General features: G+C 53.0%; 104 protein-coding genes, 2 tRNA genes, 4 pseudogenes and 1 riboswitch (1 of these 111 only partly in view). Of the genes and pseudogenes, 49 read left to right on the top strand and 61 right to left on the bottom strand.

Features of this window, described 5'->3' with window-relative positions:
- Positions 1-161: 161 nt before the first annotated feature.
- The 7 genes from thiD (DW088_RS02950) to DW088_RS02980 all read left to right on the top strand — a co-directional run bounded on the left by thiD (DW088_RS02950) (position 162) and on the right by DW088_RS02980 (position 5,623).
- Positions 162-953, top strand: a complete 792-nt coding sequence (thiD, locus tag DW088_RS02950; RefSeq protein ID WP_118359340.1) for a bifunctional hydroxymethylpyrimidine kinase/phosphomethylpyrimidine kinase — start codon at positions 162-164, stop codon at positions 951-953.
- A gap of 6 nt (positions 954-959) precedes the next feature.
- Positions 960-1,469 (top strand): energy coupling factor transporter S component ThiW, encoded by a 510-nt coding sequence (gene thiW / locus DW088_RS02955; protein WP_118359342.1) that lies wholly within the window; start codon positions 960-962, stop codon positions 1,467-1,469.
- On the top strand, positions 1,466-2,293 hold the full coding sequence (gene thiM / locus DW088_RS02960) for a hydroxyethylthiazole kinase (protein ID WP_243022916.1): 828 nt from the start codon (positions 1,466-1,468) through the stop codon (positions 2,291-2,293). Before thiW ends, thiM begins: the two co-directional genes overlap by 4 nt.
- Before the next feature lie 78 nt (positions 2,294-2,371).
- Positions 2,372-3,040, top strand: coding sequence for a thiaminase II (gene tenA / locus DW088_RS02965; protein ID WP_118359344.1), 669 nt, complete (start codon positions 2,372-2,374; stop codon positions 3,038-3,040).
- Positions 3,041-3,043: 3 nt separating this feature from the next.
- Positions 3,044-3,799 carry an ABC transporter ATP-binding protein gene (locus tag DW088_RS02970; RefSeq protein ID WP_117488086.1) on the top strand — a complete coding sequence of 252 codons (756 nt, stop codon included), beginning with the start codon at positions 3,044-3,046 and terminating at the stop codon, positions 3,797-3,799.
- Positions 3,796-4,545, top strand: coding sequence for an ABC transporter permease (locus tag DW088_RS02975; protein ID WP_118359346.1), 750 nt, complete (start codon positions 3,796-3,798; stop codon positions 4,543-4,545). The genes DW088_RS02970 and DW088_RS02975 overlap by 4 nt, the downstream gene beginning before the upstream one ends.
- Before the next feature lie 61 nt (positions 4,546-4,606).
- On the top strand, positions 4,607-5,623 hold the full coding sequence (locus tag DW088_RS02980) for an ABC transporter substrate-binding protein (protein WP_118359348.1): 1,017 nt from the start codon (positions 4,607-4,609) through the stop codon (positions 5,621-5,623).
- A gap of 50 nt (positions 5,624-5,673) precedes the next feature.
- Here DW088_RS02980 and DW088_RS02985 read toward each other — a convergent pair whose 3' ends face one another.
- Positions 5,674-6,618: an L-lactate dehydrogenase gene (locus DW088_RS02985; protein ID WP_118359350.1), complete on the bottom strand. Its 945-nt coding sequence runs from the start codon at positions 6,616-6,618 to the stop codon at positions 5,674-5,676.
- Between the two features lie 116 nt (positions 6,619-6,734).
- Between DW088_RS02985 and DW088_RS02990 the strand changes: the two genes are divergently transcribed.
- The 6 genes from DW088_RS02990 to pyrB all read left to right on the top strand — a co-directional run bounded on the left by DW088_RS02990 (position 6,735) and on the right by pyrB (position 13,444).
- Positions 6,735-7,988, top strand: coding sequence for an S-layer homology domain-containing protein (locus DW088_RS02990; RefSeq protein ID WP_118359352.1), 1,254 nt, complete (start codon positions 6,735-6,737; stop codon positions 7,986-7,988).
- Between the two features lie 51 nt (positions 7,989-8,039).
- Positions 8,040-8,738, top strand: coding sequence for an N-acetylmuramoyl-L-alanine amidase (locus tag DW088_RS02995; RefSeq protein ID WP_118359354.1), 699 nt, complete (start codon positions 8,040-8,042; stop codon positions 8,736-8,738).
- A gap of 10 nt (positions 8,739-8,748) precedes the next feature.
- Positions 8,749-10,104: a DNA repair protein RadA gene (radA, locus tag DW088_RS03000; RefSeq protein ID WP_110436803.1), complete on the top strand. Its 1,356-nt coding sequence runs from the start codon at positions 8,749-8,751 to the stop codon at positions 10,102-10,104.
- 61 nt (positions 10,105-10,165) lie between these two features.
- Positions 10,166-11,122, top strand: a complete 957-nt coding sequence (locus tag DW088_RS03005) for an efflux RND transporter periplasmic adaptor subunit (protein WP_118359356.1) — start codon at positions 10,166-10,168, stop codon at positions 11,120-11,122.
- Positions 11,119-12,291 (top strand): ABC transporter permease, encoded by a 1,173-nt coding sequence (locus tag DW088_RS03010; RefSeq protein ID WP_118359358.1) that lies wholly within the window; start codon positions 11,119-11,121, stop codon positions 12,289-12,291. The genes DW088_RS03005 and DW088_RS03010 overlap by 4 nt, the downstream gene beginning before the upstream one ends.
- 88 nt (positions 12,292-12,379) lie before the next feature.
- Positions 12,380-13,444, top strand: coding sequence for an aspartate carbamoyltransferase (gene pyrB / locus DW088_RS03015; RefSeq protein ID WP_118359360.1), 1,065 nt, complete (start codon positions 12,380-12,382; stop codon positions 13,442-13,444).
- A 213-nt stretch (positions 13,445-13,657) separates the two neighbouring features.
- On the opposite strand, the gene DW088_RS03020 is transcribed toward pyrB, so the two are convergent.
- Entirely contained in the window at positions 13,658-14,710 is a 1,053-nt protein-coding gene (locus tag DW088_RS03020) for a tyrosine recombinase XerC (RefSeq protein WP_117488071.1), read from the bottom strand.
- 129 nt (positions 14,711-14,839) lie between these two features.
- Here DW088_RS03020 and DW088_RS03025 point away from each other — a divergent pair, with 129 nt between their 5' ends.
- Entirely contained in the window at positions 14,840-15,364 is a 525-nt protein-coding gene (locus DW088_RS03025; RefSeq protein ID WP_118359362.1) for an O-acetyl-ADP-ribose deacetylase, read from the top strand.
- Positions 15,357-16,355 carry a helix-turn-helix transcriptional regulator gene (locus DW088_RS03030; RefSeq protein ID WP_118359364.1) on the top strand — a complete coding sequence of 333 codons (999 nt, stop codon included), beginning with the start codon at positions 15,357-15,359 and terminating at the stop codon, positions 16,353-16,355. The genes DW088_RS03025 and DW088_RS03030 overlap by 8 nt, the downstream gene beginning before the upstream one ends.
- Before the next feature lie 232 nt (positions 16,356-16,587).
- Here DW088_RS03030 and DW088_RS03035 read toward each other — a convergent pair whose 3' ends face one another.
- The 3 genes from DW088_RS03035 to metF are packed head-to-tail and all read right to left on the bottom strand — an operon-like array spanning position 16,588 to position 20,464.
- Positions 16,588-18,957: a homocysteine S-methyltransferase family protein gene (locus DW088_RS03035; protein ID WP_118359366.1), complete on the bottom strand. Its 2,370-nt coding sequence runs from the start codon at positions 18,955-18,957 to the stop codon at positions 16,588-16,590.
- A 5-nt stretch (positions 18,958-18,962) separates the two neighbouring features.
- On the bottom strand, positions 18,963-19,607 hold the full coding sequence (locus DW088_RS03040) for a vitamin B12 dependent-methionine synthase activation domain-containing protein (RefSeq protein WP_118359368.1): 645 nt from the start codon (positions 19,605-19,607) through the stop codon (positions 18,963-18,965).
- The gene (metF, locus tag DW088_RS03045; protein WP_118359370.1) at positions 19,604-20,464 is read right to left on the bottom strand and encodes a methylenetetrahydrofolate reductase [NAD(P)H]; all 861 of its coding nucleotides are present in this window, start codon (positions 20,462-20,464) and stop codon (positions 19,604-19,606) included. The genes DW088_RS03040 and metF overlap by 4 nt, the downstream gene beginning before the upstream one ends.
- 178 nt (positions 20,465-20,642) lie before the next feature.
- Here metF and DW088_RS03050 point away from each other — a divergent pair, with 178 nt between their 5' ends.
- Both DW088_RS03050 and thiD (DW088_RS03055) read left to right on the top strand, forming a co-directional pair.
- Positions 20,643-21,536: a radical SAM protein gene (locus DW088_RS03050; protein ID WP_199720403.1), complete on the top strand. Its 894-nt coding sequence runs from the start codon at positions 20,643-20,645 to the stop codon at positions 21,534-21,536.
- Position 21,537: 1 nt separating this feature from the next.
- Complete coding sequence (gene thiD, locus DW088_RS03055) at positions 21,538-22,335, top strand: bifunctional hydroxymethylpyrimidine kinase/phosphomethylpyrimidine kinase (RefSeq protein WP_118359374.1); 798 nt, start codon at positions 21,538-21,540, stop codon at positions 22,333-22,335.
- A 236-nt stretch (positions 22,336-22,571) separates the two neighbouring features.
- Here thiD (DW088_RS03055) and hydF read toward each other — a convergent pair whose 3' ends face one another.
- The 4 genes from hydF to DW088_RS03075 form a co-directional block, all read right to left on the bottom strand.
- A complete protein-coding gene (hydF, locus tag DW088_RS03060) occupies positions 22,572-23,789 on the bottom strand; it encodes a [FeFe] hydrogenase H-cluster maturation GTPase HydF (RefSeq protein WP_118359376.1) in 1,218 nt (405 codons plus the stop codon).
- A gap of 12 nt (positions 23,790-23,801) precedes the next feature.
- Entirely contained in the window at positions 23,802-25,250 is a 1,449-nt protein-coding gene (gene hydG, locus DW088_RS03065) for a [FeFe] hydrogenase H-cluster radical SAM maturase HydG (protein WP_118359378.1), read from the bottom strand.
- A gap of 72 nt (positions 25,251-25,322) precedes the next feature.
- A complete protein-coding gene (hydE, locus tag DW088_RS03070) occupies positions 25,323-26,369 on the bottom strand; it encodes a [FeFe] hydrogenase H-cluster radical SAM maturase HydE (RefSeq protein WP_118359380.1) in 1,047 nt (348 codons plus the stop codon).
- Positions 26,362-26,619, bottom strand: a complete 258-nt coding sequence (locus tag DW088_RS03075; protein WP_110436788.1) for a TM1266 family iron-only hydrogenase system putative regulator — start codon at positions 26,617-26,619, stop codon at positions 26,362-26,364. The genes hydE and DW088_RS03075 overlap by 8 nt, the downstream gene beginning before the upstream one ends.
- A gap of 426 nt (positions 26,620-27,045) precedes the next feature.
- Between DW088_RS03075 and nrdD the strand changes: the two genes are divergently transcribed.
- Genes nrdD through DW088_RS03090 form a run of 3 tightly spaced genes read left to right on the top strand, consistent with a single transcriptional unit; the run spans position 27,046 to position 30,198 of the window.
- Positions 27,046-29,166: an anaerobic ribonucleoside-triphosphate reductase gene (gene nrdD / locus DW088_RS03080; RefSeq protein WP_118359382.1), complete on the top strand. Its 2,121-nt coding sequence runs from the start codon at positions 27,046-27,048 to the stop codon at positions 29,164-29,166.
- Between the two features lie 5 nt (positions 29,167-29,171).
- On the top strand, positions 29,172-29,666 hold the full coding sequence (gene nrdG / locus DW088_RS03085) for an anaerobic ribonucleoside-triphosphate reductase activating protein (protein WP_118359384.1): 495 nt from the start codon (positions 29,172-29,174) through the stop codon (positions 29,664-29,666).
- 16 nt (positions 29,667-29,682) lie between these two features.
- A complete protein-coding gene (locus tag DW088_RS03090) occupies positions 29,683-30,198 on the top strand; it encodes a deoxyuridine 5'-triphosphate nucleotidohydrolase (protein WP_118359386.1) in 516 nt (171 codons plus the stop codon).
- Positions 30,199-30,351: 153 nt separating this feature from the next.
- On the opposite strand, the gene DW088_RS15805 is transcribed toward DW088_RS03090, so the two are convergent.
- A complete protein-coding gene (locus DW088_RS15805) occupies positions 30,352-30,498 on the bottom strand; it encodes a hypothetical protein (protein ID WP_158557213.1) in 147 nt (48 codons plus the stop codon).
- 141 nt (positions 30,499-30,639) lie between these two features.
- Here DW088_RS15805 and DW088_RS03095 point away from each other — a divergent pair, with 141 nt between their 5' ends.
- The 7 genes and pseudogenes from DW088_RS03095 to DW088_RS03125 all read left to right on the top strand — a co-directional run.
- On the top strand, positions 30,640-32,115 hold the full coding sequence (locus DW088_RS03095; protein WP_118359388.1) for a DUF3794 domain-containing protein: 1,476 nt from the start codon (positions 30,640-30,642) through the stop codon (positions 32,113-32,115).
- Between the two features lie 14 nt (positions 32,116-32,129).
- The gene (gene spoIVA, locus DW088_RS03100) at positions 32,130-33,605 is read left to right on the top strand and encodes a stage IV sporulation protein A (RefSeq protein ID WP_118359390.1); all 1,476 of its coding nucleotides are present in this window, start codon (positions 32,130-32,132) and stop codon (positions 33,603-33,605) included.
- Positions 33,606-33,735: 130 nt separating this feature from the next.
- Positions 33,736-34,248 (top strand): hypothetical protein, encoded by a 513-nt coding sequence (locus DW088_RS03105; RefSeq protein ID WP_118359391.1) that lies wholly within the window; start codon positions 33,736-33,738, stop codon positions 34,246-34,248.
- A gap of 61 nt (positions 34,249-34,309) precedes the next feature.
- Positions 34,310-36,229, top strand: coding sequence for an HlyD family secretion protein (locus DW088_RS03110; protein ID WP_118359393.1), 1,920 nt, complete (start codon positions 34,310-34,312; stop codon positions 36,227-36,229).
- Between the two features lie 163 nt (positions 36,230-36,392).
- Positions 36,393-37,265, top strand: a complete 873-nt coding sequence (pdxS, locus tag DW088_RS03115) for a pyridoxal 5'-phosphate synthase lyase subunit PdxS (protein ID WP_118359395.1) — start codon at positions 36,393-36,395, stop codon at positions 37,263-37,265.
- Position 37,266: 1 nt separating this feature from the next.
- Positions 37,267-37,851 (top strand): pyridoxal 5'-phosphate synthase glutaminase subunit PdxT, encoded by a 585-nt coding sequence (gene pdxT / locus DW088_RS03120; RefSeq protein WP_118359397.1) that lies wholly within the window; start codon positions 37,267-37,269, stop codon positions 37,849-37,851.
- A 254-nt stretch (positions 37,852-38,105) separates the two neighbouring features.
- A pseudogene (locus tag DW088_RS03125) lies at positions 38,106-38,282 on the top strand (transposase); the annotation flags it as partial.
- A gap of 324 nt (positions 38,283-38,606) precedes the next feature.
- Here DW088_RS03125 and DW088_RS03130 read toward each other — a convergent pair.
- From DW088_RS03130 to DW088_RS03235, 22 genes are all read right to left on the bottom strand, one after another.
- A complete protein-coding gene (locus tag DW088_RS03130) occupies positions 38,607-39,419 on the bottom strand; it encodes an HAD family hydrolase (RefSeq protein WP_118359401.1) in 813 nt (270 codons plus the stop codon).
- Complete coding sequence (locus DW088_RS03135; protein ID WP_118359403.1) at positions 39,416-40,336, bottom strand: RluA family pseudouridine synthase; 921 nt, start codon at positions 40,334-40,336, stop codon at positions 39,416-39,418. The genes DW088_RS03130 and DW088_RS03135 overlap by 4 nt, the downstream gene beginning before the upstream one ends.
- A 2-nt stretch (positions 40,337-40,338) precedes the next feature.
- Complete coding sequence (gene lspA, locus DW088_RS03140; RefSeq protein WP_118359405.1) at positions 40,339-40,809, bottom strand: signal peptidase II; 471 nt, start codon at positions 40,807-40,809, stop codon at positions 40,339-40,341.
- A 61-nt stretch (positions 40,810-40,870) separates the two neighbouring features.
- Positions 40,871-43,660, bottom strand: a complete 2,790-nt coding sequence (gene ileS / locus DW088_RS03145) for an isoleucine--tRNA ligase (protein WP_118359407.1) — start codon at positions 43,658-43,660, stop codon at positions 40,871-40,873.
- A 27-nt stretch (positions 43,661-43,687) separates the two neighbouring features.
- The gene (locus DW088_RS03150) at positions 43,688-44,281 is read right to left on the bottom strand and encodes a DivIVA domain-containing protein (protein WP_117488033.1); all 594 of its coding nucleotides are present in this window, start codon (positions 44,279-44,281) and stop codon (positions 43,688-43,690) included.
- A gap of 94 nt (positions 44,282-44,375) precedes the next feature.
- Positions 44,376-44,654, bottom strand: coding sequence for a YggT family protein (locus DW088_RS03155; RefSeq protein ID WP_147358098.1), 279 nt, complete (start codon positions 44,652-44,654; stop codon positions 44,376-44,378).
- Between the two features lie 9 nt (positions 44,655-44,663).
- Positions 44,664-45,164: a cell division protein SepF gene (locus DW088_RS03160; RefSeq protein WP_243022707.1), complete on the bottom strand. Its 501-nt coding sequence runs from the start codon at positions 45,162-45,164 to the stop codon at positions 44,664-44,666.
- 20 nt (positions 45,165-45,184) lie between these two features.
- A complete protein-coding gene (locus tag DW088_RS03165) occupies positions 45,185-45,910 on the bottom strand; it encodes a YggS family pyridoxal phosphate-dependent enzyme (RefSeq protein ID WP_118359411.1) in 726 nt (241 codons plus the stop codon).
- Positions 45,907-47,196, bottom strand: coding sequence for an HlyD family efflux transporter periplasmic adaptor subunit (locus DW088_RS03170; protein ID WP_118359413.1), 1,290 nt, complete (start codon positions 47,194-47,196; stop codon positions 45,907-45,909). The genes DW088_RS03165 and DW088_RS03170 overlap by 4 nt, the downstream gene beginning before the upstream one ends.
- Positions 47,197-47,215: 19 nt before the next feature.
- On the bottom strand, positions 47,216-47,464 hold the full coding sequence (hfq, locus tag DW088_RS03175; RefSeq protein ID WP_199667438.1) for an RNA chaperone Hfq: 249 nt from the start codon (positions 47,462-47,464) through the stop codon (positions 47,216-47,218).
- A 32-nt stretch (positions 47,465-47,496) separates the two neighbouring features.
- On the bottom strand, positions 47,497-48,438 hold the full coding sequence (gene miaA / locus DW088_RS03180; protein WP_118359415.1) for a tRNA (adenosine(37)-N6)-dimethylallyltransferase MiaA: 942 nt from the start codon (positions 48,436-48,438) through the stop codon (positions 47,497-47,499).
- A 16-nt stretch (positions 48,439-48,454) separates the two neighbouring features.
- Complete coding sequence (mutL, locus tag DW088_RS03185) at positions 48,455-50,461, bottom strand: DNA mismatch repair endonuclease MutL (protein ID WP_118359417.1); 2,007 nt, start codon at positions 50,459-50,461, stop codon at positions 48,455-48,457.
- A gap of 60 nt (positions 50,462-50,521) precedes the next feature.
- A complete protein-coding gene (gene mutS, locus DW088_RS03190) occupies positions 50,522-53,116 on the bottom strand; it encodes a DNA mismatch repair protein MutS (protein WP_118359419.1) in 2,595 nt (864 codons plus the stop codon).
- Between the two features lie 15 nt (positions 53,117-53,131).
- A complete protein-coding gene (gene miaB / locus DW088_RS03195; RefSeq protein ID WP_118359421.1) occupies positions 53,132-54,529 on the bottom strand; it encodes a tRNA (N6-isopentenyl adenosine(37)-C2)-methylthiotransferase MiaB in 1,398 nt (465 codons plus the stop codon).
- Positions 54,530-54,541: 12 nt separating this feature from the next.
- A complete protein-coding gene (locus tag DW088_RS03200; RefSeq protein WP_118359423.1) occupies positions 54,542-55,210 on the bottom strand; it encodes a TIGR03936 family radical SAM-associated protein in 669 nt (222 codons plus the stop codon).
- Complete coding sequence (locus DW088_RS03205; RefSeq protein ID WP_118359672.1) at positions 55,203-57,053, bottom strand: TIGR03960 family B12-binding radical SAM protein; 1,851 nt, start codon at positions 57,051-57,053, stop codon at positions 55,203-55,205. The genes DW088_RS03200 and DW088_RS03205 overlap by 8 nt, the downstream gene beginning before the upstream one ends.
- Positions 57,054-57,186: 133 nt before the next feature.
- Positions 57,187-59,883 (bottom strand): heavy metal translocating P-type ATPase, encoded by a 2,697-nt coding sequence (locus tag DW088_RS03210; protein ID WP_118359425.1) that lies wholly within the window; start codon positions 59,881-59,883, stop codon positions 57,187-57,189.
- Positions 59,884-59,888: 5 nt separating this feature from the next.
- Positions 59,889-60,194 (bottom strand): ArsR/SmtB family transcription factor, encoded by a 306-nt coding sequence (locus DW088_RS03215; protein WP_110437221.1) that lies wholly within the window; start codon positions 60,192-60,194, stop codon positions 59,889-59,891.
- Between the two features lie 221 nt (positions 60,195-60,415).
- A complete protein-coding gene (locus DW088_RS03220) occupies positions 60,416-61,339 on the bottom strand; it encodes an SPFH domain-containing protein (RefSeq protein ID WP_118359427.1) in 924 nt (307 codons plus the stop codon).
- Positions 61,340-61,351: 12 nt separating this feature from the next.
- A complete protein-coding gene (locus tag DW088_RS03225) occupies positions 61,352-61,798 on the bottom strand; it encodes an NfeD family protein (RefSeq protein ID WP_118359429.1) in 447 nt (148 codons plus the stop codon).
- 155 nt (positions 61,799-61,953) lie between these two features.
- Entirely contained in the window at positions 61,954-62,319 is a 366-nt protein-coding gene (locus DW088_RS03230; protein WP_158574591.1) for a DUF2752 domain-containing protein, read from the bottom strand.
- Positions 62,319-63,923, bottom strand: a complete 1,605-nt coding sequence (locus tag DW088_RS03235) for an ABC-F family ATP-binding cassette domain-containing protein (protein ID WP_118359433.1) — start codon at positions 63,921-63,923, stop codon at positions 62,319-62,321. The genes DW088_RS03230 and DW088_RS03235 overlap by 1 nt, the downstream gene beginning before the upstream one ends.
- Before the next feature lie 181 nt (positions 63,924-64,104).
- Between DW088_RS03235 and DW088_RS03240 the strand changes: the two genes are divergently transcribed.
- The 3 genes from DW088_RS03240 (at position 64,105) to DW088_RS03250 (ending at position 65,726) form a co-directional block, all read left to right on the top strand.
- Positions 64,105-64,626 (top strand): nitroreductase family protein, encoded by a 522-nt coding sequence (locus DW088_RS03240; protein WP_158574592.1) that lies wholly within the window; start codon positions 64,105-64,107, stop codon positions 64,624-64,626.
- A 101-nt stretch (positions 64,627-64,727) separates the two neighbouring features.
- Positions 64,728-65,444, top strand: coding sequence for an NAD-dependent protein deacylase (locus DW088_RS03245; RefSeq protein ID WP_118359437.1), 717 nt, complete (start codon positions 64,728-64,730; stop codon positions 65,442-65,444).
- A 66-nt stretch (positions 65,445-65,510) separates the two neighbouring features.
- Positions 65,511-65,726, top strand: coding sequence for a DUF378 domain-containing protein (locus DW088_RS03250; protein WP_118285795.1), 216 nt, complete (start codon positions 65,511-65,513; stop codon positions 65,724-65,726).
- Between the two features lie 79 nt (positions 65,727-65,805).
- On the opposite strand, the gene DW088_RS03255 is transcribed toward DW088_RS03250, so the two are convergent.
- Positions 65,806-67,098 carry an O-acetylhomoserine aminocarboxypropyltransferase/cysteine synthase family protein gene (locus DW088_RS03255; protein ID WP_118359439.1) on the bottom strand — a complete coding sequence of 431 codons (1,293 nt, stop codon included), beginning with the start codon at positions 67,096-67,098 and terminating at the stop codon, positions 65,806-65,808.
- A 373-nt stretch (positions 67,099-67,471) separates the two neighbouring features.
- On the bottom strand, positions 67,472-68,884 hold the full coding sequence (locus tag DW088_RS03260; RefSeq protein WP_118359441.1) for a glycine--tRNA ligase: 1,413 nt from the start codon (positions 68,882-68,884) through the stop codon (positions 67,472-67,474).
- A 281-nt stretch (positions 68,885-69,165) separates the two neighbouring features.
- Between DW088_RS03260 and DW088_RS03265 the strand changes: the two genes are divergently transcribed.
- A tRNA-Ala gene (locus DW088_RS03265) sits at positions 69,166-69,242 on the top strand.
- Positions 69,243-69,386: 144 nt separating this feature from the next.
- Positions 69,387-69,650, top strand: a complete 264-nt coding sequence (locus tag DW088_RS03270; RefSeq protein WP_118359443.1) for a DUF1653 domain-containing protein — start codon at positions 69,387-69,389, stop codon at positions 69,648-69,650.
- 92 nt (positions 69,651-69,742) lie between these two features.
- On the opposite strand, the gene DW088_RS16180 is transcribed toward DW088_RS03270, so the two are convergent.
- The 5 genes and pseudogenes from DW088_RS16180 to DW088_RS03280 form a co-directional block, all read right to left on the bottom strand.
- A complete protein-coding gene (locus tag DW088_RS16180) occupies positions 69,743-69,895 on the bottom strand; it encodes a hypothetical protein (RefSeq protein WP_243022706.1) in 153 nt (50 codons plus the stop codon).
- A gap of 1 nt (position 69,896) precedes the next feature.
- Positions 69,897-70,064, bottom strand: coding sequence for a hypothetical protein (locus tag DW088_RS16185; RefSeq protein WP_407926648.1), 168 nt, complete (start codon positions 70,062-70,064; stop codon positions 69,897-69,899).
- Positions 70,065-70,171: 107 nt separating this feature from the next.
- Positions 70,172-70,267, bottom strand: a pseudogene (locus tag DW088_RS16190) (ssDNA-binding protein); the annotation flags it as partial.
- Positions 70,225-70,443: a hypothetical protein gene (locus tag DW088_RS15810; RefSeq protein ID WP_158574593.1), complete on the bottom strand. Its 219-nt coding sequence runs from the start codon at positions 70,441-70,443 to the stop codon at positions 70,225-70,227. The gene DW088_RS15810 and the pseudogene DW088_RS16190, both read right to left, overlap by 43 nt.
- A 116-nt stretch (positions 70,444-70,559) precedes the next feature.
- Positions 70,560-70,763 (bottom strand): hypothetical protein, encoded by a 204-nt coding sequence (locus DW088_RS03280; RefSeq protein ID WP_147356540.1) that lies wholly within the window; start codon positions 70,761-70,763, stop codon positions 70,560-70,562.
- A gap of 191 nt (positions 70,764-70,954) precedes the next feature.
- On the opposite strand from DW088_RS03280, the gene DW088_RS03285 reads away from it, so the two are divergent.
- Positions 70,955-71,323, top strand: coding sequence for a S24 family peptidase (locus DW088_RS03285; RefSeq protein ID WP_118359449.1), 369 nt, complete (start codon positions 70,955-70,957; stop codon positions 71,321-71,323).
- A 311-nt stretch (positions 71,324-71,634) separates the two neighbouring features.
- Positions 71,635-71,871, top strand: coding sequence for a tyrosine-type recombinase/integrase (locus tag DW088_RS03290; RefSeq protein ID WP_118359451.1), 237 nt, complete (start codon positions 71,635-71,637; stop codon positions 71,869-71,871).
- 111 nt (positions 71,872-71,982) lie between these two features.
- Here DW088_RS03290 and DW088_RS03295 read toward each other — a convergent pair whose 3' ends face one another.
- From DW088_RS03295 to DW088_RS03315, 4 genes are all read right to left on the bottom strand, one after another.
- Entirely contained in the window at positions 71,983-73,476 is a 1,494-nt protein-coding gene (locus DW088_RS03295; protein WP_118359453.1) for a recombinase family protein, read from the bottom strand.
- Positions 73,473-73,841, bottom strand: a complete 369-nt coding sequence (locus tag DW088_RS03300; protein ID WP_118359455.1) for a helix-turn-helix domain-containing protein — start codon at positions 73,839-73,841, stop codon at positions 73,473-73,475. The genes DW088_RS03295 and DW088_RS03300 overlap by 4 nt, the downstream gene beginning before the upstream one ends.
- A 776-nt stretch (positions 73,842-74,617) precedes the next feature.
- Positions 74,618-75,481 (bottom strand): hypothetical protein, encoded by an 864-nt coding sequence (locus DW088_RS03310; protein WP_118359459.1) that lies wholly within the window; start codon positions 75,479-75,481, stop codon positions 74,618-74,620.
- Positions 75,481-76,635, bottom strand: coding sequence for a DNA cytosine methyltransferase (locus DW088_RS03315; RefSeq protein WP_118359461.1), 1,155 nt, complete (start codon positions 76,633-76,635; stop codon positions 75,481-75,483). Before DW088_RS03315 ends, DW088_RS03310 begins: the two co-directional genes overlap by 1 nt.
- Positions 76,636-77,147: 512 nt before the next feature.
- Between DW088_RS03315 and DW088_RS03320 the strand changes: the two genes are divergently transcribed.
- From DW088_RS03320 to DW088_RS16015, 5 genes are all read left to right on the top strand, one after another.
- Complete coding sequence (locus DW088_RS03320; protein ID WP_118359463.1) at positions 77,148-77,606, top strand: hypothetical protein; 459 nt, start codon at positions 77,148-77,150, stop codon at positions 77,604-77,606.
- Positions 77,607-77,754: 148 nt separating this feature from the next.
- Positions 77,755-78,069, top strand: coding sequence for a hypothetical protein (locus DW088_RS03325; protein ID WP_118359465.1), 315 nt, complete (start codon positions 77,755-77,757; stop codon positions 78,067-78,069).
- 65 nt (positions 78,070-78,134) lie between these two features.
- Entirely contained in the window at positions 78,135-79,145 is a 1,011-nt protein-coding gene (locus DW088_RS03330; protein ID WP_118359467.1) for a hypothetical protein, read from the top strand.
- 163 nt (positions 79,146-79,308) lie between these two features.
- Positions 79,309-80,670, top strand: coding sequence for an FtsK/SpoIIIE domain-containing protein (locus DW088_RS03335; RefSeq protein WP_118359469.1), 1,362 nt, complete (start codon positions 79,309-79,311; stop codon positions 80,668-80,670).
- Positions 80,671-80,835: a hypothetical protein gene (locus tag DW088_RS16015; RefSeq protein WP_199720396.1), complete on the top strand. Its 165-nt coding sequence runs from the start codon at positions 80,671-80,673 to the stop codon at positions 80,833-80,835. It abuts the gene before it with no gap.
- Between the two features lie 123 nt (positions 80,836-80,958).
- Here the strand turns inward: DW088_RS16015 and DW088_RS03340 are convergent.
- The 4 genes and pseudogenes from DW088_RS03340 to DW088_RS03355 form a co-directional block, all read right to left on the bottom strand.
- Positions 80,959-81,034: transfer RNA gene (locus DW088_RS03340), tRNA-Val, on the bottom strand.
- Between the two features lie 164 nt (positions 81,035-81,198).
- Complete coding sequence (locus tag DW088_RS03345) at positions 81,199-84,417, bottom strand: S-layer homology domain-containing protein (protein WP_158574594.1); 3,219 nt, start codon at positions 84,415-84,417, stop codon at positions 81,199-81,201.
- A gap of 835 nt (positions 84,418-85,252) precedes the next feature.
- Complete coding sequence (locus tag DW088_RS16700) at positions 85,253-85,477, bottom strand: transposase (RefSeq protein ID WP_118359473.1); 225 nt, start codon at positions 85,475-85,477, stop codon at positions 85,253-85,255.
- Between the two features lie 31 nt (positions 85,478-85,508).
- Positions 85,509-85,736: pseudogene (locus DW088_RS03355) on the bottom strand (transposase); the annotation flags it as partial.
- Positions 85,737-85,949: 213 nt separating this feature from the next.
- Here DW088_RS03355 and DW088_RS03360 point away from each other — a divergent pair.
- On the top strand, positions 85,950-86,468 hold the full coding sequence (locus tag DW088_RS03360) for a hypothetical protein (protein ID WP_118359477.1): 519 nt from the start codon (positions 85,950-85,952) through the stop codon (positions 86,466-86,468).
- Positions 86,465-87,802 (top strand): hypothetical protein, encoded by a 1,338-nt coding sequence (locus tag DW088_RS03365; protein ID WP_118359479.1) that lies wholly within the window; start codon positions 86,465-86,467, stop codon positions 87,800-87,802. Before DW088_RS03360 ends, DW088_RS03365 begins: the two co-directional genes overlap by 4 nt.
- A gap of 515 nt (positions 87,803-88,317) precedes the next feature.
- Here the strand turns inward: DW088_RS03365 and DW088_RS03370 are convergent.
- Positions 88,318-89,043, bottom strand: coding sequence for an IS256 family transposase (locus DW088_RS03370; RefSeq protein WP_118359481.1), 726 nt, complete (start codon positions 89,041-89,043; stop codon positions 88,318-88,320).
- A gap of 470 nt (positions 89,044-89,513) precedes the next feature.
- Between DW088_RS03370 and DW088_RS03375 the strand changes: the two are divergent.
- Positions 89,514-90,683, top strand: a pseudogene (locus tag DW088_RS03375) (IS256 family transposase).
- 214 nt (positions 90,684-90,897) lie between these two features.
- On the opposite strand, the gene DW088_RS03380 reads toward DW088_RS03375, so the two are convergent.
- The 8 genes from DW088_RS03380 to DW088_RS03415 all read right to left on the bottom strand — a co-directional run bounded on the left by DW088_RS03380 (position 90,898) and on the right by DW088_RS03415 (position 99,908).
- Positions 90,898-91,509 carry an ECF transporter S component gene (locus DW088_RS03380; protein WP_110436750.1) on the bottom strand — a complete coding sequence of 204 codons (612 nt, stop codon included), beginning with the start codon at positions 91,507-91,509 and terminating at the stop codon, positions 90,898-90,900.
- Positions 91,510-91,598: 89 nt separating this feature from the next.
- Positions 91,599-91,730: riboswitch (FMN riboswitch) on the bottom strand.
- 107 nt (positions 91,731-91,837) lie between these two features.
- Positions 91,838-92,752 (bottom strand): ornithine carbamoyltransferase, encoded by a 915-nt coding sequence (argF, locus tag DW088_RS03385; RefSeq protein ID WP_118359483.1) that lies wholly within the window; start codon positions 92,750-92,752, stop codon positions 91,838-91,840.
- Between the two features lie 134 nt (positions 92,753-92,886).
- A complete protein-coding gene (locus tag DW088_RS03390) occupies positions 92,887-94,068 on the bottom strand; it encodes an aspartate aminotransferase family protein (RefSeq protein WP_118359485.1) in 1,182 nt (393 codons plus the stop codon).
- Positions 94,069-94,133: 65 nt separating this feature from the next.
- Positions 94,134-95,006, bottom strand: a complete 873-nt coding sequence (gene argB, locus DW088_RS03395; RefSeq protein WP_118359487.1) for an acetylglutamate kinase — start codon at positions 95,004-95,006, stop codon at positions 94,134-94,136.
- A 43-nt stretch (positions 95,007-95,049) separates the two neighbouring features.
- Positions 95,050-96,258, bottom strand: a complete 1,209-nt coding sequence (gene argJ, locus DW088_RS03400; protein WP_110436746.1) for a bifunctional glutamate N-acetyltransferase/amino-acid acetyltransferase ArgJ — start codon at positions 96,256-96,258, stop codon at positions 95,050-95,052.
- Between the two features lie 21 nt (positions 96,259-96,279).
- On the bottom strand, positions 96,280-97,200 hold the full coding sequence (gene argC, locus DW088_RS03405) for an N-acetyl-gamma-glutamyl-phosphate reductase (protein WP_118359489.1): 921 nt from the start codon (positions 97,198-97,200) through the stop codon (positions 96,280-96,282).
- Entirely contained in the window at positions 97,190-98,584 is a 1,395-nt protein-coding gene (argH, locus tag DW088_RS03410) for an argininosuccinate lyase (protein ID WP_118359490.1), read from the bottom strand. Before argH ends, argC begins: the two co-directional genes overlap by 11 nt.
- Positions 98,585-98,654: 70 nt before the next feature.
- A complete protein-coding gene (locus tag DW088_RS03415) occupies positions 98,655-99,908 on the bottom strand; it encodes an argininosuccinate synthase (protein WP_117487980.1) in 1,254 nt (417 codons plus the stop codon).
- 252 nt (positions 99,909-100,160) lie between these two features.
- On the opposite strand from DW088_RS03415, the gene DW088_RS03420 reads away from it, so the two are divergent.
- The gene (locus tag DW088_RS03420; protein WP_118359491.1) at positions 100,161-101,603 is read left to right on the top strand and encodes a nicotinate phosphoribosyltransferase; all 1,443 of its coding nucleotides are present in this window, start codon (positions 100,161-100,163) and stop codon (positions 101,601-101,603) included.
- Positions 101,604-101,865: 262 nt separating this feature from the next.
- Entirely contained in the window at positions 101,866-103,074 is a 1,209-nt protein-coding gene (locus tag DW088_RS03425; RefSeq protein ID WP_118359492.1) for an MFS transporter, read from the top strand.
- Positions 103,075-103,119: 45 nt separating this feature from the next.
- Here the strand turns inward: DW088_RS03425 and DW088_RS03430 are convergent, their stop codons facing one another.
- Positions 103,120-104,106 carry an alpha/beta fold hydrolase gene (locus tag DW088_RS03430; protein WP_118359493.1) on the bottom strand — a complete coding sequence of 329 codons (987 nt, stop codon included), beginning with the start codon at positions 104,104-104,106 and terminating at the stop codon, positions 103,120-103,122.
- 254 nt (positions 104,107-104,360) lie between these two features.
- Here DW088_RS03430 and DW088_RS03435 point away from each other — a divergent pair, with 254 nt between their 5' ends.
- From DW088_RS03435 to ftsH, 3 genes are all read left to right on the top strand, one after another.
- Entirely contained in the window at positions 104,361-104,702 is a 342-nt protein-coding gene (locus tag DW088_RS03435; protein ID WP_118359495.1) for a phenylpyruvate tautomerase MIF-related protein, read from the top strand.
- A 163-nt stretch (positions 104,703-104,865) separates the two neighbouring features.
- Positions 104,866-105,321, top strand: coding sequence for a MarR family winged helix-turn-helix transcriptional regulator (locus DW088_RS03440; protein WP_118359497.1), 456 nt, complete (start codon positions 104,866-104,868; stop codon positions 105,319-105,321).
- Positions 105,318-107,156 (top strand): ATP-dependent zinc metalloprotease FtsH, encoded by a 1,839-nt coding sequence (ftsH, locus tag DW088_RS03445; RefSeq protein WP_118359499.1) that lies wholly within the window; start codon positions 105,318-105,320, stop codon positions 107,154-107,156. The genes DW088_RS03440 and ftsH overlap by 4 nt, the downstream gene beginning before the upstream one ends.
- Before the next feature lie 127 nt (positions 107,157-107,283).
- Here ftsH and DW088_RS03450 read toward each other — a convergent pair whose 3' ends face one another.
- A complete protein-coding gene (locus DW088_RS03450) occupies positions 107,284-107,901 on the bottom strand; it encodes an HAD family hydrolase (protein ID WP_118359501.1) in 618 nt (205 codons plus the stop codon).
- On the bottom strand, positions 107,898-108,872 hold the full coding sequence (locus tag DW088_RS03455; protein ID WP_118359503.1) for an ROK family protein: 975 nt from the start codon (positions 108,870-108,872) through the stop codon (positions 107,898-107,900). The genes DW088_RS03450 and DW088_RS03455 overlap by 4 nt, the downstream gene beginning before the upstream one ends.
- Before the next feature lie 186 nt (positions 108,873-109,058).
- On the opposite strand from DW088_RS03455, the gene DW088_RS03460 reads away from it, so the two are divergent.
- Entirely contained in the window at positions 109,059-109,376 is a 318-nt protein-coding gene (locus DW088_RS03460; RefSeq protein WP_118359505.1) for a hypothetical protein, read from the top strand.
- Positions 109,377-109,653: 277 nt separating this feature from the next.
- Here DW088_RS03460 and DW088_RS03465 read toward each other — a convergent pair whose 3' ends face one another.
- Complete coding sequence (locus DW088_RS03465) at positions 109,654-110,451, bottom strand: hypothetical protein (RefSeq protein ID WP_118359507.1); 798 nt, start codon at positions 110,449-110,451, stop codon at positions 109,654-109,656.
- A gap of 76 nt (positions 110,452-110,527) precedes the next feature.
- Positions 110,528-111,211 carry a ribulose-phosphate 3-epimerase gene (gene rpe / locus DW088_RS03470; RefSeq protein WP_117750831.1) on the bottom strand — a complete coding sequence of 228 codons (684 nt, stop codon included), beginning with the start codon at positions 111,209-111,211 and terminating at the stop codon, positions 110,528-110,530.
- Between the two features lie 448 nt (positions 111,212-111,659).
- On the opposite strand from rpe, the gene DW088_RS03475 reads away from it, so the two are divergent.
- A protein-coding gene (locus DW088_RS03475; protein WP_199720397.1) for a phosphoribosylformylglycinamidine synthase crosses the window boundary here: on the top strand, positions 111,660-115,343 show its 5' portion. 48 nt of this gene lie beyond the right edge of the window; the window shows 3,684 of its 3,732 coding nt (coding positions 1-3,684); the start codon lies at positions 111,660-111,662; its stop codon lies off the right edge, out of view.

Raw genomic sequence — 115,343 nt, forward strand, 5'->3', positions numbered from 1 at the left:
GCTGAGAGGGCGAGAAACCCAACCTTTTGAACCTGTTGGTTAATGCCATTGTAGGGAAGCTGTCGCATTGCTGGGATTGAGTGCTTCGGTTTTGCCGCAAGGTGAAAACGAGGCGTTTTTTTATTTTCCCGGCAGCGATGATAAAATTGGAGGGAACAGGAATGAAAACAGTGCTTACTATTGCCGGTTCGGACTGCTCCGGCGGTGCAGGTGTACAGGCCGATCTGAAAACCATGGCGGCACACGGCGTGTTCGGCATGAGCGTTATCGTATCAGTCGTAGCGGAAAACACCGCACGCGTGATCGACATTCAGGACATCAGTCCCCGGATGATCGAGGAGCAGATTGACGCGGTGTTTGAAGACATCGTGCCGGATGCGGTTAAAATCGGCATGCTGTCCTCGCCGGAGTGCATGAAGGCGGTAGCCGGCAAGCTGGCACAGTACAAGCCGGCGCACATTGTGATTGATCCGGTGATGTTCGCTAAAAACGGTGATCCGCTGATGGATCCGGCGTCTGTCGGCGCACTTATTGAGACCGTGCTGCCTTTTGCCGAGGTGCTGACACCGAACGTACCGGAGGCGCAGTATCTGGCAGATATGGAAATCCGCACGCCGGAGGACATGGAGGAGGCGGCACGCCGCATCTATACCAAGGGCTGCAGAAACGTGCTCGTCAAGGGCGGCAAGAACATCGCGGGCGCGGTGGACGTACTGTTTGACGGCGAGACCTGTCACCGCATTGAGATTGAGCAGATCAACACCACCAGCACGCACGGCACGGGCTGCACGCTGTCCTCTGCGATCGCATCCAATCTGGCGCTTGGCCACAGCGTGCCCGAGGCGGTAAAGCTGTCTAAAGAGTATGTCACCGACGCTATCCGTCATGCACCCGGTCTGGGGCATGGCTGCGGTCCGCTTAACCATTTTTGCCGTATTTTTTCGGAGGAGTAAGAGAAAATGAAGAAAAGTTCTATCCGTAAACTGACAATCGCAGGTGTTCTGGTCGCGGTAGCGGTCGTTGGCAGCCTGTTTTCCATTCCGGTGCTCGGCGCGAAGTGCTCGCCGGTGCAGCATATGGTGAATGTGCTCGGCGCTGTTCTGCTTGGACCGTGGTACGCACTTGGCATGGGCTTTGCAGCAGCACTGATTCGCAATGTGCTCGGCTTGGGAAGTCTGCTGGCGTTCCCGGGTTCGATGATCGGTGCGCTGCTGTGCGGTCTGGCCTACAAGGCCTGCCCGAAGCTGCCGGTCGCTTACGTTGGTGAGGTATTCGGCACCGGCATTCTCGGCGGTCTGGCTTCCTACCCGATTGCCGCATTCGTGATGGGCAATACCAAGGCAGCTCTGTTCACCTTCGTGCCGTCCTTCCTCGTGTCCACTGCGGTAGGTGCCGCAATTTCTGTTCTGGTGCTGAGTGCCCTCAAGCGCACGCATGTTCTCAGCACACTGGAAGGTGCTAAGCATTGATCGAAACCATTAAAACCGTTCTCGAAAATACACAGAACCGCACACCGATGGTGCATTCCATCACCAATAATGTTACCATCAACGATTGCGCGAATATCATCCTTGCGGCAGGCGGCACGGCCATTATGGCGCAGGATGAGCGCGAGGTCGAGGAGATTACCTCGCACGCGCAGGCGCTTGTACTCAACATGGGTGCTGTCCGCGCGCAGGAGGCCATGCTGCGTGCAGCCAAGATTGCCAGGCGAAACGGCAATCCGGTCGTACTCGATCCGGTAGCCGCCGGTGCCAGCACGCTCCGGCGTGAAATGTGTTCCCGTCTGTTAAGTGAAAATCTTGTTTCGGTCATTCGCGGCAATGCATCCGAAGTGCGGGCGCTCGCCGCAGGAGCCGAGCAGGAAACCGGCGTGGAAGCCAGTGCGCTCGACAGCGTGACCGAGGACAATTTACAGGAATCCGCAGCGTGGCTGCGGTCGTTCAGCCGCCGGACCGGAGCTGTTGTCATGCTCACCGGCGCGATGGATGTAATTACCGATGGAACCCGTACCGCAGTGGTGCGCGGTGGCAGTGCGTATCTGCGGCGGATCACCGGCGCGGGCTGTATGCTCACTTCGCTGACCGGTGTATACTGCGGTGCGAATCCAGATACATTGTTAGAAGCCGCAGTCACGGCATCGGAGGTGATGAAGCATTGCGGAGAAACAGCCGAGGCGCGTGTGCGTAAAGAGATGGAGGGCACCGCTTCCTTTCGTACGCGCCTGATCGACGCGGTAAGTCTGCTGAACGCGGATGAGCTGACGCCGAATCTCTGTTTGCAGATTCTGTAAGCAGGAAAAGTGCTGCCGGCAGAATTTTGCCGTCAGTCTTAGGAAAATCATCAACATACTTTCATTGGGGGTACCACCTTGAACAACAAAACCACCGAAAGACTGCTTTCCGCAACGCAGGACATCTGGGAAGGCTATCTGAACCATCCGTTTGTCCACGGTATTGCCGACGGCAGCCTCGACATTCAAAAATTTCGTTTTTATCTTCTGCAGGATTATGTTTATCTGTTTGATTACGCAAAGGTATTCGCGCAGGGCGTTGTCAAGTCCCGCGATCCCGAGATTATGCGCGTATTTGCTGGTTATGTGGCAAGCATCCTCGGCGGCGAGATGAATATTCACCGCAGCTACATGAGCCGTCTCGGCATCACCGAGGAGGACGCAGAGCGCGTCAAGCCGTCGCTGAATAACGAGTCTTACACCTCATACATGCGCGCTGTTGCGGCCGAGGAAGGCCCTGCAGAGATCATGGCAGCTGTGCTTTCGTGTGCACTCAGCTATGAGTATATCGCTAAATGGATTGTGGCCAACTACCCGAACGCCGATCAGCATGAGTTCTACGGTGAGTGGGTACAGGGCTACGCATCCGAGGACTATGCGGCAGAAAACCGCAAGCTGGTCGCTTATATGGAGCGCTTGAGTGAGGGCTATACCGAGCCGCAGCTTGCGCGTCTGACCGATATTTTCGTCGCATGCTCGCGCTACGAGGGCATGTTCTGGGACATGGCCTGGAACGAGGCGATGTAAGCCATGCTGGAGTTTCGCAACGTCGTTTTTCAGTACGACAGTGAGGATTTTAACATCATCGACGGTCTGTCCTTCCATCTCGAGAAGGGAGAATTCGTGTCGGTCATCGGGCCGTCCGGCTGCGGCAAATCCACGATTTTCCGCCTGACCAACCAGCTTCTGCCGCGCAGGAGCGGTGAAATTCTGGTGGACGGCAAGAGCATCGACGGACGGCGCGGCTACTGCGGCTACATGCCGCAGCGCGACCTGCTGTTTCCGTGGCGCACGGTGAACGAAAACCTGCGTCTGCCGATGGAGATTCGCGGCGGTATTTCCCGCGCGGAGATGGACAAGCGTGTGGCGGAAACGCTTGAGCACGTTGGTCTGGCCGGCTGGGGCGACAAGCGCCCGGAGGAGCTTTCCGGCGGCATGCGTCAGCGTGCGGCATTCGCGCGTACGCTGCTGACCGGCTCGGAACTGCTGCTGCTCGATGAGCCGTTTTCCGCGCTCGACTTTCTCACGCGCATCACTATGCAGGAGTGGCTGCTCGATCAGTGGGAGCAGGACAGCAAGACCGTCCTGTTCATCACGCACGATGTAGAGGAGGCTATTTTCCTGTCCGGCCGTGTTCTGGTCGTGGAAGATACGCCGATCCGCAAGCTGCACTCGTTTGAAGTGCCTGCGCCGTATCCGCGCACGCGTGCGTGTCTGACCGACCCGAAGATGCTCGAGCTGAGAGAAAATCTGATTTCGCTGCTCAGAAAAGAGGTGCAGGCATGAAAAAGAATGCAAATCTGCCCGCACTGATCTTTATGTTCGCGCTGCTCATCGTCTGGCAGTGCATAGCCATGGGCATGAATGCGGCCTACATTCTGCCGTCGCCGACGCAGGTGCTTGTGCGCCTGTGGGAGCTGCGCAAGCCGCTGTTCACCGCACATCTGCCGGCCACCATGCTGTGTACCGGAGTCGGCCTTGCGATCTCGATCGCGCTCGGTCTGCTGCTCGCCATCGTAATGGACGCGAGTCCGTCGGCGGAGAAAATGCTGTACCCGCTCATCGTCGCTTCACAGACCATTCCGACGACTGCACTTGCGCCGCTGTTTGTGCTCTGGTTTGGCTACACGATCTGGAGCAAAGTGCTCGTTACCGTGCTCATCACGTTTTTTCCGATCGCGATGACCGTGTTTGACGGTTTCCGCTCAGCGAAGACCGATATGATCGATATGCTCAAGACCTTCGGCGCAGGCAAGAAGGAGATTTTCCTCAAGCTGAAGATCCCGGCAGCGCTGCCGTACTTTTTCTCGGCGCTCAAAATGGCGATCCCGATGTCGATCATCGGCGCTGCTATCGGTGAGTGGTTGGGCGCACAGGCGGGTCTCGGCTATTTCAGCCGCCGCATGATGACGCAACTGGACGGCGCAGGCGTGTTTGCACCGATTGTACTGTTGAGCGTGGTTGCGATGATCGCAGTAGGTATTGTAAGCTGGCTGGAAAAGAAGATCATCACCTGGCGCAGCAGTTTATAATCTTAATAACACAATTTTAAGAAAACGAAATTTTTGTTCTAACATAAGGAGAAAATCATATATGAAAAAGCGTATTCTTGCACTTCTGGCAGCAGGCACCATGCTGCTGACCGGCTGCGGCGCACAGAACGCCGCACAGTCTGATGCGGCAAAAAGCGGCAGCGATGATCTGCAGCACCTGACCGTTGTGCTCGACTGGTATCCGAATGCTCTGCACGCATTCCTGTACGAAGCACAGGAGAAGGGTTACTTCGCCGAGGAAGGTCTGGATGTGGATATCCAGTCTCCGGCAGGCGTAAACGATGCAATGAGCATGGTTGCCGCCGGCAAGGCAGACATCGGTCTGTACTATCAGCAGGATGTGATTCAGGCTCGCGCAGAGCAGAATGTGCCGATCAAGTCCATTGGTGCAGTGGTTCAGGGTCCGCTGAACATCATCCTGTCGCTCAAGGACAAGAACATCACCAAGCCGCAGGATCTCGAGGGCAAAACGATCGGCTACGCAGGCACCGAGCTTTCCGAGGCACTGGTCCGCAGCATCATGCAGTCCAACGGTGCCGATCCGAACAGCGTGAACATGGTTGACGTTGGCTTCGACCTGATGAGCTCGATGACCACTGGCAATGTTGATGCAACCATCGGCTGTCTGGTCAACCACGAGGTACCGCAGATGGAGAAGGAAGGCTTCGAGGTCAATTACTTCTTCCCGGATGATTACGGTGTGCCGAAGTATTACGAAGGTATTTTCCTCGCAAGCGATGATATGATTGCGAACAATTCCGATACGCTGAAGGGCTTCCTGCGCGCTTGCAGCAAGGGCTTTGAGGACTTCAAGAGCAATACCGACGATGTTCTGCAGGTTCTGCTCGACAATCAGGACGAGGCAAACTTTGCACTTGATCCGGATGTAGAGAAGAAGTCCTGTGAGACGCTGCTGCCGCTTATGGAGACTGAGGGCGCCAAGTTCCTCTCTCAGACCGAGCAGTGCTGGCAGGAAAATATTGACTGGATGTACGATCAGGGCCTGATCGCAGAGAAGCCGGATGTTTCCGACGTTATGGTAAACCTCGACTTCTAAAAATACGCATATAGAACAGGGGACAGAGCATTGGCTCTGTCCCTTTTGTGTTATCCGTCCAGCTTGTCGATCATCTCGCGCATTGTGTTCGCAGAACGCTGCAGCTGTGCCAGTTCTTCCTCGGAGAGCGGAATATCCAGCACGGCTTCCGCGCCGTTTCGTCCGACGATAGTCGGTACACCCAGACAAATACCGTCCACGCCGTAGTGTCCGTGAATCATAGAGGTGACCGGCAGCACGGAATGTTCATTGCGCACAATAGCCTCCGCGATACGCCGCACCGCCATGCCGATACCGTAATAGGTTGCGCCTTTGCTGTCGATAATCTGGTAAGCCGCATCGCGCACATGCTCGTAAATGCGGGAAAGCTCGTCTGCAGGCTTGGTGATGCCGGCAATGCGGCAGTAATCGTCCAGATCAGCACCGGAGATGTTAGCGCTCGACCATACCGCCAGCTCGCTGTCGCCGTGCTCGCCGATGATGAACGCATGCACGTTGCGGCTGTCCACGCTAAGCCGCTGCCCGAGCAGATACTTGAGCCGCGCGGTATCCAGCACGGTACCGGAACCGAGTACACGTCCGGCAGGGAAGCCGCTCAGCTGCTGCGCCAGACAGGTCAGCACATCGACCGGATTGGACACAACCAGCAGAATCGCCTCACGATTGACTGCCGTAAGCTGTGCTATGATGGAGGACAGAATGCCTTTATTTCGTCCGAGCAGCTCCAGACGGCTTTCGCCCGGTTTCTGGTTTGCGCCTGCCGCAATGATGATAAGACCGCATTCGGCGAGGTCAGCATAGTCTCCGGCAGTGACGCGGCACGGCTTGCTGAACGCCACACCATGATTGATGTCCGATGCCTCACCGATAGCCTTGCCGCGGTTCATATCCACGAGTACCAGATCGGAGAATAGTCCGGAAACCGCCAATGTGTATGCGCAGGTCGCGCCGACAAAGCCCACGCCGATCACGCCGCATTTTTGAATATTCGTCATATTGGATACACTCCTTCTGCGAGTAGTATATCCGTTTTGTTGTTGGAAAACACATGGCTTTGTGCTATACTTATACTGTATTTTTATAGGCAATATCAGTTCAGGAGGATAGGACTATGAATAAATGGTTACGCGCTGTCTGCGTCGGCGCGGCTGCCGCTGCCATGTTGACCGCTTCGGCCTTTGCGGCAAATTATACGAATTGTGCAGATTCACTGCACGAAATGGGGCTGTTTCAGGGCACGCAGAACGGCTACGATCTTGACCGCACGCCGACCAGAGCGGAAGCGGCTGTCATGCTGGTGCGGCTGCTCGGCAAGGAGGCTGAGGTCAAGACGCTGACGTATACTGCACCGTTTACCGATCTCAAGGGATGGGAAAAGCCGTATGTGCAGTATCTGTACAGCAACGGTCTGGTGAACGGCACGAGCCGGACGACCTTCAATCCGACCGGCAAGTGCACCGCGCAGATGTACGCGACCTTCCTGCTGCGTGCGCTCGGCTACTCGGATACGGCGGATTTCAGCTATGCGAACGCGATAGAGACTGCTCGTGAGCAGGGTATTTACGACACCGGTATCATCAACGTGCAGAATTTCCTGCGCGACGATGCTGCAGCGGCAAGCTACACGGCGCTGTCTGTTTCACCGAAGAACAGTGAAGGCACGCTGCTCGATCAGCTTGTCAGCGAAAACGCGATAACCGAAGCGGACGCGAAATCGTATCAGAATCTGTTTTCGACCTACGCGCAGTACCGCGAGGAAACCGCCGGTATGGATGCTCTGCTGCATTACTCGGTCAACAGCGAGTTTGCGTCTCCGGTGGCTGTAACTCGTGACGAAAAGACCGTCATGCAGATGCAGACGAGCGAGACCACCGTGTTCGACCGCGAGAAGAACGAACTGCTCACCGACCGCAAAATGACGCTTTCCGCGCCGAATACATCGGATAAGCAGCTGCTGACGCAGAGTTATCTGTCGGACGGTGCGCTGTATCACAAATTGAACGGCTCGTGGTCGGCAGAGCTGGTGACTGCCGCTGAGCAGGAGGGCCTTGCCGCGATGTATGGCCGCGTACCGCTGGTATGTGTCGATTCGCTGAGCCAGCGTGCAGGCAGCTGGACCATTACCTGTGCCGATACGCCGAATGCGTACACCGAACTGCTCTGGTCGGTCGAAAGTGCACTGGGTGATTTAGACGAAGCCGTCCGGCTGCAGCCGACCACGGTAACGCAGTCGGTCAGCGGCGGTACGATTCGCAGGCAGAGTGTTTCCGCAGCCTTCACGCTGGACGGCATGACGGCAGAGCCTGTTATCATCAGCACACTGGACAAAACCGGTGCAGATGCTGTGCTGAACGCGCCCAAGTAAACGCATAAGTTCCGTCTTTTTCGCATATCTGTGTGATACGGAGGTGCGGAGATGGAGAGACGGCTGAAATGCGGCATTTGCGCCGCGGCGGCACTGGCGCTGGTGCTGTGCTTTGGCATGGAGCAGAAAAACCGTGCAATGCAGACGGCAGGGAACGCTCAAACCACGCTCGTCATTGATGCCGGACACGGCGGCTTCGACGGCGGCGCGGTCGGCGCGGATGGAACCGCCGAGCAAGATATCAATTTGAGCATTGCAAAACGGGTGCAAGTGCTGGCGAATTTCTTCGGTGTGCCGACTGCTATGACGCGGCCGGATGAAAATGCACTTGATTACAATCCTTCCCGCACGGTGCGCGAGAACAAAATCGCGGATATCAAGGCGAGAGAAAAGCTGGTAAACAGCATTCCGTCACCGGTGTTTCTGAGCATTCACCTGAATAAATTCAGTGACGCACAGTACCATGGCGCACAGGTGTTCTACTCGGCAGGGAATGTGCAGAGCAAGCCGTTGGCCGAGCAGATACAGCAGTGCTTGATCGACGGCTGCGACCCATTGAATCATCGCAAGGCTAAACAGGCAGACAGCGCCATCTATCTGATGAAAAGGCTGGACTGTCCGGCGGTTATCATCGAATGCGGCTTTCTGTCCAATCCGGCCGAAGAAGCGCGGCTGCGGGACGAAACCTATCACAAACAACTTGCTGCCGCCGTGATCTGCGGATATTTACGCAGCCAGAGCGGTATGTAACGGAGGAAATATGAAGCAAAAGACAGTTTTTCTGTGCGGTGACTGCGGATATGAAAGTCCGAAATGGTACGGCAAATGCCCGTCCTGCGGCGCATGGAACACCATGAGCGAATTCAAGGAGAAACCGGTTTCGGCGGCACGCGGCACGAATACATTTCAGCGCGGCGAATCGCGGCCGACGCTGCTCAAGGATATTGATACCGGAGACGAAAGCCGGTTCCATTCAGGCATCGGTGAACTCGACCGCGTTCTCGGCGGCGGCGCTGTACACGGCTCGTTTGTGCTGGTCGGCGGTGAGCCGGGCATCGGCAAATCCACACTGCTGCTGCAGATGTGTCAGGAAATGTGCAAAAACGCACGCGTGCTCTATGTTTCGGGCGAGGAATCGCTCAAGCAGATCAAAATTCGTGCGGCACGCCTGCACATTTCTTCACCCGAGCTGTATATCCTTGCCGAGACCGACATGGAGCAGATCATCAACGAAACCGAGCTGCTCGAGCCGGATATTCTGATCGTGGACTCTATCCAGACAGTCTACAAGCGTGATTTAACTGCCGCTCCCGGCGGTACAACCCAGATCAAGGAATGTGCGATGAGCCTGATGCAGTACGCGAAGAATCGTAACGTGACGATTTTTATTGTTGGTCATGTCAACAAAGAGGGTACGCTGGCAGGCCCCAAAATCCTTGAGCACATGGTGGACTGCGTGCTGTATTTCGAGGGGGAATCCGCCGGTCCGTTCCGCTGTCTGCGTGCGGCGAAAAACCGTTACGGCTCGACCAATGAAATCGGCGTGTTTGAGATGAGCGATCACGGTCTGCTCGAGGTGCAGAATCCGTCTGCGGCTATGCTGGCCGGTCATCCGCAGGGTGCGTCCGGCAACTGCATTGCCTGTGTGATGGAGGGCAGCCGTCCTCTGCTCGCCGAGGTGCAGGCGCTTGCTGCGAAAACGCAGTTTGGTGTGCCGCGCCGCACCGCTGCCGGCGTGGACTACAACCGCATGGTGCTGCTGCTCGCCATTCTGGAAAAACGATGCGGGCTGTTTCTGTCGTCGAGCGATGTGTATGTCAACGTCGTCGGCGGCATGCGGCTGGACGAGCCTGCTGTGGATTTGCCGATGGTGCTGGCAATCGCATCCAGCTTTCGGGACAAGCCGCTGCCGGAAGGCGTCATGAGCTTCGGCGAGGTCGGCCTGACCGGCGAGCTGCGTGCGGTGTCCAATCCGGGACAGCGTATCAATGAAGCATATCGTCTTGGTTTCCACACCTGCATCATGCCCATGCAGGATGTGGACGAGGACCTGCTGCAGAAAATGAATATCGTGCGTGCGAAAACCGTCGGTGACGCGATTCGTGCCGTATTGTAAGCATAATTTTCACCTCCTCTCCGCAGACTAAACTCAGTTTGCGTCAGGGGAGGTTTTGCATTTGGAGAAAAAGATCCGCGCGGTGCTGCTTACGACGGCAGGTGTGCTGACAGCAATGCTGTTCTGGTCGTGGAAGCACCGTCCGCCGGAGGCGTTTTTGGTACGCACAGCGGCCGCCGAAACGCAGGATATCTACAATAGTGTGACGATTTTCGGTACGGTTGAGTCCGCAGAAAGCACAGCGGTTTGTCCGGCGAAAAATGCCGTAGTAAGCGCAGTGTATGCCGCAACAGGCGACACCGTGCAGAAGGGTGATATTCTGTGCACGCTGACTGACATCGGCAGATCGCAAACAGCTGCGGATTACTGGCAGACCGCACAGAGCGTGTTTGCAATTTCCGGCACGGTGAACACTGTCACCGCCGAGGACGCTCACGCGCTGTATGCACCGATGGACGGCACTGTGTTGACCGTTCCGGAGGCGGGCGAGAGCGTATCAGCCGATATACCATGCATACAAATTGCGAATCCGGATAAACTGCGCGTGCGCGCGCAGTCTCCCGAGCTATATGTAGGAGAGCTTGCTGTCGGGCAGCGCGCTAACATCACATTTTCTGCAGTGGACGGCACCTTTCACGCCGAATTAACCGCAATCGCGCCTGCGGCTGTGAAAACCTTTAGTCTGACAAACGAAGATGCTGAAGCAACCGTTGAGGTGCTGCTTGATTTGAACGGCTCAACCGAAAATCTGCGCCCCGGATATTCCGCGACCGTTAAGGTATTCACAGACCATCGAGACGATGCTGCGGTTGTACCATATGAAGCAATTTGCCAGCGCGGAGAACAAGAGTTTGTATTCTGCGTGCAGGACGGCCATGCCGTGCAGTGCGCGGTACAGACCGGCTATCTGCTCGAGGATACGGTTGAAATTATAGACGGCTTGCCGACAGGTGTATCGGTCATTCTGTCGCCGCCCGATGAATTGACTGACGGTGATCCGGTGGAGGTACAGACATGAGACTGCGGGATATTCTGTCACTGGCGGCACATAATCTGCGGGAAAGTCCGCTGCGGACGGCACTTTGCGCGCTTTCTGTTGCGGTTGGCAGCGGTGCACTGCTGCTCATCCTTTCCATTGGTCTGTATGGGCGAAAACAAGTGGACGCCGGCTTACAGACACTCGGCGTCAGCGGTTTATCGGTGTACACGGAAAGCGGGCACGCGGGAACGATACTCTCGGCCGCACTGGCGGATGAGATAGAGCAGGATGTGGACGGCATTCGCACGCTGATGCCGATCAAGGCACAAAGCGGCACCGTGCGTGTCGGACACACGACCGAACACGCGGTGTTACTTGGTACGAACGAACGGCTCGGTGAGGTCATGCAGCTGGAGCTGCTGGCAGGCTCGCTGCCGAACGCATGGCAGAGCGCAAACGCGGAGCCGGTTGCCGTGGTCGGTGATGATCTGGCGCAAACGCTGTACGGACGGACAAATATCACCGGACGGCAGATTCGGCTAAAGGTAAACGGCACCGACCGGTATTTCACGGTATGCGGTGTTGTGCGGGCACAGACGGGGGCATTCGGCGGAATGCTGTCGGCGGTTGCACCGCATCTGGTCTATGTACCGTATGCGTGTATCGCGTCGCAAACCGAACGCACGGATCAAGTGTTCGTGCAGTGCATTTCGCAGACAGATACTGCTTCGGTCAGCTCTCAGATCGAAAAGTACCTGACCGATCGACAGCAGGTGCGCGGCGTGCATGTACAGAATATGTCGGGTGCGGTGCAGACCGTACAGCAGCTTGCCGAAATGGGAATCGGCCTGTTTGCCGCCGTCGGTGCGGTAACACTGTTTGTCGCGCTCATCGGTGTGATGGGAAGCATGCTGGCTGCTGCCCACGAGAAAACAGGGGAGATCGGCATTCTGCTGGCGCTCGGCGCACAGCCGCATGATATTCGCCGGACATTTCTCCTGCAGGCTGTGCTGCTGTGCCTGTTCGGCGGAATCGTCGGTCTGGCAGCCGCAGGTGCGCTCCTGCACTTCGGAGCAGCACTGCTCCTGCCGGAAGGCCGCGTATTTGCCGGATTGCTGACACTTTCCACACTCAGCGGAGCCGCTGCCGGACTGCTCCCGGCGGTTCGTGCGGCCGCTCTCGATCCAATCGACGCAATGTGCAAATAACTCTTTTCTTTCGCCTTCATTTGTGCTATCATTAACAGTGACAAATAACGAATAGGGCGACTGTACCGTAGAAAGGAATGGAGTTTGCATGCGCCATATTATTGATTTATGTGATTTAACGGAAAAGGAATTTTCCGATCTGTACAAGCTGGTCAGCAATATTATCGACCGACCGGAGGGCTATGTAGATGCTTGCCGCGGCAAGGTGCTGGGCAGCCTGTTTTATGAACCTTCTACCCGTACCAACCTGTCGTTTTCCACCGCAATGATGAGACTGGGCGGCAGTGTTGTCGGTTTTTCCGATCCGAACGCCACTTCTGCGTCTAAGGGCGAAACGCTCAAGGATACTATCAACATGGTATCCAGCTATGCGGATATGATCGTCATGCGCAACCCGCGAGAGGGCGCAGCCAAGGTAGCTTCAATGTACTCGTCTGTGCCTGTCATCAATGCCGGCGACGGCGGTCATCTGCACCCGACCCAGACACTTGCCGATATGATTACCATTCTGCGTATGCGCGGCTCTGCTGACGATATGAAGATTGGTCTGTGCGGTGATTTGAAGTACGGCCGTACCGTGCATTCTCTGCTGCATTTTCTGCAGCGGTATCATAATGTACAGTTTTATCTGATTGCACCTGATGCACTCAAGCTGCCGGACTATATGGTAAAATTCCTGAAAGACAACAATATGCCGTTCTGCGAGGTAGACAGCATTGATGAAGTTCTTCCCGAGTTGGATGTGCTGTACATGACCCGCATTCAGCGCGAGCGCTTTGTCACGGCAGAGGAGTACACAAACCTTGAAGGCAATTATCAGCTGACTGCTGAGAAGATGAAGCGCGCCAAGAAGGACATGCTGGTGCTTCATCCGCTGCCGCGTGTTGATGAGATTGCACAGGACGTGGATGATGATCCGCGTGCGGTCTACTTCCGCCAGGCGCGGTTCGGCATGTTCGGCCGTATGGCACTGCTGCTGACGCTGTCCAAGCTGCCGTTCGAGCGTGCCGGTCATCATGAAATCGGTGCAGATCCCGGCATCCGCTGCTCCAACCACAAGTGCATTACGCGAAGCGAGCTGTATGTACCGCTGCACGGCAAGGTCGGTGACCGCTGTCCGTACTGCGATGCCGCGATAGAGCTGCAGCTGTAATAAAAAACAAAGGGGCTGTTGCAGAACAGGTCCGCAAAGAGCGCAGGGACGAAAGGCTGCATAAGGCATTTCGTCCCTGTGCCTGTTTTCGGAAATGGGTGGTTTGATTTTGTTTCACACCTTAATCATAAAGCAAAAAGACGAGTAAGCACTCCCTTTCGAGGGAACTTACTCGTCTTTTCTTACGCACTATTTTGCAACGCGCTCTTTTTGTTACTTATCGCTGTTTTTCGGCTGTTTTACAGGCACACGCTCACCGTTCGGCCGGATTTCCGCCAACGGATTTCTTGCCGCAGCTTCACGCATGTTTTCGTTCTCGATGTGGGTGTAGATCATGGTCGTATCCACACTCGAGTGACCAAGAATGCTTTGCAGCGTGCGGATATCCACGCCGTTCTGGTACATGAGCGTTGCTGCTGTGTGACGCAGCTTGTGCGCAGAGTATTTTTTCTGATCGAGACCGGCCTGACCGATATATTTTTTTACCAGCCACTTGACCGTCTGTGCGTTAATGCGGTTGCGCTTTTTGCTGACAAACAGCGCGTCCGCGTCCTGCTCATTCGGCTCCAAGCGTTTGGGTAGATACTGCTCGAGCGCGGCGAGACACGCATCGTTGAGAAATACCGTCCTCTGCTTGCCGCCCTTACCGAGCACGCGCACGGTATCGTCCTTGAAGTCGGTCAGATTCAGACCGACCAGCTCGGAAACACGCATGCCACAGTTAAGGAAAAACGTCAGGATGCAGTAATCTCGCTCGGCATACGGGCCGGTGACGGATTCCAGAAGCCGCACACTGTCGTCTGTCGTGAGGTAAGTCGGCAGGGACTTTCGGACAGTCGGCGCTTCCAGTCCGCTGACCGGATTAACCTCTAAAACATGCTGTTTATCGGTCAAATACCGAAAAAATGCGCGTATCGCAGAGACCTTTCGTGCACGCGAGTTGACACTCAATCCGTAATTGGTGTGGTTGCTGTTCTGCTGAGTTGGGCGGCTCTGCGCCATGTATTCCAGATAATCATAGGTGTCCGACAGCGTGATATCACGGATAAAATCCAGATCAATGTCACTGATGTCGATCTCATCAAGCGGAAGATTTTTATCGACTGCGCCTTTGTTGTGCTTGAGTACGCGAAAAAACAGCCGCAGATCAAGATAATATTCGTGTGCAGTTTTCGCGGATTTGCCGCGTATTGTAGAAATATAGGTTAAAAAATCCCGCAAAACGCGCGGTGCGTCTGCGGCGTATTCGTTCATCGGCTTGTCCATTGCTGCGCTCTCCTCGCCTGCTGTGATACTGTATTTATTATAACGCATTCTGCAATTTGCGTCAAACTTGCAATTTCCGGAAAAACAACGTATAATAAAGCCAACAACTTAATGGAAGGGGCATGGCTGATGAGCCGAATTTCTATTCAGCGCGGAGATATTACCCAATGCACGACCGATGCGATCGTAAACGCTGCCAACACGTCCCTGCTGGGCGGCGGCGGTGTGGACGGTGCCATTCATCGAGCGGCAGGACCGGAGTTGCTGACGGAATGCCGCACGCTCGGCGGCTGTCGGACCGGCGAAGCCAAAGCAACACGAGCATACCGTCTGCCATGTCGGTATGTTATTCATACGCCGGGACCGATCTGGCGCGGTGGACATGCAGGTGAGGCGGTACTGCTGGCAGGCTGCTATCAAAACTGCCTGCGCATTGCATCTGAATTAAATTGCAAAACCGTGGCGTTTCCGTCCATCAGCACCGGTGTATATCGATTTCCGCTGAATCGTGCCGCTGAAATCGCTATCCGTACGATTGAGGAATATCTTTCAACTCATGCAGAAATTGAGCAGGTAAGCATGATCTGCTTTGATGGAACCACGCTTTCGGCGTATCAAAACGCGCTTTCTGAACGTGAGGCTAACCATGTCTAAAAATCCGAATCAAAAGCTGAAGCTGCTGTATTTATACCAAATCCTGCTGCAGCGAACGGATGAGAACCATAAACTCACCACAGATGAACTGCGTGCGGCGCTCGAGCGCTGCGGTATTACCGCTGAGCGCAAAAGCATTTATTCGGACATCGAAGCACTCCAGAATTTTGGTCTGGATGTAATTTGTCAGAGAGGTACCGGCGGCGGCTATTACGTTGCGTCACGCGAATTTGAACTGCCCGAGCTCAAGCTGCTCGTGGATGCAATCCAGTGCTCCCGCTTTATCACCGAGAAAAAATCCAACGAGCTCATCGGCAAAATCGAGCACCTCACCAGTGACCATGAAGCGCATACGCTCCAGCGTCAGGTGTATGTTTCCGAACGGGTGAAAACGCTTAATGAGCAGATTTACTACAATATTGATGCGCTGCATGCGGCCATATCCAACGATGTCCAGATTACGTTTCAATATTTCAACTGGGTGCTGAATTTCTCTGCCAGTCCGCGCATTCAAAAGCAGTACCGCCGAGATGGTGCGCGCTACCGCGTCAGTCCGTGGGCGCTGACGTGGGACAATGAAAATTACTATCTGATTGCCTTCGATCACGATGCCGGTGAAATCCGCCACTACCGCGTAGATAAGATGGATTCACTTGTGCAGACCGACCTGCCTCGTGAGGGTAAACAGCTGTTCGACGATCGGTTTGACGCGGCAGCCTACTCCCGTAAGGTGTTCGGCATGTTCTCCGGCGAGGAGAAAACCGTGAAGCTGAAATGCCTGAACCGCTTTATCGGTGTCATGCTCGACCGCTTCGGCAGCAGTCTGCGTCTGTTTCCGGCGGATAACGAACATTTTTATCTGGATGTGGATGTTGTCGTCAGTCCGCAGTTTTTTTCCTGGGTGTTCAGTCTGGAAGGCGATGTACGCATTGTAAACCCACCGGAGGTCTGTGAAGCGTTTGAAAAGCAGATTCACAAATTCATAGACTAAGTACCGTTTAACGTACTTTTCTTTTGTTATACTATGTACAACAAAAGGAAAGGGGATGCGCAAGATGAACTGCACTCTCGAATATGTAAACGGACACATTGAAGTATATGACGGAACCGGCGCGTTTCTTTTCTCTGCCGACACCAAGCAGGAGGCACTCGAAGAACTCGAAGGCGCCGCTTAATTTCATAAAAAAGAGACTGTATCGGTGATACAGTCTCTTTTCCTTATCTTATACGCCAAATACGGAATCCACATAATGCACGGTTGCCATAGCGTCCTTCGCGTAGCAGTCCGCGCCGATGGAATCTGCGTATTCCTGCGTAAGCACGGCACCGCCGACAACGACCTTGGTGCCCGGTTTTTTCTCACGCAGCTGCTTAATGGTCTCTTCCATGCTGACAACCGTCGTCGTCATCAGTGCACTCAGGCCGACCACCGGAACATCTTCCTTGATAGCGGTATCAACGATCACCTCGGGCGGAACGTCCTTGCCGAGATCAAGCACCTGATAGGCGTAGTTCTCCAGCAAAACCTTGACAATATTCTTGCCGATATCGTGAATATCTCCCTTTACGGTCGCAAGAATAATTTTGCCCTTGATCTGCTGGCTCTCACCCTTCATCGCGTCCTTTACGACCTCAAAAGCCGCCTTGGCCGCTTCTGCGCTCATGAGCAGCTGCGGCAGGAACACGGTGCCCTTCTCGAAGCCCTTGCCGACGCGGTCAAGCGCCGGAATCAGCTCGTTATTGACGACCTCGAGCGGCGGAACCGTCTGCAGCATTTCCTTTGCTGCGTCGATAGCGCGCTCGCGCAGGCCGCGTTCAATGCTCTCCGCAAGCGGCATCGCCGTGCCGCCTACTGCCGCAGGAGCTGCTGCCGGCTGGTTGCCGTAGGCCGCAATATAGCCTGCGCACTGCTCATCCAGGTTGGCCAGCGCCAGATAGGAACGATACGATTTCATCATCGCCTCGTTATTCGGGTTGATGATCGCGCAGGACAGACCGCTCTGCATCGCCATTGTGAAGAAGTTCGAGTTGACAATCTCACGCTGCGGCAGACCAAACGAAATATTCGACACGCCGAGAATCGAGTGACCGTGCAGCTCATCACGAATGCGGCGCAGTGTTTCGAGCGTTACGAGAGCCGAACCGCTGTCCGACGAAATGGTCATCGCCAGGCCGTCAATCACGATATCCTCATGCGGAATACCGTATTTCTCCGCTGTATCGTAAATCTTCTTTGCAATCCGGATGCGGCCCTCTGCCGTGGACGGAATGCCGTTTTCATCCAGTGCCAGACCAACAACAACACCGCCATACTTGCGTACAAGCGGGAACACAGCTTCCATGCTCTCCATCTTGCCGCTGACCGAATTGATCATCGGCTTGCCGTTGTACAGGCGCATGCCGCGCTCCATTGCGGTGGTATCCGAGGTGTCAATCTGCAGCGGCAGCGCAATAACACTCTGCAGACGCGTAACGACACGCTCCATCATCACGGGTTCGTCGATTTCGGGCAGGCCGACGTTGACATCAAGAATATGCGCGCCGCTGTCCTCCTGCGCCATGCCCTCACCAAGAATGTACTCGATGTTATTCTCGCGCAGAGCCGCCTTGAATTTGCTCTTACCGGTCGGGTTGATACGCTCACCGATGATAACCGGCTTCGGCCCGATCTCCACGGCCTGCGAGAACGAGGAGACCACCGTGCGGCGCTTGGCTACCGGCGGTCGGAACGGTACCTTACGGCACTTTTCGATGGTCAGCCGCAGATGCTCCGGCGTAGTGCCGCAGCAGCCGCCAAGTGCCTGTACGCCCATACCTGCGATTTCTTCCATCAGGTCGGAAAACTCAGCAGGCGCGATATCAAATACCGTCTTGCCGTTTTCGCTGCGCGGCAGACCGGCATTCGGGTTGACGATGATCGGCAGCGAGCTTATCTGCGTCAGTCGTTCGATGATCGGGTGCATCTGCTTCGGACCAAGACCGCAGTTAACGCCGAGCGCGTCTACGCGCAAGCCCTCGAGCATGGCAACCGTGGAATCCACCGTGCCGCCTGTCAGCAGCTTGCCTTTTTCATCGAAAATCAGCGTTACGAGCACCGGCAGATCGCAGTTTTCCTTGGCAGCCAACACGGCCGCCTTAGCCTCGTAGCTGTCGCTCATGGTCTCAATGAGCACGAGGTCCGCACCGGCTTTCGCGCCGATACGGATGGTTTCGCCGAACAGCTCGACCGCACGCTCGAACGGCAGATCGCCCATCGGCTGCAGCAACTTGCCGGTTGGGCCAATATCGAGCGCAATATAGGCGTCCTCTCGGTCTGCCTGCTGACGCGCGGTTTTTGCATGCGAAACTGCAGCTTGCACGATTTCCTGCAGGTTATCCGGATATTTAAGAGCATTTGCACCGAAAGTGTTGGTGTTCACCACATCACAGCCAGCTTCAAAGTAGCTGAGGTTCAGCGCAATAATCTCATCCGGATGGGACAGGTTCCACGTTTCCGGCAGTTCACCGGCTTTTAAGCCGTGCTCCTGCAGGATGGTGCCCATGCCGCCATCGAAAAATACCCATTCTTTTCCCAGTCGTTCGGTCAGTTTCATTCTTTTCATCTCCTGTAAGCGCAATCCGTCTTGCCGCATTCCTCACAGCCCTTACGGTGACACGGCTGCGGTGTTTCAGACAGACCGATCACCGCCGTTACCGACTTGATGGGTGCCAGCAGACAGCTTTCGGTCACGGTCAAGCCAATCTTGCGCGGCGTATCCAGCAGGCGGCTGAAATCCCGCTGGTGTGCGATCGGAAAATCGCCGTAGCCGGGACTGAACCGTGGGCGGCAGTACATGCCGCGCTGAGCGGCTTCCTGCCGGATGCATTCGTTGACCTCATCGCAATAGGTCTCGACCATGGCCGCTGCCGCTGCCTGATAGATCACCGCGTCGCTCATCCGGACTGCAGACGCGCGGGCAATCAGGCGATCCGGCCCAATACCGAGCGTTGCTGCCATCAGACAGACCTCGCTGCAGCCCTGCAGATTGCGTGCCAGATTTTTGCTGTGAATTTGTACATCTGCGATCTCGAGCGTTTGCGCGTCAATATGCTGCAGCGGAAACACGTGGTAGATCGACTTAGGTTCTGCCGCCTGCTGCAGTGCTTCACCGCATCGTGTCAGGCTGGCCTGCACAGCCTCATCCGGCTGCGTGCCGTGATAACCCATGTAGCGGATGGCTTCCGATCTGTCCAGTTCAATCACTTGAGAATCTCCGACAGGCTGGACTGAATGCCTGCGGCAATTTCCGGCTTGTTCATCGAGTAAACATGGATATGGTTGACGCCGTTTGCAATCAGGTCGATGATCTGCTCGGTCGCGTAGATAACGCCTGCCTGCTTCATAGCCGCCGGATTGTCACCGAAACGGTCAACGATAGCCTTGAAGCGTTCGGGCAGGTAGGTGCCGGACATGGAAGTGATACGCTTGATCTGCTTGACATTCGTCACCGGCATAATGCCCGCAACAACCGGAACCGTAATACCCTTTTCTCGAATGCGGTACAGGAAGTTGTACATGATGTTGTTATCAAAGAACATCTGCGTAGTCAGAAACTCACAGCCTGCGTCTACTTTTTCCTTGAGGTGCAGAATATCCTCGGTTTTATTGGCTGCCTCAACGTGACCCTCCGGGTAGCAGGCGCCGCCGACGCAGAAATCGCCCTGAGACTTGATATCGCGTACCAGCTCAGCGGCATAGTGGTAGTCAGAATGCGGAGCACCGCCCTCCGGAATATCACCGCGCAGTGCAAGAATGTTCTCGATACCGGCATCCTTATACTTTTTTACCATCGCTGCAACGTGCTCACGGGTAGAGGAAACACAGGTCAGATGGGTCAGAACGGTAACATCATACTTCTTCTTGAGATCTGCCGCGATGTTGACAGTGTGTTCGCTCGTGCCGCCGCCCGCACCGTATGTAACGCTCATAAAGTCCGGACGCAATGCCGCAATTTCCTGCGTTGCGTGTGCGACAGACTCATAGCTGCTGTTGGTCTTGGGCGGGAATACCTCAAAAGAAAGGGTTACTTTATCCTGATTCAAAAGTTGGGAAACCTTCATGTTGCATCTCCTATGTTTCTACTCGTATTTCTGTTTAATAAAAAAGACACGATTTTGATCCGCGTGAAAATTCTATACGTTCCAAAGCCGCAGTGTTTATTATATCACATTTCTCTACTTTATTTCCAGACAAAAATACGATATAATATAACGTATCGGAGGGATTATTTTGACCGATATGCTTAAGAACTGTCAGCTGTGTCCGCGTGCCTGCGGCGCAGACCGCACAAAGAACCGCGGAGCCTGCGGTGCAGGCGTTGAAATCGAAGCCGCACGCGCGTCGCTGCATATGTGGGAGGAGCCACCGATTTCGGGTACAAATGGCTCGGGCACGGTGTTTTTCTCTCATTGCTCGCTCGGCTGTGTGTTCTGCCAAAACCGCAAGATCAGCCGCAGAGAGGCCGAGGGACAGAACATTACGGCAGATGCACTGGCGAAAACCTTTCTCTCTCTGGAGAAAAAAGGTGCGCATAACATCAACCTTGTTACCGGCACCCATTATGTGCCGCAAATTATCGAAGCACTGCAAATTGCCAGAAAACAGGGACTTTCGCTTCCTATTGTATACAATTCCAGCGGATATGAGCAGGTGGAAACGCTGCAGCTGCTCGATGGTCACATTGACATCTATCTGCCGGATTACAAGTATTACAGCAGCTACTACGCAGGTCTGTACTCGCATGCGGAGGATTACCGTGAGTTTGCCGTTCCGGCTATTGATGAAATGGTGCGCCAGACAGGTGCACCGCAGTTTGATAAAAATGGCCTGCTGAAGCGCGGCACGGTCATCCGGCATTTGATGCTGCCCGGACTGGCCGGCGACACCGCGCAGGTGCTTCGTGATATTGCCTCTCGATGGGGCGACAGCGTGCTTGTCAGCCTTATGCGGCAGTACACGCCGTTTGATATGCAGGATTATCCCGAGCTTGACCGCACCATCACCGCAGAGGAGTACGCAGATGCCTGTACGCTGTTCGGTGAGCTTGGACTCGGCGGTTTTTTTCAGCAGGACGAATCCATCAGCGAGAGTTTTATTCCCGCCTTTGACGGCACAGGATTGGAGGAAAATTAACATGAAAACCGTTCTCAGCATTGCAGGCACCGACCCGACAGGCGGCGCAGGTATTCAGACCGACCTGAAAACCTTTGAAGCCTTCGGCGTGTATGGCATGGCCGTTATCACTGTCGTGTGTGCACAAAATACCACTGGTGTATTCGGTATGCAGCCGGTTTCCGCTGAACTGGTTGGCAAACAGATTGACTGTGTGTTTGACGATATTTTCCCGGATGCCGTCAAGGTCGGCATGCTGTATGACGCAGAGATTATTCACACAGTAGCGGAGCGCTTGAAGGCGTACCACGCCAAGAATATCGTACTCGACCCGGTAATGATGTCCTCAAGCGGTACCGCGCTGCTGCATCACGATGCGGCAAAGGTTCTGCAGGAGGAGCTGTTCCCGCTGTGCACTCTGGTAACGCCTAATCTGCATGAGGCAGCCGCTGTCTGCAGCCATAACATCACCAATCGTGAAGATATGGAGCAGGCGGCACGCGAAATCGTCGGCAAGACCGGCGGCGCCGTTCTGGTCAAGGGTGGTCATCTGGCAGACTGCGCAGATGATCTGCTGTTTGACGGCACAGAAATGCACTGGCTTCCCGCGCCGCGTATTGACAACCCGAACACGCATGGTACCGGCTGCACGCTATCCAGTGCGATCGCATGCGGACTGGCACAGGGCATGTCGCTCATCGGCAGCGTCAAGCGGGCCAAGCGGTATCTGACCGCCTGCATTGACTTTAAATTGGATCTTGGTCACGGTTCCGGTCCGCTGCAGCACCGCATTGCGGATTGGGAGAACCGGCATGCGTGAACTGCGGCACATTCTCGGTGCAGATCAAGCATTTCAATCTTTCAAAATGTAAGCAGAAAAAAGCGCAAAGAACACAGGGACGAAAGGCCGAAGAAGGCTTCTTGCCCCTGCGCTCATTTGCACTGCACCGGTGTTGTTTCACACCTTAATCTAAAGCAAAAAGGCGAGTAAGCAACCCCTTTCAGGGAAACTTACTCGTCTTTTCTTGCGCGCGGTTTTGCAGTGCGCCCCGTGTTTTATCCATTTGCGGTGCTGCTCCATGCCTGATGCAGATCAGGGAACGGAGCAAGCGCACGATCGAGAATGCCGTGCATATGCGCGATGGCAATGCCATAGTTGGTCATTGGCACATTCCGCTCGGCGCTGTGCCGCAGACGATACTGCATTTCCCGCTCGTTCAGCATGCAGCCGCCGCAGTGCACGACAAGCGCGTACTTGCTCACGTCCTCGGGAAACTCATTGCCCGCGGTAAATGAGAACTGCACATCCTTGCCGGTAAACCTGCGAATCCAGTTCGGCAGTTTTTCCGTGCCGATATCGCCGCACTGGCGGTGATGCGTGCAGCCTTCGGAGATGAGCACAGTATCGCCATCCTGCAAAGAATTCAGCTGTGCAGCACCGAGAATCGCCTGCCGCAGATTGCCTTTGTATCGGGCAAACAGGATGGAAAACGAGGTCAGAAGAACATTTTTCGGCACCAGCTTGTCCACGATGCCGAACGCCTGCGAGTCCGTGATAACCAGCTGCGGCGGCTCACGCAGGGATTCCAGCGTGCGGGTCAACTCGGTTTCGCGGGTGACAAGTGAAATCGCACCTGCTTCCAGAATATCGCGGATGGTCTGCTGCTGCGGGAGAATCAGCCGTCCTTTCGGTGCTGCCGAGTCGATCGGCACGACCAGTACGACTGTGTCATTCGGCGCAAGCAGGTCAGCTACCAGACGTTTTTTCGGCTCGGTCGGCTTGACGGCTCGTGCGATCAGTTCCTTGAGTTCACGGATATTGCTGTCGGCTGCTGCGCTGACGTAAATCTCGTTTTCCGGTACAGCAGTCGGTGCGGATGTCAAATCCATCTTGTTATGTGCAATTATAAACGGAATCTCCCGCTTGCGGAACAATTCGAGCAGTTCCTGCTCTGCAGGCTGCAAATCACGCGTACTGTCCGTGACAAGAACCGCAATATCCGTCTTTTCCAGCACGCGCAGTGCCCGACGGACACGCTCCGCGCCGAGCGCGCCCTCATCGTCAATGCCCGGTGTGTCGATGATAACCACCGGACCGATAGGGAGCAGTTCCATCGCCTTCTGCACCGGATCGGTGGTCGTGCCCTTGACATCGGAAACAATGGACAGTGTTTGTCCGGTCACGCGGTTTACCACGCTGGATTTGCCCGCATTGCGCAGACCGAAAAAGCCGATGTGTACGCGCTCGCCGGAGGGCTGTGCGTTCAGTCCCATAGGAAACCCTCCTTAGAAGCGGAAATCACGGCGGTTGGAGCTGCAGATATCCTTGATATGCTCGGCTGCAATTTCGCGTACCTTATCGCGCGGGATTTTTTTAAGTTCCTCCTGAATCAGCTCCATGCCGACGCGCCTGGTGTCCTCGCTTGCGTAATCGACCAGATACTCCGCGAGTGTCATCAATGCGTTCGGGTGGCAGCAGTTGAGGATCTGGCCGCTCTTGCACAGGCTCATGAAACGGTCGCCGGTGCGCCCCTCACGGTAGCAGGCGGTGCAGAACGACGGAATAAACCCAAGCTGCATGAGCCAGTGAACAACCTCATCGAGCGAGCGCTGATCGGATACATCAAACTGCTCAGAGTCGTGCGGACGCTCCTCTTCCTCATAGCCGCCGACCGAGGTACGAGAAGCACCGCTGATCTGCGAAATACCCAGACCAAGTGCCCTCTCACGCACCTGCTGGCTCTCGCGGGTGGAGATGATCATGCCGGTGTACGGCACGGCAATGCGGATGCACGCGATAACCTTTGCAAACAGCTCGTCGCTCAGGCCGTTGTCGAATACGTTCGGATCGATATCGTCCGCGCGCTTGATACGCGGTACGCTGATAGTATGCGGGCCAACGCCGTGTACAGCCTCCAGATGCTCGGCGTGCATGAGCAGACCGGCGAACTCGTACTTGTACATCTCCAGACCGAACAGAACACCCAGACCAACGTCGTCGATACCGCCGTCCATCGCGCGATCCATTGCTTCGGTGTGGTAGTCGTAATCGTGCTTCGGACCTGCCGGATGCAGCTTGAGGTAGCTCTGCTTGTGGTAGGTCTCCTGAAACAGAATGTAAGTGCCGATGCCGGCGTCCTTCAGCTTGCGGTAGTTCTCGACTGTGGTCGCTGCAATGTTGACGTTAACACGTCGAATCGCACCGTTTTTATGCTTGATGGAGTAAATGGTGTTGATGCACTCGAGAATGTACTCGATCGGGTTGTTGACCGGGTCCTCACCGGCCTCAATGGCAAGACGCTTGTGACCCATATCCTGCAGCGCGATAACCTCGCGGGCGACCTCTTCCTGCGTCAGCTTTTTGCGAGTGATATGGCGGTTTTTTGCGTGATACGGACAGTAAACACAGCCGTTTACGCAGTAATTCGACAGATACAGCGGTGCAAACATAACAATACGGTTGCCGTAGAACGCCAGCTTGATCTCCTCGGCCAGCTGATACATCTCCTCGATCTTCTCGGGGATATCGCAGGCCAGCAGCACGGAGGCTTCGCGATGCGTCAGACCGGCACAGTGTACGCCGGTAGCCGTTTTCTGCGGACGGGCCTTTTCCAGAATGCTGTCGATCAGCTCGATGTTGTGTTTGTTCTCCTCGGCGTATTTCAGCGTTTCAAGGATTTCCTCATGGTTGATAAACTCCTCTGCATGGAGTGATTTCGGGTTGTACTGAGCCATTTTTTCGTTTTCCTTTCTTATCTTGCGGTCAGAAGATTACTCTTTCCGTCAGAGTCCCTTAAAATGTATCACTTATCGGATAATATCTCCGCGTGCGGTAACAATTCGGCAGCCGACCGACGCCACACGGCGCGACAGGCAGCCGATGCACTGTGCAGCCTCCTCGCCGGTACATAGTTTGCCGTCGTACAGTGCATATTTTTTTCGCACCCCAAGCGGAGACAGATTGGGCATCACTACGTTTGCACCAGCCTGCAGTCCGCGCTCGCGGCCGTCCGGCCGGATGGTGCCGAGCGCCGTTGTGGCGGGCAGCAGCAAATTCGGTTGAATCAGCCGCAGCAGTGACAGCAGATACACTGTCTGCTCACACGTTCCGGCCGGAAAATCGCGGAACGGTGTGTCCTTCTGCGGAATAAACGGGCCGATGCCGCACATCTCCGGCCGAAATTCTTCGATGAACTTTAAGTCCTCAGCGAGTGTTCGTGCCGTCTGATACGGCGAGCCGACCATAAAGCCGCAGCCGGTCTGGTAGCCGATGTCTTTCAAATCACGAAGGCAGCGCATACGGTTGTCAAACGACATCTGCGCCGGATGCAGCTTTTCATAATGTGCCTGATCGGCGGTTTCGTGACGGAGCAGATAACGGTCCGCGCCAGCATCGAACATCGCCTGATAGGCTTCACGAGGGAACTCTCCGAGCGACAGCGTTACTGCACAGTCCGGAAACTCGGCTTTGATCTGTCGTACCAGATGGCAAACCACATCGGCCGAGAATGCGCTGTCCTCGCCGCCCTGCATGACAAAAGTGCGGAAGCCGAGCACATAGCCTTCCCGGGCACAGTCCAGTATCTGCGCCTCGGTCAGTCGGTAGCGGTCACACGCAGGATTGGAACGCCGGATACCGCAGTAATAGCAGTTGTTTCGGCAGATATTGCCGATTTCGATCAGTCCGCGAATATACACATCCGTACCGTATACCTGTTTTCGTAAGGCAACCGCTTTCTCTGCGGCATAGGCTGCCAGTTCATCGCTCTGGTTTCCGATTAGATATTCGTATTCCTCTATTGACAGGCTGTGCTGCGCTTCCAGCCGGTCAATGAGCTGCTTCGCCTTATTCATCGCTCTGCACATTGGAGTACGCGGTCTTGACGCTGATGCCGTCCAGATTGCCGATTTTGCCGGACAAAGCTGAAATCACATCCTGCGGCGCATCAATGGCGATGGACACAATGTTGATATTGCGCGCTCGATAGGGAATACCCATGCGCCCGATGATATAGCTGCCGTACTCATGCAGCAGGGTATTGAGCCGTTCCACAGAATCCGTGTTCTCTACCACGATTCCCATGACGGCAACTCTTGTTTGCATAAAAACACCTCGGAATAAAAAATAACTGCGTCCTCTGAAAGACGCAGTCCGATACAGATATAAACGGCGCTTCCGTGCAAGAAACGCTGCAATACGATATGGACGGCTCCTTTCATGCAGAATCTGCGGACGCAGAGGCTTACTGTCAGGATCGCTACATCTATTATAGAGGATAGTCGGCAGACCCGCAAGCAAAACCGACGATTTTGTGCAAAGAATTATTTTCGCAAAAATATGTATGATATTTTTGTCGAATTTTATCCTTCCAAATCTATATCTTGTATGGTACAATGCAATAGCGGCACATGATATATGGGTATGCACTTTTACGCTTTGCCTGTAAACAGCAGTGCTTTTTTGTTCGCTTTTTATCGGACAATATGATATAATGATGAACGTATGAAATTTAGAGAGGAAGAACAACACATGGTTCGAGTTGTCAAAAAGGATCACACCAAAGAACCGTTTAACATCCAGAAGGTTGTTATCGCCGTCAATAAGTCGGCAAACCGTGTCCTCTACAACTTTACAGAGGATGAGTTGAAGTCGATCTGCAATCATGTCGAGGGTTATATCCGTGACCATCACATGACCGAGATTCAGATCTGGCAAATGCACAACATCGTTGAGTCTGCACTTGAGTCGGTGCAGCCGGAGGTTGCCAAAAGCTACCGCGACTACCGCAACTATAAGCAGGATTTTGTCGGCATGCTGGACAGCGTATACCAGAAAAGCCAGTCTATCATGTATATCGGCGATAAGGAAAATTCCAACACGGATTCTGCGCTGGTCTCCACTAAGCGCAGCCTGATCTTCAATCAGCTCAACAAGGAGCTGTACCAGAAGTTCTTTATGAACACCGAGGAACTGCAGGCCTGTCGGGACGGCTACATTTACGTCCACGATATGTCGGCACGCCGCGATACCATGAACTGCTGCCTGTTTGATGTAGCGAGTGTCCTCAAGGACGGCTTTGAGATGGGCAATCTGTGGTACAACGAGCCAAAAACACTTAATGTTGCATTTGACGTGATCGGTGATATCGTGCTTTCCGCTGCAAGCCAGCAGTACGGCGGCTTTACCGTGCCGTCGGTCGATCTGCTGCTCGAGCCGTATGCCGAGCGCAGCTACAAAATGCTGACCGAGAAGTATACTCGTCTGGGTCTGGATGCTGATACGGTCGAGAAGGAAGTTATGGCGGACATTCTCAACGACTTTGAGCAGGGTTTCCAGGGCTGGGAATACAAGTTCAACACGGTAGCATCCAGCCGCGGCGACTATCCGTTCATTACCATGACGATGGGCACCGGCACGGGCCGATTCGCAAAGCTGGCCTCCATCACCATGCTGAACGTACGCCGCAAGGGACAGGGCAAAAAGGGCCAGAAGAAGCCCGTACTGTTCCCGAAGATCGTATTCCTGTATGACGAAAATCTGCACGGACCCGGCAAGCCGCTCGAGGACGTATTCGAAGCCGGCATCCTGTGCTCGTCCCGCGCAATGTATCCGGACTGGCTTTCGCTCACCGGTGAGGGTTATGTGCCGAGTATGTACAAAAAGTACGGCGCGATCATCAGTCCGATGGGCTGCCGTGCGTTCCTGTCTCCGTGGTTCGAGCGCGGCGGCATGAAGCCTGCGGACGAGAACGACAAGCCGGTATTTGTCGGCCGCTGGAACATTGGTGCGGTATCGCTGCACCTGCCGATGATCTACGCTAAGGCGCAGCAGGAGAGCCGTCCGTTCCGCGAGGTTCTGGACTACTATCTGGAGCTTATCCGCAAGCTGCATATCCGCACCTATGCATACCTGGGGGAGATGCGTGCATCTACCAATCCGCTGGCGTACTGCGAGGGCGGTTTCTACGGCGGACATCTCAAGCCGTCGGACAAGATCAAGCCGATCATGAAAACCGCTACCGCGTCGTTCGGTATCACCGCGCTTAACGAGCTGCAGGAGCTGTACAACGGCAAATCGCTTGCCGAGGACGGTCAGTTTGCCCTCGAAACACTGCAGTATATCAACGATAAGGTCGAGCAGTTCAAGAACGAGGACGGCAATCTGTATGCTATCTACGGTACACCGGCAGAGAGTCTGTGCGGTTTGCAGGTCGAGCAGTTCCGCAAGAAATACGGCATCATCGAGGGTGTTTCCGATCGTCCGTATGTCTCCAACAGCTTCCACTGCCACGTTACCGAGGACCTGACACCGATTCAGAAGCAGGATCTTGAGGGTCGTTTCTGGAATCTGTGCAACGGCGGCAAGATCCAGTATGTCAAGTACCCGATTGACTACAATCATGAGGCGATTCGCTCTCTGGTGCGCCGCGCCATGGCAAAGGGCTTCTATGAGGGTGTCAATCTTTCACTCGCGTACTGCGATGACTGCGGTCACGAGGAGCTTTCCATGGACGTCTGCCCGAAGTGCGGCAGCCGCAACCTTACCAAAATCGAGAGAATGAACGGCTATCTTTCCTACTCTCGCGTGAAGGGCGATACGCGCCTGAACGATGCCAAGATGGCCGAAATTGCTGAAAGAAAGAGTATGTAACACGAATGCAGTATCACAATATAACCAAGGACGATATGCTCAACGGCGATGGCCTGCGTGTTGTGCTGTGGGTGGCCGGCTGCGGACACGCCTGTCCCGGCTGTCACAACCCCATCACATGGGACGCGGAAGGCGGTCTGCTGTTTGATCAGGCAGCAAAGGCTGAGCTGTTCACCGAGCTTGGCAAGGACTATATCTCCGGCATCACGTTTTCCGGCGGTGATCCGCTTTTCCCCGGCAACCGCGAGGAGATCAGCGAGCTGTGCCGCGAGATTCGGAAAAAGTTTCCGGATAAGACCATCTGGCTGTATACCGGCTACCGCTGGGAGGAAATCAAGTGGCTGCCGTTTCTTGATCAGATTGACGTGCTGATCGACGGTCGTTTTGTACAGGCGCAGGCCGATCCGCAGCTTCACTGGCGCGGCAGTGCCAACCAGCGCGTGATTGATGTTCCGCGCACGCTTGCGGCTAACAGTATCGTCCTGCATGACGATAAGTAAAAAGGAGTGCTGAATTATGCAACAGATCGCACAGTTTTTCAAGGTATCCGAGGAACAGTTTGTCCGTGACTGGTGCGCGGCTACCCGCCGCAGCGCGGATGAGGCCAAGAAGGTCTATCAGAACATCCGGCTGCCGCGCCGCGCGACTAAGGGCTCTGCCGGCTATGATTTTTTTGCGCCGGAAAGCTTTACGCTTGTTCCGCATGAGACCATCCTTATTCCGACTGGTATCCGCGTTATGATCGAGGACGGCTGGGTGCTGAGCCTGTACCCGCGTTCCAGTCTGGGCTTCCGTCACCGTCTGCAGCTTGACAATACGGTCGGCATTATCGACAGCGACTACTTTGAGGCTAAAAATGAAGGACACATTCTCATTAAGATGACCAGCGACGATCACAAGGGCAAAACCCTTTCGGTTGCCGCAGGCGACGGCTTTGCACAGGGTATTTTCCTGCCGTTCGGTATTACCGTAGACGATGAGGCTGACGGTGAACGCACCGGTGGCTTCGGCAGCACGACTGAAAAGAAGTAACAATTCCATAAACAGCCAAAAGCGCATTCACAGAGATTTATCTGCGAATGCGCTTTTTCTTATGCCCTGTTTACATGAAACAGGCAGCACAGGATCCCGCGTAAGCACTTGGGACTTTTCCATACAACAACCTTCATCATACCTTACCCTCCTTCAGCACTGCAGCAGGAACAGCCCTGCCGCGATCACTGCCAGTGCAATCAGCCACACCGGCAGACAGGATGGGAGCAGACTGCCTAGCAGCAAGCCTGTTCCAAACATAAATACGGCAAGACCGATCGCCTGACCACGGCAGAACATAGCGCATCACGCTCCTGTTACCAGTATAAGCAGCTCGGATAGAAAATGTGACAGCAACGCGAAACCGATCTGCTCATATTTTACGCAAGCGCTTCATATGGTAATGCAGGAGCAGCGGTGAAACCAAAGGAGGCAGCATCAATGGAACTGAATCAAACAAGCATCTGCTACTATGAAAAGAAATTAGCGCATATCTCTGTGGCGACAGAGAGTGCGGATTCGATTGTGCCGGACACATTTCCGGATATCGGACGAATCGTGTGCGCGTATGGTACGGCGGCCATCAAGGACCAGACTCCGCAGAATGGTCGCCTGTTGGTATCCGGCACCGTGCAGACGACCGTACTGTACGAACCAGAAAACGGCGGTAAACTGCGTCGGCTCTCCGTGCCGGTCACGTTTGCGCATATTGAGGAATGCGAGGGTGTCTCGGCAGAATCTGTCTGCAGCACCGTGTGCCGCATCGCTGCGGTAGAGGCCGAAGCTATGAACAGCCGCAAGGTGTGCGTCAGCGTTCAGCTTTGCTTTTTAACCGAAGGCTACTGCAAAGCAGAGTGCGACGTGACAGAATCGGTCGAACTGGACGGCATAGAATGCCTGAGCCATTTGCAGAGCATAACGCTGCTGGAGCAGGTACGCAGTTATCCGGTGACAATACTGGATGACGTACAGCTTGCGGATGCAGCGGAGCTGTCCCTTCTGCACACCGACTGCACGATGCAGGTATCCGAGTGCCGCGCCATGCATGGCAGAATCATCGTGAAAGGTGAAGCGATACTGCACTGTCTTGCCATGCAGGAGGATGATGCTGTGCGCGTACTGAACAGCAGCACGCCGTTCACGCAGATTCTCGAGCTGCCGGAAGCAGAAGAAGGCGCCCTGACCGCAGTTCATATGACCGTATCCGAGGCAGACTGCCGATTGGAATCCGATGGCATGTTGTCCTGCACCATCAGCGCACAGGCAATAGTACTGCTGCGGCAGGAGCGCAAGCTGCGCTGCATCGAGGATATGTATCTGCCCGGCAAGGTGCTTGCTGCGCAGGCAGAACATCCTGTATTGCAGAATATGCCGTCCGCGCAGCCGTTTACCGCCGAAGGCAGTGAGACTTTGCAGACTGCACAGCATGTTTCTCATGTGATTTCCGCGCAGGCGGTCTGCTGCGGCGCAAAGCGCGTATCGGAGAGCGAGCTGCAGGTCAAAGCCGGTGTTCGTGTGCTGTATTTGAGTGATGAACAGCAGCTTTGCGCAGTGCAGCGTATTGTACCGCTGACCATGCCGTATAGTGAAGTCGGAGAGCCGGAAGATCTTACACTTTCAGCACGCGCCACAGCGGCGGGTGAGCGCGGATTGCTTTTGACTGTCAACGCAAACGGCACTGCTGCAACACAGGAGCGCGTGACGTTCTGCTATATCTCTGCGCTGGAGATCAAGCCAAAGGAGAGCAGACATAACGGCGTAACACTGGTGCTCAGGCAAATCACCGGCGAAGAACGGCTATGGGACATTGCCAAAAACTGCGATACGACCGAGCAGGCGATCCGCTGCGCGAACGACTTGCCGGCAGAGGCAGAGTATGTGCAGAATGCCATGCTGCTGATTCCGATTCAGGACTGAAAGGCGGGAAGAGAATGGAAAACCAGATTTACGATCAAATCAGCAGTCGCACCGGCGGTGATATTTATATTGGTGTTGTCGGTCCGGTTCGTACGGGCAAATCCACATTTATCAAGCGGTTCATGGAGACTATGGTGCTGCCCGATATGGAGAATCCCTACAAGCGGGAGCGCGCACGGGATGAATTGCCGCAGTCCGGCACCGGACGGACAATTATGACTGCCGAACCGAAATTTGTGCCGGAAGAAGCGGCGGAAATCGCTCTGCCGGAAGGCGGCGCATGCCGGGTACGGCTGGTGGACTGCGTAGGCTATCTGGTAGAGGGCGCACTCGGCGGCATGGAGGGAGATACACCGCGCATGGTATCTACACCGTGGCAGGAGGAACCCATGACACTGGCCGAAGCGGCAGAGATCGGCACGCACAAGGTTATCGGTGAACACTCTACCATCGGACTGGTGGTGACGACCGACGGCAGCTTTACCGAGCTGCCGCGTGAAGCCTATATACCGGCAGAAAAACGCGTAATTGAGGAACTGCAGTCACTCGGCAAGCCGTTTCTCGTACTGGTAAACTCGTCAGAGCCGAACGGCGAAGCGGCACAGCGTGTATGCGACGAGCTGCAGTCGCAGTACGGGATTGCACCGATTGCGGTGAACTGTCTTGAACTGGATGAGAGCGACATTGCGGATATTCTGCAGCAGGTGCTGTATGAATTTCCGGTCTGCGAGATTGGTTTTGTCCTTCCGCGTTATATCGGTACTCTGCCGCTGCATCATCCGGTGCAGAACAGCATTTACCAGTGCATTCGCACAGCCGCCGCCGACGGAGAGAAAATGCGTGATGTACAGAAGCTATGCCGTACCCTCGAAGAGAACGAATACGTCGAGCGGGCGAGCGTGGATAATATGGCGCTCGGCAGCGGCTCGGCGGTCGTGCGTGTGGACGTACCGGAAACCGTATTCTACGGCATTGTCGGCGAGCAGACCGGCATTCAGGTGCGAGATGACGCAGATTTGATTCGTGTGCTTGAGGATTTCGCTACGGTGAAACAGCAGTACGAACGGCTGCATGGTGCGCTCGATCAGGTATATCAGACCGGTTACGGCATTGTGATGCCGTCGGTGGAGGAGCTTTCGCTCGAGGAACCGGAAATCGTTCGGCAGGGAGGGCGGTATGGTGTGCGTCTGCGGGCTTCTGCACCATCCATCCATATGATGCGGGCCAACATCAAAGCCGAGGTCAATCCGATCGTCGGCACGGAAAAGCAGTCGGAAGAACTGGTACACTATCTGCTCAGCGAGTTTGAGGAACAGCCGGAGAAGATTTGGGAGACCAATATTTTCGGAAAGTCGCTCAATGAACTCGTGCGTGAGGAACTGTCGCACAAATTGAGCCGTATGCCGGATGATGCCCGTGGTAAAATCCGTGAAACACTGGAAAAGATCATCAACGAAAGCGCAGGAGGACTCATCTGCATCATCCTGTGAAATCGGGCGTGCCTGCCAAAAACAGGCACGCTTTTTTAACAGAATTGTAAAGACTGTCCGCTTGTAAAGGTCGATTTGCTGTGCTAAAATGTATAGTGTATAAAAATGCGCATTTGAAGGAGACTTTTACTTGACCAAACAAGTGTTTATCATAAACGGCAGCGGCGGTGTCGGCAAGGATACCGTATGCAGTGCTGCCGCGCAAAGCTGGAAGGTGCAGAACATTTCGTCCATCACACCCATTTTGCAGGTGGCCAAAGCCGCCGGATGGGATGGCACCAAAACACCGGCGGCACGCCGTTTTCTTTCGCAGCTGAAGGCAGACTGTACGGAATTCAACGACCTTCCGTTCCGCTACTGCACAGAACAGCTGCAGATATTTGCTGAAAATGATGCAGAACTGCTGTTCGTCCATATCCGGGAGCCGGAGGAGATCGAGCGCTTCCGTCAGGCGGCAGGCGTAAACTGCAAGACCATTCTCGTGCGTCGACCGACACTTGAGCAGGCACGCGGACAGCTTGGCAACCGCTCGGATGACGGCGTTGCAGCGTACGCCTATGATGCGGAATTCCTCAACGACGGTTCGCTGGAGGAACTGCCCGCAAAAGTACACGACTTTTTACAGGCTCTGATCGAGAGATAACTTCCAAGATCAGGCACGGCTCTGTTTCACAGGAACAGAGCATAGAAAGGAACATCAAAATATGAGCCAGAACAAGAAGAAGTTCTTCGGCAAACACAAGCATGAACAGGAGCTTGAGCAGACACAGACGCTTCCGTCGATGTCAGAAAACACTGCTGACAAGACCGTTCAGACGGAGGACAATACTGCACTGGAAGAAGCATCCGAAAAAGCTGATGCTGACGAAAAAAACGAGAAGGCAGAGCAGTTAGCTGAATCCTTTCGCAAAAGATTTAATCGAAGCAAGTGCGTCCGCGTTATCATTGCAGCAGGATTGATTATTCTGCTGGTCGGCGGTTCGGTATTTGCTGTCATTCAGTCGCGCAATACCGGTACGGAAAACACGATTCCGACGACTGCAGTCGTTACCTATGGCGATATTGGCACTTATATCGAGGGCAGCGGTGAAACGGCTGCACGCAACACGGAAGAACTTGGCCTGGGACTTGAGGGCAAAATCTCTCAGGTGCTGGTTTCCGAGGGAGATGAGGTGCATGCCGGTGATCCACTGGTCGTTGTCGATCCGACCGGAATCCGCGAACAGCTGACAGCGGCACAGGCCGAATTCACGGCCGCGCAGAGTGAGTTGACCAACGCACAGGCAGCGATCACGCAGGCACAGAGCCGCATTGCCTCGGCACAGAGCCAGTACACCCACAGCAGCGCTACGGCACCGTTCAGCGGCAAGTTTATCGCATCAAGCACATTTTCGGTGGGGCAGAAGGTAAGTGCAGGACAGACCATCGGCCGTATGGTCAACGACAGCCAGATGCAGCTTGCTGTACAGTTTAGTTCGGAATATGCCAAAGATATCAAGGCCGGTCAGACGGCTACGATCTCTACCTCTGCCGGACAGGTTTCCGCTGTGGTTTCGTCGATTGATTCCACTTCCGGCAAAGGTACGTTCCTTGTCGTATTAACCGTGCAGAATCCCTCCGGTTCACTGGCGCAGGGAACGAGTGCTACCGCAACGATCAACAGCGACAGCGCCGGCACGATTTTCTCTTCCGGCTCAGGCACGCTGGACTACAGCAAGGAGCAGGTTATCACGGCACCGATCGGCGGTGAAATCACGGCCTATAACGGCTCGAACCGCACATACAGCAGCGGCGCAGTCATTATGTCAATTTCCAATGTTGCAGCGCCGGATACTTCGGACGCGCGAAGCAGTCTCACGGCTGCACAGAGCACGGCTGCAGCCGCACAGGCCAAGGTGAGCGAGATTCAGACGCGCATTCTCAAGCTGCAGCAGGAGATTCTGGATGCTACGATGACGGCTTCGATTGACGGCGTTGTCACCTCACTGAACGCAGAAGAAGGGGAGGAGACCGATGGTACCGAGCCTCTGGTTGTTGTTTCCGACCTGAACGATACCGTTGTTACGGCCGAGCTGACGACAGATGAAGTGCAGTCTGTCGAGCCCGGTCAGACGGTAACAATGAACATGTACACGATGGATGGTTCCGAGCTGCCGCTCACCGGTGTGGTTGACTCGGTTTCGCCGGAGCCGAGTCAGAACACAGGCAGTCAGGGCAGTCTAACGACTTTTAAAGCAATTATCACGGTTGATTCTATCGAAGGTCAGGCGATTTCCAGCGACATGATGGTCGATTACAAAATTGCAGTTGCCGAATCGGACAGCTGCTTGATAGTACCGACTTCCGCTATCGTTCACACGGCGGATGGCTGTACGGGTGTATTCACCAAAACGCTCATCGACAAGGACGGCAACGAAATTCCGTTCGATGATACACTGCCGATTCCGGACGGCATGGAAGCCCCCGAAGGCTATCAGCTGGTAGCGGTGGAAACCGGCGTTTCAGATGCGAACAATACCGAAATTTTCTGGGGCATCGATGAAGGTGCAACGGTTTATCTGAATGCCACACCAAACACATCAAACGCGGTAACTGATGAGGAAAATACAGCATATAACAGCTGATAAGCAGTATAAAGCACGGATTTTGTTTTAGAAACAGAAACCGTGCTTTCCTTTATTTCTTACAAACTGGCATTATAAAATAATTATAATCTGAATATTTTAACATATTCAGATTAGGCGTATAATGCGTTCATACACCAAACAACAAAGGAGTCTGAACGACATGAGCGTACAATATAAGCTGAACAAGGAACTGGCCCAGATGCTGAAGGGCGGCGTCATTATGGACGTAACCACACCGGAGCAGGCGAAAATTGCCGAAGCAGCAGGCGCATGTGCAGTTATGGCGCTGGAGCGCATTCCGGCTGACATCCGTGCAGCAGGCGGCGTTTCCCGCATGAGCGACCCGAAGATGATTCGCGGTATTCAGGAAGCAGTTTCCATTCCGGTTATGGCGAAGTGCCGTATCGGTCACTTTGTTGAGGCACAGGTGCTGGAAGCAATCGAGATCGACTATATCGACGAGAGTGAAGTGCTGTCTCCGGCGGACGATGTATACCACATTGATAAGACACAGTTCAAGGTTCCGTTTGTATGCGGTGCGCGTGATCTGGGTGAAGCTCTGCGCCGCATCACTGAAGGCGCTGCAATGATCCGTACCAAGGGTGAGCCGGGCACCGGTGATGTTGTACAAGCGGTTCGTCACATGCGCGCTATGAACGCAGAGATTCGCCGTGTGCAGAATCTGCGTGAGGATGAGTTGTTTGAGGCCGCAAAGCAACTGCAGGTTCCGGTTGAACTGCTCAGAAGTGTGCATGAAAATGGCCGACTGCCGGTCGTAAACTTTGCAGCAGGCGGCGTTGCAACTCCGGCTGACGCAGCACTGATGATGCAGCTTGGCGCAGAAGGCGTATTCGTTGGTTCGGGCATCTTCAAGTCCGGTGATCCGGCAAAGCGTGCTGCAGCAATCGTAAAGGCGGTTACTAACTACACCGATGCAAAGCTGATTGCAGAACTGTCTACCGATCTGGGTGAAGCAATGGTTGGCATTAACGAGAACGAAATCGCATTGCTGATGGCAGAGCGAGGCAAGTAAAATGGCAGTTGGAATTCTGGCGCTGCAGGGCGCCTTCGCAGAGCATGCCGCAGTGCTGGACAAACTCGGTGTATCGCACTTCGAAATTCGTCAGAAGCGCGATTTGGATCAGCCGATGAATGGTTTGATTATTCCGGGTGGGGAAAGCACAGTAATGAATAAACTCTTGCGCGAGTTGGATTTGTATGATACGCTGCGTGAGCAGATTCAAAACGGACTTCCTGTATTCGGAACCTGTGCCGGTCTGATTCTGTTGGCTAAGCAGATTGATGGCGGCATACCATGCTTCAGTGTGATGGATATTCGCGTAAAACGTAATGCCTATGGCAGACAGCTTGGCAGTTTTTTCACGGATGATCGGTTTGGCAGTATCGAGAGAATCCCGATGACATTCATTCGCGCACCATATATTGAGAGCGTAGGAAATAATGTCGAGGTGCTATCCATTGTTGACAGTAATATTGTTGCTGCACAGCAGGATAATATGCTCGTGACCGCATTTCATCCGGAATTAGATAAGGATTTGACGGTGCATCAGCATTTCATTCGGATGGTTGAGCAGTTTCGGTTGAAGAATGCAGGATAACTAAAATAAGCGGCTCTGTATGAGCCGCTTACAGTCTGTCGAAAAACCCAGTTGCCCATTAAGCGGCAACTGGGTTTCTATCACATATACAACAGAAAATAGACAGGTCCTTAGGGCTCCATTGCTACTGCAATGTGTGACGGAGCCGGATCCGATGCTGAGTATGCTGGAATGGCTGTGCACAGAACTCACGGAGGTCGAGGTGGACCAGCAGGCTAGGAGCAGAGAAAAGTCAGCGTATTGTCAGCGAAGTGCTGTTTCAGAATCTGGAGGACCGTAGTCTGTCCACGCCCAGGCTTATCATTTCAGATGCACACGCCGGACTGGTTTCAGCAATTCGTGAATCCTTTCCCGACGCCTCATGGCAGCGCTGCAAGGTGCATTTCATGCGGAATATTCTGGTCTATGTGCCGCAGAAAGAGAAGAAATCCTAATCGTATTCGTGAAGCAAGGCGACGTTCCGGTGTTTCGACGTTAAAATTGCTTCGGCGCTCGGTATCTGCCGTGATACGGTCTATCGCTGGGAACGTGGCGAAACATTGTTTTCGTCCAGCGTCCTGTTGAATTTGGGGTGCATTTTTGGTATAACTTGTGATTGGCTGGTATGTCGTAGCGATGACCCGTATAAAACAGTTGACGAGGTAGACATTCGTAGTGTAGAATCTAATTTAGACATAGGAATCTAATTATACAAAATAATGATTTTGTATAATTAGCAAACCATCTATCTAATAACAATTAGTAATTAACTGTTTTCATCCTATTTTCTCCAGATACTCTATCATATCAGCCACAGCACGATCATTATTAGAACTTACCGTCATATTGACATTTTGCAGCACTTCCGGCTCTGCATTGGCCGGTGCAAACGAAATCTGAGCTTCTTGCAGCATGGATTCATCATTGTAGCTGTCGCCAATAGCAAACACACGTTCAACGTCCGGTAAGTATTCAACAATACTTCGTAGAGCCGAACCCTTATTCACACCAGCGGCTGTGATTTCACAGAATGTCGGCATGCTGGATGTCACATCAAATACATGCGGATATCGAATCAGTAAATCCTGTGTAAGTGCGGTGATTTGTGCCGGTTCACCGGTAAAATTGACCGTACACCAATCCGCAGTTGCGCTTTTTGCAAACTGCTCATTAGAAAGCATCTGATAATCTAAATGCAGCTTGCGCATGTGCTGCAGCGTGTGATCGCTCATTTGACGAATCAGCGCTGTTTCGGTGGTAAAAATCTCGCATCCAAATTGTGAATTATTTAACAATACATGCTCAATCATTTCTTTCGTCTCGTACGGCATACCGGAGCAATGCAAAATCTGGCGATTTTCATCGCAAATCAATGAACCATTCATCACACTGTATGGCGCATTGACCGGCAACTTAGCTATATATGTGCCAATAGCATGAGGAGAACGGCCGGTCGCAAGCGACAGCCGTCCTCCCTGTTTCGTAAAATATTGTAATGCACGCAGATTTTCTGCCGGAATTTGCTTTGAATCATCGAGCAGCGTACCATCCATATCGCAGGCCAACAGCATACCCTTAAACTTTTTCATTGCATACGCCCCAATTTATCAAGAACTTCAGTAAAATATTGTGGCAGCGATGCCGAAAAATCCATTCGCTCCCCTGTTCTCGGGTGCGTGAGCGTCAGCTTCGCTGCATGCAGACATTGACCGCCGATATTGGAAAACCGGTCTTTTTTCAGTCCGTACACCGGATCACCGATAATCGGATGACCAATAGATGCCATATGTACACGAATCTGGTGTGTACGTCCGGTCTCGAGCTGAAACGCCATATGTGTGTAGCCGTTATACCGTTTGATGACAGAATAATGCGTGATTGCCTCCCGTCCGCCTTCCACGATTGCCATTTTTTTTCGATCCGTCTTGTGACGGGCAATCGGCTTATCCACCGTTCCCGTATCATCCTTAACAGAACCAACCACAATCGCTTCATAGCCGCGATATGCCGTATGCGCCGCAATCTGAGCCGCCAGACTCTGATGTGCGGCGTCATTTTTCGCCACAACGAGCAGACCACTGGTATCCTTATCTATACGATGCACAATGCCCGGTCGATGTTCACCGTTAATACCAGACAGGCTGTCACCACAGTGGTACATCAATGCATTAACCAACGTACCATCCCAGTTGCCAGCCGCAGGATGCACAACCATGCCGCGCGGCTTGTTGACCACCACAATATCCGCATCCTCATAAACGATATCCAGCGGAATATTCTCCGGCTTGAGATCAACTTCCTTTAACTCCGGAAGTTGAACCGTAACCGCCTCGCCGCCGACCAGCTTGTAATTTTTCTTGAGCGGCTGACCGCTACAGCTTACTGCCTGCTCTGACAGAAGATTCTGCGCTGCAGAGCGGGTCAGTCCTTCAATCTGCTCTGCCAGCCAGCTGTCGATACGCTTGCCGGATTGCTCTGACGGAACTGTAAATTGTAATTCACTCATGGTTACTTCTCCGCTTCGCTTGTCTCCTTGTGCTGAAGCATAAAATATAGCACAAACAGTACGCCACCTACACAAATGAAGATATCTGCCACATTAAATACCGGAAAATGAATCAGACGGAAGTCAAACATATCGACAACAAAACCGCATGCTACACGATCAATGGCGTTGCCGAGTGCGCCTGCCGCTACCAGAATCAGCGACCAGCAGCCAAGCTGAGTCTGCAGCATATTCCTGTAAATCGCTGTGAAAATGGCAACTGTAATCACAATGGCCAATACAACAAAAATCCAGCGTGAATCAAACTGCGCGAACAGGCTGAATGCTGCACCGCGGTTCTCAATATAGGTCAAGTGAAACACACCATTGATCAACGGAATGGTCTGCTGTGCCTGCAGGGATGTAAACGCCCAGTATTTCACTGCCTGATCTGCCGCGATCATCAGCAAGATTGCACAAATATAAATCGGCATTTTCTACCTCCAAAACAAAAAGGAGGAACAGAATTGCTCTGCTCCCCCTTGGATTCTTCTTTTAGCCTACAACCTTGGCACAGCGAGCACACAGACCCGGATGCTTTGCATCAGAACCAACGGTCTTAGCCTGCTTCCAGCAGCGCAGGCACTTCTCACCTGCTGCGCGGGCAACAGCAATCTTCAGACCCGGCAGATTCTCGCTTGCAGCGCCCTCACCGTCACCGGCAACGACATCAAGTTCAGAAACAATGCACAGATCAGCCAGATCCTGACCACAGCCGTTCAGGAATGCAGCCTGTTCAGCGTCAGCGTAAACAGTAACGCATGCTTCCAGCGGCTTGCCGATGGTCTTAGCAGTACGCGCACCCTCGAGCGCCTTGTTTACATCATCGCGGAATGCTGTCAGCTTGTCCCACTTAGCACGATCCTCATCGCTGAAGGACAAGGCCTCGTCAGCCTGCGGCATCTCGTTATATGCTACGTTGCGAGCATCATCCTCAGCAGCGTGCGGCATAGCCTGCCAGATTTCGTCTGCGGTAAAGCACAGAATCGGAGACAGCATGCGAACCAGCGCACTCAGGATACGATAGATCGTAGTCTGTGCAGAGCGGCGGCTCAGACCATCGGTCTCATCGCAGTACAGACGATCCTTGATCACATCGAGGTAGAAGTTGGACATATCAACAACACAGAAATTATGAATTGCATGGAATACGGTGTGGAATTCGTAGCTATCATATCCCTCACGAACCTTTGCAGCAAGGTCGTTCAGCTTCATCAGTGCCCACTTATCCAACTCCGGCATATCTGCGTATGCAACAGCGTTGGTCTTAGGATCAAAATCAAACAGGTTGCCCAGAATGTAGCGAGCCGTGTTACGGATCTTGAGGTAGTTCTGTGACAGATGCTTGAGCATGTCCTTGGAAATACGCATATCCTGACGGTAGTCAGAAGAAGCAACCCACAGACGCATTACGTCTGCGCCATACTGCTTGAGGATATCCTCCGGAGCAATACCGTTGCCCAGAGACTTGGACATCTTCTGGCGCTCCTCATCAACAATCATACCGTGGGTGATAACCGTCTTGTACGGAGCCTTGCCCTGTGTAGCGATAGAGGTCAGCATCGAGGACTGGAACCAGCCGCGATACTGGTCGTTGCCTTCCAGATATACGTCAACCGGGGTCTTCTGGCCTTCGCGGTTCTCGATAACAGCGCGCCAAGAGGAACCGGAATCGAACCATACGTCCATGGTGTCGGTTTCCTTGTCAAATTCGCTGCAGCCGCACTCACACTTGGTGCCTGCCGGCAGAATCTCAGCAGCCGTCATGTCGAACCATGCGTTGGAGCCCTTTTCACGGAACAGATCAGCAACGGTCTTAATCGTCTGCTCATTTACCAGCGGCTTGCCACACTTCTTGCAGGTGAAGATCGGAATCGGAACACCCCAGACACGCTGACGGGAAATACACCAGTCAGAACGCTCACGGATCATGGAGGTCATGCGCTCCTGACCCCAGCCGGGAATCCACTTGATGTCCTCACAAGCCTTGACTGCGTCATCCTTGAGCGCATCAACAGAGCAGAACCACTGCTCAGTAGTGCGGAAGATGATCGGATTTTTGCAGCGCCAGCAATGCGGATAGCTGTGCACGATGTCCTCGGTTGCGAGAAGTGCGCCGCAGTCATCCAGATCCTTGAGGATAACCTCGTTGGAATCATCCACGAACATACCCTCGTACTTGCCGGATTCAGCGGTATGGCGCCCCTTGCCGTCAACCGGAACGATGATCGGGATGTTGTACCTCTGGCAAACGATAAAGTCATCAGCACCGAAGCCCGGAGCGGTATGAACACAGCCTGTACCGGCATCGAGCGTTACATGGTCACCGGTGATAACCAGAGAATCACGGTCGAACAGCGGGTGCTTGGTCTTGATCAGCTCCAGATCAGAGCCAAGAACGGTTGCGAGAACTTCCCAGCTGTCAATGCCTGCAGTCTTCATAACAGAAGCAACCAGTTCCTTAGCCAGAACATAAACCTCGCCGTTCGGGACCTTAACGAAATCATACTCGAAGTTTGGGTTCAGAGAAATTGCAAGGTTGCCCGGAATGGTCCAGGTAGTGGTGGTCCAAATTACGAAATATACGTTCTCTTTGGTACCAAGCAGTTTGGTGATAACACCCTTGTCATCGGTTACAGCGAACTTTACAAAGATAGACTTACACGGAACATCCTTGTACTCAATCTCTGCCTCAGCCAGTGCGGTCTCGTCGTGCGGGCACCAGTAAACCGGCTTCTGACCCTTGTAGATGTAACCCTTCTTAGCCATCTCGCCGAAAATCTCAATCTGAGCAGCCTCGTAATCATGGGTCAGGGTCAGGTACGGACGATCCCAGTCGCCGATAACGCCCAAACGCTTAAACTGGGTGCGCTGGGTATTGACATGATCGTGTGCAAACTCTTCACACTTGGAGCGGAACTCCGCAGTGGAAACCTTGCTGCGATCCATGCCGTAAGCCTTGATTGCCTGACGCTCAATCGGAAGACCATGGGTATCCCAGCCCGGAATGTACGGAGCCTGATAACCCATCATATTGCGCGAACGCAGAATAAAATCCTTGAGGATCTTATTCAGTGCATGACCCATATGCAGATTGCCGTTTGCATACGGAGGGCCGTCGTGCAGAACGAAAAGCGGTTTGCCCTCGTTCTTCTTCATCAGTTCATGGTAGAGGTCGTTCTTCTCCCAGTTTTCCAGAAAACCCGGCTCGCGCTTCGGCAGACCGGCACGCATCGGGAATTCGGTTTTGGGCAAATTGATCGTGTTGTTGTAATCCTGCTGCATTGTGCAGTGTTCAGTCCTTTCGCTTATTTACTTAACGTCCTTCGGGTCGTATTCAGTGCCGAACTGCAGTTCGCCGAAGTCGAATTTACGCGTTGCATCTTCCACCGGTGCATCGCCCTTCCCAGTCGCATTTGTGTTCTTTGCATCTTCAGTCTGCTGTACCGGAGCGAGGTTTTCGCCCTTCGCCAACTCTGCCAGTGCTCTTGCCTGCGACTGATACAGCTTTGCTACATGAGCGATGAACTCAGCAGTGTTCTTGCGGGCAGTCTCCAGTTTCTGTTCCTCGGTGTTGATTTCCGCCTGGGTGTCTTTCACCTTGTTTGCGGTTTCATCTTTCGCAGAAGCAATGATCTCCTCTGCTTCCTTCTTGGCCTTGTCGATTGTCTCCTGTGCAATCGACTGAGCGGTCAGTAGGGTACGGTGCATTCCTTCTTCAACACCGCGGTATTCTTCAATTTTATCGACCAGCACCTTCATTTTTGCCTTCATAGCAGCGTTTTCCTTCTGCATCGCTGCAAATTCCTCTGCAACACGCTCGAGAAAAGTATCGACAGACTTCATGTCATATCCGCCGAAAACTGCTTTTTCAAAGCCGATTTCTTGTATTTCCTGCACCGTCATATGTTTTTCCTCCGTCTTTATATCATTTGCCGTACTGACACGGAAAAATGGTCGGGCTGCGCCCGACCAAATCAGCGCCGTTTGTCCGGCAGGCTTAAAGCATATATACCATTTGTTCTAAAACAATCAGAACAAAAAATGCCAGCATAAACGCAAAATCAAACGGACAATTCCGCAGTGCGCTCACGCGGCTCAGCAGACTGCGAAAAGGTTGAATGAGCGGCTCGGTAACAAGGCACAGAAACTCGTAGATTTTCGAGTCGCTGCCCTGTACGAACCAACTCATGATTGCCCGTGCAAAAAACATAAACTGCAGAATGCGCAATAAGCTGCCTACGAAATATATTACCAAGCTGTTCACGATAGTACTCACGATCTGCGCTTAGAAATACATACCGCTGTTTTCCAGTTCGTCGATCAGATCGCCCATAATATCAACATTGTAGGGTGTGATAATATAGGTGCTGTTTGCAACCTTCTTGATCTTGCCTTCGTTTGCATATGCAACACCGCTGAGGAAGTCCACCAGGCGACGGGCAATATCCTTGTTGGTCTGCTCCAGATTGAGGACAACCGTGCGCTTGTCCTTGAGATGATCTGCAATCTCTGCAGCCGCCTCAAAACGATCCGGCTTGACCAGAACCACAGCCAGCTGTGTAGTAGTATTGATGTTTACAACCTTATCGCTGCGATCGTGACGGCGCACCTGAGGCGCGTCCTGTGCATCACTGTCGTACGAACGGTCATAGGATCTTCTATTGTAAGATGATGGCTCGCTATCCATCGCAGGTTCTTCGTTTCTCTGACGGGGCATCTCGTCTTCGTAGTCGTCCTCCAACTCGCTGCCCTTTACCCAATCAATAAAGCCTTTGATTGAACCCATGCCAAGTTCCTCCTTATGTTTTAAGGCGAAACGATCTGATACGGCCGTTTGCCAAAGATCGCCGTGCCCACGCGAACCATGTTCGCTCCGCACGCAATCGCCGTTTCAAAATCATTCGTCATTCCCATAGACAAATAATCCATATCTACATTATCGTATTTTTTCGTCAAAATGTCAATAAATACTTGACGCATTTCGGTAAAGTAGTTTGAATTTTTTGTTTTTTCATCTGCAACGGGAGGAATTGCCATCAATCCGCGGATATGAAGTGACTTTTTTGCGCTCAATTTCACGATCGCATCGTGCAGTTCTTCGGGCGGAAGACCGCTTTTTGCGGCTTCTCTGCCGATATTTACCTCCAGAAGAATATCCTGACAAACACCGCGCTTCTCGGCTTCCTTAGCGATAGCCTCGCCGAGATGAACCGAGCCGACTGACTGAATCAGCGAAACCTTGCCGATCAGGTACTTGACCTTGTTGGTCTGCAGCGTGCCGATAAACTGAAGGTCTGCGCCATCGTAGGCGTCCTGTTCATACTTCTCCTGCAGCTCCTGCACACGGTTTTCACCGCACACGCGGATTCCTGCTTCGATAGCTGCCTGCACGCGCTCGGCGTCATTCATTTTGGTCGCAGCCACCAGCGTAATTTCACTGGGATCGCGCCCTGCCTGCACGGCGGCATTGTTGACGCGCTCGATCACAGATTTTACGCGTTCCTGCAGTTCTTTCTTTTCTTGCTCCGTCATGTTTTCACCACCATATTATTTTGCAGATTTTTACCTTGAACGATAACCTGGTCTCGCTCGACCAGCATATCGGAGTCGGTCGCACTCTGTTTGACGACATAATAATCGTCCGCCTCAAACAGCTCGTTGATCATTTTGAATTTCTGTATCGAGCCGCTCAGGATGAACACGCCGGGGATTTGCGTGGTCTTTCCGTCGCTGTCTGTTTGTTCCTGCACGCGGACGGCACTCTTCGGCACCTTGAGCCCGGTGTAGGTCGCAATGATAATTTCGATTGGCTGTTCGCGCATGGAAACCATTTCACTGCTGAATTCTGTGCCTTCCATCACCAGCAGAGCTGTATCGCTGTCACCTTGATGGTTGACGGAATGCACGGTTACTTTGGATTCCATCGAAGCCTGTGTAAAGTTTACCGTCAGCTCCTGACCGACCTGCAGACGCTCGGCCTGCTCGGACGGAATCTTAGCTGCCAGATACCAGTTGAATCCCTTGACGATCTTGCCGAGCGAATTGCTGTTCTCAGCAGACGGCTGCTGCGCAACGGTCTTGTCAAACTGCTCCACGGTCATCTCATCCAGTGAGGATGGTGTGAGAATACTCTCGTATCCATCCACTACCTCGGAGAAATATCCGGACGAAGATGCAGTAAGTTCCGTGGTCCGGCCGGTAAGCTGATGCTCAAGCGAGGACTGCTCAGAAACCAAAGCGTCACGTTCGGCAGATACCTCGTTGGTATCCACATTGCCTGCCTCACGGCGCAGCGACAGCGTGCGCAGCGAACTTGCGGCGGATGCGACCGAAGAACCGCTGCCTTCCTTCACCTGCTCGGCCAGCTGCTCGATCGTCAGCGTGATGACCTGATCCAGCTTTGCGATGTTTGAGCTGTCCGATGCGGACTGCAGCGCCGTATCCAGAAGAGAAATACGTTCCTCCAGCGGATCGAGCTGTCGGCTCAGGTCCATAGATTCCTGATCGGAATAGATGATCGCCAGCGGTGCGTCCTGCTGTACGCGTTCACCGCTGTACACGATGTGCTTGACCGAGCTTCCCGTGGCATTGTCGATCGGTTCTTCATCGCGGAAGAACCAGCCATCGCTCGTAAAGCTGTCATTAACTGTGACATGCAGAGCCGGTGTGGTCTCCGGTGCAGCCGAAAAAGCGTTAGAAAGACGGCCTCCCAGATAAATCACCATCAGCACCGCCGCAATGATAAATACAACGCGGTTTCCGCCGTCATTCCGCCGTTTTCGCGGCTTGGATTTTGTGCTTTTTGTCTGTTGTCCCATGTAAAGACCTCGTATATGTTCACTGTTCCGCACGCTCCCCTCTCGGTGCATGGAGATCGACTCTATGCTGTGGGATCAGAGTAGAGATTGCGTGCTTATAGATCATTTGCTGTTTTCCGTCGCTCTCCAAAATCACAACGAAGCTGTCGAATCCGCGGACGATACCGCGCATCTGAAACCCGTTCGTTAAAAATACGGTGATGTTCTGCGCCTGCTGACGCAGTGCACTGAGCATTCTGTCCTGTAAGTTGATTTCGTTTCGCACAATGATTCCTCCAGTTGAAATTACAATTTATGGTATCATTGTACACCGTGGTTTTGAAGATATTTTGTCGTTTCCTGTAAGACGAAAGGAAGTTCTTCTCCACTATTATAATATATCCAGTGGATGCTGTCATCCCTTTTCAGCCAGGTAAGCTGACGTTTTGCATAATTTCTGCTGCGGCGCTTGAGCAATTCGGTACATTCTTCCAACGTTTGCTCGCCGCTCAGATAGCCGAGCAGCTCTTTGTAGCCGATGGCCTGCGCGGCAGTGCCGGTCAGCAGACCGCGCTCCACCAGCCGTTTCGTCTCCTCCAGCAGACCGTTTTCCATCATAAGATCCACTCTGCGGTTGATGCGGTCATACAGAATTTCACGGTCAGACGGGCAAACACCGATCTTGAGAGCATCATACTTTGGCTCCGGGCGCTTGTTCCTGCGATTAAATTCGTCGATCGTCATACCGGTCTGCTCATACACCTCAAGAGCACGAATGACGCGCTTGAGATTATTCGGGTGCAGACGTTCCGCTCCGGCCGGATCTACCTTAGCCAGACAGTCATGTACCGCCTGATTGCCCTGCTCGGCCGCCATCCGCTGATATTTCTCACGCACGGTCAGGTCGGTCTCATCGCCGGAGAATACGCTGCACTCGATGAGCGCGTCCATGTACAATCCTGTGCCGCCGACAACGATCGGTGTCATCCCGCGCGACAGAATATTCTGCGCAGCAGCGTCTGCCAGTTCGACATACCGCGCCACTGAGAACGTTTCGCCGGGCTCGCATACATCGAACAGATGGTGCGGTACGTCCTGCCGTTCCCTCATATCCGGCTTGGCGGTGCCGATATCCATTTCACGATAAAGCTGCATGGAATCCGCAGAAATGATCTCGGTATGCAGTTGTTGCGCCAATGCGACCGATAAGGCGGTTTTGCCGCTGGCAGTCGGTCCGCAGATGCAGATCAAACGGTTTTCCATGCTGTTTCCTCGCTTTTTATTGATTTACACGCTTGAACATCTTGTCAAGCTCATATTTGGTCAGACGAACGGTCGTCGGCCTGCCATGCGGGCAGGAACGCACGTTGTCATCGCTCAGCACCCGCTCGCACAGGTCCTGCAACTCGGTCATCGTAGTCGGCTTGCCTGCCTTGATAGCCGCCTTGCATGCTACTGTATGAATCAAATCATCCAGACGATCCGGCACGGTGGTACGGCTGTTCATCGCCTTTTCGGCCAATTCACTGATGACGCTCTGCACATCGCCGCTATCCAGATAAGCGGGCACGCTGCGTACGGCAAAGCTGTTCTCGCCAAAGCTGTCAATGGAAAAGCCTGCCTGACGGATGTCCGCGATCTGCGACTGCACAGCGGCGGCTTCCTCGCCGGTCAGCTCTACAATTACAGGCGTGAGAAGCTGCTGCTGCGGCATATCGGTCTCCGCACGCAGCTTGTTAAACAGAATACGTTCATGCGCGGCATGCTTGTCGATGAGAATCAAGCCGTCCTTGTCCTCAGCAATGATGTACGTCTGGAAGCATTCGCCGATTACACGCACACCGGCATCCAGCGGCTGCAGGATCTGCGGCTTATCCTTGACCTCCGGTGCGCTGACAGGCGGCACAACAACCATCGGTTCATCTTCCGGCTCCGGTTCCGGCGTATGCACGGCAGGTGTTGGTTCTGCGACCGACGACTTAACCGGCTGTGCCATTCGCGGACGAACCGGTTCCTGCGGTTCGTCCTGCAGTATGCGCGGCGCGGACAGATAACTCGATGCACTGCGCGGACGCTCTGCCTTTGGCGGAATCGAAACAAGAAAATCCTCTAAATCCGGTGCTTCCTCGCCGTTCTTTACCGGTGTAATCGGTATTGGCTTTACACGTGGCGCGGCAAACGGCTTGGGGTCCACCGGCTTCGGAATCGCAAACCGCTGCTGCTCGTGCGTCAGATTATCCTCACGCGGCGCGGCAGTTGTCTCTTTTCCTTTGTGCTCCAGATGCGGCATATTGTCGTTTGCGGCAAGTGCATTCTTGCAGGCAATATACACGACTTCGAAAATCGGCTTTTCCTGCGAAAATTTGACTTCGGTTTTTGCCGGATGCACGTTGACATCGACCGCTGACAGCGGCAGATCAAGGAAAACCGCACCAGACGGATACTTTCCGGTGATGATCGCATTGCGATAGGCCTCTTCCATTGCAGCCTGCATAAGACGGCTCTTGACATAGCGTCCATTGACGAAAAAGTGCTGCATCGAACGGTTGGCACGTCCGGCGTGCGGCTTGACAATGTAGCCGTGTACGGTCATACCGTTGCGCTCGGTCATCGGCACTTCAATCATATTGGCAGTCATTTCTTTGCCGAATACACCGAACACCGGTGCAATTAGCTTGCCCTTGCCGTCCGACGAGAATACCTGCTTGCCGTCGCGAATGAGCGTAAACGCAATTTCTGGATGTGAGAGTGCCGCATGCTGTACTACGCCGAGAATGTAACCCGCCTCGGTGAAGTCCTTTTTGAGAAACTTCATGCGAGCCGGTGTGTTGAAGAACAGATCGCGCACAACGATTGTTGTGCCTTCCGGACAGCCGGCTTCCTCCTGTGTCTGAATCTCACCGGCTTCCAGATGCAGGTGCAGACCCGCAATCGAACCTGCCTGACGCGTAAACAGATCAATGCGCGTAACCGACGAAATCGCAGCCAATGCTTCACCGCGGAAACCCAATGTGCCGATGGCGTTCAAATCTTCCTCGGTACGCAGCTTGCTGGTCGCGTGGCGGCGGAAAGCCACGGGCGCGTCTTCTGCCGACATGCCGCAGCCGTTATCCGCAATACGCAGATAGGTAATGCCGCCGTTTTCAATCTCCACTGTAATGCGGGTAGAACCTGCGTCGATCGCATTCTCGACCAGCTCCTTCGCCACAGAGGACGGCCGTTCAACAACCTCTCCCGCCGCGATCAGATCCGCAAGATGCGGAGATAATTCATGAATCACTGCCATTTTTCTTTGTTTTCCTTTCCGGAACAAATCATGCTTGGTCTTTCCTGCCCTGATAAATGATTAAACCAGCTTTTTAAGCTCATACAGTGCGTTGAGCGCTTCGATCGGCGTCATGGTGTCCACCTGCAGTGCACGCAGACGTTCGGCTACGGCATCGCCGGAGAGCGAATCCATCGTAATCTGCGGAACGTCTTCCGGTTCCTCGGCTACGGCATGCAGCTCGATTTTCGGCATGGTGGATTCCAGATCAGCCAGCACAGCCTTTGCTCGCTTGATGACCGGATTCGGCACACCGGCCAGCTTTGCAACCTCAATGCCATAGCTGTCATCCGCGCCGCCGCGCACGATTTTGCGCAGGAACGTAATGTCATCACCGCGCTTTTTGACCGCGATATTGTAATTCTTGACGCCCTTGACCAGATCTTCAAGCACAGTCAGCTCGTGATAATGCGTTGCAAACAGCGCGCGTGCGCCGATGCGCTTTTTGTCCGCTACATACTCTACGACTGCGCGGGCAATGCTCATGCCGTCATAGGTAGAGGTGCCGCGTCCAATCTCATCCAGAATGATCAGGCTGGACTTGGTAGCGTGCCGCAGAATATCGGCGACCTCGCTCATCTCCACCATGAAGGTGGATTGACCGCTCGCCAGATCATCCGACGCGCCGACACGGGTAAACACGCGGTCTGCCACGCCGATATGCGCAGACGAGGCCGGTACATATGAACCAATCTGCGCCATGATGGTAATCAGTGCCACCTGCCGCATATAGGTGGATTTGCCTGCCATATTCGGGCCGGTGATGATAGCAACGCGGTTTTCCTTACTGTCGAGCAAGGTGTCGTTCGGGATGAACAGACTGTCGGACAGCATTTTCTCAACAACCGGGTGACGGCCGTCCTTGATGTCAATGCGGTCGGAAAAATCCACCACCGGACAAACATAGTTGTTATCACATGCCACATCAGCCAGAGCGCACAGGACGTCAAGCGCTGCGATAGCCTGTGCAGTTTTCTGCACACGGTGGACCTCAGCGGCAATCTGGTCGCGTACGGAAACGAATACCTCGTACTCGAGAGCGGTCAGGCGTTCCTGCGCACCGAGCACGGTGCTCTCGAGCTGTTTCAGCTCCTCGGTGATATAGCGCTCGCTGTTCGCAAGCGTCTGCTTACGAATATAGTTCTCCGGAACCGCCTCCGCATTGGAGCGGCTGACCTCAATATAATAGCCGAATACGCGGTTGTAGCCGATTTTCAGCTTGCTGATACCGGTACGCTCGCGTTCCGCCTGCTCGATTTCGGCAATTTTGCCCTTACCGCCGGACGCAAGGTCGCGCAGACGGTCAATCTCCTCGTTGAAGCCCTTGCGGATCATGCCGCCTTCCCGAAGAAGAATCGGCGGCTCATCCACGATGGCCTGCTCGACCAGCGCGCGGATGTCTTCAAGCAGATCAATCTTGCCGGTCAGCTCACGCAGCATAGCCTGTCCGAACAGAGCAGCCTGCGTTTTGATCTCCGGCAGGCAAGAAATTGCCGCCGACAGCGCACGCAGATCACGGCAGTTTGCAGTGCCGTAGGCTACGCGCCCAATCAGGCGCTCCATATCGAACACCCGCTTGAGTGCGTCCGTCAATGCCGTACGGGCAATTACATCGTCGCACAATGCACCTACCGCCTGCTGGCGGCGTGCAATATGCAGCGGATTATACAGTGGTTTTTCAATCCACTGACGAATCAGGCGCGAACCCATTGCCGTGCGCGTGTGGTCAAGCACCCACAGCAGCGTGCCCTTCTTCTCCTTGGTACGCATGGTCTCACAAAGCTCGAGATTGCGGCGTGCGATCAGGTCAAGCTCCATATACTGGCCTTGATGGTACACCTGCAGCTGATTCAGACTGGAAAGGCTGGCCTTCTGCGTCTGCTCGAGGTAATCCAGCAGACCGCCGAGGCACTGCACAGTGCACGGCAGGTCGGTCAGACCGGCAGCGTCAAAGTCCTGCACCTTGAAGTGCTCCTGAATGCGTTCCGCACTGCGCTGTGCCTCAAAGCACTCCTCCGGCATCGGCTCTATGAGCGCCTCCAGACGTTCCTTCAGAAAGGACTGAAGGCCGTCTGCCGAAATGGCTCCGCCGCCGACCAGCACCTCACGCGGCGCAAAGCGTCCGAACTCGCTGGTGATGTCATTCCAGTTATCCGAGCCGGTCGCGTACACCGAACCTGTCGTAATATCAGCAAAGCATACGCCGACGGAACCACCTGCTGCATATACGCAGCCGAGAAAGTTGTTCCGGTTTTCATCCAGCATGGAGGCTTCCACGACCGTACCCGGTGTCACGCGTCGGATGATCTCGCGCTTGACCAGACCTTTTGCCTTTTTCGGGTCCTCCATCTGCTCACAGATTGCAATTTTGTAACCCTTCTGCACCAGCTTGGCAATATAGCCTTCCGCACTGTGATACGGTACGCCGCACATCGGTGCACGTTCTCCCTGACCACAGTCGCGGCCGGTCAGCGTCAGCTCCAGCTCGCGGGAGACCAGCTTGGCATCGTCAAAGAACATTTCGTAGAAATCGCCCAGACGGTAAAACAGAATGTAATCTTTATTTTTGTTTTTGATCTCAAAATACTGCTGCATCATGGGCGTCAGTTCAGCCATGTTCTTACCTCTTTCTTATAATTTGTGTGCAAACAGACAGCGAAGCGAGGTTTTCTCGATCTCTGCCTCGATAAATTCACCGATTTTGATATCGTCACCGCGTACGCAGACAAGCAGGTTGCCCTCGGTACGGGCGGTAAACGGATATTCCGGTCCTTTGGCATTACCGTCCACAAGCAGCCGCAGCTTTTTGCTCTGATACGCCGCCTGCTTTTCAGCAACGATTTCATCCTGCGCCTTGAGCAGGCGCTCGAAGCGGCGCTGCTTATCCTGCGGCGTAGCGTTATCCTCATAGGAGGCTGCGGGCGTGCCCGTGCGAGGCGAATACAGGAAGGTAAACAGCAGATCAAACCGGGTATCCTGCACCAGCTTTAAGGTATCCTCAAAATCCTCGTCCGTTTCGCCCGGGAAACCGACGATAATATCGCTTGACAGCGTAATATCCGGCATTTTCGACCGTGCATCCGCAATCAGCGATTTGTAGTGCTCTGCCGTATAGCGGCGGTTCATGCGCCGCAGGATTTCGTCGCTGCCCGACTGGAACGGCAGATGCAGCTGTTTTGCGACCTTGCCGCACTCTGCCATAGCAGAGAACAGCTTGGGAGACGCGTCCTTCGGGTGGCTTGTCATAAACCGCAGCCAGAAATCGCCGGGCACGGCGTTGAGACGGCGCAGAAGATCGGCAAAATCCACGTCAATGCCGAGATCCTTACCATAGGAGTTGACGTTCTGGCCGAGCAGCGTAATCTCCTTGTAACCCGCCGCGACCAGCTCACGCAGTTCTTTCTCGATCTCCTCCGGTCGGCGGCTGCGCTCTCTGCCGCGCACATACGGTACGATGCAGTAGGTGCAGAAGTTGTTGCAGCCATACATGATGGACAGCCACGCCTTTGCGCCCTTGGCACGCAGCACCGGCAGGCCTTCGGCGATATCGTCCTCGCCGCCGATGTCAAATACGCGTTTTTTCTCGGTCAGCACGCGGTACAGCAATGACGGAAATCGCCAGAGCGCATGCGTGCCGAACAGCAGGTTGACCTGCGGATAGCTTTTCTTGATCTTCTCGACGTTCTTCTCCTGCTGGGCCATGCAGCCGCACATTGCAATAACAATGTCCGGCCGCTCTTTTTTCAGGTGGCGGAGTGCGCCGATGTTGCCGAACGCACGATCCTCGGCATGCTCACGCACAGCGCAGGTGTTGAAAAGAATAAAATCCGCCGCATCCGGTGTATCGGTCATTTCGTAGCCCATTTCGGACAGCATGCCGCGGATACGCTCGGTATCCGCCTCGTTCTGTTGGCAGCCAAACGTATGCGTATAGGCTTTGGGACGCTTGTCTCCCAACAGGCGGGCTACCGCGTCAATATAGGTAAACTGCGACTGCAGTTGTTCTTCGGAAACATTCTGAGTTGCCATGAAACTCTCCTTTTATCGGAATGGAGTGCCGTCAGAAGTAAACACGTTCATGCGGTGGTACGCGCTGAACGGAATTTCGTACTGCGGCAGATACTGCCGGATGGCACGGGTCAGGTATTCCGGACTCATGTTGTTATTGCCGGCAGCGGTGGTGACAACAGCGGTCACCTCGTCCGGACCATCGGTCACGGTCAGATCGCGCATCAGCTCACGCATATTGACCGTCTTTTCGCCGCGCTTGGAGCGCTTGACGATCTCGACCACCGGACGGCGGAACAGATTGCGCACATCCTCGGCAAAGCCCTTGGGCGTGCCGCCCTCAAAGCCCCAGGTGATGCGGTACTGCGACCATTCGATCGAACCGACCTTCATGCCGCCGTCGGCAAGCGGGTAAATCTCGATTGCACGCAGGCCCTCGGGAAATACATCATTGAGCGCTTCCACCGCATTTTCCGGCACGGCTTCTGCCGTGATATTGAAATCCAGAAATTCGCACTCGCCGGAGTAACCGGTCGAGAGCGGCAGCGCCACCGAAACGTAGGCGTGCTGGTTGAAGCCCTCAGTGAACCACAGCGGCATCTGGCAGCGTGCCATCGAACGCTGCATAGCGTGCATCAGATCAAGGTGGGAGATATACTTGGCGCGTCCCTCCTTGGCAAACTTCATTCTTGCCTTAAACATGGCACGTGCCTCCCTTCAGCAGAGCGCTTGCGCCGCAGCCGGCACACTGGTGCATACAGTCCGGCGTGATAGCCGCTTCGCGGGAACGTTCCCACTCACGCTTGAGGTGCTCTTTGCGCGTGCCGCAGCCGATGTGATCCCACGGGAACACCTCGTCCATCGGACGCTGACGGGATGCGTAGAACTCTGGATCGAGTCCGCAGTCGCGGAACGCCTGCATCCACTTGTCAAAGTCGAAGCACTGATCCCAGCCGTCCATCTTGCAGCCGCGCTGCCACGCCAGCAGAATCGCCTTGCCCTGACGGCGGTCGCCGCGTGCAATAACGCCCTCGAGCACCGAGGTCTCGGCATCATGCCAGTTGTAGGTGACATTCTTGGTTTTCATGACCACCTTGAGGTGCGCCTGCTTCTCGCGGAACTGCTCGAGCGTGTCCTGCGCGTCCCACTGGAACGGGGTCTGCGGCTTGGGCACAAAGCACGAAGCCGATGCTGTGATACGCACGCCGCGCGCACGGTTAGGCGTGTTCTCACGCCAGCAATAGGCGACCTTTTTACAAATGTCGGAAATGCCGTCCAGATCCTCGTAGGTCTCGGTCGGCAGACCCATCATAAAGTACAGCTTGACATTATTCCAACCGCCCTGAAAGGCAATCTCGCAGGCATGGAGCACGTCCTCCTCGCGGATGTTCTTGTTGATAACATCGCGCAGGCGCTGCGTACCGGCCTCACATGCGAACGTCAGGCCGCTTTTGCGGGTTTTCTGTACGCGCTCCATCAGTTCGGCGGAAAAGCTGTCCGCACGAAGAGACGGCAGCGACAGACTGATATGACGCGGCTCACAATAGTCGAGCATGCACTCGGTCAGACCGGACAGCTCACCGTAGTCGCTCGTAGACAGCGAGGACAGAGAGATTTCCTCGTAACCGGAGTTCTTGAGCACCGCCTGCGCCTGCTTGAGCAGCACTTCCTTGGACTTGGTACGCAGCGGACGATAAGTGTGACCGGCCTGACAGAATCGGCAGCCGCGTGGACAGCCGCGGAACAGCTCGATCATCGCACGGTCGAACACGATGTCGGTCGAAGGCACAACAAAGGACTCCGGATAGTACATGGTATCCAGATCCTTGACGATGCGCTTCTGCACGAGAGCCGGTGCACCGTGCGTCGGGGTGACGCTCTCGATCGTGCCGTCCTCGTGATACTTGACCTCGTACAGCGAAGGTACATACATACCCTCGATCTGTGCTGCTGCAATCAGAAATTCCTGCTTAGACCAGCCTTCGCGCTTGGCCTTGCGGTACAGATCGGTAAACTCCAACATGATCTCCTCGCCGTCGCCGATCATGAACAGGTCAACAAAGTCAGCGAGCGGCTCCGGATTGTAGGCACACGGACCGCCGCAGGCTACAATATGCTTGAGCTCGGTGCGGTCCTTTGCCAGCACCGGAATACCGCCGAGATCCAGCATATTCAGAATGTTGGAAAACGACAGCTCGTACTGCAGCGTAAAAGCGATAATATCAAAGTCCGACAACGGGTCGCCGCTCTCCAGACCGTACAGCGGCAGCCCTGCCTCGCGCATTTCGGCCTCCATGTCAATCCATGGCGCGCAGACGCGTTCGCACCAGATGCCCTTCTGATCATTGAGCAGGCCGTAAAGGATACGCGAACCGAGGTGAGACATGGCAACCTCATAGGTATCCGGAAAACAGAACGCAAATCGCAGATCGACGTTCTTTTTATCTTTCATCACCGAGCCCCATTCACCGCCGACGTAGCGTGCCGGCTTCTGTACACGGGACAAAATGGCTTCCATCTTTTTATGCAAGACGTATTCCTCCATTTTCATTCATACAGATTATTGTATCATATCCTTCCGAAAAAAACCATACCGTTTTTGACCGTTTTCGCGCAGAAAGTACATGAAACAAAAAAATAAACGCGAAGAAAGCTTTTACACTTCCTTCGCGTTTTGCTTATTCCTCCGGAATTTCCGGCTTGCTGCCAAGCAGTCGGGTCGTATTGAACACGGTCAGCACCGTGAGTACAGCATCGACGATAACTGCCATCCACATCTGCGCCAGACCGATCAGCGCCAGTACAGCAAGCACCAGCTTGATGGCGGCCAGCAGTGTCAGATTCTGCATTGCAACTCCGTGTGTAGTCTTGCAGACCTGAACAGCCTCGCCGAGACCGCTCAGATCATTTGCGGTAATCAGTATATTCGCCGCATCCGCTGAATAGCGGGAGCCGCGCGTGCCCATTGCCACACCGACATCGGCCATCTTGAGCTGCTCGATATCGCTTACGCCGTCGCCGATATAGGCGGTCGTGCCGTCTGTCGGAATCGTGCGCATCATAAAGTCCAACTTCGCTTGCTTTTCCTCGGGCATCAAACCGCAGTGAACGGTGTCGATGCCGGCGGCATTTGCAATTCGCTGAGTTGGTGTCTCCGCGTCACCGGTGATAAGCACCGTGCGCTCAACGCCCTGATCCTTGATCTTCTTGATTGCGTCAGCAGCGGACGGACGAACCGTATCCTCCAATTCAATCACACCGATGTGCTCCCCTTCACAGGCGATGTAAACAACCGTGCCGTCGATATCCGGCAAGCCCTTGACACCGCGGGAGACCATCAGCTTGCGGTTGCCTACCAGCAGAACGTGATCACCGATACGGGCGCGCACGCCACGGCCCGGGAATTCCTCAAATTCCTCGATCTTTGGCAGCTTTTCCCGACATGCACTTGCGATTGCGCGCGCAATCGGATGCTGTGAAAGCTGCTCAGCTGCTGCGGCAAGTGCCAGACAGTTCTTTTCGGAAAACTCTTGTGTAGGATAAATCTTTTTAATCTGCAGATTGCCGTTAGTCACTGTGCCGGTCTTGTTGAACACGACCAGACGCAGGTCTGCAGTCCGTTCCATCGCTTCGCTGCCCTTCATGTGAACGCCTTCACTCTCAAGTCGGCCGCCGCCGCATACAAAAGCAAGCGGGACAGCCAGCGCCAGTGCGGTCGGACAGCAGGCAATGAGAAGCGTCAGTCCGCGATATACCCAGCCGGTCATATCTGAACCGGGCATGAACAGCGGCGGAAGTGCGGCTGCCAGTACGGCAATGACGATCACAACCGGAACCAGACGCTTGGCATTACGCTGCGCACTGTTTTCCAACGCTGCCTTGTGTTCGGCGGCCGCATTCTGTACGCGGCGAATCTGACGAACCGCGCAGTCTTCATAGCGCGAGATCACACGAATCAGCATCAGAGAGCCGTTATACCGGCTGCCTGCCAGCACACGCGTGTTCTTATCAACTGCCATCGGCACGTTTTCACCGGTAAGCACGCTGTCATCCACCGTGCCGTCTCCGCGAAGTACAACGCCGTCAATCGGTACGCGCTCACCCGAGTGTACCAGAACCAGCTCGCCCAGACGGATATCTGCCAGCGGAACCTGACGCTGTTCGCCCTTCATGTTGACGACCGTTGCCTTTTCCGGCATGAAATCATGCTGCTGCGGCAATGCCTGATAGGTGGATGATAGAACGATATCACCTGCAATTTTGCCAATCTCAAACAGGATGAGCACGATCGTTGCTTCTGCACGGCTGCCGAGCGCGAATGCACCGATGGATGCCATTAGCACGAGCAGATATTCATCGAAAAATGAACCGTGTGTCAGATTGGTCAGCACACGCGCTGCAATCGGCAGCGCTGTGATCAAAAACGCCAACAGGCAGAGCGGCAATGCCGCGCTCGAACCTCCCATCGCGATTCCGGCCACAAGAACGATTGCCGCGGCAGCCAGCCGTGCGCCTGTGCTCTGCATATCCAACCGTGTCATCGGCTGATAGGTCACTTCAGCGCCTTCCTGTATACGGCGTGCATTTTCTCGCCGCAGACGGGTCTGCTCACGCCGACGCATTTTTGCCCGGTACTGTGCCTTCTGCACGAAATTCATACCGGTGGTATCGTCCACGTCCTCCGGAGCTTCGATTACTGACGGTTCCGGCTTCTTTTCCTCCGGCTTTTTTTCATCCTTTGGTTTAGGCTTCTCCTTAGGTGCGGATTTTGCCTGTTCCTTTTTCTCCGCCTTGTCCTTTTCATGGTTTTTCAGTTTTTCTTTTAGCTTCTGCAGCCTATCCGGCTTTTCCTCTACGATAGGCTCGAACTCCGCTTCCTGCGATTGTTCTTCCTCAGGAAGCTCGTCCTCTATACCTTCGTCGTCAAATTCCGGTTCGTCCCAGTCGTCCTCGTCTTCAGCCTCATCCGTCGAATCTTCTTCTTCGTCAAATTCGTCTTCCGAATCTTCCGGCGATTCCTCAACTGCGTCTGATTCCTCCGAGGGCTTTGCAGGCTCAGCTGCCGCCGCTTCCTCGGGCGGCGTTTCCGCCTCCGGAGATTCGCTTTCACTTTGGTGCGATGTATCGGCTTCCGGTTCAGTTTCCGGCTGCTCCGCATTCTTGTCCGGCGGCTCAGGCTCGCCGGGCGGCGCTGATTCTTCTTTTTCAGGCGGTTTTTTGTTCTCTTCGGGTTTAGGTTTTTCCGGAGCGGCAAACAGCTGCGCTACTGCCGAATTTTCCAGATCCGCTAAAATCGAATCGACCTGTGCTAAAATATCTTCCGCCGTTGTCTGGTCCTTCTTCTGTTCCGAATCAGGGCGGTTATTTTCGCTCATTCCGTTTATCCCTCCTGCACGTGCGCGATTCCCTGTGCCAAAATGGTCTGAATATGATCATCGCACAGCGCATAGTATACTGTTTTTCCGTTTTTTCGACTCTTGACCAGCCGCGCCTGCTTCAAAAAACGAAGCTGATGCGATATCGCGGACTGGCTCATGTTCAGCAGCGACGCAATATCACAGACACACAGCTCCGCGGACACAAGCGCCGCCAGTATCCGCAAGCGGGTCTTGTCGGAAAACGCTTTGAAAAAATCTGATGCGGCTGTAGTGATCTCCTCTGCCGGCATTGCGCTGCGCGCTGCCATAACTGCGTCCGTATGGACGATATGCTCTTCGCAGCACTCCAGTTCTGCGTCTGTATGCTTTGCCGACAATTTGATCCCTCCCGCAATATGTGCATATCTATTCAACTTATGATAACATTCCAGTCCACTTCTGTCAAGAATCGAGTCGGACACAAATGACAATTTTGCATGCAAAAAAGTCCTGCAGGCCGGATATGGTCTGCAGGACTTGAACGTAATTTTTACTTTTCGGGCTGTTCGCGCTTCGGATCGGTCATAACTTCCTTGAATGAGGTTGCCAGACCCGCAAGGCTCTGAATCTCGCTCGGGATAATGATTTTAGTTGCCTTGCCGTCAGCGGCGTTGCTGAATGCCTCGAGGGATTTCAGCTTGATAACCTGCTCTGTCGGTGCCGCTTCATTCAGCAGATTGATGGAGTCTGCCAGTGCCTTCTGCACGGTAAGCAGCGCTTCCGCTTCACCTTCGGCCTCCTTGATCTTGGCAAGGCGATTTGCCTCTGCAGCAAGAACGGTTGCTTCTTTTTCACCTTCAGCCACCAGAATCGCGGACTGCTTTTTACCTTCCGCTACCAGAATGGACTCGCGGCGTTCGCGCTCGGCCTTCATCTGCTTCTCCATAGATTCCTGAATGGCAGCCGGCGGAATGATGTTCTTCAGCTCCACGCGGTTTACCTTAATGCCCCAGTCATCGGTCGCTTCATCGAGGATGGAGCGCATTTTGGTGTTGATGATATCGCGGCTGGTCAGCGTCTGGTCAAGCTCAAGATCACCGATGATGTTTCGCAGTGTGGTTGCAGTCAGATTTTCAATTGCCGCCATCGGGCTTTCGATACCGTATGCAAACAGCTTCGGGTCGGTGATCTGGAAGTACACGACCGTGTCGATCTGCATGGTTACGTTATCCTTGGTGATAACCGGCTGCGGCGGGAAATCGACTACCTGCTCCTTGAGGGTTACCTTGCGGGCAATGCGCTCAAACAGCGGCACCTTGAAATGCAGGCCGGTGCTCCATGTGTCGCGGTAGGTACCGAGACGCTCGATAACATACGCCTTCGCCTGCGGCACGATCACGATATTGCTTGCAATGAACGCGATGAACAGAATAATCAGCACAATCCAGATGATGGGTACAATAATATAATCCATGATAACGCTCCTTTACAGTTGGTTCGGTTTTACAATCGCCTTGACGCCGCGGATCTCCACAACCGTGACTCTTGTCCCGATTGCAATTTGCGCGTCAGTCGCACTGCGGGCTGTCCAGATCTTTCCGTTGATTTTCACCGCACCGGTCTCCAGAATATTGTCAATCGGTTCGGTAACAACAGCCGTCTGTCCGATGATACGATCTGCGTTGGTCGCCTGCTGCCGACTGCCGAGAAAACGGCGGCAGAGCGGACGCACCAGTACAAGCAGCAGCGCGGAGAACACAATGAACACAATCCACTGCCCCATCAGCCCGACCGAAAGGCTGGCCGCAATGAGTGCCGCGACACCGCCGGCAGCAAACCAGATGCCGCACAGCGTGAGTGTAAACGCCTCTACCGCTACACTGATGATAATGACAGCCAGCCAGATATACAGGCTGTCAATTCCAAACATCATAAACTATCCCCTCCCTTGGCAACAGTATAGCATGTGCATACGAAAAAGTACAGCAAAACCCGATTAAATTTCCGGTTAATTTTTGCATATTGCACAAAATGCCGAATAAAACAACATCCGCTCGAACCGTGCAGTACAGTTCGAGCGGGAAATCTTCAAAAAATCAACGGGTCATGCAGCGCGATACGTATCAGCCAAATTGCGATATCCAGCACAATAACGCTCCACAACAGCACGCGTTCGAGTTTTTTGGAGCCAAGAAGCGGCTTTTTGCCAAACAGCGCGTACAAAACGACTGGCGGCAGCACGAAAACCATCGGGTGAAACCGCAGTGCCGTACGAAAGTCCAGTCGGAGCAGAGCGGCAAGCGCACGGCTCAGTCCACAGCCGGGACATGGCACGCCGGTCAAGTATTTGATTGGACAGTTCCAGCCAAACAGCAGCGCCGAGGCGTATGCCAGTGCACCCAGTATCAGCAGCACGAGCAGACCGTTCAGACCGCGCCGAAAGCGCTCCGGCATCAGCCCTTGTAGGTCTCGCGGAACTCGAGGAACTCGTCGTAGGTGCATTCCTTGTCCAGAACACCCTTTTCACGAATTTCGATAATACGGGTCGCGATGGTCTGCACGAACTCATGGTCGTGCGATGCAAACAATACCGTGCCCTTGAAATCACGAACGCCGTTGTTGACTGCGGTGATGGATTCCAGATCGAGGTGGTTGGTCGGCTGGTCGATGACAAGCACGTTCGAGCCGAAGAGCATCATGCGCGCCAGCATCAGGCGAACCTTCTCACCGCCGGACAGTACGCGAACCGGCTTGTAAACATCGTCGCCGGAGAACAGCATACGGCCGAGGAAGCCGCGCAGCGTGGATTCCAGTGTATCCGTGCGGGAATACGGTGCGATCCAGTCGAGCATGTTTTCCTCGTGGCCCTCGAAGAACTCGTTGTTGTCCTTCGGGAAATAGCTCTGCGAGGTGGTAACGCCCCACTTGAAGCTGCCCTCATCCGGTTTCATCTCGCCCATAAGAATCTGGAACAGCGTAGTCATTGCCAGCTCGTTATCCGAGATGAACGCAATCTTGTCGCCGCGGCGAACGATGAAGGATACGTTGTCGAGTACCTTCTCGCCGTCGATGGTCTTGGAGATGCCGCGCACCTCGAGAATGTCCTTGCCCGCCTCACGGTCCGCGTCAAACGCTACCCACGGGTAACGGCGGGACGAAGCCGGCATTTCCTCGACGGACAGCTTGTCGATCAGCTTGCGGCGGCTGGTCGCCTGACGGGACTTGGACTTGTTTGCCGCAAAACGCTGAATGAAGTTCTGCAGTTCCTTGATCTTTTCCTCATTCTTGCGATTCTGGTCCTTGATCATGCGCTGAACCAGCTGAGAGGACTCATACCAGAACTCATAGTTACCGACATACAGCTTGATCTTGCCGTAGTCGATATCGACGATATGGGTACATACGTTGTTCAGGAAGTGACGGTCATGCGATACAACAAGGACGGTGCCTTCGAAATCAGCAAGGAAGTCCTCCAGCCAGCGGACTGCCTGAATGTCCAGATGGTTGGTAGGCTCGTCCAGCAGCAGAATATCCGGCTTGCCGAACAACGCACGCGCCAGCAGCACCTTGACCTTCTCGACGTCACCGAGGTTCTTCATCTCCGTGTACAGGATGGCATCTGCATCCAGGCCCAGACCGTTCAGCAGCTGGCTGGCCTCCGTCTCAGCGTCCCAGCCGCCCATTTCGGCAAACTCGGACTCGAGCTCGGCAGCCTTGTTGCCGTCCTCCTCGGTGAACGGGTCCTTCATATAGAGCGCATCCTTTTCGCGCATGACCTCGAGCAGACGCTCGTTGCCGCCGAGAACCGTGTTGAGAACGGTCTCCTCGTTGAAGGCAAAGTGGTCCTGCTTGAGTACGCTCATACGGGTCTTGGGCGCAATCGAAACCGTGCCGGTGGACGGGTCCAGATCGCCGGACAGAATGCGCAGGAAGGTAGACTTGCCTGCACCGTTTGCACCGATAACACCGTAGCAGTTGCCCTGGGTAAATTTCAGGTTTACATCTTTGAACAGCGGCTCGCCGCTGAAGTTTAAGCTAAGATCGCTGATATTGATCATGAAAGAGATTCCTCCCGCATTATTTTTCAATTAGAATCAGTATACCACACAAACCGCTGTTTTCACAGATAATTTACAGGTGCAGCCGCATTTTTGTTCATGTTGTCTTGAAACAGCACCGAGAATGCTATATACTATATTTATAAATATCAATCCCTATTTGTTTCAGGAGGTTTTTCCTATGTCTAACCTGATGGAAGTTATCAAGTCCCGCCGCTCTACGCGCGCGTTCAAGTCCGAGCTGCCGCCGAAGGATCAGATCATGCAGATTGTTGAAGCTGCTGAATGGGCGCCTTCCGGCATGGGCAAGTACCTGTGGCACTTTACCGTGATTTACAATGCAGAGAAGTCGCTCAAGCTGGCTCGTGCCGTTGCTGAGGCAGACAATCGCGGTCCGCAGTACAATTTCTACGGTGCACCGGTCAATATTATCATTTCCTACAAGCGGGATGAGCACCACGCTCTGGTATACGGCGCTGCTGCAATGGAAAATCTGCTGCTGATGGCTACCGAGCTTGACCTCGGCTCCTGCTGGATCAACCAGCTGCGCGAGACCTGCGACGTGCCCGAGGTTCGTGCACTGTTGACCGAGTACGGCGTACCGGAGGACCACATCGTTGTCTGCTCCGCTGCAATCGGCTACATCGAGAAGGAAACGCCGGCAAAGCCGCGTCATGAGGGTCTGGTTTCGATTACCGAATAATCGAAACAATGGAAAACCCAGAATAGAAAATGCCAAATACCTTAATTTTCAATTCTCCATTATCCGTTTTCAATTCATTAGCGACGAAAGGAGCTAATATCATGGATGAGAAGATTGCTAAACTGAGAGAGTGGATCGACGGCAGCGACAATATCGTCTTTTTCGGCGGTGCGGGCGTATCGACCGAGAGCGGCATTCCGGATTTCCGCTCGGTGGACGGTCTGTACAACCAGCAGTACAAATACCCGCCGGAGACCATTCTCAGCCATACGTTCTTTTTGAGTGAAACCGAGGAGTTTTACCGCTTCTATCGGGCGAAAATGCTGGCGCTCGATGCAGAGCCGAACGCGGCTCACCTCAAGCTGGCCGAGTGGGAGCGCGAGGGCAAGTGTCGTGCCGTTGTAACGCAGAACATCGACGGTCTGCACCAGAAGGCAGGCTCGAAGGAAGTGCTTGAGCTGCACGGCTCGGTTTTGCGAAACTATTGCATGCGCTGCCGCAAGCCATATCCGGTTGAGGATATCGCCAAGGGCACCGGTATTCCGCGATGCTCCTGCGGCGGCATTATCAAGCCGGATGTCGTGCTGTACGAGGAAGGTCTGGACAGCTGCACGATCAACAAGAGCGTGGACTACATCTCCAAGGCGGATATCCTGATCATCGGCGGTACGTCGCTAGCGGTATATCCGGCGGCCGGCCTGATCGACTATTACCGCGGCAATAAGCTGGTTTTGGTCAACAAGTCCCCCACTCCTGCGGATCGCCGTGCTGATCTGGTCATTCATGCGCCAATCGGTGAGGTTTTCTCGCAGCTGTAACGTAAAAAATGCATGAAACTCCCCTTTTCGGTTATACTGAATGCAAACCGAAAGGGGAGTTTTTCTATGCTTATCGACAAAATCGCACTGATACTGATGATTATCGGCGGTCTGAACTGGGGACTGATCGGCATTTTCAAGCTCGATCTGGTCGCGCTGCTGTGCGGCGGACAGACCGGCGCCATCAGCCGCATCGTCTACACCCTAGTCGGACTGGCGGCAGCATGGTGTATCTCGCTGCTCTTCCGACAGGATGACACCACACAGCAGCCGAAAAGTTGAATAAAAAGCAAAGCCCGCCGGGAACGGCGGGTTTTGCTTATCAAATTGTAAGAGGTAAATAGGAATACCGATACTTTGCTTAGTTGAATGCCTGCTCGAGATCAACCAGAATATCGTTGATATTCTCAGTGCCGATGGACAGACGGATGGTGCCCTGATGGATACCCTGATCCTCCAGCTCCTCTGCGGTAAGCTGCGAGTGAGTGGTGGTTGCCGGATGGATAACCAAACTCTTAACGTCAGCAACGTTTGCCAGCAGAGAGAAGATCTGCAGCTTGTCGATAAACTTGAAAGCTGCTTCCTTGCCGCCCTTGATATCAAATGTGAAGATGGACGCACCGCCGTTCGGGAAGTACTTCTCGTACAGAGCATGATCCGGGTGGTTCGGCAGAGACGGATGGTTTACATGCTCAACCTGCGGGTGATTGGTCAGGAACTCAACGACCTTCTTGGTGTTCTCAACGTGACGTTCGATACGCAGAGACAGAGTCTCGGTGCCCTGCAGCAGCAGGAATGCGTTGAACGGAGAAATGGTAGCACCGGTATCACGCAGCAGGATAGCGCGGATGTAGGTTACGAACGCAGCAGGACCAACAGCATCTGCGAAAGAGATGCCGTGATAGCTCGGGTTCGGCTCAGCGATCGGCGCATACTTGCCGGATGCCTTCCAGTCGAACTTGCCGGAATCAACAATGATGCCGCCGAGGGTCGTGCCGTGGCCGCCGATGAACTTGGTAGCAGAGTGAACAACGATATCAGCGCCGTACTCAATCGGACGGATGAGGTACGGGGTACCGAAAGTGTTGTCGATTACGAGCGGCAGACCGTGCTTGTGCGCAATCTTTGCGATAGCCTCGATATCCGGAATATCGGAATTCGGGTTGCCGAGAGTCTCGATGTAAACCGCCTTAGTATTGTCCTTGATAGCGCCTTCCAGTTCTTCCAGATTGTGTGCATCAACGAAGGTGGTCTCAACGCCGAACTGCGGCAGAGTATGTGCCAGTAGGTTGTAGCTGCCGCCGTAGATGGTCTTCTGTGCTACGATGTGGTCGCCGGCCTGAGCAAGTGCCTGAATGGTGTAGGTAATCGCTGCGGCGCCGGAAGCGGTAGCCAGAGCGGCAACACCGCCCTCGAGTGCTGCAATGCGCTTCTCGAACACATCCTGCGTGGAATTGGTCAGACGACCGTAGATATTGCCTGCGTCAGCCAGACCGAAACGGTCAGCCGCGTGCTGGCTGTCATGGAAAACGTAAGAAGTGGTCTGGTAGATCGGAACTGCACGGGAATCGGTAACCGGATCAGCGGTCTCCTGACCGATGTGCAGCTGCTTGGTTTCAAAGGACCAGTTTTCGGTATTCTTGATAGTTGCCATGATAATAATCTCCTTTTTATATACATGTTTGAAGTGATTGATTCGTTTCGTGTACTAAAAAGAAGGTTCACATTCGCCCAAATCGGAAATTCGAGCGGAGCAGCTTTTCAAAGTAGTATCGCATAACCGCGTCTCCTAAATTCATATTATTTCACTGGGATTGCTATGATTATACTAAACTCCCCCCTCTTCTGTCAACCCTTTCCGACAAACTTTTTTCGTTCCGGCAGATTGCCCAATTTCCGATGGTCCAATCCCTATATTTTCGATAGGTTTTTGGGGGTGTTGTTTTCTGTTCGCCATCCAAATAAAAGAAAACCGCCGCACAGGGATTGTGCAGCGGTTTTGATGATCAATGTTCAGCAGCGAAAAATCAGAACTCGATCTTCTTTGCGATATAAGCAGCAACTTTCTCAATCTTGATGCGCTCCTGCTCCATAGTGTCACGGTCACGAACGGTTACGCAGCCATCCTGCTCGGTCTCGAAATCGACGGTTACGCAGTACGGCGTACCGATCTCGTCCTCACGGCGGTAGCGCTTACCGATAGAGCCTGCATCGTCAAAATCAACAGAGAACTGCTTAGCCAGCTCCTGCCAGATCGGCATAGCCTTGTCGGTCAGCTTCTTGGACAGCGGCAGTACAGCAGCCTTGAACGGTGCCAGAGCCGGATGCAGACGCAGAACGGTACGAACATCGTCCTTGCCGTTCTTGTCCTGACCTACGACTTCCTCGTCGTAAGCGTCGCACAGGAAGGCCAGTGCAACACGGTCAGCACCAAGCGAAGGCTCGATAACATACGGAATATACTTCTCATTTGCTTCCTGATCGAAGTATTCCATCGAAACACCCGAGGTGTTCTGATGCTGGGTCAGGTCGAAATTGGTGCGGTCGGCAATGCCCCACAGCTCGCCCCAGCCAAACGGGAACATAAACTCGATATCGGTGGTAGCGTTGGAGTAGTGAGACAGCTCCTCCGGATCATGGTCGCGCAGACGCAGGTTCTCGTCCTTCATGCCGAGAGACAGCAGGAAGTTGTGGCAGTAATCCTTCCAGTACTTGAACCACTCAAGGTCGGTGCCCGGCTTGCAGAAGAACTCCAGTTCCATCTGCTCAAACTCGCGGGTACGGAAGGTGAAGTTGCCCGGAGTAATCTCGTTGCGGAAGGACTTGCCTACCTGACCAACGCCGAACGGAATCTTCTTACGGGTGGTGCGCTGGATATTCTGGAAGTTTACGAAGATGCCCTGTGCGGTCTCCGGACGCAGATACAGCTCGTTCTTCGCGTTCTCGGTAACGCCCTGGAAGGTCTTGAACATCAGATTGAACTGACGGATGTCGGTCCAGTTGTGCTTGCCGCAGGTCGGGCATGCGATCTCATGCTCATCAATGAATGCCTTCATCTCAGCCTGGCTGAGCGCATCAACACTCTTGCCGAGATCGTAGTTGTTCTCAGCACACCAGTCCTCAATTACCTTGTCGGCACGGAAACGCTCCTTGCACTCCTTGCAGTCCATCAGCGGATCAGAGAAGCCGCCAACATGACCAGAAGCAACCCAGGTCATCGGGTTCATCAGGATCGCGGAGTCAAGACCTACATTGTACTGGCTCTCCTGCACAAATTTCTTGCGCCATGCTGCCTTGACGTTGTTCTTGAACTCAACGCCGAGCGGACCGTAGTCCCAGGTGTTTGCAAGACCGCCGTAAATCTCCGAGCCGGAGTATACGAAGCCGCGGCCCTTGCAGAGCGCTACGATCTTTTCCATTGTTTTTTCGCTGTTTTTCATGTTAAATTCTCCTTTTGGCACAGCTGGCTGCTGCACGCTGTTTTTGCTTTGCACCGGAAAAAGTGCTTGACATGAAATTATTCTACCGTTATAATTAATAATTGTCAAGGGTAGTTTAGCTAATTAAACGAATAGAGTTTGGTTTGATCGGTAAATTGCTTGCGAAAAGCTGACATTCGGGCGATTCGCTCAGTTGGGAGCGGAAGCGGTACAGAAATCAGTCCCCGTTCTTCCCTGTTCAGTTGAGTTTGCTCAAAACGCTTTTCTTGACACATATATTCGGGCTTGTAGCTCAGTTTGGGAGAGCGTTCGGTTCGCATCCGAGAGGTCGAGGGTTCGATCCCCTTCAAGTCCACCATAACGCGAAGATGCGAACTCTTTTTCGTAGTTCGGAATGTTTTCGCGTTAGCCACCAGAATAGAGCATACCTGATTGTGGGTGTGCTCTTTTTCTTTGCCCTTATCTCTGTTATAATAAAAACATAGGATTGGAGGAAATATGAATGGGTTCAAGAAAAATTCTGGTCGGTGAAAAATACTTACACTTCAAGAACAAACTATATCAGGTTCTTGCCATCGCCACGCACACAGAAACCGGCGAACCGTTGGTAATCTACCAGGCACTCTACGGCGACTTCAAAATCTACGCGCGGCCGTATGATATGTTCGCCTCCGAAGTGGATCGTGAGAAGTACCCTGATGTTACGCAGCGTTTCCGCTTTGCTCATGTAGTCTTTGATGGAGATACGCCGCAGCCAACTGAATAAAAACAGCCTCTCCGAGAGCCGGTATAAAACCAGTTCCCAGAAGGGTTTCTCTTTATTTCCCCATCGCCTCCGCCAGCTTCTTCACGAGGTCCTCACCGTACTGATTGATACCGCAGCAAATACTCGACGGTCTGCTCCTCCAGACCGGCAAGCTCCTGCACAGTGACGCTCAGCAGCTTGCGAATCGGGTCATACCCGATCATAAAGCCTGCCCGTTCCAACGACCGCAGTTTGATGTAGTTCACCTCATTCTCGGTAATGCACTCGCGTGTACGGGATTTCGGTTGCCTCGTAGATCTTGTCGTGCATGCGGAAAACCTGCAAGACCCATTCCTCGCCCGCAAGCCACGCAACCACACGCGCCTCGATAGCGGAAATGTCCGCGTCCACGAATTTGTAGCCAGGCTTGGGCACCAGTGCCGTCCGCACCAACTGCGAAAACGTACCGGGGTACGCTGCCGTACAGCATTTGCACGGCTGCCGAGCGGTTCGCCGTCGCGGGTCTTGCACACGTTGCCCAGACCGAAACCTACGCCGCGGTTGCCGGAAGCGTCATACGGGAAGAAGTTGACGGTCACGCGGGCATACATACCGGAGTAAACGTCAGTCGGCAGCAGGTCGGCATGGACGGTGGAAATATGCACGCACTGCGGCTTCTGCTTGTAACCCAGTGTCCCTTGCACTCCGGGACGAACGGCTCACCGGACGGACGGATGCCGTCGCCGCCGTAGATGACCGGATAGCGTATCTGCGGACGGTTGCCCTTCCACAGGTTCTTGACGCCGTATCCCACAGAGCGGCCAGCTGCTCGAGCTGCTCCTCCGTCCAGCAGAAGTAAAGACGCTTGCTCGGCTTGATGCCGCAGCTGTGCTTCTCGACTGCAGCCAGATTGGCTGCGAAGTTGTTGTTTTACATTGAATCTTCTTCTTTCTTGTGCATTTTATCGTACAATGCCAATACGCCGCTTGACGATGTCGGTCGCAACGTCGCCAAGATAGTACGCGTCACGCGATGCTCGCCGGACACTCTCGGTGCGCCAATTATGCGCTTGGCTTTGTGCTTGTCGGTAAAACCGTAGATTTTTGCGACTTGCTCCAGTGTCAGCAATACCATGTTCGAATACATCCACATCAGGTCGTTCTTGCCCCCCTGACGGAGTTCCTGATTGGTTCAGGCGTTTATGTTTTACACCTTCTTGTGTGATTTATAATCACGCAGGTGGTACACTAATCACATCCCATCGAATGTTTGATATAAAGTAAGGGTGTTTGTTCTGACATTAGGAGAAAGAATCAAAAGAGAAAATGGTCGAAGTTCCCGACACCTATCTCAAGGGCCGCAAGCCGGAGGATTTCTGCGCTATGCATGTCCGCGGTGACAGTATGTATCCTGATTTCCGTGATGGTGATATCGTGCTGGTGCTCAAGCAGAACACCATGAACCACAGCGGCGAGATCGGAGTCATCAGCTATGGCGATGACGAAATCACCATCAAACGCATCAACTACGTTCAGAGCGAAGATTGGCTGAAGCTTGTGCCCCTGAACCCCGTCTCACCCGCCCAGACGGATCGAGGGCACCGACCCGGAAAGATGCCGTATTATCGGTATCCCGCGTGTACTGATACGCGAGTTCTAAATATAAAAATTACGCCCACCGGCTGCAACCGATGAGCGTTAGCGAGTGCATTCTACCCTCTTATTTTACAACCAAAGATGTTTTACAATAAAAACACATTAGACGGATGTTTCCGCAAAACGTTTAGCTATAATGGCAAGCGGTATTTCGTCCGGGTAAAGACCGCGCGCGATCTCTAGCACAAGGTCGAGGAAAAGAGTAGCGGCTATCTTTTTACGCAGCCGACTACCGGCAGACCACACACCGAAACGTCCATGAAGCAGATGTGGCGCTCGTTCAAGCAGGCGCTTGATCTCGATATGGGTGCACAGATGGCTATCGGCGCAATCGACCAGGAAACGTCGTTGTGGCTGATGATCTAACGCCATACTGCCTGCGACACACTTATGCGACCGACCTGCAGTCCGCCGGTGTCCCGCTTAATGTCGCAAAGGATCTTCCGGGTCACCAGTCGATTGCCATGACGTCGCAGATCTACACTCACCTGTCCGTCGATGCCTTTGCCGAGGCATCGCACAAGGTTATCAACTTCCAGCACGCACAGCAGCGCAAGGCAAAGAAGAAATCCGTCGGAAGCAGGTGACACATCAAACAGCCGAAAATAGCCTGATGCAGCGCATTTTACAAAAAAGTACACTCTACCCGTTAACCGAGTAGAGTGCATAAAAAGTTGCAATAAACAAGCAAAACCCCTCTAAACCACATGGTTTAGAGGGTTTTGTGTTGATGGAGCATTACATTCCAAATTCGAACCACTCAGTTCTGAAAACTTAATCGTTTTCTCGCCGTCCTTGTAATTAAACGTTATTAAAATTCTGTCATCGTAAATGACGACTGCGTTGACGAACGAGTCAATAAGCTGCTGACGCTGCTGCATATCGGTAATATCCATCTTGCGAAACCGGCAAATCCAGAAAACAATCTCATCACGAGGAATAATCGGATGCTGCAATTCTTCCTGCATGATGTCCATTTCGATTTTCTTCTTTGCGTTCTCCAAGTCAATCAAACGCTGTTTAGTAGATTCCGTGATAATACCAGCTTCGATCGCGTTCAACATATTCTTGATACCGCGTTCAGTATCTGCAAGTTGCTTGCGGAGTGTCGGCAACAGACTGCTTTCCTGCTGCTGCGCCTCCATAACGCGGTCGGCAACATACTGAACAAAGCTATCGTCGGTAATCCGCGCCATGACTGCATGAACAACTGCGTCCTCGATTGCCTGTTTGCGGACTGTTTTTCTACTACTGGTGCAGATCTTGCGCTTTTTAGAATTGGTGCAACGGTAGTAGTGATACACAGTCTGGTTATGGCTGCCTCTGCCGCTTTCACCTACCATCATACCGCCACAAGTCCCACAAATCAACTTATTTACGAGCAAATAAGGCTCGATTGCTTTATATCGTGCAGGCGATTTTCGGTTCTTTTCGAGCCGAGCCTGTACGCGGTCGAATAATTCTTGCGGAATGATAGCAGGGACGCCGTTCGGTGTAATAATGTCACGATACTTGTACTCACCAATATACCGGCGGTTATGCAGTAATGTTGGAATGAAGTTAGCATCGAGTGGTGCACCCTTTGAGTTCGTAAAGCTGCGGCTATTTAAGTCATCACGAATTTGGTTCATTGTTTCGCCAGCAGCGTAGCGAGTAAAAATTTCCAGAACGATTGGAGCGTTAATCGAGTCGATTTGATAGTCTTTGTTAGCGTCTATTTTGTAGCCAAATGCGACGTGACCGCCATTATACTTGCAGTGCAGCGCGTTCTCGGTTTGGCCGCGCACAACCTTTTCCGCTAACTCTGCCGAATAATATTCTGCCATACCTTCAAGCATTGACTCCAGAATAATACCCTCTGGACCATCGGAGATATTTTCGGTCGCGGAAACAACCTTGACGCCACGTTTGCGTAATAATTGTTTGTAATGTGCGCTATCATAGCGGTTACGGGCAAAGCGGTCGAGTTTCCAGACAACAATGGTATCAAACACGCCCTTAGCGCTGTCCTTTATCATACGCTGAAATTCGGGTCGATTATCGGTTTTAGCGGACAAAGCACGGTCAATATAGCTGCCAACAATGACGATATCGTTTTTCTGACAATAGGTAGTACACTCACGGGGTTGTCCCTCGATACTTTCTTCGCGCTGGTTGTCGCTCGAATATCGAGCATAGATCACCGCGTTCATTTTAATTGCTCCTTCCACAATTCGAGCAAGGTTTCTTTCATGCGCTTGCTGACCGGTGATTTCGGGTCAAAACACATTTCAACAAACTGCTTCATATCTTTATGCTTTATGGCCTGTGCTGCCGTCACTTTCGGCTGGAAATTATACAGCCGTCCCTGCGGTTTATCAGTCCGGCAGTATAAATAGTCCATTGAAACGTCAAAGAAATCTGCATACTTAACAAAAACCTCCGGCGGCGGCGTAGATTTGCCACTTTCATAGCGGTTAATGCGTGACTGCTGAACGCCAACAACCTCCGCAACCTGTGTTTGCGTCAGCCGCGAACCCTCACGCAATTCTCTTAAGCGCTTTCCTATCTGCTCCATGTATAGCCCTCCCTGTTGATACCAGCATATCACGAAACCACATTTTTGTAAATATATCAATTTGATATTTTTATATATTCATTTTTGAAAGTGCACTTTCAAGTTGTTCGATAATGCGAATTATGGTAATATTAAGCAACATACAGCTGGCCGCACTCGTGATGCAAAGCCGTGTAGCTTTCAAGAGCATTTTTCCAGTTTGAAGTTTCTTGACCGAGCCTACGGCAGCGGTAATTTCCTAACCGAAACTACTCTACCCTTGCGCTGCTTTATAGATGAGGTAATTAAAGTGTTGATTGTGGGGACAATGGCAAAACGACAAACAGATTAATGGATAGGTTACTTTTGAGAAGGAGTATATCGCAACAGCCCCGTATTTGATTCTGATACCAAATACGGGGCATTTTCTTTAACATTTTACTATATATTGTTGTTTCGTGTAGCATTGAAACATTGCATATTGTGGCTTGTCGCTTATTTGTCGCTTAAATCTGCATTAAGATAATGAAAGATATTAATAGATAAGTGACAATCAGCTTTCGCTCTCACTCTCGTTATTCTCAATTGGCTCGGTTACAACTGTGTATTTTTTCTGAACTCCAACCCTGTTCTTGCTCACCAAACTGTAAAAAATGGCAGCGAATTTTTGTTTAACTGCTTTGCACACTCTCCAGCATTGCCTGATGCCACTATCTCGTCCGTGGCATTGAGATACACAGTATAGTACAATCGTTCTCCTTTCATGATAATCTATACCCTCAGCAACACATACTTTTTCAAATATAATTATTTAAGAACTCAATTGCCCTTGTCTTCTCTTTACACTTGCACGAGTATTCCTCTTGGGTATTGAATCTGATGCTTATTTCGTAGTAAAGCACAGGGGCGGTGGTGTTATGTTCATCATAGCCGCTTATGAACTTACAAGCATCTTCCACGGTGTTAAAAGGAACAGCACTCCCGTGTGTCGGAACAATTATAACATTTTCAAGCTTTCTTGAAAGAGAAAATTCTAATTTCTTCCTGAAATTTTCCAGTTCTGTTTTATTCACAGTGACGAACTTGTCGTAGAGTTCATCTTGTTTTTTCTTAGAAAACTTTTGATATTTTGTTACCATATCTTTGAACAAGCTTTCAGGTGTATTTTCTACCCACTTGATAGTCATTCCAAAAGCGGAAAAAACTTCTTCCATCTTGTCCAAATTAATATAGCAAACTGCAAACCCTTGAGAGCGTAGTTGGTCAAGGGCGTTATTGGTAAACTCTCCAGATAGAACCGCCGAATAAAATGGGGCAGATTTCTTGTATTTCTCAACAAGGGGAACAATTGCCCCGGAAATTTCTTGCACCTTATTCTTAGAGTGTTTGCTGTATCTTCTCCAAGCCATTTCGATGAATGCCCTTGGTGTTCCCATCACAGTTTCACTGCCATTCTCTTCAATGACAATGTCAAGCTTGTGCTTATTTCCCCCAGCATCAATCCAACGGACTTCTTTTTGTCCATCTCTTGCTGGGCGCTCATGCTTATAATCCAAATAGAACCCAAGGCGCTCAACAGTTGGTCTGAGATAGTGAATCAAGGAAGTTTCAAAAAAGTCCCCAATGATTTCGCCATACATGTGAGCATATGATTGTGCCATTAGCTGTCCACCTCTTTTCCCTCAAATTGCGGAAGAATAACCTTTGCGATATGGTCGGCAAATGCTTGAGCCAACAGAGGCGGCACCGCATTTCCAACTTGGTCATCTTGCGTTAGCCATCTTGCTTTTCTTGTAAGGCAACCAAAAAACTTATAGTCATCATCAAATGATTGAAGTCGGGCTGCTTCTCGTACAGTAATACCTCGGTTCATAGTCGGATGTAATAAATCTGTTCTAAAATTGCAAGTCACTGTTCTTGCAGGCTGTGTCATATCCAACTTATAAACATTGTTCTTCTTAGTGCGTATCTCTGGTGGAAGGCAAGCATTAGTTGAGCCTTGAGGTATCAATGAATACCTGTACTGAATTTCTTTTGAGTGTCTTGTAGCCTTATGGCCGAAAAGAGTTCCTGGGGTTCTATGTCCTCTGCGTTCACGCTGATAATCATTTGTTGGCTCATTGGTATGTAGCAGTTCCATTTCGCCTTCGCCTTGGTCAAGCTTAGGTAAATCCGAAATTGCATCCTCAACAGTAACATACGGGAGTAAATCTTTTTGGAAAAGATTTACTTGATATGTACCCTCTTTTGTTGGGCCATGTGTGGGGGCGGGGAATGTGATTTTAACCCCATAGCCTTTTCTGACTCCAATCAGCACAAATCTGGGTCTTGCTTGAGGTACTCCGTAATCAGCTGCATTGATAATTTTATATTGGCACTCATAGCCAATCTCGTCAAATTCAGCAATTATAGCTTTGAGAACATTTCCTTTCTGCATTGAAAGAATTCCGTAAACATTCTCAAAAAATATAACTTTTGGCTGTAGTGATTTTGCAATACGGATGTACTCTCTAAACAACATATTGCGAGGGTCATCCGTCAATCTCTGTCCAGCAAGGCTAAACCCTTGGCAAGGTGGTCCGCCTGTGATAACATCAACAGAGTTGCACTTGTCCTTGATAATATCTTTGATTTCTTTCCCGGTAACTTCTCTAACATCTTTGAGGATGTAGGGGACACCCGGATGGTTATATGTAAAAGTATCTCTTGCACAAGGGTCACAATCATTCGCGCAAACACAAGTATACTGTCCTTGTCTGCAAAATCCCTCAGTGATTCCACCTGCACCCGAGAATAGGTCGACTGTATAATACATAGTGTTCTCCTTTGCTATATGTGCCCATTAAGAAGACACAAAAACCTATTTTATTATAGCACAAAATCATAGGAAAATCCAGTCGAAAAATCAAGAACAACCACCCCCGGAAAGTGAAAGAAAAGGGTTGACTTCAGCGAAAACAGTGATATACTTATAGGTAAGCTATAAGAGGATCGATGAGGGTGTGTTACACCCTTTTCACAAAATTTCAAGTTAACTTAACGCAAAGGATTTAATTCGTCCTTTGCGTTTTTTGTTTTTTAATGCATATTTTAAGGAGGAAAATCGAAAGTGCTGTCGGAGTTTGCGTAATCAAACTCAATAAATAATGATAGGAGGTGTCAATTAAACTTATCGTACCCTGAATCGGAGGTGAACTGATAGTGCGTTTAGTTTTACTGTGTGCAGTTTGGCACACAATCCGGACTGGTTCAATCCAGTCTTGTATCGTCAATCAACCATTGGACTTCTCCGATAGCATGGTTATCTAATCCTAAGGTTGCTTTCGCGTGGCGGAATTTCCGAAGCGTAGATTAGCACCGCAATCATTAGATGAGAAATCAACATTTACGGAGCATATATTCTGGTATCTAAATAAGCTCGGCTTGAGTGAAAATAGACTTGCAACTCTTGCGAGAATTGAGCAATCCGAGCTGAATAAAATCGTAAATATACATTCGTCGAAAGCCCGAAAGAATGTCCCGGTTTATCAACTTGTGAAGATTTGCTTGGCATTAGGACTAAACGAAGAGCAGGCAGCAGATTTAATGGCTCGGCGCGAGCGTGCGCTCTCTCCGGCTAATCCGCTACATGACCTCTATCGTCAGCTTATCCGCCTGTACGCAACCAATCCAGACTTGCAGAACAAGTATAAGTCCCAGCCAGAACGCTATTTAGATTTTGCGAACGACTTTCTTCGCGCAAATTATACCGGCTCTGACTGGACAGAACTCGAAAAGTTCTTATGAAAATATGGCTGCAGAATTTCTGCGGCCATATTTTTTACTTTCTCGAAGTTATTCCATTTTGCACTTAGCGCGCGACGTTGACGAAATGATAATATGGCGTCATGGTAGATGAAACCAAAATTGCTAACGAGAAAAGAGGTGAAAACCAATGCTGAAACTCAATCAGCTCATCATTGATGCCCCGGCAACGGTCGGCGACCACTTCCGCTTCCTCGGTTTCAAACCGGCGTACGAATACGCAAACGGCCAGCCGACACAGAAAATCAAGGGTTATCGTTGCGAGGTAGTCATGCTCGACCGCGGATATTCAACGCTTTATGTGACGGTGCCCCAGGCACCCGAAAATCTGGCGTTCGACAGTCCCGTTGTGGTGAAAGACCTTGTTCTCAAGGCTTATGTCATCAGCGGCAAGTGCCGCATTGTGGCAACAGCATCGTCCATCGAAGCCCTCACTGTCGAGTAAGTCGTAACAATCGGGCTGCTGCCTTTCAAAGGTGGCAGCCCCATATTTTTGAAAGGAGGAATTGAATGGCCAACAATCAGGTTAGCAAGTCTTGGTTCGCGGTCTTGGCCAACCCAGAAGATCACGGTTACTCAGGAACGCCACAGGAAATCTGTGAAAAGATGCGTGACGATTGGATTGGTAGCAGTACCACAAGGTCCGGCGCATGGACCTACTGCCTATCAGCGGCTGGACTTCCACATATCCACATGGTCGTCGAGTCCGAAGATGCTATGCGATTTAGTGCTGTGAAGAAGGCCTATGCTTGTGGCGCCCATTTGGAGCCGACGAAGGGGAGCAAAAAGCAAGCCGATGATTACATCAACAAGAGGACTCCTTACGATGAAAAAGGTGAGAAAGTCTTGTGCTTGGTTCGTGCTGGCGAGATTAAGGGCGCCCAAGGCAAGCGATCAGATCTCGATGAAATTGTCGCTCTGCTCGATGAAGGTAAAACCCCTGAACAAATCATGTCGCGCAACATTCATTTTCGCAGGTTCGAAAAAATCATTCGGGACGAATATTTTGCACGACTTCTCAAGAAAACGCCGCCCATTCGTGAAGTCAAGGTTCATTGGCTGTGCGGAGCGTCTGGCACTGGAAAAAGCTATACTTTTGTTCGTCTCTGCGAGAGCGTAAGCGAGGACAATATTTATTTTGTCACCAATCTCGATAACGGTACTTTCGATAAATATGCTGGACAACCTATTCTTTTTGTCGATGAGTTAAAGGAAGACAGCATTTCATATGCAGGGCTTCTTGCCTTACTTGACCGCTACAAACGCCAAGTTTCAGTGCGTTATTCCAATACCTATGCGCTTTGGAATGAAGTGTATATTACGAGCGTGTTCGCACCTGAGCAGCTATACCAAGAAATGGTTTCATACCATAAGCGTCCGACCGATACATACGAACAGCTGCGTCGGCGCATAACCGACTTAACATACTTCTATTTTGACTGTAATCATCAACGTCGGCAGTTTTTCACGCTAATGGACTTCTACAATGATATTACAGATTTGAGGAAGTCGCTCGAATAAGCTATATGGCGAAGTGGCGGGATAGTATTACCCCCGCCACTTTGTTACAGTTACAAAACCCCAAAAAGTCCTGTAAAATCAAGGTTTTTCGCACATAACGATGTAACGAAAGCCGTTACAAAACATCATGACTTCGTTACACCGAGAAAGGTAGGAACCTATAATGACAAACAACAAAAAAGCTGAACTCATCAGCGAAACCACTCTACGCTATGCCGGTTATCGTTTTAGCGAAGGAATCAAGCAGATTATATCCAATCCGCGCAAGCAGATGGGCGTGCTGGTCATTCTGGCACTGGCGCTGCTGTGTCACGTCCTCACGAAGCACATTTTTACCGGCAACCCTATTGAGGGACCGCTCAATGTTGGCGTACAGCTTCTTAACGCTTCTATCACGCTCATCGGGCTGTTGTGCTATGTTTTGTATCATGGTACACCCAAAGTTGCATATCGCACACATAACAATCTTTCGCGCATCGGTTTTTGCAATGCGGCCGGAGAGGTTCCGCTTTTATTGCGCGAATATCCATATCGTGGTCGAGCAACTTTTCGACAAGTAGATTGTCTTGAATTTCTCGCCTGCGGCATCGACAAATCCATTTGGGAGAACAAGAAAACCGCTATCGAGGCAGCTCTAAATGTTCATCTGGCCAAGGTGGAAGAAATAGAGGGAAAGCAAGGTATTCGTCTGTATACTGTCCCTGCTGACCAAGGATTGGCAGATAAAATCATCTGGCAGGATACAATGCTGAACACCCAAATTCCGGTATGTAAGATAGCTCTGGGACAAAGCCTCTTGGAACAGGTTATCGTCGATCTTAATGTAACACCGCACCTGCTAATCGGCGGTTCGACGGGTTCAGGCAAAACCGTATTGCTGCGGCTCATTCTTATGCAGCTCCTCCAAAAACAAAATGTCGATGTCACCATCGCAGATTTTAAAGGCGGCGTAGACTTCTCGGCGCATTGGAAAAATCACCCTAACTGCCAGATGATTTTCGACCGCGCTACACTGTTAACCTATCTTAACTATCTAGTAGATGAGTTAAACCAACGTAAGGCGTTGTTCGCCTCAAAAGACGATTGTAACAACATTTTTGATTTCAACGTCAACCCACTCTACACGCTCAATGATACAGAACCACTCCATCGTATAGTATTTGCAGTTGATGAGGTTGCCGAGGTTCTTGACAAGACCGGCTTGAGCAAAGAAGAAAAGGAGCAGGTCGCACAAATCGAGAGCCGCATCGCAACCATTGCACGCCTCGGTCGCGCGTTTGGTATTCACCTGATATTGGCAACACAGCGTCCCGATGCCAATATCTTATCCGGCCAAATCAAAAACAACATTGGTTATCGAGTTTGCGGCCGCGCTGACAATGTTTTGTCTATGATAATTCTCGATAATACATCTGCCGCCGATGAAATCCCCTCTGACGCACAGGGTCGCTTTATTGACAGTAATGGTACTGTGTTTCAAGGATACTGGTTCGACGAGTCATCTGTCGATTGGGGGACGATTTGAATGAAGCACACCGAGGATTACGGCACCGGCATTCCCCAACATGAGATTGACGCGCTGGCACGGCTGCTGCTCCCCGAAATTCAAGCATTTTTTGCGTCCGAGGAAGGACAGCGAGAATACGCCGCTTGGAAACAGAAGCAAGCCTCTAAAGAAAAGTCCGAATAAATCAACAAGGGCAGGAACCTCGGTTCCCGCCCTTTGTCTGTATCATTACAAAATTACATTGATAGAAATGAAAAATCCGAACACATCTTTTACTTGAATAAGATGGTTCGGATTTCTCTTGTTTGGTGGAAGTTACAGGGCTCGAACCTGTGACCCTCTGCTTGTAAGGCAGATGCTCTCCCAGCTGAGCTAAACTTCCATCGGGTCGTTGTCGTCGTTGTCTCATCCCTGACGACTTGTTTAGTATATAACAGAATTACGAATCTGTCAACACATTTTCTGAAAAAACTCCAAAAAATTTTTAGACCCGAAAATTTACACCGCGCACAGCACTCTCCGACATGCGCGGCGCAATGTATTATTTTATTGTTCCATATTTTCGCAGAACCGCATCAGCATTGCCGCAGCCTGTGCGCGGGTGGCATTCCCCTGTGGATTCAGTCTGCCGTGCGAGCCGTTGACGATTCCGTTCGCCGCCGCCCATCGCATGGCATCAGCCGCATAGGCGCTGACGGTATCCGCATCCGCAAAGGCATCCAGTGTGCCACTGGCTTCGGGAGCATCCGCATAGCGGTACAGCATGGTGACGAGCTGCTCTCGTGTAATGCCAGCCTCCGGCACGCGGCCATCCGAAATGCCTGCCGACTGCGCCCACGCCATGCCCTTCTCGTACCAGCTTGCACCGCCGGTCGTATCCGCACCCGCGTACCGTGCGAGAATCGTCATCAGCATACCGCGCGTGGTCGTGCCATCCGGCGAGAACGCATCCGTACCTGTACCGCTCATCAGACCCTTTTCCACAACACAGTGCACGGCATCGGCGTACCACTCGGTTGGCTTGACGTCATCGAAGCTCACATTTTGAGCAGGCTGTCTCTCGAAAATAGGCGTAAGCGTGACATTGCACGCAGGCATGACGAATGTAAACTGACCGTCCTTCTCCGTCACTGCGACCGGCTTGCCGCTCTGGTCGGTAACCGCGATTGTTTTGAGCGCATAGCCTTCCTTTGGCACAGCTTTAATCATCACTGTGCTGCCTTTGGCTGCGTTTTCCGGCGTGATTGAGACCTCGCCGTGCTCACTCTTAGCCGCAGTCACCGCACCGGTCGGCGTGCGAACCGGACCGCCGCCGCCACTGCCGCTCGTTCCGCCACTCTGCTGAGCGGTGAACACCGGTGCTGCAGTCTGCGTGCCGTTCAGTTTAGTAAGTGCTTCCTCCGTCAGCGTCGTGTACGTTTTATCACCGATTTTCCACCCGTCAAACGTGTATCCGCACTTACTGTCGGCCGGAAACGCCGTTCCGATATCTCCCGCGCCATAAACGTTGGTCTGCGCACTGCTGTCCGCAAACACGAACGTGATCTCCGCGCGGCGCACGTCCACTGCAGAACGGTCGATCGTGTACGTCACGCCATGGATGGTCAGCGTATCGCCCGCGGCCACGGCATCCGGCGCAGAAACCGTGATCGGCTCGGTCGCAAAGCCGGTCAGTCGAATCGTCAGGCCGTCGATTACGGCAGTAACGGTACTCGGCGTGACAGTTGCCGTCTCGAGCGCCTTCTTGATCTGAAACGAGAAGGTTTGTGCCTCGGGCAGCACATAGTTACGCGCCTTTCCGCCTGCCAGAGCGACCGCGCGTGCGGTGTACTCCCCGATTTCGGTCCGGCTGCCGTCCTCGATTATGGCAGTAAGCGCATCTCCGTTCACCGCGCCAATCGTTTCTGCCGTGACCGACTTCGGCGTGCTATCATAATAGAAAATACTCTCGCTGTTCCATTTTATCTCAACAGGCTTCGGCTGTACGGTCAACACGCCGTTTTCGTATGTAATTTTGTAATTTTCGGCTTTTGCGTCCATCGGAATAATCGTGTAAGTTCCAATATCGCTAAACTGCGCATAGTCAAACGCATAGTTCAGACCCGAAAGCACGTTTTCGTTCTCATTGTTCACGAATCCGTTGATTTCCGCACCATTATCACTTAACGTTTCTCCATAGGTTATTGTTTTACCCTTAGCGCGAATACACAGCGGCGCTTTTTCAATATGAAACCGAACCGCTTGCGAGGTTGCGGAAGCCGTACTGCTCGTTTCCGGTGCATACGCTTCCACCCAGTAAGTTCCAGCGTTGATCGGTGCACCGTCCAGTTGATTGCTTTTTGCGCCGTTGCTGTCGGCGTAGTAGCGATACGTCGGCGCGGACGTGCCCGAGCAGGTCAGATTGCCCTCGCTGTACGGCAGGCCGGTATAAACTGCATCCTTCGCAATTACAACAAGTTCGACTGTTTTAGGCAGGATTTTACCTTTTACGATGCAGTTTCCGTCTTTCAGCGTGTAATTTTCATTCGTAAGTGTAACTGCAATCGTCACGTCCCTCTCGCCGACTTCAGCAGATGCGTAGCGCGTAGCGAATGTGTAATCCGTGCCCTCGCTCAGTACCGCGCCATCCGGTAGGTTGCTGAACGCCAGACCGCTAATCTGCGCATCATCATCGCGTCCGTTGTATGTCTTGTCTTCGATTTTCAGCACTGCTGTATCCAAAGAAATCGTGCGCCTATTGATTGAAAAGCTGCCGATATCCATCCGTTTGACCGCAGAAAAATTGTCACTCGATGCAATCTCGACCGCCACGTTGTAAGTTCCGGCATGAACCGGCAAAGCCGTGCTGTCGTTGTACCAAACTGTGACCTCGCCAACACCTGTTTTCGTCCACACAGACGCCTCACGAGGCTTGCCGTCATATATTGGATCCGCAGGCAGCGCAACTTTGTAATCCACGTCCTTTTCCGGTATTTTCTGCGTGATTTGGAACGTTTCCTCAACTTTTCCGGTGTAATTACCCTTACCGCTAATTGTCACCGTTGCCGTACCGCAGTTTACATTATTGGCGTAGGAAAGCTCAAAATCCGTACCATTTAACAATTCTTTTCCATTTATCATAACGATCGGCTTAGGATTATGCGCACTTTCGTTATACACATACTCGGTCTGCTTCATATCAATCTGCGCGTCCGCAATATCCCGCGGAGTAACTTTCAACGTACCATTGACGTAAGTAATTGCATAATTTCCCGTCTTATCTGTATCATTTCTGCTTATTTTCGCGCCACTTGGCACATTTGACATTTCTCCAGCATCGGTCAGTGTTCCAGATACTATAACCTTGGTAATTTCATCGCCGTTTACCAGCCCGTCTGCCATGTATGAATTTCTCACCAGAGGTTCGCCATCGTACACTTTCTCTGCACTTTCCGCCGTAATTGTAAGCGCTTTCGGTTGGATTTCTGCAGAATACTCCTCGCTTTCCACGATGTACTTACCGTTCTCCGACGCAAATTTGAGCCGATATTTGTCCCCGATATTCGGGACGGTATCACCGTTTATAACCTCGAATCTGCCGGACAGGTCTGCGCCGTTCAGCGTTGCACTGCAGCCGGAAGCATCAACCATTTCATTCCAGGTCTGGCCGTATGTGCCCTTAGCCGACGTAATCCAGTCTATAATCGGTGTTTCTTCTTTTGAACCTTCTTCTGAGATTAAAACAATCTCGAGTTCGTCAGATAAACCATTACACTCGGCTTTCATATGATATGTTTGCCCTGCTTTTGCATTACAAGTAACAATCATGTCCCAGTGCACATCTATTTTGTTTGTCTGCTTATTTGGTTCTTCTTCCCTACGAAATGTGACACCATTATTCGTGTTTTCGTCCACTATTGTTTTATCTTCTGCATACAATGAAATATTGCATGTTGCTTCGTGGTTGACCGTCAGATCCTGGAAAAGTGCATCCGCCGTATACATATCCTTGTATGGCTCATCACCAGTTGGAATCGAAACAGTAATCGACTTTTCAACTACGGGTGTACCATTTCGATTGATTCGGATTGATGTAGTTGGTTGAGCCTTTCTACATATCCGTTCCGGATAAACCGCATTCTGATAAGTACCGTCGGCCGCTCCCGCAGGAACGACTACCATGCCGAGCGCCATCGAGAGCGCCAAGACCGTCGAAAATGCCGTTTTAAGACGTTTCACGTTTTCCTCCTGACCCGCAAGCTGGGATTTGACGATTGCATACGCTTCGTTCACTGCACTCTGCACAATTTTTCGCAGAGCATACACATATTTTTATTTAGCTTACCATGAGGTTTCATATGCGTCAATATTGTAATCGACAAAATTCGACACATAATATTCAGCATTTTCCATAAAGCACAGCCAGTCGTTAGTCTGTTTCTTCGTGTCTCATCCACTTATGCAGTGTGCCTTTTATTCGGCAGAATATTCATATTTGCATATTTATGTTATTATCTTAAAAACGACTACTAATTCTCTATTATGTCATTTCCATATATACTATCTGATGTTTTTCGTTTAATGACTATGCGTTCATTTATCTGCGTTTCGTATAAATATTCTATAAGTGCAAGAAAACACCGTGAAGCTTTTCACAGAGCTGCGCCGTTGATGAGCAATAATAAGACGAAAAACACGAGCGCTGTATATTTACTCTGGAAGCAGACCAGTCCTCGGCGTATTCCATGAGATACGTTGTCACCAGACGAACATAGGAACTTTTATTCGGAAAGATTCCAATCACGCTGGTACGTCTCCAGATTTCACGATTCAATCTCTCAATCATGTTGGAAGATGAGTTTTTCCACGCATCCAGCGAGGTACATCGTGCCCATTCGGGTATCCAAACGACGAGGACGATAACCGCTGCGGTATCCGCTCCTGCCGTCCGTGCGCTGGCTCTTCTCTGCTCCCAGCTGCTGATCGACCTCTGCCTCCATCAGCTCTATGCACAGCCATTCCAGCATACTCAGCATCGGATCCGGCTGCGTCACACATTGCAGTAGCAATTCTGTCAGATTTGTGGTATTCTTTTTGTGAGCCATTAGGGTCTCTCCTTTACATCATGATTTTTTCGACAACTATCATTTTACAGGAGCCCTAATGGCTTGTCCATTCTCTGTTTGCTTTTGCGAACTTGATTACCAAACAGCCATATATGGCGGATGCAGGAGCAAAAATATAACAATCCATAGCAGAAAGGGTACAAAACAACAGCATAGGATCACACAAAAATATAAAAAAGCGGGGTAATATCAATGGACGATAACCTGAATTTGTTTTCCTTGGTAGATGAAAAAGAAAAATCGGCACCAAACAAAAAGCGAGGCAGCAAACTTGACGTAGTGGAGATGGGGTACAAGCAGGCGCACACTGTCACATGGCAGGAATTGTTTGAGGGATTTGATACCATTCACGCCATTACATTTTCCTCCGGCCTGAATTTTGTGTATCAGCTGCTGGATATGTTCGATCATGCGGAGATTATCTTTGGCTGTGAGCATATCCTTTCCTCGTCCATGAATCAGATTATTGCTTATCAAGATAAGCTGATCGAGCGAATGCGCGAGCAGTCAAGTGAAAAAATGAATGATCTGCTTGCCCGTATGGATAAGGGAGAAGTTCGGTTTTATGTATCCCGCGGTACGGTTTCCCACGAAAAACTGTATCTGTTGGAGACGGCAGATGGCCGAAAGCGCTGCAATATGCAGATGCGGGCGAAAATATTGATGAACTGCCCATTGCCGGCACAATCAAGGCGAATAAAGTCTTTGTGATCGAGCTGACAGAGGCAACTGCGGATGATGCGACGGAAGTCAAATTTATTCTGGATGTACATAATCTGGCGGATAAACTGAAGCCGTATATGCCTAGGCAGGATAAGAAAACAAGTAAACAGGGCAAAACGATCATTTCGGCGACACAGATTGTCAAGCTGCGGCGGCAAATCCAAAATGAGAAGATTAAAGAAAAAGAACTGAGAAGTGAATACCCGCAGTTGATAATCGATGCGGATAAGCAAAGTGCCACTCTGAATGGCGAGGCACTGAACCTGCATCCGACAGAAGAGGAGATTCGCCATGATGTAGGGTTATTCCGCGATTATATGGACGGATACAGCCGTTTTCATGGTGATTATGAGGGGATGCAGTATCGGTATTTTGAGTTTGCGAACTGGTTCTTTTGTTCGCCGCTGATGGCAACGATGCGCGATATGGCAGCAAGGTTTGATCAGCAGCGGTTGCCGTATCCGGTATTTGGCTTGGTTTATGGACAGAGCAAGGCCGGGAAGACCAGCTTTCTGGAAACACTGCTCAAAATGATGATCGGCCAGAAACCTAAGATTTCGGCACCGGATTTTACCCGATCTGGTATTGAAAACCTGAAACGAACCGTGCAAGGTGCCCCGATCATTGTAGATGACTTGACGAATACACGCTTTAATCAGCACGCGATCGAAACTATCAAGAATGATGATTTTGGTGTGAGCGATCATTTGACACATTATTCTGCGGTTGTCATCAGTGCTAACGAGGATGTAAAAGCGGTTGCACCGGAGGTCATTCGCCGAACAGTTATCTGTCGTGTAGAAGCGGGTCTGACCAATACCGAAGTGATGCGCAGCAACGTGGTACGCTCGGTGCAGCAGAAGATCGGCACAGCATTCTATCGGGAATACTTACGCAGAATGCTGGAACAAATGCCGGATTTACTCGATCAGCTAAAGGATGATGAAACCGAGGCACCGGATATTTTACAGATTTCCTCGGAGATTATCGTTGCTGTCATGCAGCAGTTTGGCAGTGATGTGCTGCCGGATTATATCCGAACGCTTTCACTGGAGAATTATTTCAGTGAGCACGTTACCGGCAAATACGCGATCAAGTTGATTCAAAATGCATGGCGGACGAGCAAAAAGTCGTTTGTTGTGAATAAGCACAGCAATGAACTGCGTTACAATGCGGGTGTACCGTATGAAGCGGACCGCCTGATGAAAGAATTGCCGGAAACACTGGAGGCCCATAAATCTCGTGAGTGGGTCGTGATGAACCTGCAGACCGCACGGGAATTTTTCGATGTGAATTTCAGAAAGGGATTGTGGCGGTTTTGAGAGCGGCAATGAGGCGCCTTGCAGTTTGTGAGTATGCGGCAGGCAGTGGTTTGCAGATGGCTTAAATAAGGGAAGCCCGGAGTCGGATCAGTAATTTAGTGTACAAACCGGAGAATGCTAGGCAGAACTGTGAAAAGTTCTACTTCTATATAAGCGCAATAGGCTGTGTTTTCAAGGTGTAATTATTGAAAACACAGCCTATTTGCTATATGATTAATTAAACTGGAACCGATTTACAGAGCAAAATGATAAATTTTGCAAAGGATGGAGAAGATGAAAATTCGCTACAAAAAGGGTTGTACTCTCGGAATATATTATTTAGAGGGACTATCCCGAATTCTGTGTAACCGCCAAAATGCGGTATAAAATAGAACTTATATTTCAAGGCGGGAGCGGCGCTGGCTGCGCCCGCCTTGTCTACAACATAACGCCAACGGGGGCGGAAGTCAAGGGGCACCCTCGTCCATTGGAGCCTCGCCGGCGGCGTAGCGCCCCTTGACCTTCAAGCCGGGTTATTACCCAGGCATCCGAGCCTCAAAATAGATTGCCAACTGGGTATGAATCATGCTCCAGTCCTGTCTGCGGCCGGTCCACTTTTTCGTGATGTCGATCATCGCCAAATACAGCATTTTGAAAAGGCTGTCATCGGTTGGAAACACGGATTTCGACTTGTTTACCTTCCTGAGCTGACGGTTGAAGCCTTCGATCGTGTTGGTCGTATAGATCAGCCGCCGAAGTTCTTGAGGAAACTTGAAATAGGTACTGAGATTTGCCCAGTTATCCCTCCACGACTGAGAAATTTTGGGGTATTTCTTGTCCCAGTGTTCTGCGAACGTGTCTAACGCGTCCAAAGCAGCCGGTTCATCTACCGCTGCGTAGACTGCTTTCAAGTCAGCCATAAGTGCCTTCAAATCCTTGTAGGAGACATATTTGCTGGAATTTCGAAGCTGATGGATGATGCAGTTCTGGGTTTCCGTTTTGGGATAGACCGCCTCGATCGCCGCAGAGAAACCGATCAAATTATCCGTGCAGGCAATGAAAATGTCCTCGATGTCCTGGCTGATGCTGGTCTGATTTTTTCTCAGCACCTTGGGTTCAAATTCGCTCTTGCGATCTCGCGGCACAGATACCTCTACATCGCCAAAACTGGTGCGCAGGGTTTTTCTGCTGTGCCCGTTCCGGCTGTTATCCGTGTCCTTGTTCTTGCTGCCTACATTCGCCAGCTGCAGCAGCTCACGGATTTTTTCGCGACGTGCGTTTTCTTCTGGGGGTTCTTTTCCTTCTTGCCATTGTGATTACCTCCGCCATCCTGCTTCTATTCTACACCTTGTTGGAGGTTTACACGAAGTTTGGGATGGAGTCCGCCCAATCTAGCCTTTACCAGACTGATTCTAGCAGATGAAATGCTCAACTTGATATTGCAATTTGCGATTATTTTTGTGAGCCATTAGTGTCTCTCCTTTACATCATGATTTTTTCGACAACTATCATTTTATAGGAGCCTTGATGGCTTGTCTATTTTCTGTTTGCTTTTGCGAACTTGATTATACACTATCGTTTAGTTTCTCCTTAAATCCATGCTATTCTTCCTGATTCATATGATAAGGTACAATAAGTTGCGCAAATTGAAAACCGCATAAAAGAAGACATAGCTTGCAGGCTCTGGTAGAAGGAAGTTACCACACACCATTCTGAAAGGAGACAACAAACTATGTCCGAGAGAATTGTACAGCTGAATGAGGAAATTATCAAGGAGAAAATCAAGGAATTGGTCCGCAGCAGCGTGGAGGAAACCCTGAACGAACTGCTGGAAAAAGAGACGGAGTCCTTGACACAGGCTGCCCGCTACGAGCGCAGCAAGGTCCGCATGGCTACCGCAGCGGCCACTATGACCGGAATCTCACCACCGCCTCTGGTGACGTCACGCTCCATATGCCGCGACTCAAGGGCGTATCCTTTGAGACTGCCATCATCGAACGGTATCTCTGCCGGGAGAGCAGCTGGAGGAGGCCCTCATCGAGATGTATCTGGCAGGCGTCTCCGTGCACCGGGTAGAGGACATCACCGAGGCGCTGTGGGTCAGCAAGGTCTCGCCCGCCATCATCAGTGAACCGAACAAGAAAGCCTACGTTCACATCGAGGACTGGCGGAACCGCCCCTTGCAGGACGGACGCTATCCATACGTCTACGTGGACGGCATCTCCTGCGCCGCAACTGGGGCGGAGAGTATGAAAATATAGCCATTTGGGTGGCAATCGCCGTGAATGATGACGGTTTCCATGAGGTTTTAGGCGCCGCTGAGGGAATGAAAGAGGACAAGGCCAGCTAGGTCAGCTTCTTCCAGTGGCTCCGCGGACGCGCTTGGACGGCGTAAAACTCATCGTCGGCGACAAGTGCATGGGGATGCTGGAGGCCGTGGGCGAGGTGTTCCCGGACGCTAAATACCAGCGCTGCACGGTGCATTTCTACCGCAATGTTTTCTCTGTTGTGCCTAAATCCAAGGTCAAAATTGTGGCAAAAATGCCTAAGGCGATCCACGCCCAGAAGAGCAAAAAGGCGTCCCGCGACAAGGCTAAAGCGGTCGTTGCCGAACTGCGCGCCATGAAGCTGAAGGAGGCTGCCAAGTTGAGGAGACGCTGACCTACTGCGATTTTCCCAGTGAGCATTGGACGCGCATCCGCACCAACAATGTGATCGAGCGGCTGAACCGTGAGATCCGCCGCAGAACCCGCGTGGTGGGGACGTTCCCTGACGGCAACTCTGCTCTGATGCTGGTCTGCGCTTGGCTTCGCCATGTGGCGGGCGCGCAGTGGGGCAGAAAAAATATATGAACATGAAGCACTCGGAGACGGCGCTGGACGACGCCTTCATTGCCGGCTGACTTCACTCAGCCGGAGAACCTGCAAACAATTTTGCGCATAAATCTTGACGGGACCGAGTCTATTAGATGCACGCATGTGATATAATCTTGGCCACGCATTTTGTCAATTCGTATACAGATCTTTGTCGAAATCATAGATGTTGCCGCACTGTTTGCGATTATTGAACACAAAAAAAGTGCTCTCCGCTTGCTGGAGAGCACCTTCGTTTTTTACTTAGCCGACACGCTGTCTGGAGTGGTGCAATTCGATCTGCTTGGACTTGATGAACACGCTCAGCTTCTTGTAGGCAAGCATGGTAATCGCAGTCAGGATTGCGCCTTTGATGAGATTGAACGGCAGAACGCCGAGCAGCAGATAGCCCTGCATGCCGGTCACATACGGGTTGATCGCGTTGCATGCATCAAAGATAGCCTGCAGCGGCATAACCTGCGAATAAAACGGAATGATAAGAAAATAGTTGGTCAGCATGCCGACACAGGCCATAGCGACCGATCCGGCTGCACAGCCGAGGACAGCCATCTTGCGGCTCTTGTGACCGCGGTACAGCAGCACAGCGATAACAACGAGCGTGGAAAGCATCAGGAAATCTGCGACCTCACCGGAGCCGCCGGTCTGGGTCTGGGTCAGATGAATGATGTCCTTGATGCCGATCATCGTGATCGCCGGAGCGATGCCGAAGATAAACGCACCGATGAGCACGACTGCGCCGGACAGATCCACCTTGAGGAACGGCGGCATGAACGGAATCGGGAATTCAAAGTACATCAGCACGGTTGCGATAGCCGCAAAAATTGCGGTGTAGGTGATTTTGCTGGTTTTTGTCATTGCTGTTTTTCTCCCTTTCAGGAGTCCTGTTCCATAAATAAAACAAGCCCCTGGATTGCTCCAGAGGCATACAGACGTAGCGATAGGTACATCTGTTTCTCTCATCCGGACTATAACCGTCGGTTGGGATTCTAACCCATCATGCCTTGCGGCTCGCAGACTATCAGGCTCGAAGCCTGTATACTGCCGGTGGAGACTTTCACTCCGCCCTGAAACAGAACTGATTTATTTATACTGCTATTATAGTCGCCGGTAAGGGGTTTGTCAACACTTCAGCAAGAAAAACATAAAGCCGCCTTTCCTTGCGAAAAGCGGCTTTTATCAGAAATCAGTCTTCCTTGCTGCCCATCAGAGTAACCATAACAGCCTTCTGTGCGTGCAGGCGGTTTTCTGCTTCCTCGAAAATTTCGTTTGCGTGCTCCTCGAACACCTTGGTGGTGATCTCCTGCTCGCGATATGCCGGCAGGCAGTGCTGCACCATGCAGCCCGGCTTTGCAGCAGCCAGCAGCTCATCATTGACCTGATAGCCCTGGAATGCCTTCATGCGGACTTCCTTCTCGGCTTCCTGACCCATGGACGCCCATGTATCAGTGATAACAACGTCTGCGTTCTCTGCAGCCTTCATCGGGTCATCGGTGATGAAGAAGTTCGGGTTCGGCTCTGCGAATGCCATAACCTCAGCGTCCGGACGGTAGTCCACCGGCGTTGCGATGGAAACCTTCATGCCGGTCTTGAGGCCGCCGACGATCAGCGAGTTTGCCATGTTGTTGCCGTCGCCAATGTAGCACAGCTTGAGACCCTCAAGAACGGCAAACTTCTCACGGATGGTCATGAGGTCCGCCAGAACCTGACACGGATGGCAGAAATCAGTCAGACCGTTGATGATCGGAATAGAGCCGTAGTTTGCCAGATCCTCTACTTCCTTCTGCTCGTAGGTACGGATCATGATGCCGTCCAGATAGCGGCTCAGCACGCGGGCCGTATCCTGTACCGGTTCGCCGCGGCCAATCTGCAGATCACGGTTGGACAGGAACAGCGCCTGACCGCCCAGCTGATACATGCCGGTCTCGAAGGAAACACGGGTACGGGTGGAGGACTTCTGGAAGATCATGCCAAGACTCTTGCCTTCCAGGTGACGATGGGAAATGTTGTGCTTTCTCTCATACTTGAGCTGATCCGCCAGATCGAGCAGACCGATGATCTCCTCGGTGGAGCAGTCAAGCAGCTTCAGTAAATGCTTCATTGTAATAACCCCTTTCTGCAAATTAGCAATGAGTAATTAGTAGTTAGTAATTATTTAGGTGCTGCTGCACCAGTGCGATAATCACGTTAATTACTAATTTCTCATTTCTAATTACTAATTGTCAAAACCTTTGATTAAAATACCTTTGCCATGATAGCGAGTGCTTCATCCATTTCTTCCTTCGAAATGGTGAGCGGCGGGAGCAGACGAACGGCATTTTTGCCGGCGGTGATCGCCAGAACGCCGTTTTCGATCAGCTTATTGGCAAACACGGAGTGCTTTCCTTCCTCAACGATGATGCCGAGCATGAGACCCATGCCGCGCACGCCCTTGATATTCGGCGAGCCAAGGGACAGGATGCCGTTGCGAAGGTACTCGCCCTTTTCGCGTACTTTCATCAGAAACTGGCCGTCACCGACGGTATCGAGCACGACGTTTGCTGCGGAGCAGACAATCGGCGTACCGCCGAAGGTGGTCGCGTGCGTGCCCGGCGTCAGGACGTTGCAGCAGGTATCCGCCGCCATGACAGCGCCGATCGGCATGCCGCCGCCAAGACCCTTTGCCATAGTGACAACGTCCGGCTTGATGTCGTACTGCTGGAAGGCAAACAGGCTGCCGGTACGGCCGATACCAGTCTGCACCTCGTCGATGATGAGCAGCATATCCTTCTCGCGGCAGAGCATCTCTACCTCCTTGACGAACTCGCGGTCAAGCGGCAGAACACCGCCCTCGCCCTGAATCAGCTCCATCATGATGGCGCAGGTCATATCGTCCGCCTTTGCGCGTACCGACTTGATGTCGTTGGCGACCGCGTAATCAAAGCCCTCGGTAAACGGGAAGAAATAGTTGTGGAAACGCTCCTGACCGGTGGCCTTCAGCGTGGTTACGGTACGTCCGTGGAAGGAATTGATGAGCGTCAGCACCTTGAAGCGGCCCTCGCCGTACTTGTCGAACGAGTACTTGCGCGCCAGTTTGATGGCACCCTCGTTTGCCTCGGCGCCCGAGTTGGCAAAGAATACCTTGCCGCCCAGATGCGTCTTTTCTACCAGCTTCTTGGCAACCTGAACCATCGGCTCGGTGGTGAACAGGTTGGAAACATGCATCAGCTTGTGCGCCTGCTTATCGATCGCGTCAATGATTGCCGGATTGGCATAACCAAGGCAGTTTACACCGATGCCGGAAGCAAGATCGATGTACTTCTTGCCCTCAACGTCCCACAGGGTCGCACCCTCGCCGTGGTCCAGCGCAATCGGAAACCGACCATAGGTGTTCATTACATATTTATTTTCTTCGCTTTTTAATTCATTGTAAGTCATAGGGTATCACCTTTTATCGGAGATACAGAGCGAATCATTCTCCATTCTCCATTTTCAATTCTCAATTACTGAAACATAGTGCCTGCGCCGACCTTGGAAAGCAGCTCGATCAGAATCGAATGCTTGACACGGCCGTCCAGAATGGTGGCACGCTCAACGCCCTTGCGGACTGCCTCAACACAGCAGTCTACCTTGGGGATCATGCCGCCCTTGATGATGCCGTCGCGCACCAGCTTCGGCACCTCGGACACCTTGAGACGGTGAATGACACTGTCCGGATCGTTAATGTCCTGCATCAGACCGCGTACGTCGGTCAGCAGAATCAGCTTTTTTGCACCGAGTGCAACTGCCAGCTTGCTGGCTGCTGTATCAGCGTTGATGTTGTAGTTGGTTTCATCGTCGATGCCCTGTGCAACGGTCGAAACGACCGGAATATAGCCCTGCTGCAGCACGTCGATAACCGGAGACGGGTCTACGTCCATAATGTCGCCGACGTAGCCGTAATCCGTACCCGAGCGGTCGGTCAGGCGCTTTGCCTGAAACAGGCCACCGTCCATGCCGCCAAGACCGATGCCGCGTCCGCCTGCCTTCTCGAGCAGGGTTACAAGGTCCTTGTTGACCTTGCCGCACAGCACCATCTGGACGATATCCATGGTTTCACGATCGGTGTAGCGCAGGCCGTTGACAAACTTGCTCTCCTTGCCGATCTTTCCCAGCATTTCATTGATCTCCGGGCCGCCGCCGTGTACGATAACGACCTTGACGCCGACCAGATTGAGCAGTACCAGATCGTGGATGACCGCGTCCTTCAGCTCCTCGTTGATCATTGCGTTGCCGCCGTATTTTACGACAACGGTCTGACCGTAATATTCCTGAATATACGGAAGCGCTTCGACCAGAATATTGGCACGCAGCTCCGCATCAAGTTGAGTATCCATACTAATTCGTTCCTTTATCGGGAGTTTTCTTCGTTTTTAAGAATCAAGTTCTGTAATCTCCGTTGATCTTAACGTAATCGTAAGTAAGATCGCAGCCCCATGCAGTAGCGCTGTCCTCGCCCTCATTTACGTCAACTGCAATGGTAACCTCGCTCTCGGAGAGCACCTTCTTCGCCAGTTCTTCATCAAAATCCAGAGCAGCACCCTTGTCGCAGACTGCTACGCTGCCTGCAGCGGACTCGAACGCCACAGAAACGTACTCTGGACGGAACGGTGCCTTGGAGTAACCCATTGCACACAGTACACGACCCCAGTTTGCATCTGCGCCGAACATCGCCGCCTTGACGAGGTTGGAGCCGACAACGGCCTTGGCCAGTCGCTCAGCTGCCTCCTCGGAGCGGGAGTTCTTAACGGTGCAGGTAACCAGCTTGGTTGCGCCTTCGCCGTCTGCAGCAATCTGGCGTGCCAGACGGGTGTTCACCTCGTTCAGCGCCTTGCAGAACGCCTGATATTCCTCGTCCTGCCACTCGATGAGCGTGTTGCCGGCCATGCCGTTGGCCAGCACGATGCACATATCGTTGGTGGAGGTGTCGCCGTCAACCGTCACGCGGTTGTAGGTCTTCTTGACGTTCTCCTGCAGGGCGTCGGTCAGCATTTCGTGCGTGATAGCGCAGTCGGTCGTGATGAAGGACAGCATGGTGCCCATGTTCGGATGAATCATGCCGCTGCCCTTGCAGATGCCGCCGATGCGGCAGGTCTTACCGCCGATGGTGAACTCGACAGCCGCCGTCTTGGGCTTGGTGTCGGTGGTCATGATGGCACGGTTGGCCTTTTCGGAGGCATTGTCCTCCAGTTTAAGCTCCGGAAGGTGCTCCTCGATGCACTCGATGTTCAGGCGCTGGCCGATAACACCGGTGGATGCAACGGCAACGTCGGTTTCTGCAACGCCGAGCAGTTGAGCCGCTGCCTTCGCCATGCGGCGGGCGTTCTCCATGCCGTCCGGTGCGCAAGCGTTCGCGTTGCCTGCATTAGCAACGATAGCGCGTGCTACGCCATCCTCGAGGTGCTCCATGGTAACATACAGCGGAGCCGCCTTGACGCGGTTCATCGTGTAGGTGGCAGCCGCGGTGCATTCGCATTCGCTGAAAATGATTGCGGTATCGTCATTCGTGCGGCTTTCCTTGACGCCGCAGCGCACACTGCCCGCCTTGAAGCCCTTTGCGGCACAAACGCCGCCTTCGATAATCTTCATAACTGTTTCCTCCTGCTGAAATCAGAGGTTTAAGCCGGTCGTTTCATCCAGACCGAGCATGATATTCATATTCTGCACGGCAGCGCCCGAAGCGCCCTTGCCGAGATTGTCAAACAGTGCGGTGACAATGGTCTGCTCCTCGTGGCCGCAGACGATCAGCTTGAGGCTGTCGTGACCGGCCAGTATGTTGGCGTAGATCATCGGCTCTTCACCGCCGAACGGCGCTACGGTGACAAGCTGTTGACCCTCGTAGTGCCTGGTGAGCGTCGCATGCACGAGATGTGCATCTACGCCCGGGAGCATAACTGTGGTGGCCATACCCTTGTAAAAGTCACCTACGATTGGCACGAACACCGGCGCCTGCGTCAGACCGCAGATGTAGCCCATCTCCGGCAGGTGCTTATGGTGCAGGTTCAGACCGTAAATGCGCTCGGAATCGTGTCGCGGATCGCGGTTCTCGTCCTGATACTCCGCGATCATTTTCTTGCCGCCGCCGGAGTAACCGGTCAGCGAAGCACAGGTGAGCGCGGTGTCCTCGGCAATGATACCGTTTGCTACCAGCGGGTAAACCGAGGAAATAAATCCGCTTGCATGGCAGCCCGGATTGGCAACGCGCTTGGAGTTCTTGATGGCTTCGCGGTGCGCCTTGGACAGCTCGGCAAAGCCGTAATCCCAGTCCGGGTCGGTGCGATGCGCGGTCGATGCATCGATGACACGGGTGGTATCATTCTCGATGAGCGAAACCGCCTCTTTCGCCGCCGCATCCGGCAGGCACAGAAACGCAATGTCGGCTGCGTTCAGGAACTTGCGGCGCTCCTCGGTGTCCTTGCGCTTATCCTCATCAATGAGCAGCAGCTCGATGTCGTCGCGGCCACCGAGGCGCTCGTAAATCTGGAGACCGGTCGTGCCCTCTTTGCCGTCGATGTAAATTTTAGGCTTCATCGTCCTCAACCTCCGCGATGAACTTGTCAATTTTATCAATCTGGCGGGTTACTTCCTGCGGAGCCGGGCCGCCGATGACCTTACGCTCAGCAACACAGGTGCGCAGGTCGAGTGCGTCGTATACGTCATCGCCGAACTTGTTGGAAATTGCTGCAAAGTCGCGCATGGTCATGGTCTCGAGGGTCTCATCGGCCTTGATACACTGGTTGACCAAACGGCCGACCGTCTTGTACGCATCGCGGAACGGAACACCCTTCTTGGTCAGGTAGTCGGCGCAGTCGGTTGCGTTGATAAAGCCGCGGGAGGCTGCCTTGCGCATGTTGTCGCGGCGCAGCGTCATGGTGGAGAACATCGGCGTGAATACCTCAAGGCACTGCTTTACGGTGTCGATCGCGCCGAATACAGCCTCCTTGTCCTCCTGCATATCCTTGTTATACGCCAGCGGCAGACCCTTGAGTACGGTCAGCATGGTGGTCAGCGCACCGTAAACACGGCCGGTCTTGCCGCGGATCAGCTCGCAGACGTCCGGATTCTTCTTCTGCGGCATGATGGACGAGCCGGTGGAGTACGCATCGTCCAGCTCAACGAACTTGAACTCCCAGGAGCACCACGAGATGATCTCCTCGGACAGACGGGACAGGTGCATCATCAGGATGGACAGCGCGGAGAGCAGCTCCACGCAGTAGTCACGGTCGGATACGCCGTCGAGCGAGTTGTCGGTCAGGCGGGCAAAGCCAAGCTGCTGACGAACGAAGTCGCGGTCGATGGGATAAGTGGTCGAAGCCAGTGCGCCCGAGCCAAGCGGCATTTCGTCCATGCGCTCGTAGCAGTCCTGCAGGCGGGATACGTCGCGCTTGAGCATGTTGGCATACGCCATCATATAATGTGCAAAGGTCGTCGGCTGTGCGCGCTGCAGATGGGTGTAGCCCGGCATAACCGCATCGAGATTCTCACGGCTCTTTGCAGTCAGTGCCTTCATGAAGCCGAGGATCAGCTTGATGATCTCCTTGATCTCCTTCTTGACGTACAGACGCATATCGAGTGCAACCTGATCGTTTCTCGAACGGCCGGTGTGCAGACGCTTGCCGGTATCACCGATGCGCTCGGTCAGCAGCTGCTCGACGTTCATGTGGATGTCCTCGTAATCGAGCGAGAACTCCACCTTGCCGTCCTCGATATCCTTCAGAATGCCCTTAAGACCCTCAACGATCTTTTCGGCCTCATGCTCCTCGATGATGCCCTGCTTACCCAGCATGGTAGCGTGCGCGATAGAGCCGGTGATATCTTCCTTATATAAACGGCAGTCAAACAGGATGGAAGAGTTAAAGTCGTTTACCACCAGATCGGTTTCCTTCTGGAAACGTCCTGCCCATAATTTTGCCATATTTATGTTACCTCACAAAACACTCATAGGGCGGCACACGACGGGCGTGCCGCCCTATGATTTCTTTTACTTACTTTTCAACAGACGGGAAATGCTCACCGGTCTTCTTGTACAGGATCTGATCGTTCAGGGCACGAACCTTGAGCGGCAGACCGAACAGGTTGATGAAGCCTGCGGAATCTGCCTGATCGTAGCAGTCATCCTCGTTGAAGGTTGCCATATCCTCGGAGTACAGGCTGTACGGAGAGGTTACAGAAGCCGGGATGATGTTGCCCTTATACAGCTTCAGCTTAACATCGCCGGTAACGGTTTCCTGAGTGGAGTCAACAAATGCAGAGAGCGCCTTGCGCAGCGGTGTGTACCACTGGCCGTTGTAAACCAGCTCGCCGAACTTGAGAGCAACCTGATTCTTGTAGTGTGCGGTCTCCTTATCGAGGGTGATCTCCTCCAGCTTTGCATGTGCTGCATACAGGATCGCACCGCCCGGAGTCTCATAAACACCGCGGCTCTTCATACCGACCAGACGGTTCTCAACGATATCGAGGATACCGATGCCGTTCTCGCCGCCGAGCTTGTTCAGCTTCTCGATCAGGGCAACGGACTCGAGCTTCTCGCCGTCAACTGCGGTCGGAACGCCCTTCTCGAAATGAATGGTAACATAGGTCGGCTTGTCCGGAGCCATTTCCGGAGAAACACCCAGCTCGAGGAAACCCGGCTTGTTGATCGGTGCTTCGTTGGACGGCAGCTCGAGGTCCAGACCCTCATGGCTGAGGTGCCACAGGTTCTTATCCTTGGAGTAGTTGGTCTCCTTGTTGATCTTCAGCGGAATGTTGTGTGCTTCCGCATACTCGATCTCCTTCTCACGGCTGTTCAGCTCCCAGAAACGCCACGGAGCGATAATATCCATCTGCGGTGCAAATGCGTGAATTGCCAGCTCGAAACGAACCTGATCGTTGCCCTTGCCGGTGCAGCCGTGGCAGATTGCGTCAGCGCCTTCCTTCAGTGCGATATCAACAATACGCTTTGCGATGATCGGACGAGCGAACGAGGTACCCAGCAGGTACTGCTCGTAGGTTGCGCCCGCCTTCATGGTCGGGATGATGTAGTCATCAACGAAGTCCTTGGTCAGATCCTCGATGTACAGCTTGGACGCGCCGGTCTTGAGCGCCTTCTCCTCCAGACCGTCCAGCTCGGTGCCCTGACCGACGTTGCCGGAAACCGCGATGACTTCGCAGCCATAATGCTCCTTCAACCACGGGATGAGTACCGAAGTGTCCAGACCGCCGGAATATGCCAGAACAACTTTGTTATATTTCTTTTCCATGTTTTTCGACCTCGCATTCTGCGTTTTTTTCGATGGTCTTATTATACTACCGCCATACTCATTTGGCAAGCAAAATTTATAATTATTTTCTCAATTGTATATTTATGCATACTATGAATTTAGATTTAATAAATAATGCTTGCACTTTCTGTAAAAACGTACTATTATATTATAAATGCACTGTGTCAAGACAGATTGCACGGAATGAATAAAAGCGCACAAAAAATGGTGCGCAAAGGGGCGTTTTTCGCAATGACCGAAAGAAATTTAACCATGCTCACTGACTTTTACGAGTTTACGATGGCGAACGGATACTTCGAAAAGGGTATCGGCAACCGCCGCGCATACTTCGATATGTTCTTCCGCCGTGTACCGGACGGCGGCGGATATGCCATCATGGCAGGCGTGGAACAGCTGATTGAATACTTCAACAACCTGCATTTTTCCGAGGAGGATATTGCATATCTTCGCAGCCGCAAGTGCTTCTCGGAGTCCTTCCTCAATTATCTGCGCGATTTTGAGTTTGAATGCGACGTATGGGCCGTACCCGAGGGTACGCCGGTATTTCCCGGTGAGCCTCTCGTAACGGTGGCCGGTCCGATGATCCAGGCACAGTTTGTCGAAACCATGATCCTGCTGACCATCAACCACCAGACCCTGATCGCCACCAAGGCGAACCGCATCACGCGTGCGGCAGAAGGCCGTACTGTACTCGAGTTCGGCTCCCGCCGTGCACAGGGCTACGACGGCGCTATCCTCGGTGCCCGCGCTGCCTACATCGGCGGCTGTCAGGGTACCGCCTGCGTTCTGTCCGACCGTGACTACAAGATTCCGGCCGGCGGCACGATGGCGCACTCCTGGGTGCAGATGTTTGACAGCGAGTACGAAGCCTTCAAGGCTTATGCGGATATTTATCCGGATAACTGCGTATTCCTGGTTGACACTTATAATGTACTCAAGTCCGGTGTGCCGAACGCAATCCGCGTTGCCAAGGAACTGGAAGCAGAGAAGGGCATCCGCGCACGCGGCATCCGTCTGGATTCCGGCGATATCGCTTACCTTTCTATCGAGGCACGCAAAATGCTCGATGCCGCAGGCTTCGAGGATATGCAGATCATGGCGTCCAACTCGCTCGATGAGTATCTGGTGCGCGACCTGCTCGTGCAGGGTGCCCGCGTAGACTCGTTCGGCATCGGCGAGCGACTCATCACCTCCAAGTCCGAGCCGGTATTCGGCGGCGTATACAAGTTGGCTGCCGTTGAGGATGAAAACGGCGAGATCATCCCGAAGATCAAGGTTTCCGAGAACGTCGAGAAGATCACCACACCGCACTTCAAGCAGGTGTACCGCCTGTTCGACAACAAGACCGGCAAGGCGCTCGGCGACGTGCTCACCGTGCACGATGAGCAGATCGACGCTTCTCTGCCGTATGTACTGTTCCATCCGGTCTACACCTGGAAGCAGCGTATCGTTACCGATTATACGGTTCGTCCGCTGCGCGTACAGCTGTTCAAGCACGGCAAGTGCATTTACAACAGCCCGGATGTTGAGGACATCCGCAAGTACTGCATCCGTGAGGTCGATACACTGTGGGATCAGATCAAGCGTTTCGAAAATCCGCAGACCTACTTCGTGGATCTTTCCAAAAAGCTGTGGAGCTGCAAGAACGAGCTTCTTGAAGCCTGCCGCATCTAACAAGCAAATTCGCAGACAGCGAACCATAATATAGTGGTTCGCTGTTTCTTTGCGCCCAATCGCAAGATTGTATAAAAGCCGTGAGCATCACTGCACAGGATTTCGCTCATGCAGCCTGTTTCAGCAGTTTTCCGCAGAAACACGCTATCTTTTCGCAGGTGTAAATCGCAAGAATTTAGTAGTACATCGCACCGCAGGAGATTATACTAATAATCGCGGTCAAAAAAACCGCATATTCCACACAAATCGAAGGGATACACCAATGAAAGCATTTCTATCCTCGCTGAGCCGCAGCAAGCGCTATGTTGTCGCGGAACTGCTTCTCGTTTATTTCGCACAGGGGCTGAGCTCCATCATGCTCGGCTCTGTGCTGCCAGATTTACGCGCGGCCTACGCGCTGGATTACCAGATCGGCGGCACGCTACTGTCCGCACAGTCGATCGGCTATCTCGGCATCGGCCTGCTGTCCGGTCTGGCCGCCATCAAATGGGGACTCAAACGCGCGTACCTCATCCTATATTATGTATTCGCGGTCGGCTTTGTCATGCTGTTAACCAACGGCTCGCCGGTCTGGCTGCTGGCGGCCATGTTCCTGACCGGCATTTCCAAGGGCGCTATCACGGATTACAACAACCGCGTGATGAGCGAATACGCGAACGGCAGTGCCACTCCGCTCAACATGATGCACGCGGCGTATGCGTTCGGCGCGTGTGTGGCTCCGCTGGCTGCGCTCGCCTGCCATAAGCTGGGCGGTGAAAACGGTTGGCGTCTCGCGCTTGAGATTTCCATTGTGCTGCTGACGGCTTCGTTTATCTTCGGCCTGTTCATGAAGATGGACGATGATAAATCCACGAAAACCGGGCAGAAATCCGCGACCGACTACGGATTTCTGCGCGAAAAGCTGTTCTGGCTGTGCACAGCGCTCTGCTTTTTCTACGAGGCTGTTGAGGCTTCCATGATGGGCTGGCTGACCAGCTTTTACATTGATTCCGGTGTGCTCGCCGCAGACGCTGCGCAGATCATCACTTCCCTGCTGTGGGTTTCGCTGCTGATCGGTCGCTTCTCGTGCAGCGTGATCGCTGCGAAATTCCGTCCGTGGCAGATGATCACGGTCATGTGCTTCGGCATGGCGGCATTTCTCGTGCTGCTCGTCACCGGAACCACGCTTCCCATGCTCACGATTGCAACGATCGGTCTGGGTCTATGCATGTCCGGTATGTACGGCACAACGGTAGCCAACGCCGGAGACCTGTTCTCGCGCTATCCGGCATCCATGGGCATTTATGTTACACTTAACGGCTTCGGCGCGGCTATGGCTCCGGCTGCGATCGGCATCGCTGCTAACCGTACGGGAATCCGCTGGGGTTTTGCTATCCTGCTGATCGCAGGCGTGCTGCTCGTTGTCTCGGCAGTGCTCAATGCACGGTATTTCAAAGACAGACAGCACAGCAAGGCGGTTTCCCGCACCTAAAAAGCACAAAAACCTCTCTCAAGCGTTTTGAGAGAGGTTTTATTTTTATTCCGCTGCCGTTTCCGGCTCCTGCTCGACAGCCTGCCTTGCAGCTCTTACGGCAAGGTGTGTCTCCAGCCAACGTGAAATATCTCCGAAGGTCTCAAGTCTGTCAAGCTCGTTGAGCACCTCGTGGCGCGCATCCTTATAAAAGATGACCTCGATATTCCTCACGCCGTTGCCGCGGTACAGATTGACCGTACGGCGCACACCCTCACCGTACCGCCCAACCGGGTCCTTATCACCCGAGATGAACAGCAACGGCAGGTCCTTCGGCGTTTTCCGGAAGGTCACCGGATTGTTCGCCTTGGTGATGAGCGTAAACAGGTCGCGGAATCCGGTCGCGGTGAACACGAAATTGCATTTTTCATCCGACTGATAGAGCGACACGACCGCCTCATCGCGGCTGAGCCAGTCAAACACGGTTTTCGGCTGCTTGATTTTCCTGTTGAAGCCCTTGAACACCAGATTGGACAACAGTCCGCTGCGATAGGTGATGCCGCGCGAGCGTGCTACCGAATCCGCAAGATGTACGATGCTGCCGGAGGCAGCGATCGGACCGACCGTGCCGATGAGGATGCAGCCGGACAGCTTCTCTCCGTAATCGAGCAGGTACAGCCGCGCGATCAGCGAACCCATCGAGTGCCCGAGCAGGAAATACGGCAGGTCGGGATAGCGGCGCTGCATCAGGTCGGTCAGGTGCTTGACATCCTCAACAAGATACTTCCAGCCGTCACGAGCGGCAAAAAATCCGAGATCCGCCGTGCGTGAGACCGATGCTCCGTGTCCGATATGATCGTTTCCGCAGACAATAAAGCCCAGTCCGCAGAGATACTTCGCAAATGCGGTATAGCGCGAAAAATACTCGCACATGCCGTGAGACAGCTGTACGATACCGCGCACCTCTACTCCTTCAGGAGCAAGAATATAATAGGTGACATTGGAAACACCATTGGCACTTTTGTAAATATTTTGCGTACACTTGATATTCATATGCAACACCCGATCATGGACTGTACTTCTTCACTGTTAATACTATACCACAAATCCACTTATTGTGCACCTGTTTTTGATAAAGTTCACAGTTCATTTAAAAATACACTGTCAAAAACTGCTGATTTTAAAATGCCTTTCCCAACTGCAAATTATGCAGGATTACGATATTGCAAACAGCGGTCGATGTGCTACAATAAAATAAACCACGGGCAATCAGTACTGCCCAATCCCAAAGAAAGAAGGATATACCCATGCCGTATATTGCTGTTACCACTTCCAAAGCCCTGTCCGACGAGCAGAAGGACGAGCTGAAGAAGACCATCGGCCAGAAGATTTCCCTGATTCCGGACAAGACCGAGGCTGCTCTGATGGTTGACATCTCCGACAACCACACCATGTACTTTGCAGGCGAGAAGCGCAAGCTGGCGTACGTTGATGTTCGCTGCTACGGTTCGACCGAGTTTGAGAACAAGAAGGCGCTGACCGAGGCACTGTTTGATGCTGTCGAGCTGCACACCGGTCTGCACGATGACAGCATTTATCTGACGTACACCGAGTTCTCCAACTGGGGCACCCGCGGTACCATGAAGTAAACCGCAGAAAGACGCTGAGAGTTTCTCGGCGTCTTTTTTGTTTCGGATGAAAAATTGAGAATGTCTGAATTTTCAGAATGTTCACATTTGGACGATTGACGTTCGCTCGCTTTCGGTCTATTATAGTTTACAAGTAAACCGTTTGCCGAAAGGAGGACACCGCATGCCCGGCTCTCCCCATGATTTTGCCGCCGATGCGTTCCACGCGGGTCAGCTGTACCGCAGCTGCTTCCGCGAGCTGACCGAAAACTGCGGCTTTACGCCAAATGAGATGTTCGTGCTGCTGTTTCTGTACCGCAACGCGCCCGAGCAGGACACCGCAACTGCCATTGCACAGGCGTGGAACGTTTCCAAGCCGCTGGTGACGCGCAGCGTGGACGGACTGCAGAGACGTGGTCTGCTCTACTGCGTACGCGATGAGAACGACCGCCGTCTGGTGCATCTTCACCTGTCTGATGAAGGACACGCTGCTGCCAAAGCGCTCCATCACCGCTGTGAAACCTTTGCGCTGACACTGCAGCAGGGTATCTCCGAGCAGGAAATGCAGACCCTGTGTGGTGTGATGCGCAAGATGCAGCAAAACCTCAACGATTTACTCGAAAGGACGAAACTCACATGAATAACAACCCAAAAGGGACGAAAAACCCCAAAAAACCGCTGATCTTCTATTATGCGGTCATGCTGCTCGTGCTTATGATGCTCAACTGGCTGCTGTTTCCGAGCCTGCTGCAGCGGCAGGTTACCGAGGTCGGCTACGACGAGTTTATCGCCATGGTGGACGACGGCAAGGTGCAGACCATCGCCTACGACAAGCAGGATCAGGAAATTACCTTTGAGGCCACCAATGACAAGGGCAAGGACGCACTCTACAAGACCGGCATTTTCCCGGATGACGAGCTGGTCGGCCGCTTGCTGAAGGCCAATGTCAAGTTTGCTGCCGAGATTCCGACCCAGACCTCTCCCCTGCTAAGTATGCTCATCAGCTACGTTGTGCCAATTGTGCTCATTATCGCGGTCGGTCAGTGGCTGCAGAAAAAGATGATGAAGAACATGGGCGGCAACATGATGAGCTTCGGCAAATCCAACGCCAAGATTTACGCCGAGACCGAGACCGGCAAGACCTTTGCCGATGTCGCCGGTCAGGATGAAGCCAAGGAGGCCCTCACTGAGATTGTGGACTTCCTGCACAACCCGAACAAGTACGCTTCCATCGGTGCAAAGCTGCCGAAGGGCGCACTGCTGGTCGGCCCTCCGGGCACCGGCAAGACGCTGCTGGCGAAGGCCGTTGCCGGTGAGGCGCATGTACCGTTCTTCTCGATTTCCGGCTCGGAGTTCGTCGAAATGTTCGTCGGCATGGGCGCGGCCAAGGTGCGCGATCTGTTCAAGCAGGCCAGTGAAAAAGCACCGTGCATTGTGTTCATCGATGAGATTGATACCATCGGTAAAAAGCGCGACGGCGCAGGCATGGGCGGCAACGACGAGCGCGAGCAGACGCTCAACCAGCTGCTGACCGAGATGGACGGCTTTGACGGCACCAAGGGCGTCGTTATTCTGGCGGCGACCAACCGTCCGGAGTCGCTTGACCCGGCTCTGCTGCGTCCGGGCCGTTTTGACCGCCGCATTCCGGTGCAGCTGCCCGATCTGCAGGGTCGTATCGCAATTTTGAAGGTGCACGCTAAGGACGTTCACATGTCCGGCAATATCGACTTTAACTCGATTGCCCGTGCAACTTCGGGTGCGTCCGGTGCTGACCTCGCCAACATCATCAACGAGGCGGCTCTGCGTGCCGTTCGTCTGGGACGCAACAGTGTCATTCAGGCCGATCTGGATGAGAGCGTCGAGACCGTCATTGCCGGTGCGCAGCGCAAGAACGCCGTACTCAGCGCCAAGGAGAAGGAGATTGTTGCGTATCACGAGATTGGTCACGCACTGGTGGCTGCCAAGCAGACCGACTCCGCGCCTGTCACCAAGATTACCATTGTGCCGCGCACCTCGGGTGCACTCGGCTACACCATGCAGGTGGATGAGGGCGAGCACAACCTGATGAGCAAGGATGAACTGCTGAACAAGGTGGCAACGCTCACCGGCGGCCGTGCAGCCGAGGAGCTGATTTTCGGCTCGATTACCACCGGTGCATCCAACGACATCGAGCAGGCCACCAAGCTGACGCGCTCGATGATCACGCGCTACGGCATGAGCCGCAAGTTCGATATGGTTGCGCTCGAGACCGTGACGAATCAGTATTTGTCGGGCGATACCGCGCTCGCTTGCTCGGCGGAGACCGCTGCGAAGATTGATGAGGAAGTGATTGCCACCGTCAAGACCGCGCACGAGAAGGCCATCGGCATCCTGCAGAATAATATGGATGCCCTGCACCGTCTGGCGCACTTCCTTCTGGAAAAAGAAACCATCACCGGCGAAGAATTTATGGATCTGCTGCATAAATCCGAGTAAATCTGTGCAAAAGGAAACCCTCTCTCGTAATGAGGAAGGGTTTCTTTTTGCCTATACCCACAACAAGGAACAGACCAGAAAGAGAGGGCGGACACATTGGTCCGCCCCTAAGCATATACAATTATATTTATCTGAGCGACAGAATCTCTGCCGGATGTTCAAACCTCATATCCGACATTAACTTCTCCGCCTCGGAGCACCCCCACAGGGCGAGGACGCTCTTGACGCCTGCACTTTTCGCGCACTGCATATCATATTCGCTGTCACCGATATAGACGGCGTCCTCGGGTTTACAGCCGAACCGACGCAGACACTCGAGCAGAGCGTCCGGCGCAGGCTTGGGATGCTCGACATCATCCGCGCAGATGATCTCATCAAACCACGGCGTGAAGCCGATGGGTTCAATCCCCTGCTTGAGCTGCAAACGTGTCCGCGAGGTGACAATGCCACACGAACAGCCGGATTTTCTGAGCTCCTCTATCGTTTCAGGAATGCCGTCGTACATCGGGATTTCGTCCAGACGGTCATACGCCAGCGCTTCCCAGCGAGCCATGATTGGCTCAACCCGCTCGGTCGGAATACCTAATTTCGCCAATGCGCGTCTGCCGGGCATACCGAAGGAGAAGATCAACTGCTCGTAGGTGAACTCATAGCCGAACTCGGCAAGTGCAGTGCGCATGGCCCACTGATCTACCTTTGAGGAGTCGATCAGCGTGCCGTCAATGTCAAAAACAAAGTATTTCATGTGGTTTCCTCCATCTTTTTCGCCAAGGTAAATAACCCTCGGGTATAGTCCTGCTCGAAGGACTGAGACAGCTCTATGGTCGGCATAGCCTGCTCCGGCAGCGCCTGCGCACAGCTTTCGCGTATTCGCGATGCCTTATCGGTCAAACGGGAATCGGCATACAGCACCACCCTGTCCGGATTGATGAGCGCCGCACAGCCGCAGATGACCTTGGTGAAATAGTCGCTTATATCCGCGCCTGCAAAGTGATTCTGCGCGTATTCGAGATTGTGTTCGATTGGAAGATAATGCAGTTCGCCGGCAAAGCCTGCGGCACCGCCCCAGACCTTTCCGTTCAGCACGATACCTGCGCCTGCACCCAGCTTGCCGATGTAAATGCACACAGCGGCTTTCGGTGCGGGCGTGTACTGCGCCGCGTAGCCTGCAGCCACGACCTGCATATCACGGGCCGCCATGCACGGCAGACCGGTTTTATCGTGAAGATACGCACTAAGGCTTACGCCCCGCAGCTCGGGGTAGCCGAAACTCTCGGTGACGATGCCGTTATGCATTGTTCCGGCAAAGCCGAGCATCACCGCTGCAAGCCGCGGGTAACGCGCCCTAACACGCATCAGAAGCGTGTCGAGAAATTCGCGCACATCGCCGGAGCAGGTCTGCTGTTCCTGTTCGAGTGATGTGCCGTCGAGGTCACACACAAACCAGTGCAGCGTGTCCTGCTCCAGTCGCAGACACAGGAACAGCCGGTACTGCGGGTTCAGCCGGTACTGCATGGCGCAGCGTCCGCCAGTGGAGGCTGCCGTGCCGATTTCTTGCGCTTCTCCGCGCTCGACCATCTCATCCACAATGCGGCTGACGGTCGGAAAGCTGAGATGTGTCAGCCGCGCAAGATCGTTCTTGCCGGCAGAGCCGTGCTGCATCGCCTGCCGAAGCAGAGCCGTGTTCTCCCGCTTGAGTTTTCCTGTGTCTGCCATGGTGCACCTCTTTTCAAAACACTTTTTAATAGTGTGTTAATTTCAACATACATTATATCCTCTGTGGGCGGTTCTGTCAATGCTAAATTAGGAATTAACGTGAGGGTTTATTGGCTGCGTAATATTGTCCTTTCCATTCCACCCATAATGTGTTATACTGCTTACAAAGGAAGGAGGAGACAAAAAATGTCCACTACAATTTCAATCTCGGTGATGTGCTCTGTGGGGAGCCTGACCTGCGGTATACTTTCACTTGTACTGCCGCTCATTGCACTGGCCAGACGAAAAAACGCGCTGCCATTTGCAGCGGTCAGTATGGGTTTGTGCTCACTGGCGTTGCTCGGGCAGATTTTCGAGTACAATGTCCGCGTATATGCACAGGATTTCAGCGCCCTTCTGGATACATCGTTCGCTATTCGGTTCTGCGCAGTCGTACTGTTCCTGCTGGCGGCTGTTGTAAACGCGGGCGTGTGTATGTACCAGATGAAGCGCAGCGTAAAATAACACCCGCAACATCAATTTACCATGGAAAATGCATAATAAAACCGCCCTTGCAGGCGGTTTTATTATTTTAACAAGGTCCTACAGCTGTCGGTTTGAGACGGATTGACCTTGCAGGTCTGACAATATTTGAAATCCACTCCCTTTAGGTCTATGCAGATGAGTTACAGGCGATGTGCCAAGCCAGCGCCCCCTATGGTATACCTTTAATAACAAGATAGAATCATGCGAAGAAGGGTAAATCGCTACGTCATCTTCACTATCCGATCTCCACTCTTAATTACACCGTTGATTTCCGTTTCGGCAGATTGAAGTCAATCCCGGTGAGCATTTTCACAATCCACAGCAGGAACAGCAGTACGAGCACCGGCAGCACACACGAGGTAACGATCAGCACAGCGAGTGCCTCCATAACATTGCTGAGCAGTTGTTCAAACTTTTCCGTCACGCCAGAGACCGTATTCTGCACCGAGGACGTGATATCCGACCAGAAACCGCTCTTTTCGCTGTCTGAATCCGAGTCCGAACCCGCACTGGTATCGATATCATCCGCTGCACTTTGCGCGTCCTCAATGGTCTGCGACAGAGAGGTTTCATAGGTGGCCTCGATCATGCGCGATACTGTGATGCCGCCCGGAACAGCAAGCCAAACCGCCATGCCGAACAGCGCCAGCTTGAATGCGAGTTTCGCCAGAATCTCACTGCTGCGGAACTGACGGACGATGAGCAGCACGCACGCTGCCGGTAAAATAAACCGGAAAACCGCGTATCCGGTAATGGTGAGCAGATATTTCTCTAACATAATGGCACACAGCACGATCAGAAAATCCGACGTGAGATCAGCCAGCTTTTCTGCGATGGCGCTGCCTGTGTCTCCCGGCAGAGCCGAAACAGCTGCGGACGCTGCCGTGGAGGCCGCAGTCAGCTTCATCACAGTCGCCTGTTTTTCGTTTAAGTATTCAATGCTCGTCCGGTGCGTCTCCGGTGAGGACTGCCATCCCGAGATACCGAAAAAGCACCCGAGTCCGATCATCATCAGCAGCACACACGAAACGATTCGCTTTGTCAGTTCGTTCATTTTATCCCTCATCTCTATTAGAAAACCCCCAACGGTCAGACAGGCTAACGATTGGGGGTTGTTCACACTTATATGATTACTTGCTCCAGGCTGCCTTGGCTGCGCCTTCTTTGAACACCTCATGGAAGCCCTTGACATTGGCTGCAATGTCACCGCCGAACACGGCAGAACCTGCAACGATAACGTCTGCACCGGCGGCTACGATGTCGGCGGTATTGTTCAGCTTTGCGCCGCCGTCGATCTCCAGCTCGCACTTATAGCCGTTCTTCTGGATTTCCGCGCGGACAGCCTTGATTTTGTCCATGCACTCCGGAATGAAGCCCTGACCGCCAAAGCCCGGCTCAACGGTCATGATGAGCACCATATCGCAGTACGGCAGCAGCGGGAACAGCACCTCAGCGGGGGTTTTCGGCTTGATAACGCAGGCTGCCTTGACACCGGCTGCGCGGATTTTCTTCAGCTGCTCGAGCGTATCACCGTTGGACTCGTAGTGTACGGTGATAATATCCGAGCCGGCCTTGATGAAGTCGTCCAGATACTGATCGGGGTCCGAGATCATCAGATGTACATCGAGCACCTTGTCGGTCGCCTTGCGCAGCGCCTTAACCACCGGAGCGCCGATGGTGATATTCGGCACGAAGTGACCGTCCATAACGTCAACGTGAACGTATTCCGCACCGGCATCGGTGGCAATTTTAATATCGCGTGCAAGATTTGCAAAATCTGCGGACAGAATAGACGGTGAGAGCTTGATTTCCATAACAGTTCCTCCTGTAACCGCAGAGTGTTCCGCGGCATAATTTGATACCAGACGCGCCTGTGTGTTCAACCGGTTTGCACGGCGCCGTCTTTTTGAATACGAGGGCGGCATGTACAGTCGCCCTCCTCTTGACTTACATTATATCACACCTCTTTGGAAATTGAAAGAAAAGAGTGAGGAGTGGAGATCACCTCACGGTTTCATCTTCTTCCCACTGCTGCATCTTGTCACATCCTGCGGCTGCCATTTTTAATAGGATGTAACCATACGAAGAAGGCTGCACCACACCGTCAATTACTGCTTACGAATGCCTGATTACTAATTTGTTCTAACGGTATAGAAAACTTCTCCATCGAAATCAACAATATTTTGTCGCCCTCACCGATTGATTTATCTGTGTGAAAAATGTAGAATAGAAGTATCATGCAATAAAGGAGCGAACACGATCATGAGCGTCAATCGTTGTTATTCCGAGAAAAAAAACGGCTTCGATGTCGAAGCACGCAGCCTGTTCTCCAGCCTGCACGACCTGTTGGAAATCAAAAACCTGACTCATGTGCGCTATCTCTGCCGCTACGACGCAGAGGGACTTGCACCTGAGACCTACGAGAAGGCAAAGGGCATCGTATTCTCCGAGCCTATGGCTGATGTGTGCTACGACGAGGACTTTCCCCGTCCGGAAGGCGCTCACACCATCCTTGCGGTAGAGCCGCTGCCCGGTCAATTCGATCAGCGCGCCGATTCCTGCGCACAGTGCATCCAGCTGCTCACCGGCGGCGAACGCCCGACCGTTGCAGCCGCTAAAATTTACGTTCTGGAAGGCGAGCTCACCGCTGAGGACATGGACAAGATCCGCGGCTATCTGATTAACCCCGTGGACACCCGCGAGGCTTCGATGGACAAGCCTGCTACCCTCAAGGTAGAATACGCTATCCCGACCAGCGTTGCGTCCGTTGTCGGCTTCACCCATATGGACGAGAGTGCGCTCTCTGACCTGCTGCACCACATGGGTCTTGCGATGGACCTTGACGACCTCAAGTTCCTGCAGACCTACTTCCGCGACACCGAAAAGCGCGACCCGACCATCACCGAGGTTCGCATGGTCGATACTTACTGGTCCGACCACTGCCGCCACACCACCTTCCTCACCCAGATCGATGACGTAAAGTTCGAGGATCAGATGGTGCAGGACGCATTTGACCGCTACATGGCTGCCCGCGTAGAAGTCTACGGCGAGGAAAAGGCTGCGAAGCGTCCGGTAACGCTGATGGACATGGGTACGATCGCGGCTAAGGTGCTCAAGAAGCGCGGCTACCTGAAGAACATCGACGAGTCTGAGGAGATCAACGCCTGCTCCATTAAGGTGAAGGCGCTCGTGAACGGTCACTACGAGGACTGGCTGCTCATGTTCAAGAACGAAACCCACAACCACCCGACCGAGATCGAGCCGTTCGGCGGTGCTGCTACCTGCCTCGGCGGTGCGATCCGTGACCCGCTGTCCGGTCGCTCCTACGTTTATCAAGCAATGCGCGTAACCGGCGCGGGCGACCCGACCGTGCCGCTCTCTGAGACCCTCGAGCACAAGCTGCCGCAGCGCAAGCTGTGCCAGACCGCTGCTGCGGGCTACTCCTCTTACGGCAACCAGATCGGCCTTGCGACCGGCCTCGTACACGAGATCTACCACCCGGGCTATGTCGCAAAGCGCATGGAGATCGGCGCTGTTGTCGGTGCAGCTCCGCTGGAGAACGTTATCCGCGAGGTACCCGAGCCGGGCGACATCGTCATCCTGCTCGGCGGCAAGACCGGCCGTGACGGCTGCGGCGGCGCTACCGGCTCCTCTAAGAAGCACACCGAGGAGTCCCTTGAGACCTGCGGTGCTGAGGTACAGAAGGGCAATCCGCCTGAGGAGCGCAAGATTCAGCGTCTGTTCCGTGACGGCAATGTCACCCGCATGATCCGCCGCTGCAACGACTTCGGCGCGGGTGGTGTTTCGGTTGCCATTGGCGAGCTGGCCGACGGCCTTGACATCGATCTGAATGCCGTACCGAAGAAGTACGACGGTCTGGACGGCACCGAACTGGCCATCTCCGAGTCGCAGGAGCGCATGGCTGTCGTTGTCCGCGCAAAGGACGTCGATGCGTTCATTGCGGCTGCGGCCAAGGAGAATATCGAGGCTGTTGTCGTAGCCACCGTTACCGACAAGAACCGCCTGTGCATGACCTGGAACGGTGTTAAGATCGTGGATGTTTCCCGTGATTTCCTCAACACCAATGGCTGCTCCAAGCACGTTGACGCAGAGGTTGGCGCACTGCCGACTCCGTCTATCTCCTGTGCTCCGGCAGGCAATTCCGAGAAGGAAAAGCTGCTGAACCACGCCTCTACCCTCGGCATCTGCCTCGAGCGCGGTCTGGTCGAGCGTTTCGACGGCTCCATCGGCGCAAGCTCGGTATTCATGCCCTTCGGCGGCAAGTATCAGCTGACCCCGACGCAGGTCATGGCGGCTACCATGCCGGCTCTGGGCGGTCAGTGCGAAACCGCCTCTGTCATGGCGTTCGGCTTTGACCCCTACTTCACCGAGCAGAACCCGTATCTCGGTGCTTCTTCCGCGGTAATCGAGTCTGTAGCCAAGCTGGTTGCTGCCGGCTGTGACTTTGAGACCGCATACCTCACCTTCCAGGAGTATTTCGAGCGTCTCGGCAAGGATCCGAAGCGTTTCGGCAAGCCGCTGTCCGCCCTGCTGGGTGCGTACACCGCACAGGAGAACCTGTGTCTGGCAGCTATCGGCGGCAAGGACTCCATGAGCGGCTCGTTCGACGATATGGACGTACCGCCCACGCTGGTTTCGTTCGCTATCGCGCCGCAAGACGCTTCCCGCCTGATCTCTCCTGAGTTCAAAGCGGCAGGCCATCCGGTTTACTTCTTCGACGCACCGTACAATCAGGACGGCACGCCGGATTACACCACGCTCAAGTTCATGTGGAACGAGGTTGCAAACCTGATCGCGTCCGGCAAGGCGGTTTCCGCATGGGCGCTGTCCACCGGCGGTATTGCCGAGGGTGTTTGCAAGATGGCGCTCGGCAACAAAATCGGCTTTAAGATGGATGATTCCTTCCCGGCTGACGCGCTGTACCTCAAGAACTTCGGCGGCATTCTGATCGAAGCCGCATCCGAACTCCCGGCTTACTGGCTGGTCGGCTATACCACCGACGAGGAGAAGATCACGGTTGCCGGCGAGTCCGTAACGCTCGACGAGCTGACGAATGCCTTCGAGGGCAAGCTCGAGAGCGTGTTCCCGACCAAGGCGGCTGCTTCCGACGAGCATCTGACCAAGGTTTCCTTCACCGAGCGCAATGCTGCCGCTCCGGCAGTCAAGAGCGCAAAGCCGCTGGCTGTTATTCCGGTATTCCCGGGCACCAACTGCGAGTACGACACCGCCCGTGCGGTTGAGAATGCAGGCGGCGCAGCTGAGATCGTCGTAGTCCGCAACTTCTCCGCGGATGCCCTCCGCGAGAGCGCAGAGCAGCTCGAAAACTCCATCCGTAAGGCGCAGATGGTTATCCTGCCGGGCGGCTTCTCCGGCGGTGATGAGCCGGACGGCTCCGGTAAGTTCATTGCGTCCTTCCTGCGCGACGCAGGCATCAAGGACAGCATCCACGAGCTGTTGAACAAGCGCGACGGTCTGATGCTTGGCATCTGCAACGGCTTCCAGGCGCTCATTAAGCTGGGTCTGGTTCCCTACGGTGAAATCCGTGACGAGATGACCGGCGACGACCCGACGCTGACCTTCAACCTCATCGGCCGCCACCAGAGCCGCTACGCCACCACTCGCGTAGCCTCTGTGAAGAGCCCGTGGCTGTCCTCCTGCAACGTCGGTGACCTGCATTCCATCGCGTTCTCGCACGGTGAGGGTCGCTTCGTAGCGCCGCAGAACGTCATTGACGACCTGATTAAGAACGGTCAGGTAGCGTTCCAGTACACCGATTTGAACGGTGACCCGTCCATGGACATCGCGTGGAACCCGAACGGCTCCATGTGCGCGATCGAGGGTATCACCTCGCCGGACGGCCGTGTCCTCGGCAAGATGGGCCACACCGAGCGTTACAGCCCGTTTGTCGGCAAGAATATCTACGGC

It is taken from the genome of Butyricicoccus sp. AM05-1 (assembly GCF_003474415.1).
In the GTDB taxonomy this organism is placed as follows: domain Bacteria; phylum Bacillota; class Clostridia; order Oscillospirales; family Butyricicoccaceae; genus Agathobaculum; species Agathobaculum butyriciproducens.

Bases quoted from the DNA above. Each gene is read 5' to 3' on its own strand.
- DW088_RS03075 (WP_110436788.1), bottom strand. From the start codon at position 26,619: ATGCAAACAAGAGTTGCCGTCATGGGAATCGTGGTAGAGAACACGGAT.
- DW088_RS16015 (WP_199720396.1), top strand. From the start codon at position 80,671: ATGAAGCACACCGAGGATTACGGCACCGGCATTCCCCAACATGAGATT.
- DW088_RS03050 (WP_199720403.1), top strand. From the start codon at position 20,643: ATGCTTAAGAACTGTCAGCTGTGTCCGCGTGCCTGCGGCGCAGACCGC.
- hydE (WP_118359380.1), bottom strand. From the start codon at position 26,369: ATGAATAAGGCGAAGCAGCTCATTGACCGGCTGGAAGCGCAGCACAGC.
- hydG (WP_118359378.1), bottom strand. From the start codon at position 25,250: ATGGCTCAGTACAACCCGAAATCACTCCATGCAGAGGAGTTTATCAAC.
- DW088_RS03215 (WP_110437221.1), bottom strand. From the start codon at position 60,194: ATGGCAGCGCGCAGCGCAATGCCGGCAGAGGAGATCACTACAGCCGCA.
- argB (WP_118359487.1), bottom strand. From the start codon at position 95,006: ATGGATACTCAACTTGATGCGGAGCTGCGTGCCAATATTCTGGTCGAA.
- DW088_RS03435 (WP_118359495.1), top strand. From the start codon at position 104,361: ATGCCGTATATTGCTGTTACCACTTCCAAAGCCCTGTCCGACGAGCAG.
- DW088_RS02995 (WP_118359354.1), top strand. From the start codon at position 8,040: ATGGAGAGACGGCTGAAATGCGGCATTTGCGCCGCGGCGGCACTGGCG.
- DW088_RS03420 (WP_118359491.1), top strand. From the start codon at position 100,161: ATGACCGAAAGAAATTTAACCATGCTCACTGACTTTTACGAGTTTACG.
- argH (WP_118359490.1), bottom strand. From the start codon at position 98,584: ATGGCAAAATTATGGGCAGGACGTTTCCAGAAGGAAACCGATCTGGTG.
- DW088_RS03230 (WP_158574591.1), bottom strand. From the start codon at position 62,319: ATGCCGGAGCGCTTTCGGCGCGGTCTGAACGGTCTGCTCGTGCTGCTG.
- DW088_RS03135 (WP_118359403.1), bottom strand. From the start codon at position 40,336: ATGAGTGAATTACAATTTACAGTTCCGTCAGAGCAATCCGGCAAGCGT.
- DW088_RS02980 (WP_118359348.1), top strand. From the start codon at position 4,607: ATGAAAAAGCGTATTCTTGCACTTCTGGCAGCAGGCACCATGCTGCTG.
- rpe (WP_117750831.1), bottom strand. From the start codon at position 111,211: ATGGAAATCAAGCTCTCACCGTCTATTCTGTCCGCAGATTTTGCAAAT.
- thiD (WP_118359374.1), top strand. From the start codon at position 21,538: ATGAAAACCGTTCTCAGCATTGCAGGCACCGACCCGACAGGCGGCGCA.
- DW088_RS03295 (WP_118359453.1), bottom strand. From the start codon at position 73,476: ATGAACGCGGTGATCTATGCTCGATATTCGAGCGACAACCAGCGCGAA.
- miaA (WP_118359415.1), bottom strand. From the start codon at position 48,438: ATGGAAAACCGTTTGATCTGCATCTGCGGACCGACTGCCAGCGGCAAA.
- DW088_RS16700 (WP_118359473.1), bottom strand. From the start codon at position 85,477: ATGATTGAGAGATTGAATCGTGAAATCTGGAGACGTACCAGCGTGATT.
- DW088_RS02990 (WP_118359352.1), top strand. From the start codon at position 6,735: ATGAATAAATGGTTACGCGCTGTCTGCGTCGGCGCGGCTGCCGCTGCC.
- DW088_RS03110 (WP_118359393.1), top strand. From the start codon at position 34,310: ATGAGCCAGAACAAGAAGAAGTTCTTCGGCAAACACAAGCATGAACAG.
- DW088_RS03170 (WP_118359413.1), bottom strand. From the start codon at position 47,196: ATGGGACAACAGACAAAAAGCACAAAATCCAAGCCGCGAAAACGGCGG.
- DW088_RS03160 (WP_243022707.1), bottom strand. From the start codon at position 45,164: ATGGGTTCAATCAAAGGCTTTATTGATTGGGTAAAGGGCAGCGAGTTG.
- ileS (WP_118359407.1), bottom strand. From the start codon at position 43,660: ATGCAGCAGGATTACAACAACACGATCAATTTGCCCAAAACCGAATTC.
- ftsH (WP_118359499.1), top strand. From the start codon at position 105,318: ATGAATAACAACCCAAAAGGGACGAAAAACCCCAAAAAACCGCTGATC.
- DW088_RS03390 (WP_118359485.1), bottom strand. From the start codon at position 94,068: ATGACTTACAATGAATTAAAAAGCGAAGAAAATAAATATGTAATGAAC.
- argJ (WP_110436746.1), bottom strand. From the start codon at position 96,258: ATGAAGATTATCGAAGGCGGCGTTTGTGCCGCAAAGGGCTTCAAGGCG.
- DW088_RS03465 (WP_118359507.1), bottom strand. From the start codon at position 110,451: ATGAACGAACTGACAAAGCGAATCGTTTCGTGTGTGCTGCTGATGATG.
- DW088_RS03285 (WP_118359449.1), top strand. From the start codon at position 70,955: ATGGTCGAAGTTCCCGACACCTATCTCAAGGGCCGCAAGCCGGAGGAT.
- DW088_RS03330 (WP_118359467.1), top strand. From the start codon at position 78,135: ATGGCCAACAATCAGGTTAGCAAGTCTTGGTTCGCGGTCTTGGCCAAC.
- DW088_RS03150 (WP_117488033.1), bottom strand. From the start codon at position 44,281: ATGACGGTGCAGGAAATACAAGAAATCGGCTTTGAAAAAGCAGTTTTC.
- DW088_RS03315 (WP_118359461.1), bottom strand. From the start codon at position 76,635: ATGTATTATACAGTCGACCTATTCTCGGGTGCAGGTGGAATCACTGAG.
- DW088_RS03415 (WP_117487980.1), bottom strand. From the start codon at position 99,908: ATGGAAAAGAAATATAACAAAGTTGTTCTGGCATATTCCGGCGGTCTG.
- DW088_RS03165 (WP_118359411.1), bottom strand. From the start codon at position 45,910: ATGACGGAGCAAGAAAAGAAAGAACTGCAGGAACGCGTAAAATCTGTG.
- DW088_RS03205 (WP_118359672.1), bottom strand. From the start codon at position 57,053: ATGGAGGAATACGTCTTGCATAAAAAGATGGAAGCCATTTTGTCCCGT.
- nrdG (WP_118359384.1), top strand. From the start codon at position 29,172: ATGCAGTATCACAATATAACCAAGGACGATATGCTCAACGGCGATGGC.
- DW088_RS02985 (WP_118359350.1), bottom strand. From the start codon at position 6,618: ATGACGAATATTCAAAAATGCGGCGTGATCGGCGTGGGCTTTGTCGGC.
- DW088_RS03200 (WP_118359423.1), bottom strand. From the start codon at position 55,210: ATGTTTAAGGCAAGAATGAAGTTTGCCAAGGAGGGACGCGCCAAGTAT.
- DW088_RS02970 (WP_117488086.1), top strand. From the start codon at position 3,044: ATGCTGGAGTTTCGCAACGTCGTTTTTCAGTACGACAGTGAGGATTTT.
- DW088_RS03250 (WP_118285795.1), top strand. From the start codon at position 65,511: ATGCTTATCGACAAAATCGCACTGATACTGATGATTATCGGCGGTCTG.
- metF (WP_118359370.1), bottom strand. From the start codon at position 20,464: ATGAAGGTTTCCCAACTTTTGAATCAGGATAAAGTAACCCTTTCTTTT.
- DW088_RS03025 (WP_118359362.1), top strand. From the start codon at position 14,840: ATGAGCCGAATTTCTATTCAGCGCGGAGATATTACCCAATGCACGACC.
- DW088_RS03090 (WP_118359386.1), top strand. From the start codon at position 29,683: ATGCAACAGATCGCACAGTTTTTCAAGGTATCCGAGGAACAGTTTGTC.
- DW088_RS03425 (WP_118359492.1), top strand. From the start codon at position 101,866: ATGAAAGCATTTCTATCCTCGCTGAGCCGCAGCAAGCGCTATGTTGTC.
- pyrB (WP_118359360.1), top strand. From the start codon at position 12,380: ATGCGCCATATTATTGATTTATGTGATTTAACGGAAAAGGAATTTTCC.
- DW088_RS03345 (WP_158574594.1), bottom strand. From the start codon at position 84,417: ATGAAAGCCGAGTGTAATGGTTTATCTGACGAACTCGAGATTGTTTTA.
- DW088_RS03030 (WP_118359364.1), top strand. From the start codon at position 15,357: ATGTCTAAAAATCCGAATCAAAAGCTGAAGCTGCTGTATTTATACCAA.
- thiD (WP_118359340.1), top strand. From the start codon at position 162: ATGAAAACAGTGCTTACTATTGCCGGTTCGGACTGCTCCGGCGGTGCA.
- DW088_RS03130 (WP_118359401.1), bottom strand. From the start codon at position 39,419: ATGAAAAAGTTTAAGGGTATGCTGTTGGCCTGCGATATGGATGGTACG.
- DW088_RS03310 (WP_118359459.1), bottom strand. From the start codon at position 75,481: ATGGCACAATCATATGCTCACATGTATGGCGAAATCATTGGGGACTTT.
- nrdD (WP_118359382.1), top strand. From the start codon at position 27,046: ATGGTTCGAGTTGTCAAAAAGGATCACACCAAAGAACCGTTTAACATC.
- mutL (WP_118359417.1), bottom strand. From the start codon at position 50,461: ATGGCAGTGATTCATGAATTATCTCCGCATCTTGCGGATCTGATCGCG.
- DW088_RS03240 (WP_158574592.1), top strand. From the start codon at position 64,105: ATGTCTAACCTGATGGAAGTTATCAAGTCCCGCCGCTCTACGCGCGCG.
- DW088_RS03220 (WP_118359427.1), bottom strand. From the start codon at position 61,339: ATGGATTATATTATTGTACCCATCATCTGGATTGTGCTGATTATTCTG.
- DW088_RS03335 (WP_118359469.1), top strand. From the start codon at position 79,309: ATGACAAACAACAAAAAAGCTGAACTCATCAGCGAAACCACTCTACGC.
- DW088_RS03460 (WP_118359505.1), top strand. From the start codon at position 109,059: ATGTCCACTACAATTTCAATCTCGGTGATGTGCTCTGTGGGGAGCCTG.
- miaB (WP_118359421.1), bottom strand. From the start codon at position 54,529: ATGGCAACTCAGAATGTTTCCGAAGAACAACTGCAGTCGCAGTTTACC.
- DW088_RS02975 (WP_118359346.1), top strand. From the start codon at position 3,796: ATGAAAAAGAATGCAAATCTGCCCGCACTGATCTTTATGTTCGCGCTG.
- DW088_RS03020 (WP_117488071.1), bottom strand. From the start codon at position 14,710: ATGGACAAGCCGATGAACGAATACGCCGCAGACGCACCGCGCGTTTTG.
- DW088_RS03260 (WP_118359441.1), bottom strand. From the start codon at position 68,884: ATGAAAAACAGCGAAAAAACAATGGAAAAGATCGTAGCGCTCTGCAAG.
- DW088_RS03255 (WP_118359439.1), bottom strand. From the start codon at position 67,098: ATGGCAACTATCAAGAATACCGAAAACTGGTCCTTTGAAACCAAGCAG.
- DW088_RS03235 (WP_118359433.1), bottom strand. From the start codon at position 63,923: ATGATCAATATCAGCGATCTTAGCTTAAACTTCAGCGGCGAGCCGCTG.
- mutS (WP_118359419.1), bottom strand. From the start codon at position 53,116: ATGGCTGAACTGACGCCCATGATGCAGCAGTATTTTGAGATCAAAAAC.
- DW088_RS15805 (WP_158557213.1), bottom strand. From the start codon at position 30,498: ATGTTCTGCCGTGGTCAGGCGATCGGTCTTGCCGTATTTATGTTTGGA.
- DW088_RS03450 (WP_118359501.1), bottom strand. From the start codon at position 107,901: ATGAAATACTTTGTTTTTGACATTGACGGCACGCTGATCGACTCCTCA.
- pdxT (WP_118359397.1), top strand. From the start codon at position 37,267: ATGGCAGTTGGAATTCTGGCGCTGCAGGGCGCCTTCGCAGAGCATGCC.
- argC (WP_118359489.1), bottom strand. From the start codon at position 97,200: ATGAAGCCTAAAATTTACATCGACGGCAAAGAGGGCACGACCGGTCTC.
- DW088_RS03325 (WP_118359465.1), top strand. From the start codon at position 77,755: ATGCTGAAACTCAATCAGCTCATCATTGATGCCCCGGCAACGGTCGGC.
- lspA (WP_118359405.1), bottom strand. From the start codon at position 40,809: ATGCCGATTTATATTTGTGCAATCTTGCTGATGATCGCGGCAGATCAG.
- DW088_RS03225 (WP_118359429.1), bottom strand. From the start codon at position 61,798: ATGATGTTTGGAATTGACAGCCTGTATATCTGGCTGGCTGTCATTATC.
- DW088_RS03440 (WP_118359497.1), top strand. From the start codon at position 104,866: ATGCCCGGCTCTCCCCATGATTTTGCCGCCGATGCGTTCCACGCGGGT.
- thiW (WP_118359342.1), top strand. From the start codon at position 960: ATGAAGAAAAGTTCTATCCGTAAACTGACAATCGCAGGTGTTCTGGTC.
- spoIVA (WP_118359390.1), top strand. From the start codon at position 32,130: ATGGAAAACCAGATTTACGATCAAATCAGCAGTCGCACCGGCGGTGAT.
- pdxS (WP_118359395.1), top strand. From the start codon at position 36,393: ATGAGCGTACAATATAAGCTGAACAAGGAACTGGCCCAGATGCTGAAG.
- DW088_RS03010 (WP_118359358.1), top strand. From the start codon at position 11,119: ATGAGACTGCGGGATATTCTGTCACTGGCGGCACATAATCTGCGGGAA.
- DW088_RS03245 (WP_118359437.1), top strand. From the start codon at position 64,728: ATGGATGAGAAGATTGCTAAACTGAGAGAGTGGATCGACGGCAGCGAC.
- DW088_RS03360 (WP_118359477.1), top strand. From the start codon at position 85,950: ATGGACGATAACCTGAATTTGTTTTCCTTGGTAGATGAAAAAGAAAAA.
- DW088_RS03270 (WP_118359443.1), top strand. From the start codon at position 69,387: ATGGGTTCAAGAAAAATTCTGGTCGGTGAAAAATACTTACACTTCAAG.
- radA (WP_110436803.1), top strand. From the start codon at position 8,749: ATGAAGCAAAAGACAGTTTTTCTGTGCGGTGACTGCGGATATGAAAGT.
- DW088_RS03095 (WP_118359388.1), top strand. From the start codon at position 30,640: ATGGAACTGAATCAAACAAGCATCTGCTACTATGAAAAGAAATTAGCG.
- DW088_RS03280 (WP_147356540.1), bottom strand. From the start codon at position 70,763: ATGGTATTGCTGACACTGGAGCAAGTCGCAAAAATCTACGGTTTTACC.
- DW088_RS03430 (WP_118359493.1), bottom strand. From the start codon at position 104,106: ATGAATATCAAGTGTACGCAAAATATTTACAAAAGTGCCAATGGTGTT.
- hydF (WP_118359376.1), bottom strand. From the start codon at position 23,789: ATGGGACTGAACGCACAGCCCTCCGGCGAGCGCGTACACATCGGCTTT.
- DW088_RS03380 (WP_110436750.1), bottom strand. From the start codon at position 91,509: ATGACAAAAACCAGCAAAATCACCTACACCGCAATTTTTGCGGCTATC.
- DW088_RS03455 (WP_118359503.1), bottom strand. From the start codon at position 108,872: ATGGCAGACACAGGAAAACTCAAGCGGGAGAACACGGCTCTGCTTCGG.
- DW088_RS03035 (WP_118359366.1), bottom strand. From the start codon at position 18,957: ATGAAACTGACCGAACGACTGGGAAAAGAATGGGTATTTTTCGATGGC.
- DW088_RS03210 (WP_118359425.1), bottom strand. From the start codon at position 59,883: ATGAGCGAAAATAACCGCCCTGATTCGGAACAGAAGAAGGACCAGACA.
- DW088_RS03300 (WP_118359455.1), bottom strand. From the start codon at position 73,841: ATGGAGCAGATAGGAAAGCGCTTAAGAGAATTGCGTGAGGGTTCGCGG.
- argF (WP_118359483.1), bottom strand. From the start codon at position 92,752: ATGAAGCATTTACTGAAGCTGCTTGACTGCTCCACCGAGGAGATCATC.